Source organism: Agromyces sp. NPDC127015, assembly GCF_042725165.1.
Taxonomy (GTDB): domain Bacteria; phylum Actinomycetota; class Actinomycetes; order Actinomycetales; family Microbacteriaceae; genus Agromyces; species Agromyces chromiiresistens.
The window spans coordinates 1-111,887 of record NZ_JBHXDI010000004.1 but is presented as its reverse complement, the minus strand read 5'-3'; the positions used below and the strand labels follow the sequence as shown (position 1 = coordinate 111,887).

The following is a 111,887-nucleotide window of genomic DNA, read 5'->3' as shown; positions in this document are numbered from 1 at the left end:
TCGACAGCGTCGTGCGCGCGGCCCTGACCGAGATCTGCTGGCCGATGAGCGCCCGGAAGACGAGTTCGTGCGCGTCGAGGCACCCCGGCATGCGGAGGCCGGGGTGCGCGGCGACCGATGCAGCGAGGGCCGGGTCGGCGCCGAGCGCGGCATCGATCGCGACGGCGTCGGCGTCGAGGTCGAAGAGGCGGCGCACGCGGGCCACGAGCGGGGGCAGGTCGGTGAGCGACGCGAGCCGCGCCTCCACCTCGATCGCGGGCGACCGCTCGTCGCCGCTCGATTCGAGCGAGACGACGGCCGGGCCGCCCGGAAGGCGCAGCGATCGCGTGAAACGGCCGCCGTCGGCGACCTCGACCCCGTCGACGGCCCGCGCGGCGAGCCAGGCGAAGACGCCGGCTGCGTCGAACGGGGCTCGCGCGGGCAAGCGCAGTCGCACGAGCCCGTCGCCGCTCGGTACGCGACGTTCGGCCGATCGCGCGGTCAGGCGCAGCTGTCGCGGGGTGCGCTCGTAGACCGCCTTGACCGTGTCGTTGAACTGCCGCACGCTGCCGAAGCCTGCCGCGAACGCCACGTCGGCGGTCGGGAGGTCGGTCGAGGTCAGGAGGACCCGCGCGGTCTGGGCGCGGTGCGCTCGAGCGAGCGCCAGCGGCCCGACGCCGAGCTCGGCGGTGACGACGCGGGTGAGGTGCCGCGGCGTGTAGCCGAGGTGCGCGGCGAGGCCGGGCACGCCCTCGCGTTCGACGACGCCGTCGGCGATGAGGCGCATCGCACGGGCTGCGAGGTCGTCGCGGAGGTCCCATTCGGGGGAGCCGGGCACGGCATCGGGAAGGCACCGCTTGCACGCCCGCAGCCCGGCGTCGTGCGCGGCCGCGGCGGTCAGGTAGAAGCTGACGTTGCCGGGCTTCGGCGCGACGGCGGGGCAGCTCGGCCGGCAGTAGATGCCCGTCGAGTGCACGCCGGTGACGAACTGGCCGTCGAACCGTGCGTCGCGCGCCTGCATGGCTCGGTAGCGCTCGGCGAAGACCGGGTCGTCGAGCGGGTCCTCGATGCGCGTGGCGGAGATGGTCATGCACTCAGCCTCGCACGGCTCGCCGACAACAACTCGCGGAAATCGGACGTCGCCGCGGCGTGGCTAGGGTTGAGGCATGCCGCACGTCCTCGCCCAGCTCAACGACGCCCTCGGCGCCGCCGTCACCGTCGACCCGGCCGCGCTCGAGGCGACCCGCGAAGACCGCTCGGGATGGCGCAGCGACAGCCCGCCGCTCGCCGTCGTGCACGCGGGGTCGGTCGACGACGTGCAGGCGGTCATGCGCATCGCGCACGCGACCGCGACCCCCGTCGTCGTGCGCGGCGCCGGCACCGGCCTCGCCGGCGGCGCCATCGCGAGCCCGGGCGCGATCGTGCTCGACCTCTCTCGGATGGACCGCATCATCGAGATCTCCGAGGCCGACGAGCTCGCGGTCGTCGAGCCGGGCGTCATCAACGGCGACCTCAACGATGCGCTCGCGCCGCTCGGGCTCTGGTTCGCGCCCGACCCGGCGAGCCGCGCCATCTCATCGATCGGCGGCAACATCGCGACGAACGCCGGAGGCCTGCTCTGCGCGAAGTACGGCGTCACCCGCGAGGCGGTGCTGGGCCTCGCGGTGGTGCTCGCCGACGGCCGCCTGGTGCGCCTCGGCCACCGCACGGTCAAGGGCGTCACGGGGTACGACCTCACCGCCCTCTTCACGGGGTCCGAGGGCACCCTCGGGGTCATCGTCGAAGCGACCGTGCGGCTGCGGCCGATCACGGCGGGCACCCCGGTGACCGTCGCCGCCGCGTTCACCGACGTCGAGGCCGCGGCCGCCGCGTGCGCGACGGTCACCGCCGCCCGCATCCGACCCGCGGTGCTCGAGCTCATGGACGCGGGCGTCGTGGCCAGGGTCGCCGCGTACCTCGGTGACGACGCGCTCGCCGGCACGCCGCTCGAGACGACGGCACCGGGCGAGACGTTCCTCATCGCGCAGGCCGACGACGGCTCCGCGGCCGCCGAGGCCGCGCGCATCGCCGAGCTCTTCGCCGCGGCGGGCGGGCGGGTCACGCTCTCGCGCGACGCAGAGACGGGCGAGCGGCTGCTCGACATCCGGCGGGCGATGCACCCGGCGCTCGCGGCGAGCGGCCAGGTGCTCATCGAGGACGTCGCGGTGCCGCGCAGCGCGTTGCCGGCCATGTTCCGCGCCATCGAGGAGATCGGGGCACGACGCGGCGTCGAGATCCCGACGATCGCGCACGCCGGCGACGGCAACCTGCATCCGAACTTCGTGTTCACGGGAGACGAGGTGCCCGAGCACATCTGGGCGGCGGCCGACGAGATGTTCCGCGCGGCCGTGGCACTCGGCGGCACCCTGACGGGCGAGCACGGGGTGGGCGTGCTCAAGCGCCGATGGCTCGCCGAGGAGCTCGGCGACGACGTGTTCGAGCTCCAGCGGGCGGTCAAGGCCGCCTTCGATCCGACCGGCATCCTGAATCCCGGCGTCATGTTCGAGGCATCCGCGCCGGCCGGTTGACGCGCCGGGAACGGAGGAGGTCTCCACGCCGCCGAGGGACCGCCGCGGTTCGGTAGGCTGCCCCGGTGAGCCACGTCGCCCCCGGCCCAGCCCCGCAACCCGCCGCCCCCGCTTGGGCGGCGCCCGTCCGGGCGCGGAGCGGCGGCACCGTCTTCGCCGTGATCGGCATCGTGCTCGGCGGATTCGCCGCACTGCTCGTGATCGCCTACCTTGCGATCGCGCTCGGCGCCTCGACCCTCGTGATCGGCTCCCTGCTCGCCCTCGTGCCGCTGGCCGGCGTGCTGCTCGCCATCCGCTGGGTCGACCGCTGGGAGCCCGAGCCGCGCGGCGCGCTGTGGTTCGCGTTCCTCTGGGGCGCGGCGGTCTCGGTCGTCGTCGCGCTCGTCGTCGATCTCGGCGTGCAGCTCGCGGTGGCGTTCGTCTCGCCCGGCGGCGGGGCCGACGAGGCCGTCGGGGCCGTCGTGCAGGCGCCCGTCGTCGAGGAGGTCGCGAAGGGCTTGGGCGTGCTGCTCGTCTACGCCTTCGCGAGGTGGCAGTTCGACGGGCCGGTCGACGGGCTCGTCTACGCCGCGACGGTCGCGGCGGGCTTCGCCTTCACCGAGAACATCATCTACTTCGGGTCCGCCCTCATCGAGGGCGGTGCAGAATCGCTCGGCGCGACCTTCGTCGTGCGCGGCATCTTCTCGCCGTTCGCGCACGTGCTGTTCACCGCCTGCACGGGGCTCGCGATCGGCATCGCCGCGCGACGCGGTGCAGGCGGCGGCGTGATCGGCTGGTTCCTGCTCGGACTGCTCGCCGCGATCGCGCTGCACGCGCTCTGGAACGGCTCGCTCGCCTTCGGAGACGACGCGGTCGGCCTCTACCTCACCGTGCAGGTGCCGATCTTCGCCGGTGCCGTCCTGCTGGCCGTGCTGCTGCGTCGCGAGGAGGTGCGCACGACGCGCCGCCGGCTCGGCGAGTACGCGGCCGCGGGCTGGTTCAGCCCGGCGGAGGTCGACCTGCTCGCGACGCCGGCCGGCCGACGACAGGCACTGGCGTGGGCTCGTGCACAGCGCCCGCCGCGGACGGCGGGAATGCGACGGCTCATCACCGACGCCACGCACCTCGCCTTCGCCCGGCAACGGATCGCGTCGGGTGTGGGCGGGGCGAAGTCGGTCGCCGACGAGCAGGCGCTGCTCGCCGCGATCGTGTCCGAGCGTGCGGCGCTCATGCGCTGAGTACCGCAACGGCGGCGAGGCGAGCCACCGGATATGATGTCGGCATCCGCAACGACGCGATCGGAGACGGCGTGCCCGTGCCGCAGCGACCCCCTCGGGGCTTCGATGCCGATGCCCTGCGCGACCGACTCCTGCGTGCCCAGGACGACGCCCTCGCCTCGGGCGCGGTGCCCCCGACGCTCCGGCCGGTGGTTCGCGCCTCGTGGGAGCGAGCGCTCCGCGGGGCGATCGACCCGGCGCACGCGCTGCCGAGCATGGAGCTCGATGAGGACGGGTTCCGGGCCTACCGGGAGACGCACGCGCTCGCACCGGTGATGCCCGTGATCCGGCGGCTGCTCGTCGACGATGCGGGTGAGGCCGGCCTGGTCGTCGCCGTCGGCGATGAACACGGACGCCTGCTGTGGGTCGAGGGCGATCCCGCGCTTCGGCATCGGGCCGAGGACATGCTGTTCGTCGCGGGCGCCGACTGGTCGGAGTCGACGGTGGGCACGAACGCGCCCGGCACGGCGCTCCAGGTCGACCGCGGCGTCCAGATCCGCGGCGCCGAGCACTTCAACCGCATCGTCCATCCATGGAGCTGCACCGCAGCTCCGGTGCACGACCCGCAGACGGGCGCCGTGCTGGGCGTCATCGACATCACGGGCACCGATCACGCGGTGGCTCCGCACACGCTCCCACTCGTCATGGCGACGGTGGCCGCGGTCGAGGCCGAGCTCAAGCTCGCGCACCTCGAGTCCGCCGTGCGCAGCACGCTCCGGCGGACGCGGATCCGGCCGGTCGAGCCCGCGGCGACCGCGCTCGACGTGCTCGGCCTGCGCCGCCCCCGTCTCGGCGGTCGCGAGCTCGGCCTCCGCCACGCCGAGATCCTCACGCTGCTCTCCTGGCATCCGCGCGGCCTTCCTGCCGAGCGCCTCGCCGCACTCGTCTACGGTGACGAGTCGAGCACGGTGACCCTGCGCGCCGAACTCGTGCGGCTGCGGCGAACGCTCGACGCCGCGGGTGAGCCTCCGGTCGCGTCTCGCCCCTACCGCCTCGTCCGGCCGCTCGCCCTCGACGCGCACGAAGTGCTCGCGCGCCTGCGCCGCGGCGCCCGCCGCCGGGCGCTCGACGCGTACCAGGGGCCCTTGCTGCCCGACTCCGCCGCGCCCGGCATCGTCGAGATCCGCGCCGAGGTGGCGAGCCGACTTCGCGAATCACTCCTCGCGGATGCCGCCCCCGAGCTCCTCCTCGACTACGCCGAGCGCGACGAGGGGCGCGACGACGTCGAGCTCTGGCGCGCCGTGCTCCGGCTGCTGCCCCCGCGGTCGCCGCGCCGTGCGTCGGTCGTCGCCCACCTCGAGCGACTCGACGCGGCGCTCGGCTGACCGGCCGTCTCCCGTCGACCGCGTGGTCCGCGCATCCCGTCGACCGGGCGCAACGCAGGTGCAACGTCCGGGCAACCGGGACGCAACCCCGCCCGGCCTACGGTGACGTCGTCCCAGCACGGGGCATCCGACAACGACGTCAAGGAGACACGATGACCGTGTACGCCGCGCCCGGCACCCCCGGCGCGCTCATCGAGTTCAAGCCGCGCTACGAGCACTTCATCGGCGGCGAGTGGGTGAAGCCCGAAGGCGGCGCCTACTTCGAGAACATCTCGCCCGTGAACGGAAAGGCCTTCACCGAAGTCGCCCGCGGCACCGCCGCCGACATCGACGCCGCGCTCGACGCGGCGCACAAGGCCGCACCCGCGTGGGGCCGCACGAGTGCCGCGCACCGCGCCGGCATCCTCAACGCGATCGCCGACCGCATCGACCGCAACCGCGAACTCCTCGCCGTCGCCGAGACGTGGGACAACGGCAAGTCGATCCGCGAGCCGCTGAACGCCGACCTCCCACTCGCGAGCGACCACTTCCGCTACTTCGCGAGCCTCATCCGTGCGCAGGAGGGCAGCTTCACGCAGCTCGACGAGGACACGGTGGCGTACCACTTCCAGGAGCCGCTCGGCGTGGTCGGGCAGATCATCCCCTGGAACTTTCCGCTGCTCATGGCGGTGTGGAAGCTCGCGCCGGCCCTCGCCGCGGGGAACGCCGTCGTTCTGAAGCCCGCCGAGCAGACGCCCACCTCCATCCTCGTGCTCATCGAGCTCATCGCCGACCTGCTTCCGGCGGGCGTGCTCAACGTCGTGAACGGTTTCGGCGTCGAGGCGGGCAAGCCGCTCGCCTCGTCGAGCCGCATCCGCAAGATCGCCTTCACGGGCGAGACGACGACCGGACGGCTCATCCTGCAGTACGCGTCGAACAACATCATCCCCTCGACGGTCGAACTCGGCGGGAAGAGCCCGAACATCGTGTTCGAGTCGGTGGCCGATCGGCGCGACTCGTTCTACGACAAGGCCCTCGAGGGCTTCAGCCTGTTCGCCTTCAACCAGGGCGAGGTCTGCACCTGCCCGAGCCGCTCGCTCATCCAGAGATCGATCTACGACACGTTCCTGGACGACGCGATCGAACGGACGAAGCAGGCGAAGCAGGGCAACCCGCTCGACACCGAGACCCAGGTCGGCGCGCAGGCGTCGAACGATCAGCTCGAGAAGATCCTGAGCTACATCGACATCGGCAAGCAGGAGGGTGCGAAGCTGCTGCTCGGCGGTGAGCGCGCCGACCTCGGCGGCGACCTCAGCGAGGGCTACTACGTGCAGCCGACCATCTTCGAGGGCCAGAATCGGATGCGCCTGTTCCAGGAGGAGATCTTCGGCCCCGTCGTCGCAGTCACGAGCTTCACCGACTACGACGACGCCATCTCGATCGCGAACGACACCCTCTACGGACTCGGCGCCGGCGTCTGGAGCCGCAACGGCAATGAGGCGTACCGCGCCGGCCGCGACATCCAGGCCGGGCGGGTGTGGGTGAACAACTACCACGCGTACCCGGCGGGCGCCGCGTTCGGCGGGTACAAGTCGTCGGGCATCGGCCGCGAGAACAACAAGCTCGCGCTCGACCACTACCAGCAGACGAAGAACCTGCTCGTGAGCTACAACGAGAACCCGCTCGGGTTCTTCTGAATCGGGGCCGCGTTGTCGCTCGAACGATTCGCGGACGGCGTCGTCGGCCGGGTGGTGATCGCGGGGGAGTCGTCGTCGCGGGTGGAGCTCTCACCCGCGGCGGCGACGCTGCTCGACCGCCTCTGGTCGATGCACGGTCCCCTCATGTTCCACCAGTCCGGCGGGTGCTGCGACGGCAGTTCGCCGATGTGCTACCCGGCGGGCGAGTTCGTCACGAGTGAGGCCGACGTGCTGCTCGGCGAGCTCGAGCTCGGTCGGGATGCCTCGGGGTCGGCGCGCGTCGCCGGCTTCTGGATGTCGGCCGAGCAGTTCGCCTACTGGCGGCACACCCACCTCACCGTCGATGTCGTCCCGGGTCGCGGCAGCGGGTTCTCGATCGAGGCGCCCGAGGGCGTTCGCTTCCTCATCAGGTCTCGGCTGATGCAGGACTGAGGTCACCGCAGGGCGGCGGAACCGCCTGCCCCTGTCGTGCTCCCGGTGTGCCGGAACGCAACAGAAATCCGCCGCCCTGTGGTGTGGCACTGCCGACATCTCTACGGGGCGACGGATCTCTTAGGGTTCCAGCGTGCATGGTGTTCGCCAGTAGCGCAAGACCCCGGTGGACATCCGTCCGCGATGGACACGGGCACGTGGAATCCGTTTTGATTGAGGGCATGACCGATACGAACAGCAAGCCCGAGATCGACGCTCCCGAGGGCCCGGCACCTGTCGAACTCGTCATCGAAGACCTCGTCGTCGGCGACGGCGCCGAGGCCCAGCCCGGCTCGACGGTCGACGTGCACTACCTCGGCGTCGAGTTCGACTCCGGTGAGGAGTTCGACTCCTCGTGGGGTCGCGGACAGTCGATCAACTTCCCCCTCTCGGCCCTCATCACGGGCTGGAAAGAGGGCATCCCCGGCATGAAGGTCGGCGGTCGCCGCCAGCTCATCGTGCCCCCGCACAAGGCGTACGGCCCCGCCGGCGGCGGTCACCCGCTGTCGGGCAAGACCCTCATCTTCGTCATCGACCTGCTCGGCGTCAGCTGAGTCGGTCCGTGCTGTGAAGGCCGGTGGGCGAGCGCCCGCCGGCCTTCGTCGTCGTTCGGCTACGATTCGAGCGTGCTGCCCGCCTTCGCCCCCTACCTCGTCGTCTCGATCGGGCACCTCGTGCTCCAGTACGTCGGCCCCGCCTGGAGCGTGACCGCGACGAAAGCGCTGCTCATGCCGCTGCTCGCGCTCGCCGTCGTGATCGTCTCCCGTCGTTCGGGCGCGCCAGTGCCGGCCCTGCTGCTCGCCGGCATCGGGCTGTCGTGGGGCGGCGACGTGCTGCTGACGTTCCCGGGCGACCCCTGGTTCGTGGCGGGCCTCGCCTCGTTCCTGGCGGCGCACGTCGCCTACATCGTGCTCTTCCTGCGGATGCCTCGGGCCCGGCGTCGCCCGCCGGCCTGGGCGCTCGTCTATCCGCTGTGGGTCGTCGCGATGCTCGCCCTCCTGCTGCCCGGTGCCGGCGCGCTCGCCGTGCCGGTCGTCGCGTACGCGCTCGTCATCGGCGCGATGGCGGTGAGCGCTTCGCTGCACGGCGGCTGGATCGCCCTCGGCGGTGCCCTGTTCGTGGTCTCCGACTCGGTGCTCGCGATGGGGCGCTTCCTGCCCGGATACGAGTTCGCGGCGCACGACCTCGCCGTGATGTCGACCTACCTCGCGGCGCAGGGCCTCATCGCGTTCGGGGTGCTGCTGGCGGTTCGCGGTGCGGCGGCGCCGTCTCGCGCACCCGGTCGACCAGTTCTCGCCACGGACCGGTGACCTGGCGCTCGGCGAGCAGCGCCTCGTGCGGGGCGCACTCGATGCGGTAGACGTAGCGGTCGGGCTCGGGGGGAGCGGGGGGCACCTCGCGCCACGGCAGCTCGCCGATGAGCACGACCCAGGCGTCGGGGTCGGGCTGCTCGTCGACCTCGACGCGCCACGTGGTGCGGAGGCCGGCCAGACCCCCGGTGCGCTGCACGATGACCTCCATCGTGCTGGATGCTACTCCTCGATCAGGCGCCGCGCTCGGCCCCGTCGGTCGCCGGCAGCACGCCGACGGTCTGCCAGCCCGTGCGCACCGCGCGGGCCTCTCGCGAGTCGGCGCCGAAGCGCCGCTCGGCCTGGCGAACCGTCTCGGCCGCGAACTCGGCGAACGTCGCCGTCGGGCTCAGCCGCCCGGAGGTGAGCGTGTCGTACCAGATGCGGCCGACGTGCTCCCATGCGAAGCCGCCGAGTTCGCGCGCGGCGAGCGCGAACGCCCGGTTCGGGATGCCCGAGTTCAGGTGCACGCCGCCGTTGTCGTCGGTCGTCTCGACGTAGTCGCGCATGTGCGCGGGCTGCGGGTCGCGGCCGAGCACGTCGTCGTCGTAGGCGGTGCCGGGTTCGAGCATCGACCGGAGCGCCCTGCCCTGCACCTCGTCGGTGAAGATGCCCTCGCCGATGAGCCAGGTCGCTGCCTCGGCGTCCTGACCCAGCGCGTACTGCTCGACGAGCGCGCCGAACGCGTCGGAGGTGTGCTCGTTGAGTGCGCCCGGCTGACCCTGGTAGCGCAGGCCCGCCGTGTGCTCGGTGACGCCGTGCGCGAGCTCGTGGCCGATGACGCTCAGCGAATCGGTGAAGCCGCGGAACACCTCGCCGTCGCCGTCGCCGAACACCATGCGCTCGCCGTCCCAGAACGCGTTGTCGTAGCGCTCGCCGAAGTGCACGGTCGCCTCGAGCGGCATTCCGGCGCCGTCGATCGAGTCGCGCCCGAAGACGCGGTCGAACAGCCGGTGCGTGTCGCCGAGCCCGTTGTAGGCGTCGTCGACCGACTCGTCGCCCGTCGCGCGTTCGCCCTCGCGCCGCACGAGCCGGCCCGGCAGCCGCTCGGCGTGCTCCGCATCGGAGATGCGGCGGTCGGGCTGCGACGGCGCGTCGGGCAGCGCGGCGGGCAGTCGCGGCTCGGCGCGGTCGGGCGGCAGCAGCGGCGGCGTCCCGCGCAGTTCGCGTCGCGGCGCGTCGTGCAGCAGCGAGCGCCGGGCCGCCTCGGCGGCGAGCGGGAACCGGTGGGTGGCGTCGGCGATGCGGTCGAGCAGGTACGGAGGGACGATCGTCTGCTGCATGACTCGATCGTCGCACCGGCCGGCGACATCGGCGCCGCGCCGCGCCATAGGCTGGTGGCGTGACCAGCGCCCCGCTCCTCGGCCTCCTGCTCGACGTCGACGGTCCCATCGCGAGCCCGGTGACCCGGTCGATCGCGATCCCGTCGATCGCGCGCGATCTCGCGGCCCTCGCGAACGACGGCAACGCCGTGGTGTTCAACACCGGCCGGTCGGACGCCTTCATCGCCGAACGGGTCGTGCCGCCCCTCGTCGACGCGGGACTCGAACCCGGCGCGCCCGTGTGGGCGATCTGCGAGAAGGGGGCGGTCTGGGCGGCGATCGATCGTGGCGGGCTCGGCGAAGTCTTCGTCGACCTCGACCTCGCCATGCCCGAGGAGTTCACCGCCTACATGCGCGACGTCGTCCGGTCGCAATTCGACGAGGTCGCCTTCTTCGACGAGACCAAGCGCGCGATGGTGTCGGTCGAGCAGCACGTGCACGTGTCATCCGGCGACTACCTCGTGGCCCAGCCGCGCTTCGACGCGCACGCGCATGCGGCGCTCGCGGCCCGGGGCTTCGGCACGGTGCAGGGCGACGAGGAACGACCGAATGCCTCGGGCCGCGTGCACTGGCGGGTCGACCCGAGCATCATCGCCACCGACGTCGAGTCGGTGCGGCTCGGCAAGGATCTCGGCGCGGCACGCGCGATCGAGCTGCTCGCCGAACGCGGCGTCCGTCCGCGGCACTGGCGCACGATGGGCGACTCGCGGGGCGACTACCGCATGGCCGACTGGCTGCACGAGCGGGGCGAGTCGGTCAGGCACGTCGACGTGCGCCCCGCCGATGGCGTGCCCGCGACCGGGTACCCGGTGCTCACCGCCGGCGATCTCATCCACGACGAGGCCGGGGCGCTGTTCCTCGGCCGCTGGGCCGAGGCGTCGCGTCGCGGCGACCTCGGCGACGACGAATAGGGCGCACGCCGTTGCCGAAGATCGACCTTGCCGACACCGCCGACGCGGCGGCGTTGCGCGCGCACCCGATCGCGCTCGTGCCCGCGGTCCTGGTGTGCGGCGCCGCCGTGCTGCTGTTCGGGTTCATGGCGCCGATCGCGGGCTACGCGATGATCGCGGTCGGGCTCCTCGCCGCGTGGCTCTGCGACCGTTCGGGGCGCACCGAGCGGCTGCTCGCCGACCTCGCGCTCATCGCGATCGGGCTCGTGATCATCTCGACCATGTCGCTGAAGGCCGACCTCAGCGATGCGGGCATGGTCCGATTCGCGCTCGTGCTGGGCCTCGCGGTCGCGGTGCCGTTCCTCGTCTCGCGCTTCGTCTACCGCGAACGGGTGATCCGCTTCCCCTGGCGCACGGGCCGCCGGTGGACGCGCACGCAGTGGGCCTACCTCGCGGGCGTCACGCTCGCCGGCTGGCTCGTGCTGCCGGCCTACTTCATCGGGTCAGGGGTCTACGAGAACTGGCCAGCGGTCGACGGTGCGAACGAGATCGGTCGGCTCGCGGTCGGGGTGACCGCGGTCGGCACGTGGGACGAGCTGTTCTTCATCTGCACGGTCTTCGCGCTGCTCCTGCGGCACTTCCCGGCCTGGCAGGCGAACCTCCTGCAGGCGACGGTCTTCGTCTCGTTCCTGTGGGAGCTCGGCTACCAGAGCTGGGGGCCGCTGCTCACGATCCCGTTCGCACTCGTGCAGGGCTACACGTTCAAGCTGACGAAGTCGCTGACCTACGTGCTGGTGGTGCACCTGCTGTTCGACCTCGTCGTGTTCCTCGTGCTCGTCTACGCGCACACGGGTGCTCCGGCGATCTTCCCGTTCGTGCCCTGACCGCCGTCGCGACGCGCCGTGAGCGCTACTTCAGCTGCCCGCGCACCTCACCGCCGGGATACGTCGGCGTGTGCACGTTGACGTAGTACGCGCGCGGGTTCTCGGCGATGGCGTCGAGCACGGCCGCGTCGGCGTCGGCGCAGTCCTCGACGGTGAAGGCCGTGGCGTTCGGCACCGAGAGCGGCACGACGACGCCGCCGGCGACGCCGCGCGGGGCGAGGTGGATGTGCGCGGCCACGGCGCCGGCGGTGAGCCCCTCGACCTCGAGGGTGTAGCAGAACTCGCCGTCGGCGATCTCGAAGGCGATGAAGCCGTGCCCGCCGCCGGTGGCGCCGGTCGTCTCCTGCTCGTTGTTCAGCGGAATGGCCGGTGTGCCCGGTGGCCTGGCCTGCGCGGCGGCCGCCGTGGTGAGCGTGAGTGCGGCGGCGGCCGCGAGGGCGAGGACGGCGGTGCGGGTCCGATGCTGCGCAATCATGATGAATGCTCGCTTCCTTCGGGTCACGACGCACGCTACGCTGCGCGGCGGTTCGCCTCAACCCCGCCGCGGTTCGCCTGCCGCGCGCGACGCGTCAGTTCCGCTCGACGACGGCTCCGTGGCCGGCGAGCCAGTCGAGCAGCACCTCGGCGTGGTTGACCTGCGTGTCGCGTGCGCCGTAGAGCAGCGTCACGCGATCATGCTCGCGCCCAAGCTCGAGCAGTGCGTCGGCTGCGGCGTTCTCGTCGAGTTCGGCGCGGTAGCGCGACGCGAAGTGCTCGAAGTCGCCCAGCCGGTCGGCGGCGTGGTGCCACTCGGTGCGCAGCTCGGGGGAGGGGGCGACCGCCTTGTCCCACAGGTCGAGCTCGGCGCGCTCCTTGCTCACGCCTCGCGGCCACAGCCGGTCGACGAGCACCCGGTAGCCGTCGCCCGCTTCGGCGGGCTCGTACACGCGCTTGATCACGAAGGCCATGCGCCCAGTCTCGCCGCGCGCGCTCGCCGAAGCAACGGATGCCTCGTGCCGCGGGTCGCGGCACGAGGCATCCGTCTCGTCGGATGGGCGATCAGATCGCCGACCAGCCGCCGTCCGAGGCGAGCACGACGCCCGACACGTTCGCCGAGTCGTCCGACAGCAGCCAGGTGATCGCGGCGGCGAGCTGCTCGGGCTCGGCCGGCACGAGCGCGAGCGCGCCGAGCACCGGGCCCAGCACGCGGCCCGCGTGCTCCGACTTGAAGGGCGCCTCGATGTTCGTCTTCACGCCGCCGGGCGCGACCGCGTTCACGCGGATGCCCGATCCCGAGTACATGACCGAGGTGTTCTTCGTGAAGCCCACGACGGCGTGCTTCGAGGTCGTGTACGCGGCACCGGCCGAGGCGCCGCGCAGGCCCGCCTCGCTCGTGACGTTGACGATCGAGCCCGTGCCCTGCTCGACCATCTTGGGCAGCACCGCGCGGGTGAGCCGCATGACGGCGGTGACGTTGACGTTCATGACCCGCTCCCAGGTGGCGTCGTCGACCTCGGCGGCCGGCAGGAAGGCGTCCATGATGCCGGCGACGTTCGCGAGCACGTCGACCCGGTCGCCGGCGGCGGCGACGAGCGCCTGCACGTTCTCCTCGACGGTGATGTCGCCCGCGACGGCGACGATGTCGAGCGAGGGGTGCTCGGCGACGAGTGCGTCGAGGCGCTCCTTCGAGACGTCGGCCGCGATCACGCGCGCGCCCTCGGAGGCGAGTCGCACGGTGGTCGCGAGGCCGATGCCGGACCCGGCGCCGGTCACGATCGCGACCTTGCCGTCGAAGCGTCCGGGGGTGATGGCGGTGTTCATTGCTGCTCCTCAGCGGTGAGTGCGGCGTCGTGGGATGCGCGGCGTCGCGGTGGGTTCGCCGGTCGGGTGCGCGACCGGTCCACCAGTTATAACACTGAGTGTCATAAAATGTTCCCGATGCGACCCCGGGCACGCGAGAATGGCGGTGTGACGATGGATGCCTCCCCGAACGCCCGCCCGACCGGCGACGGGTCCTCGCGTGCGGCCCGCGGGCGCCCGATCGAGGTCGACGCCGATGCGCTCGCGGCGATCGCGCTCGCCCTCTTCGCGGAGCGCGGGTTCGACGAGGTCACGATGGCCGACGTCGCCGACGCCGCCGGGGTGAGCCGCCGTACGCTCTTCCGGTACTTCCCGTCGAAGCCCGACCTCGTCTGGGGCGGCTTCGACGAGGCCCTGGCGCGGTTCGAGTCGGCGATCGCGCCGGCGGCCGACCGTTCCCCGGCCGCCGGCGGCGGCGCGTCGGAGGCGGGCGGACGTGCGTCCATCGCCGCCCTCCATCGCGCCTACGTCGCCATGGCCGAGTTCCCGCCCGAGCTCATCGAGGTGACGCGGCAGCGCCTGCGCATCATCGATGCGTACCCCGCGGTGCTCGCCCACGGGCTGGCGAAGTTCGGCGCCGTGCACGAACTCCTCGAGCCGTACCTGGGCGACCCGGCGTCGCTTCGGGCGCACCTGCTCGCCGACCTCTACGTCACGACGGGCTTCAGTGCGATGCGCTGGTGGGCGCGCAGCGGCGACGGCACTCCGGCCGAGGCGGTCGACGCGGCGCTCACCCTGCTCGAGCGGCCGTTCGACTGAACTTCGGACGCGCTCCGCGTCGTGCTGGGTGGTCGGCCCCGAGGCATCCGCTCTGCTAGAGTATTGAGGTTGCCGTGAAACCGGCCGCGCATCAAGAGAGCCCAGGCATCCCGCCCCGGGCAGCGCGCAACGAGAAGAAAGGGGATCCCATCTATGGCACTCGAAGCAGACGTCAAGAAGGCGATCATCGAAGAGTACGCGACGCACCCCGGTGACACTGGATCCCCCGAGGTCCAGATCGCGCTGCTCACCAAGCGCATCAAGGACCTCACCGAGCACCTGAAGGAGCACAAGCACGACCACCACTCGCGTCGTGGCCTGCTGCTCCTCGTCGGTCAGCGCCGTCGTCTCCTCGGCTACCTCGCCGATGTCGACATCGCGCGCTACCGCTCGCTCATCGAGCGTCTCGGGCTGCGCCGCTAAGCACGGCAGTCCGCGCGGCTCTCGACGACACCGCGAACTTCTTGCGAAGGCCCCCGCCGAATCGGCGGGGGCCTTCGTCATGTCGGGATGCCTCGTGGTGATGCCGCAGATCCGACGGCCGGCTCGGCTCGCCGTTCAGGCGCTGCGCGCCCGGTGCGCCCTCGCCGCCATCCGGTTGCCGCAGCGCGTGCTGCAGTAGCGCCGCGAGGCGTTCTTCGAGAGGTCGGCGAAGATGCCGGTGCAGTCGTCGGCGGCGCACTCGCGGAGCCGGGCGGTCTCGTCGGCGCGCACGACGTCGACGAGCGCCATCGCCGCCTCGACGAGCATGCGCTCGGCGAGCGGCGCGTCGGGCGAGGTGGCGTGGATGTGCCAGTCGGAGCCGTCGTGGCGCACGAGGCGGGGGAGGGCGCGCGCCTCCTCGAGGATCGCGTTCACCTCGTCGACGACCTCGTCGCGCGGCCGGCCCCAGAGTGCGCGCAGCCGCTCGCGAGCCTCGCGCACCTCGTCGAGTTCGCGGGTGTCGCCGTCGTGCCGGCCCGAGTACTGCCACGCCGCGATGAGGGCGGTGAGCCGGGCCGTCGTCGCGAGCTCGTCGTCGCCCGACTCCGACGCGCCGGGCACGGTGTCGGCGAGGGCCGCCATGAACTCGAGCGCTGCGACGGTGTCATCGGTGAAAATCATTTGACTCCTGACCTTGGTGAGGGGTACTGTCACGAGCATAACGGTCTTCACTCATGACGCGGCAGTCTTTGCGGCGACACGCAGGGTGGCGGCGACGATCGGGCTGGGAGGCGACATGACGTCACGACGACGCGGGGTGCTCGGCATCGCGCTCGGACTCGCGGCAGGGCTCTCGTTCGGCATCGGCGGCGTGTTCGTGAAACCGTTGCTCGAAGCCGGCTGGTCGCCCGGCGCGGCGGTGCTCGCGCGCATCTCCATCGCCGCGCTCCTGCTCGCCGTCCCGGGCCTCATCGCGCTCCGCGGCGACTTGCGGCCGCTGTGGCGCGCCAAGTGGACCGTGCTCCTCTACGGGCTCGTGGCCGTCGCCGGCGTGCAGTTCTTCTTCTACGCCTCGCTCGAGCGCATCCCGGTGTCGATGACGCTGCTCATCGAGTACCTCGCCCCGATCGCGCTCGTCCTGTTCGCATGGCTGCGCACGCGGCGTACGCCGCAGCGGGTCGTGCTGGCCGGCTCGGTGCTCGCGCTCGCGGGCCTCGTGCTCGTGATCGGCCCAGGGGGCGGCGGCCTCGACCCGCTCGGGCTCGCCTTCGCCGCGCTCGCGATGATCGGCGTCTGCGTCTACTACGCGATCGGCGAGACGGCGGCCGACCAGCTGCCGCCCGTCGCGCTCATCGCCGCCGGCTTCGTCGTCGGCGCCGTCGCCCTCGCGGTCGCCGGCCTGACCGGACTGCTCCCGATGCAGGCGACGACCGCCGATGTCGCGTTCCTCGGCGCGCAGGCACCGTGGTTCGTCCCGCTCATCGCGGTCGGTCTCGTCTCGACGGCGTTCGCCTACACCGCCGGCATCGCCTCGATCGGCATGCTGGGCTCGCGGCTCGCCTCCTTCCTCGGGCTCTCCGAGGTCGTGTTCGCCGCGATCGCCGGCTGGATCCTGCTCGGCGAGGCCCTCGGTCCGCTGCAGATCCTCGGTGGGGTGCTCATCCTCGGCGGCATCGTGTGCGTCAAGCTCGAGCGGCCGGAGGCACGGGGAGTCCCGGCGGTCGAGCTCGGGGCCGAGCCGGTGCCGGTGACGGCCTCCCTGCCGGTCGTCGAAGGCCGGCGCGCAGCGCCGCCCGCTGCCGACGGGCGCGCGAGCGACCCCGCCCCGCACCCGCATCGAGCGGCCTAGGCTGGCGTCATGCGATTCGGCATCGTCATCCTGCCCCAGTTCGACTGGCCCGACGCCGCCCGGTACTGGCGCGCGGCCGAGTCCTACGGATTCGACCACGCCTGGACCTACGACCACCTCGCGTGGCGCAGTCTCGCGGGCCAACGATGGCATGCCACCGTTCCCACCCTCACCGCCGCGGCGATGGTCACCGAGCGCATCGGCCTCGGCACGTTCGTCTCGCATCCGAACTACCGCCACCCGGTCACCCTCGCGAAGGACATCGCGACCATCGACCAGATCGCGGGCGGCCGCGTGCTGCTCGGCATCGGCTCGGGCGGCACCGGATTCGACGCCCATGTGCTCGGACAGCCCCAGCTCACGCCCCGCGAGCGCGCCGACCGGTTCGAGGAGTTCGTGCACGGCCTCGACCGCCTGCTCCGGTTCGAGGAGCCCGGCAGCGAGGGCATCTCGTTCGCGGGGGAGTGGTTCACGGCCGACGGCGCCCGCATGGTCGGGGAACCGGCCCAGCGACCGCGCATGCCGCTGCACCTCGCCGCGAACGGCCCGCGCGGGCTCGCGCTCGCAGCCGCCGTCGCCGACGGCTGGATCACCACGGGCGGCGACGACGACGGCACGGATGCCTGGTGGCAGGGCGTCGCCCGCCTCGTCGAGCGGCTCGATGCGGCGTGCGACGCGGCCGGGCGGGCGGGCGCGTCGATCGCGCGCACGCTCTCGCTCGACTCGGAGGCGCGGCTGAGCCTCGCGAGCGTCGGTGCCTTCGAAGAGGCGGTCGGGCGCGCCCGCGAACTCGGCTTCACCGACGTCGTCGCGCACTGGCCGCGGCCCGACGGCATCTACGCGGGTGACGAGCGGGTGCTCGACGAGGTCGCGGGCCGGCTCGACGCACTCCGCTGAACCCGGCTCCGAGGCATCCCGCGATAGCCTGTAGGGCGTGTCTGCGCCCCGCCGGAAGCCCCTGCTCGCCTGGGAGCCGCTGCCGTACCTCGTCGTCGTCGTGCTGCTCATCGCCACGAGCGCCATCCGCCCCGAGTCGCCGCCATGGCTGTTCTGGCCCTTCACGATCGCCCTCGTGGCCGCGATCGGCTGGGTCGTCGCCGGGCTCGTGCGTCGCCGCTCGACCAACCCCGACCAGTGGGGCGACCTCGCGACCCTCGACGGGCTCGAACTCGTCGACGCACCGCACCTCGAACGCGAGGTGCGCGCGGTCGCACCGGTGGCCGATGTCCGCAGGCACCAGCCCGCGATCGAGCTCGCGCGACTGCACGGCGGGCCCGACCAGCCGGCGGTCCTCGTGCCGCGGGCGAATCGATGGCTGTCGCGGCGGTACCGCATCGGCGTCCAGCTCGTCGGCGGCGACCGGCCCCGCCACGCCGGATTCCTCAGCGAGGCGATCGACGAGCACTGGCGCGATCGGCTCGACGCGCTCGCCCGTCGCGGCGGCTACGTGCGGGTGCCGGCCCGCATCACCGGCGCCGCACGCCCGTTCGGCGTCGAGCTCGACCTGTCAGGGCTCGAACACGCGGTGCCCGCGACGACGAGCACGCCGGAGGCGGGCTGAGCCGCCGATCGGACGTCAGACGCCGTCGGTACCCGTCGCCCGGCCGTCCTCCTCGGAGTCGAGCTGGGCGCGCACCTGGTCCATGTCGAGCGCGCGCACCTGCGAGACGAGCTCGTCGAGCATCGGGCGGGGCAGCGCGCCCGCCTGGGCGAACACGCCGATGCCGTCCTTGAAGGCCATGATCGTGGGGATCGACGTGATGTTCATCGCCGCGGCGAGCTGCTGCTGGTCTTCGGTGTCGACCTTCGCGAACACGAGGTCGGGATTCGCCTCGGCGGCCGCCTCGTAGTTGGGCGCGAACTGACGGCACGGGCCGCACCACGCCGCCCAGAAGTCGACGAAGACGGTGCCGCCTTCGAGGATGGTCTTCTCGAAGGTGTCCAAGGTGAGCGCCACGGTAGCCATCGTTCCAGCCTAGGCGACGAGTCTGAGCGGGCGCCGAGCCACTATCGTGATGGTCGTGGCGGCGATCGACGAGGCGAGGGTGCTCGACGAGGCGCTGCCCGACATCGACTGGCACGTGCTCCCGCCCGGCACCGAGCGCACCGACTTCGCCGGACCGAGCGGCCGGCTCGCCCGCATCGCGCTGGGTCCGCCTGACGGCCGCCGCGTCGTGCTCGTGCCGGGGGCGACGGGGTCGAAGGAGGACTTCGTCCTCATGATGCCGCTGCTCGCAGCGGCGGGCTACCGGGTCGAGTCCTACGACCTGGCCGGCCAGTACCAGTCGTTCGAGGCCGGCCCGTGGAACGTCGACCCGCCGCGCGCCCGCTACGATCAGCGCCTCTTCCTCGACGACCTGATCGCGGTCCTCGACGACGGGGCGGGCTCGGCGCACGTGCTCGGGTACAGCTTCGCGGGCACGCTCGCGGGCCTCGCCCTGCTCGAGCGACCCGACCGGTTCGCGAGCCTGACGCTCCTGAGCTCGCCGCCCGAACCCGGACAGGCGTTCCGCGGCGTGAAGCGGATCGGCGCGCTGAGCGGGTTCACGACGCCGCGGCAGGGCGCCGCGCTCATGCTCTGGGGCATCCGCAACAACCTCAACAGGGTGCCGCCCGGCCGGCTCGCCTTCGTGCGCGAGCGGTTCGCGCTCACTCGCCGTGACAGCGTCGACGACATCATCGGCCTCATGATGGCGACCCCCGACGTGCGTGCCGAACTCGCCGCGACGCCCGTGCCGAAGCTCGTCGCGGTCGGCGAGCACGACCTGTGGCCGCGCGAGCTGCACGAGCGGTCGGCCCGTGAGCTCGGCGCCCGGTTCGCCGCCTACCCGACGGGCCACAGCCCCTGCGAGACCGCGCCGCACCAGCTCGTGCGCGACATGCTCGCACTGTTCGACGCGAGCGGGCCGGTCGGCGGCCGGTGAACGGGATGCCTCGTGCGGGGCGCGTCGAGGCATCCTCGCGCCGCCCGTGGTCAGGCCGGCAGGGCCTCGTCGCCGTCGGTGTCGCGGTCGACGGCCGTCTCGCGCAGCCCGGGGGCCTCCCAGACCCAGGCGGGAGCCCGGCGTCGCTCGGCACGGCGCGTGAGCGGCGGCCACTCGCGGGACTCGACCGACATCGTGTGGAACGCCATGCGGACCCGGCGCCAGAGCCCCGCCGCGCTGTCGAACGGGCGCGCGGACACCTCGACCGCGAGCCCGCGGTCGCGCACGACCGTCATGCCGGGCTGCATCCACCACGCGAGATCGAGGTCGTCGTGCACGTCGGCGCGGTCGCGGTGCACGAGGTGCCGGAGGCGCCGCCACGCGTCGGCTCGCATGGCGTAGTTGGAACCGAAGATGGGCGGGTGGCCGAGGAGCGCGCCGATCACGGTGAAGTAGCCGCCGATGTAGATGTTGCGCGCGATCCAGCGCACGAGCGCGGTGCGTCCGTAGAACGTGCCGCCGTTCGTGACGACGGTCGGCCGGTCGCGCGCCGACATGCGCCGCTCGATCTCCGCGAGCCAGTCGGGTGCGGGCACCGAGTCGGCGTCGAGGCGGGCCAGGATCTCGCCGCGGGCGGCGTCGAATCCGGTCGCCGTCGCCGGCCAGATGCCGCGGTGCGGCTCGACGAGCACCCGTGCGCCGGCAGCGCGCGCGACGGCCGCCGTGTCGTCGGTCGAGCCGTTGTCGACGACGATCACCTCATCGGCGGCGCGGGTCTGGGCCGAGATCGCCCTCAGGCACGCGGCGAGGAACTCCGCATCGTCGAGACTCGGAATGACGACCGAAATCGTGCTCATCAGGCCGAGTGTATCGCCGCGCGAACGATCGGGCCGATCGGGAATACCGTGGCTATGACACCCGTTGGACCCGATGTATGCAAACGCATAGAATTGACGCATCACCAGATGAGCCCAGGAGCAGCATCATGCAGTTCGGTATCTTCACCGTCAGCGACATCACCCAGGACCCGACGACCGGTCGCACGCCGACCGAGGCCGAGCGCATCCAGGCCACGGTGACGATCGCCAAGCACGCCGAAGAGGTCGGCCTCGACGTCTTCGCGCTCGGCGAGCACCACAACCCGCCGTTCTGGTCGTCGTCGCCGACGACGACCCTCGCGTACATCGCCGGGCAGACCTCGACGCTTCAGCTGTCGACCGCGACGACGCTCATCACGACGAACGACCCGGTGAAGATCGCCGAGGACTACGCGATGCTCCAGCACGTCTCGGGCGGCCGCGCCGATCTCATGCTCGGCCGCGGCAACACCGGCCCCGTCTACCCGTGGTTCGGCAAGGACATCCGCCAGGGCCTGCCGCTCGCGGTCGAGAACTACGAGCTGCTGCACCGCCTGTGGCGCGAGGACGTCGTCGACTGGTCGGGCAAGTTCCGCACCCCGCTGCAGGGCTTCACCTCGACGCCGCGCCCGCTCGACGGGGTGCCCCCGTTCGTCTGGCACGGTTCGATCCGCACCCCCGAGGTCGCCGAGCAGGCCGCGTTCTACGGCGACGGCTTCTTCGCCAACCACATCTTCTGGCCCGCGTCGCACACCCAGCGCATGATCGCGCTGTACCGCCAGCGCTACGAGCACCACGGTCACGGCACTGCCGCGCAGGCGATCGTCGGTCTCGGCGGGCAGGTGTTCATGCGCAAGAACTCGCAGGACGCGGTGCGCGACTTCCGTCCGTACTTCGACAACGCGCCGGTCTACGGGCACGGGCCGAGCCTCGAGGAGTTCACCCAGCAGACGCCCCTCACCGTCGGCAGCCCGCAGGAGGTCATCGACAAGACGCTCGGCTTCCGCGACTACGTCGGCGACTACCAGCGCCAGCTCTACCTGCTTGACCACGCCGGGCTGCCGCTGAAGACCGTGCTCGAGCAGCTCGACCTGCTCGGCGGCGAGGTCGTTCCGGTGCTGCGCGAGGAGTTCGCGAAGAACCGCCCGGCCGAAGTGCCGGATGCCCCGACGCACGCGTCGCTCGTGCGCGCGAAGTACGGCGACGAGGCGCCTCGCCAGGCGACGCCGAACGCCAACCGCGGTGACAACCTCACCGTCGGCTCGCCCTACCAGGACACCGATGTCGACGCGACGGCCGCGCGGCAGTCCGGGTCGGCCTTCGGGCCCGCCGCGACCCGTCAGGGGGTGGCGCGATGACCGCCAAGAAGATCGTCGTGGTCTCGGCCGGCCTGTCGACGCCGAGCTCGACCCGTCAGCTCGCCGACCGGCTCGCCGCCGACGCCGTGGCGGCGCTCGGCGAGCGCGGCGTCGAGGCCGAGGTGCGCACGTTCGAGTTGCGCGAGCTGGCCCACGACATCACGAACCACCTGCTGCTCGGGTTCGCACCGCCGAAGCTCGAGGAGGCGCTCGACGCGGTCGCGTCGGCCGACGGCCTCATCGCCGTCACGCCGATCTTCACCACGAGCTACGCCGGGCTCTTCAAGTCGTTCATCGACGTGATCGACCCGCAGGCGCTCACCGACCTGCCCGTGCTGATCGGTGCGACCGGCGGCACGCCGCGGCACTCGCTCGCGATCGACTACGCGATCCGCCCCCTGTTCACCTACCTGCACGCGGTGCCGGTGACGACCGGCGTCTTCGCGGCGACGAGCGATTGGGGCGGCTCCGACGGCGACGGCGTGCGTTCCCTGCCCGACCGCATCTTCCGCGGGGCGGAGGAGTTCGCAGATCTCGTCGAGCGCACCGACCGCTCGCAGCTCGTGAACGATCCCTTCCAGCTCGACCGGCCGTTCGGTCACCTCATCGGCGGACTGGCGGGGGAGTAGCGGTCTCCTCCTGAACCCCGACCGGCTCCGCGTGCTCGCGAGGCCGGTCGGGCGCCGTGGCCGGGCGCGGCCGACGCGATCCGTGGTCGCGGCGTTCGACCCGGCGCTCGCCGTCGGCGCCGTGCGGACGATCCACGAGCGAGCCCGGCGTCAGGTCGTAGACGCCGTCGTGCGGCTTCGCCGCCGGCCCGGTCTCGATGCCGCGGAACCAGGGCGCCCACCAGAGCACCGTCCCGGCGACCCACGCGGAGACGAGGAACGCGATGGCGGTCTGGAGCGCCTCGAGGCCGGCCGCCGCCTCGACCTCGGGGCGGAGCGCACCGTCGACCAACGCGTTCGTGCCCGTGTCGACGTCGAGTGCGTCGAACTGCGAGATCGATTCGAAGATCCATCCGGTCAGCGCCACGGCGAGCGCGGTGAGCACGCCGGCGACGAGCACGACCGCGATGAGCTGTCGCCACCGCATCGCCTGCGCGAACAGGGTGGCGGCGAGCGCCGCCGCGACGACGGCGGCCGCCGTCGCCCCCGGGAGCATGCCGGACCACGGTGCATCGAGGCTCGTCGCCATGCTGCTGAGGACCACGGCGAGCTGGGCGGTCACGGCCACGGCGGCCGCACTGAGCACCACGGCGACGACCCAGCGCCAGGGCCGTGAGGGGCGAGCCGAGGGAACCGTGCGGAGGCGCCTGCCTGCGATCTCGGCCACCGCGACTGCGGCAAGGAGCGTCACCCAGAACGGGACGCCCCACAGCGGGTAGTAGAGGCAGGCGAGCACGAAGAGGCCGATGAAGCCGAAGGCGAGCACGACGAGCGCTGCCCGCACCGGCCGAGACCGCCGTTCGGCATGGTGGATCACCGCGAACTGACGCGAGTCCGCGTTCGTCACATCGGCGACGATGCGGGCGTGCGCCCGGTGCGCCCGGGCGCTCGAGACGAGCCGCAGCACGACGAACGCGACGAGCGCCGCCGTGACGACGGCGATGAACGCGCCGCTGTCGCCGATGGTCGCGGAGGGCTCGAGCGTGCTGTCGAGCTGCGGCCAGGTGAGCAGCACGCCGCAGGCGATGATCACCGATGCGAGGACGAGTCGCGGTGGAGACAGCAGCGTCGGGACGAGGACGAGCAGTGGTCGAAGCAGCCAGTGCATCAACCGCGTCGGCGAACCGCCACCGCTTCCGCGCACCATCGCGGCCGAGACCGTCCGAACCGTTCGCGAGGCCAGAGCGAGCCGATAGCCCGAGCCGAGCGCCTCGATGTCCTGGGCGCCGCGCACGAACTGCCCGCGGATGCCGTCGGGCTCGCCCGACGACACCGCATCGGCGTAGGGGCGCGCGCCGGCATCGCGATCGAGTTGCCGGAGGAGAGCGTCCTGTACGCGCTCGACGGCGTCGTCGACGTCGAGCGCGCCGCGCGGCGGGTCGGCGGCCGGCCGGTCGGGGCCCTGGTCGGTCGCATCCGTGCCGTCGGGCGCCGGCGCGGCCTCCATGCTGTCGAGCAGCCGGACGAGCCCGGCCGCGGCGTCGAGGCGGCCCCACCACCAGTCGTTGCGACGCCACGCACGGCTCATGAACCCCGCGAAGGCGGCGATCCGGAGGCCCGCCAGCTTCGAGGTCGAGCGGAGTGCGCCGTCGTCGAGCAGTCGCGCGACGGTCTCGCGATCGAGCTGCGAGGGGTCCTTCGCGAGAACCGCACGGTACCCCTCCAGGATCTGTGCGTCGAGCAGCGTGCGGAAGTGACCGACCCTGGCGGGCTGCGTGTCCGAGCCGATCGTGTGGAAGCGGATCGTGGAATCGGGCAGCGGAATGCCGCTGCCGCCGAAGATGAGCGGGAGTTCGCGCGCGAGCACGATGCGCTCGCCGGGCGCGGGGAAGCGGTGCCACGGCGAGTCCGACCACCGGGTGGACCGATCGCTCGCGAGTTCCACCCCGGCATGCTGCAGCCAGCCGACGATGCGGTCGAGCTCCGCCCACAGTGCGTCGCGGCCGCGCGGGGATGCCGCATTGCCGGCGAGCCACGCGACGGCGAGGTCGCGGGCACGTTCGGGAGTGAGCGAATGCTCCTGGCGCGACATCCCGTCGACCTCGTCGACGACCCCGGAGACCGCTGCGTCGCGGTAGTCGCGCGCGCGCCGGAGGGTGGCGTAGAGCGCCTCCCGAACGGCCTGGCGAGTGCGGTCGGCGGTGCCCGGACGGTCGCCGAGCACGGCGTCGAGCTCGGCGAGCCCGATCGAGCGGAACGCGTGGTCCTCGATGGCCCTCACCCACGCGAGGCACGCGAACGCGGCGTCGACGAGCGCCTGCGCGCCCTTCGAGATCGCGTCGGGCGGCACGCCGTCGATGCCGTCGGCGACGAACTCGCCGATGACGGAGCGGAGCACCGGGGCGAACCGGCCGATGTCGAGGCGGTCGAGCGCGCGGTGCGGCAGACGTTCGAGGAGGTCGGTGCCCAGTGCCCACTCGCCGGGGCGGGTCAGCACGTCGCGGAGGAGCTCGAGATCGGTCGCCGAGCGCATGCTCGCGTACGCGAGCTCGTCCGGTGTCGCTGCGCCGTCGGAGCCGGTCGCGGGGCGGGTGTCGAGTCGAACGGCCAGCAGTGCGCCACGACCCTTCGCGACGATCTGCGAGGTGCGTGCAGCATCGACGCCGTCGATCTCGTCTTCGCCGTTCTCACCGCTCGCGCGCTTCCGCACCGCCGCGAGGATGGGTGAGAGGAACCTGGAGAGCGGATCCTGCCGCTCGGTGCGGGGATCGGGCGGGAGCTCGGGAACGGGTCCCTCGTACCGATTGGCCCGGATGAGCCAGTGCGACGTCTCCTTCGGCGATGGGTCGAGGTAGACGAGCACCCGGTTCACGTGCTCGTTCGCCGGGATGTTGCGCACCGCCCGCAGCGCCCGGTCGATCGGGATGTTGTCGAGCACGCCGCCGTCGACGACGCGGAAGGGATGGTGCGCGCCGTCGACGCGATGCGCACTGAACACGTTGCGCATGTCGGGCGGGTTCGTCACGACGTCGGGTGCGGCCAGGGCGTCGTCGCTCGAGTAGATGAGCGCGGGCTCGAAGGCGCCGGGGAACGACGAGGTCGTGCGCGCCGCGTACGCGATCCGTCGTACGTCGCGGTCGAATCGGACGTTGCGGGGATCGTTGAGCCGGTCGACCCTCGGGACGGCCCGGTCGGGTACCGGGTCCCCGTCGGTGCCGACGAAGCGGAAGTGCGCGTGACCTTCGGCCGCACTGCGTTCGCTCGTGTCACGGCCGTCGATCAGCGTCGCCGACAGGTCGACGACGACGTGCGGTGCGATGAGCGCTCGCCGGCCGGATGTCGGGATCTCGCCGTCGGCGGGGCGGCCGATGTCGGTGAGCTCCTTCGTGAGCTCGCTCCAGAAGTACTCGTCGCCGCGGAACACGGAGTCGAACGCCGCCGGCTTGCCGGGTTGCAGCAGGCTCCACGCCGACCCGGCGCGGAGCCAGACCGGCAGGAGGCCGTTGACGTCGACCCCGGCGCGCTGGGCGACCGCGTACATGACGGCGTTGAGGCCCCCGGCGCTCGCGCCCGCGAGCACGTCGAACTCGACGCGGTCGTATCCGCGCGAGTACAGGAGCCGGGCGTAGAGATCGGCCCGCTCGACGAGGCTTCGATCGGGAGCCGTGTCCGAGGGGTCGATGAGCAGCGCCTGCGCCGCCGGGTCGGACTCCGTTCGGTAGATGCGGATGTGCCGGAGGATGTCGAGCTCGGCGACGGCCCCGCCGATCCAGACGGCGAGGCTGACACCGCCCTTCATCGCGAGTGCGACGCGCAGGCCGCGCGAATGGAACGGCCGGGCGCCCTCGGGCAGGTACACGCGCGGGTTCGGGTCGGGCACCGAGGCCGGCCCGTGCCGGCCGGGTGCGGCGTCGGTGCCGGCCGGGTACGGGAAGTCGCCGTACTCGAGGTCGCCGTCGCGCCCGCGGGGCCGGGCAGGATCGAGCACGAGCTTCACGTAGTCGTGCGGCACCGTCGCATCGGACATCGCGGACTCCTTCGTCCCAGCCGCGGCCCGTCGACGGGCGGGCCGCGCACAGCGTAGGACGGCGTTCGCGGCGAGGCATCAGGGAAGGCACTGAAGACGCTGGTCGCGCCGTGATTCCTTTGGAATCCCACGAAGCAAGGTGAGAGATTCTCGATATCACTCGTGCGACCGTCCCCGCGGCGGTAGCCTTGCAATCGGGACGCGGCCGGAGGGCCGCGAACGCCACGCGCATTCCGATCGGGGCGGGTCACGAGGTCTCGCGGGTCGACGACGGCCGGGTCACCGGTTTCGAAACCCGATCGGAAGGATCCACCATGTTGATTCGCAAGGCCATGGCCGCACTCGCCGCCGCTGCGGCGCTCGTGCTCGTCGGCGCGGGCCCCGCCATGGCGGGCGGCAGCCCCCACTTCATCAAGAGCGCCACGAGCGCGTCGGCCGACGGGACCAGCCTCGTCGTCCAGTTCAAGGAGGCCGGCCTGTCGTCGGGCTCCATCGAGACCGTCCAGGCGACGGCGCATCTCGACGCCACGTACCAGTGCATCAACGGCGGGGGCAACAACCCGAGCGATCCGAAGAAGACGACCATCTCGCAGGACGTCTCGGAGAGCGGGGTCTTCACCGCCGGCAAGAACGGCAACCTCGTCGGATCGCTGACGCTGTCGCCGCCCGCGGCGGCCGACGTGCTCGACTGCCCGAACGGCCAGACGTCGACGTTGACCGCGGTGACCTGGTCGAATGTCAGGGTCGACGACCTGACGAGCGGTGCCTCGATCATGTTGAAGGGCACGTTCAGCTCGGGCTCACCGGTCTGATCGGCACGCACGGACCCGGCGGGGGCGCGGCTGCGCCCCCGCCGGCTCGTGTGCCGGCCCGCGGCGTCGACGCTCAGTCGTCGAGCACGAAGGTGACCTCGAGCGTCACCGACCAGGCCGTGATGCGGCCATCGGCCGCCTCGACCTTCTGCTCCTTGACCCACGCGCCGCTGACGTTGCGAAGCGTCTCGGCGGCGCGGGCGACGCCCGCGGCGACCGCGTCGTCGAAGCTCACCTCGGAGCGGACGGTGATGGTGGTGACTCGTGCGACGGAAGACATGGGTTCCTCCTCGATTCCATCGGCGTACCGCCCATCATCCGCCTCACGGCGCGCGACCGCGAGGGGTTGACCGGTGCGGGCCCGCGTCAGCCGCTCTTGCGGCGGAACTCGCGCTTGTGCGAGGCGGGGCCGTGCGCGTCGTGCGCCTGGCCGCCGCCGTCGAGGTGCGCCTCGCCCTCGCGCTGCTTCGATGCCTTGTTCTTGCGCTCGAGCGCCTCGCGGAACTTGCGCTTGGTCTCGTCGGTAGGGCCCGCGGGCTTCGCGTCGTCGGATGCCATGGGTTCGAGTCTGGCATGGATGTCGCGGCGGATGCCCCACGAGCGGAGGAGCGGCGAGCACGATCCGGAGCGTCGACCACGCGACATCCGCAGTTCACGGCCTCAAAATGCTCGCTCTGCTAGCATGGCAGGCGGTCACCCGTGCGATTCGTCGCGGGTGCCGTCTGGAGCAGGCCGGCAGGAAGCTGGTCCCCTGTGGTGGATCACCGAGCACGCATCGGTGGACTTCTACTGGTGGCCAGCGTGAACGCAAGCTCTTGCGATTCGTAATGCCTGTTCCTGCTCCTTCGTACGAGTCGCGCCCACACGGGGTGCGACGTTAAACAAAGGAGAGGCCTCTTGGAAGGTCCTGAAATCACGTTCGCCGAGACCGTCATCGACAACGGCAAGTTCGGCACGCGTACCATCCGCTTCGAGACCGGCCGCCTCGCCCAGCAGGCGCAGGGCTCGGCCGTCGCGTACATCGACGAAGAGACCATGCTGCTCTCGGCGACGAGCGTCTCGAAGCAGCCGAAGGAGCACTTCGACTTCTTCCCGCTGACGATCGACGTCGAAGAGCGCATGTACGCCGCGGGCCGCATCCCCGGCTCGTTCTTCCGTCGCGAGGGCCGCCCCTCGACCGAGGCGATCCTCACCTGCCGTCTGATCGACCGCCCCCTGCGCCCCTCGTTCGTCGAGGGCCTCCGCAACGAGGTCCAGGTCGTCGTCACGGTGCTCGCGATCGAGCCCGACGAGCTCTACGACGTGCTCGCCATCAACGCCGCCTCGCTCTCGACCCAGCTCTCGGGCCTGCCCTTCTCGGGCCCCGTCGCCGGTGTGCGCGTCGCGCTCATCGACGGCCAGTGGGTCGCGTTCCCGAAGCACTCGCAGCTCGAGGAGGCCGTGTTCAGCATGGTCGTCGCCGGCCGCGTCGTGACCGAGGCCGACGGCTCGCAGGACGTCGCGATCATGATGATCGAGGCCGAGGCGACCGACAACGCGTGGGACCTCATCCAGGGCGGCGCCGTCAAGCCGAACGAAGAGGTCATCGCGCAGGGCATCGAGTCGTCGAAGCCCTTCATCAAGCAGCTCGTCGAGGCGCAGCTCCAGGTCGCGAAGACGGCCGCCAAGCCGGTCGCCGACTACCCGACGTTCCCGCCCTACCAGCCCGAGGTCAAGGAGGCCGTCGCGGCCTTCGCCGGCGCCGAGCTCAAGGACGTCTACCAGATCGCCGGCAAGGTCGAGCGCCAGGACGCCGACGACGCCCTCAAGGCGCGCACCAAGGAGCACATCGCGGCCAAGGTCGAGGCGGGCGAGCTGCCCGAGTCGGCCATCGCCGAGGTGTCGGCCGCATACAAGTCGGTCACGAAGAAGGTCATGCGCACGCGCGTCCTCGAAGAGGGCGTCCGCATCGACGGTCGCGGCCTCGCCGACATCCGGCCGCTCGACGCGGAGGTGCAGGTCGTGCCCCGCGTGCACGGCTCGGCGATCTTCCAGCGCGGCGAGACCCAGATCCTGGGCGTCACCACGCTGAACATGCTCAAGATGGAGCAGCAGATCGACTCGCTCTCGCCGGTGACGAAGAAGCGCTACATGCACAACTACAACTTCCCGCCGTACTCGACGGGTGAGACGGGTCGTGTGGGTTCGCCGAAGCGTCGTGAGATCGGCCACGGCGCCCTCGCCGAGCGCGCCCTCGTGCCGGTGCTGCCGTCGCGCGACGAGTTCCCCTACGCGATCCGCCAGGTGTCGGAGGCGCTCGGCTCGAACGGCTCCACCTCGATGGGCTCGGTCTGCGCGTCGACGCTCTCGCTGCTCAACGCGGGCGTGCCGCTGAAGGCCCCCGTCGCGGGCATCGCGATGGGCCTCATCTCCGACACCGTCGACGGTGAGACCCGCTACGCGGCGCTCACCGACATCCTCGGTGCCGAAGACGCCCTCGGCGACATGGACTTCAAGGTCGCCGGCACGAGCGAGTTCGTCACCGCGATCCAGCTCGACACGAAGCTCGACGGCATCCCCGCGTCGGTGCTCGCCGGCGCGCTGACCCAGGCGAAGGACGCCCGCACGACGATCCTCGCCGTGCTCAACGCCGCGATCGACGCGCCCGACGAGATGGCGCCCACCGCGCCGCGCGTCATCAGCGTGCAGATCCCCGTCGACAAGATCGGCGAGCTGATCGGCCCGAAGGGCAAGACGATCAACGCCATCCAGGACGAGACCGGCGCCGAGATCTCCATCGAGGAGGACGGCACCGTCTACATCGGCGCGACCGACGGCCCCTCGGCCGAGGCCGCCCGCGCCCAGGTCAACGCGATCGCCAACCCGACCAACCCCGAGGTCGGCGAGCAGTTCCTCGGCACGGTCGTGAAGATCGCCGCGTTCGGTGCGTTCGTCTCGCTGCTGCCCGGCAAGGACGGCCTCCTCCACATCTCTGAGGTGCGCAAGCTCGCCGGCGGCAAGCGCGTCGAGAACGTCGAAGACGTTCTGGGCGTCGGCCAGAAGATCCTCGTCGAGATCACGAAGATCGACGACCGCGGCAAGCTCTCGCTCGCCCCGGTGCTGCAGGAGGACGCGGACTCCGAGGGTCGCGGCGCGACCGGCGAGCACGCCGAGGCTCCCGCCGAGGGCGCCGACGCGTAATCGCACCCAGCACGCACGCGGATGCCCCGCCCGATCCATTCGGGCGGGGCATCCGTCGTTCACGGCCGGGGGAGGCCGGCCGCCGCCGCTTCGGTGATCCGCACCGATTCGGAACGATGCGGATGCCTCGCTCCGAAGTCGTGGCGATCGCCGAACGCCCGGCGCGGCGCGTGAGCCGGCTCAGAGCAGGCGGGTCGTGGCGCGGCCCGTGAGCGCGTCGCGCTCGGCCAGCGCCCTGCGGGCGGCGGTCCGCGCCTCGAGCCGGTCGAGCTGGCGTTCGCGGTCGTTGCGCCGGCTCGCGAGCCGGAGACCCCAGCTCGCGAGGCCGAGCCCGCCGCGCACGGCGAGTGCGGCGAGGGCGCCGGCGCCGGGAGAGAGGGGAGAGAGGGTTGCGTTCGTCATCATCGCTCCTTCGGAGTCGTGGTGTCGTCGGTGACCTGCCCGCGCACGAGCGGGAAGGCGTTGAGGTGGATCTGCACCGGGCGCGAGCCCGGCGACGGGGTGAGCTTGTAGAGGTCGCCGTACTTCATGAAGACGACGTCGAGCTCGGCGACGAGTGCGCCGAGCTGCTCGGCGGTGAGCCGGAGGTTGATCGTGTCGCTCGTGGCGATGTCGAGCCATTCGGCGTCGAAGATCTGGTCGCCCTCGGTGACGAAGTCGCGGAAGTTCTGCTCGCGTGTGCGCATCCACTCGTCTTCGACGAGCTTGGCGGCGAGTCGTTCGGCGCTGCCCGGCGGCAGCGAGCGGGCGTCGGGCACGGCGACCGAACCGGGCACCCGCTCCCACCAGCGTTCGCGACCCTTGCCGCGAGCGGTGTTCTCGCGCACGAGGCCGGACCGCTCGAGCTGGCGCAGGTGGTAGCTCATCGACCCGCTCGATTCGCCGAGTCGTTCGCCGAGCCCGCTCGCGGTGAGCGGGCCGTAGGCCGACAGCTCGTCGTAGATGCGCACTCGCAACGGGTGGGCGAGCGACTTCAGCGCCGAGGTCGACAGCACATGGTCGATGCCGGGGTGGCGGGTGCTGCTCGGCTGGTCCTCGAAGTTCTCCGGTGTCGTCGTCATGTTGCAAAGATAGCGCTGCAAAGAAAGCTTTGCAAGAGTTTGTTTGCAATCAATCGTTTGCAACTCTGTCCCGGTCGGTGCCGAGCCGGGCGATCGTCGCCTCGGCGAGGCGTCCGGCGCTGCCTGGAGCGAGATCCAGGTACAGCATCGGCTCGATGAGCTCGAGCTCGAGCACGCCGAGACGGCCGCCGAACCGGACGACGTCGAACCTCGCGTACAGGAGGTCGAACGGCAGCACTGCGAGCATCGCCTCGACCGCGGCGAGGTCGTCGGGGTCGGGAACGACGCGCTCGATCGACCCGCCGTAGATGCCATGGGCGCGGAAGTCGCCGGCGGCCGGGCGCTTGCGCAGCACGTGGCTGTGCGTCCCGCCCAGGAACGCGAACGACAGTTCGCCCTCCGCGACGATCGACGCGGCGAACGGCTGCACCATGACCTCGGCGTCGTGCGGGAGCGCCTCGAGCATCGCGGCCAGGTCGCTCGCCGTCGTGCGGACGACGCCCGACCCGCCGACTCCGATCGCCGGCTTCACGACGAGCTCGTCCCAGCCGGCGTCGTCGACCGCGGCGAGCACCCGTGCCGCATCGAGCCGCCGCCCGCGCACGACCGGCACGATCGGCACGCCCATGCGCTCGAGGTCGTCGAGGTAGCGCTTGTCGGCGTTCCAGCGCACCGCGTCGACGGGGTTGAGGAGGAGGCACCCCGAGTGCGCGATCCCGTCGGTCGCCTCGAGGAACGCGTCGAGGTGGTCGACGTAGTCCCAGGTGCTCCGCAGCACCGCGGCGTCGTAGCGACTCCAGTCGACGGTCGGGTCGCTCCAGGCGACGGCCTCGGCGTCGACGCCGCGTTCGCGGAGCGCCTCGAGCAGCCGGTGGTCGTCGGCGAAGAGCGACTCCACGTCGGGGATGCGCCACGTGACGAAGCTCGGGAGCCGCTCGCATCTCACGACCGCCACGTGCATCGGTCAGCTCCCCGAGGTGAGCAGCGGTCCGAGTCGATAGGGGATGAGCTCGCCCATCGCGAGCGAGGTCTCGGTGCGTTCGACGCCGTCGACCGCGAGGATCTCGCCGTCGATGCGGAACAGGTCGTGCGCATCTCGGCAGACGACGCGCACGAGCAGGTCGATCGACCCCGAGAGCCCGTGCGCCTGGATGACCTCGGGGATCTCGGCGATGCGGTCGACCACGTCGCCGAGCAGCTTCTGCCGGACGTGGACGGCGATGAACGCCTCGAGCGGGTAGCCGAGCGGCGTGGGGTCCATGCTGCGCTCGAACGAGAGGAACGCCCCGGATGCCTCGAGCCGCGCCATCCTCGCCTGCACGGTGTTGCGCGACAGGCCGAGCCGATCGGCGAGGGCGACCACCGTGGCGCGCGGGTCGGGTGCGAGCGCCGAGAGCAGGGCGCGGTCGACGGCGTCGTAACCGGTCATATCGCCAGACGATAGCACGCATCGCTCGGCTTCGACTTGGCAACATGCTCAAGCGATCGGTGCATGCTTGAGCGGTGTGACCGATCGACGTATGCTCGCCGTATCCGGCAGAGCGGCCGGTGCGGGCTGCCCACGAAGCGGGTCCGCCGAAAGCGAGGATCGACGATGACCCCATCCGACCGAGACGCCACGGGGCTGTTGACGCGCCCCGATCCGTTCGTCCAGCTGATCACCCCGACGGGCGAGCGCGTGCGCGACGACGTCCACGACCCGTGGGTCCGCGACATCGACCTCGATGTGCTCGCGCGGCTGTACCGCGACATGGTCGTCGTGCGCCGGCTCGACACCGAGGCCACGGCCCTGCAACGCCAGGGCGAACTGGGCCTGTGGCCCCCGCTGGCCGGCCAGGAGGCCGCCCAGATCGGGTCGGCGCGCGCCCTCCGCGGCGACGACTTCGTCTTCTCGAGCTACCGCGAGCACGCCGTCGCCTGGGTGCGCGATGTGCAGCCGGCCGAGCTCCTGAGCGTGTGGCGCGGCACCGCCGCGAGCGGGTGGAACCCCTACGAGCACAACATGGCCGTGCCGCAGATCATCATCGGCGCGCAGGCGCTGCACGCCACCGGCTACGCGATGGGAGCCCGCTGGGAGGGCACCGACACCGCGGCCATCGCCTACTTCGGCGACGGCGCGACCAGCGAGGGCGACGTCAACGAGGCGCTCGTGTTCGCCGCGAGCTTCGACGCCCCCGTCGTGTTCTTCTGCCAGAACAACCAGTGGGCGATCTCCGAGCCGGTCGGACTGCAGTCCAAGCAGCCCCTCGCGCGTCGCGCCGACGGTTTCGGCATGCCGGGCATCCGCGTCGACGGCAACGACGTGCTCGCCGTCCTGGCGGCGACGCGCATCGCACTCGATCGCGCCCGCCGCGGCGAAGGGCCGACCTTCATCGAGGCCGTCACCTACCGGATCGGCCCGCACACCACCGCCGACGACCCGACCCGCTACCGCACCGAGCCCGAGCTCGCCGAATGGCGCGAGCGCGACCCGATCGCGCGCGTGCTGGCGTTCCTCGAGGCCTCGGGTGTCGACGCCGAGGGCCTGCAGCGCGACGCGCAGGCCGAGGCCGACCGCGTCGCCGCCGACCTGCGCGCGGCGATCACGACGCTCGCCGACCCCGAACCCATGTCGGTGTTCGACCACGTCTACGCCGAGCCGAACAGCCACCTCGACCGCCAGCGCGACCACTACGCCCGCTACCTCGCGATGTTCGACGACGCGAGCCACGAGGCATCCGGCTCTGAAGGAGGCGCTCGATGACCCAGCTGACCCTTGCGAAGGCCCTCAACGCGGGGCTGCGCCACGCGCTCGCCGACGACGAGAAGGTCGTGCTCATGGGCGAGGACATCGGCACGCTCGGCGGCGTGTTCCGCGTCACCGACGGGCTGAAGGCGGAGTTCGGCGCGCACCGCGTCGTCGACTCGCCGCTGTCGGAGGCGGGCCTCATCGGAACGGCGGTCGGGCTCGCGTACCGTGGATTCCGCCCCGTCGTCGAGATCCAGTTCGACGGCTTCATCTATCCCGGCTTCGACCAGATCGTCGCCCAGGTCGCCAAGCTGCACTACCGTTCGCGCGGCACGGTGAAGATGCCGATCACGATCCGCGTGCCCTTCGGCGGCGGCATCGGTGCGGCCGAGCACCATTCGGAGTCGCCCGAGGCGTACTTCGCGCACACGGCGGGCCTGCGCGTCGTCGCGTGCTCGAACCCCGCCGACGCGCACCTCATGATCCGCCAGGCGATCGCGAGCGACGACCCCGTGCTCTTCTTCGAGCCGAAGCGCCGCTACCACGTGAAGGGCGAGGTCGACCTCGACGCGAGCCTCGCCGACGCACCGCCCATGGGCGTCGCGTCGACGCTCACCCGCGGCGACGACGTCACGCTCGTCACCTATGGCGCGCTCGTGCAGACCGCCCGTGACGCGGCGACGGCGGCGGCGGAAGACGGCGTCTCGATCGAGGTCATCGACCTGCGCTCGCTCGCGCCGATCGACTACGCACCCGTCGAGGCGTCGGTGCGTCGGACGGGACGCCTCGTGATCGCGCACGAGGCGGGACAGCAGGGCGGCATGGGCGCCGAGATCGCGGCGTCGATCACCGAGCGGTGCTTCGAGTTCCTCGAGGCGGCGCCCGTGCGCGTCACCGGCCACGACATCCCGTACCCGCCGGCCAAGCTCGAACGGCACCACCTGCCCGACCTCGACCGCATCCTCGACGGGGTCGACCGGGTGCTCGGCCGTCCGAACTCGCTGAGCGGAGTGGAGGCATGACGACGATGATCCGCGACTTCCCGTTGCCCGACCTCGGCGAGGGCCTCACCGAGAGCGAGATCGTCGCCTGGCGGGTCGCCGTCGGCGACCGGGTCGAGCTCAACCAGATCGTCGCCGACGTCGAGACCGCGAAGGCCGTCGTCGAACTGCCGACGCCGTACGCGGGGGTCATCACCGCGCTGCATGCCGCCGAGGGCGAGACGGTCAACGTGGGCGAGCCGCTCTTCTCGTGCGACACCGGTGAACCGCTCGACGACGGCGAACCGGTCGGGGCGGCGGATGCCTCCGAGTCGGGCGCCTCGACCTCCGATGCCCCCGAGCCCACGCTCGTCGGCTACGGTGCGCGCGACGAGGGCGGCCCGAAGCGGCGTGCGCGCCGCGCGCCCGGCGGTGCCGCTTCCGCGGCGGCCACGGCACGCACCGGCACGCCCTCCGCGACGTCGGCGGAGGGGACGACCGGGCCGGCCGCCGCCGAAGCGCCCGCGCAGGCGGGGGAGCGGCCCGAGCGACCCCGCTCGACGCCGCCGGTGCGCAAGCTCGCCCGTGACCTGGGCGTCGACCTCGAACAGATCGTGGGCACCGGCCCGCGCGGGCTCATCACGCGCGACGACGTCGAGCGCGCGGCGTCCTCGCCCGGGGTCGCGGCTCCCGCGGCCGGTGCCGTCGGCGCAGTGCCCGCCGCGGCGGCCCGCGGCCGTGCCGACCGCCCGGCGGAGACGCGCATCCCGATCCGCGGCGTGCGCAAGCACACCGCGGCGGCGATGGTGCGCAGCGCCTTCACCGCGCCGCACGTGACCGAGTTCCTCACCGTCGACGTCACCGAGACGATGGAGCTCGTGCGCAGCCTGCGCGAAGACCGCGCGCTCGCGTCGCACCGGGTCACCCCGCTCGCCGTCGTCGCGAAGGCGCTCTGCATCGCCGCTCGCCGCACGCCCGACGTCAACGCCCGGTGGGACGACGACGCGCAGGAGATCGTGCAGTTCGGCGGCGTCAACCTCGGCATCGCCGCCGCGACCGATCGGGGACTCGTCGTGCCGAACATCCCGGCCGCAGACGAGCTGACGCTGCTCGAGCTCGCCGACGCGATCACCGCGCTCGCCGAGACCGCCCGCGCAGGGCGCACGAGCCCCGCAGACCTCGCAGGCGGGACGATCTCGATCACCAACATCGGCGTGTTCGGCATCGACGCGGGCACGCCGATCCTCAACCCGGGTGAGGCGGCGATCCTCGCGATGGGGGCCGTGCGACGCCAGCCGTGGGAGCACCGCGGTGAGATCGCGCTGCGCGAGGTCATGACGCTCAGCCTCTCGTTCGACCACCGACTCGTCGACGGTGCGCAGGGCTCGCGGTTCCTCGCCGACATCGGCGCGATCCTGCGCGAGCCGGGTCGCGCGCTGACCATGATGTGACGGCCGGTACCGAACTCGGGAGATCGGCGGCGGCTCGCCGTTCCGTCGTGCGATCCGCGGCGGGCACCCCGGGTTCGGTACCGGGTGGGACCGCACCCCTACCGGCGGGTCGTCGCCCGGAGGATGATGGCAGCATGAACGACCCGCGGCGCATCCTCACCCCGGCCGAGACCGCCGACGACCTGGCGGGAACGGCGTTCGTGCACACCGGCGACCGGATCGACGGCGCCTACCGCACCGATGACTTCGCGAGCGCGGTCGAGCTGCTCGACGAGGTCGCTGCGGTCGCCGACGCCCTGAACCACCATCCCGACGTGCGGCTCGGCTGGGGGCGCATCGAGTTCGAGCTGAGCTCGCACGACGTGGGCGGCGTCACCTCGCGCGACGTCGAGCTCGCCCGCCGGATCGACGCGCTCGCCGACGGGCAGGGTGCGCGGCCCGGCAACTGACGGGCAGGGCGCGCGGCCCGGCAGTCGTCGCGAACCGCGCGGCACGCGATCGGCCGGGGCTCGGGGTTCGCCGCAGTCGGGCCGGACCGGTGGGCGGCACGCCCGCGAGGCATCCGCCCGCGCCGATCAGCCGAGCTGGTAGACGCGTTCCTCGATCTCGGTGCCGCGTGCGTTCGCGAACCCCGTCTCGGTGCCGACCTGCTCGAATCCGAGCCGCTCGAGCACCGCGATCGAGCGGACGTTGTCGGCTGCGACGCGAGCGCGCACGGGGCGCTCGCCGAGCGTGTCGAGGAAGAGGCGCATCGCACGGGTCGCGATGCCGCGGCCCCAGTACGCACGGTCGATCCAATAGGTGATCTCGGGCGTGCCCTCGTCGAACCAGCGGGCGACGCTGCCCACGATGTCGCCGTCGACGCGGACGGTGCGGGCGTCGATGCCCGGATCGTCGAAGAGTCGTCGCCAATGGGCGTCGAACATCGCCCGATCGCCCGGGTCGGGCGGCGTGAACGCGGCCATCTCGACCGCGACGGGGTCTTGCTCGATCAGGAACAGTGCATCGAGATCGCCGACGCGGGTCGCGCGCAGCGTCACGACATGAGGCTCGCCCATGCCATCTCCTCCAGGATGCCGCGGACGATGCCCTCGGCAGGTCGGCGCCCGGGGATGCGGGCGCTGTGCGGAGTGGAGTTCAGGAGTCCGAAGGCGGCGTGTGCCCGGACCCTGAGCTCCGCCTCGGCCCGATCGGGCCGGAGTCTGGAGAGCACGTCGACCCAGTTCTCGACGTACCGGCGCTGGAGGAGGCGGACCTCGTGACGGGCGCCGCGGTCGAGCTGCTCGAGCTCGCGGTCCTGCACGAGGATGACGTCGGCCTCGCCCAGCGCGAAGTCGACGTGGTGGGCGATGAGCGCGCGCAGCGCGTCGTCGGGGCCGGATGCCTCGCCGAGGACCCGCTCGGCCCCGTCGAGGAGGGCCCGGCTCGCGCCCTCGAGGATGGCGGCGAGCACCGCGGCCTTGCCGGGGAAGTGCCGGTACACCGCGGGGCCGGAGACGCCAACGGCGGTGCCGAGGTCTTCGATCGTGACGCCCGCATAGCCGCGCTCGGCGAAGAGCGTCGCCGCGGCGGCGAGGATGGCGGCGCGACGGTCGGCCTTCTGGCGGCCGCGCTCGGTGAGCGCTGCCGGTGCCTCGGGCACGGGGGCGGGGCTGCTTGCCATCTCGGTTAACGCTCGCTAACATCGGGAATCGAGTTAGTGCACACTAACCGAAATCACGTGCCGTCCACAAGGGGGCGCGCCGCCGCCGGCGAAGGGGCCGACGGCGGATCGACCGAGACGGGGCGAAATGGTCACGCTGCAGACGCACATCGACGCCGATGGCGAGGCGGGGCGTGCGAACGCCGCCGCCCATGCCGAACTCGTGGAGGAGCTGCGCGAGCGGCTCGCCGCCGCGGCGCTCGGCGGGCCCGAGGCATCCCGGGAGCGCCATGTCGCCCGTGGCAAGCTGCTGCCCCGCGACCGGGTCGACCGCCTGCTCGACGAGGGCAGCCCGTTCCTCGAGGTCGCGCCCCTCGCCGCCGACGGCCTGTACGGCGGCGACTCGCCGGGTGCCGGCATCATCACGGGCATCGGGCTCGTGCACGGCCGTCCCGTGATGGTCGTCTGCAACGACGCGACCGTCAAGGGCGGCACCTACTACCCGATGACGGTGAAGAAGCACCTGCGCGCGCAGGAGATCGCGAAGGAGCATCGCCTCCCGTGCGTGTACCTCGTCGACTCTGGCGGCGCGTTCCTGCCCCTGCAGGACGAGGTGTTCCCCGACCGCGAGCACTTCGGCCGCATCTTCTACAACCAGGCGCAGCTCTCGTCGATGCGGGTCCCGCAGCTCGCCGCCGTGCTCGGCTCGTGCACGGCGGGCGGCGCCTACGTTCCGGCGATGAGCGACGAGACCGTGATCGTGCGGAACCAGGGCACCATCTTCCTCGGCGGCCCGCCCCTCGTGAAGGCAGCGATCGGCGAGGTCGTGACGCCGGAGGAGCTCGGCGGCGGCGACCTGCACTCGCGGGTGTCCGGTGTCACCGACCACCTCGCAGAAGACGACGAGCACGCGCTCGAGCTCGTGCGCGACATGGTCGCGACGCTGCCCGAGCAGCCGGCGCGGGCGTGGGCGGTGCGCGAGCCCCGTCCTCCGGCCGTCGACCCGGCGGGCCTCACCGCAGCCGTGCCGATCGACGTGCAGCAGCCCTACGACGTGCACGAGGTGATCGCGCGGCTCGTCGACGGCAGCGAGTTCAGCGAGTTCAAGCCCGAGTACGGCGACACCCTGGTCACCGGCTTCGCCCGCATCGACGGCCACCCGGTCGGCATCGTCGCGAACAACGGCGTGCTGTTCAGCGAATCGGCGATGAAGGGCGCGCACTTCATCGAGTTGTGCGACCAGCGCGGAATCCCGCTGCTGTTCCTGCAGAACATCTCGGGGTTCATGGTCGGCCGCGACGCGGAGGCGGGCGGCATCGCCAAGCACGGCGCGAAGATGGTGACCGCGGTCGCCACGACCCGGGTGCCGAAGCTCACGGTCGTGATCGGCGGCTCGTTCGGCGCCGGCAACTACTCGATGTGCGGGCGGGCGTACTCGCCCCGGTTCCTCTGGATGTGGCCGAATGCGCGCATCTCGGTGATGGGCGGCGAGCAGGCGGCCTCCGTGCTCGCGACGGTCAAGCGCGACCAGCTCGCGATCAAGGGCGAGACCTGGGCGGATGACGCGGAGGAGGCGTTCCGCGCCCCGATCCGCGCGCAGTACGAAGACCAGGGCAGCCCGTACCATTCGACGGCCCGGCTCTGGGACGACGGCATCATCGCGCCCGAGGACACGCGCACGGTGCTCGCCCTCGCGCTCGAGCTCGCGAGCCGCACTCCGCTGCCCGAGCCGGCGTTCGGGCTCTTCCGCATGTAGTGACGGCGACGGCTCGGGCGCTCGGGCGCCCCGCCGTTCGCAGCGTCAGCGAGCGGATGCCTCGGCCGCGCGCTCGATCGCGTCGACGATCGCCGGTACGCCGCCGTGCCAGGGCGTGCCGTGGCCCGGAAGCACCCAGCTCGCCGCGACGCCGTCGAGCCGATGCAGGGAGGCGAGCGCCTCGGCGGGGTCGTCGGTGAAGGGGGCGGGCTGCGGACCTTCGGCGCCCGTGAGCACGTGCCTGGTCGTCAGCGCGTCGCCGACGAACACGGCGTCGACCGCGGGAACGTGGATCGCGACGCTGCCGGCGGAGTGCCCCGGCATGCCGATGATGCGCGGCGAGCCCGGCAGGTCGAGCACGTCGCCGTCGCGCATCGGCACGACCTCGGTGAGGTGCGTCGTGCGCAGGCCGCCCGTGCGCGCCGCGTACCAGAGGAACCTCGCGGTCGCGCCGAGCTTCACGTGCCCCCACCCGGGCTTCGACGACTCCTCGCCCCGCGCGCGGGCCGCGTCGGCCTCGTGGACGTGGACGGGCACGCCGTGGTCGCGGCGCAGGCGTTCGGCGAAGCCGATGTGGTCGGTGTCGCCGTGGGTGAGCACGACGCCCCGGACGTCGTCGACCGTGCGGCCCATCGCCGCCAGCTCGTCGATCAGCTCCGGCCACTGCCCGGAGAGGCCTGCGTCGATGACCGTCACGCCCTCGGGTGCGTCGACGAGGTAGACGGCGACGATGTCGTTGCCGATGCGGTGGAGCGACGGGGCGAGCTGCATTTCGGGATCCTCTGCGTTCTCGGTGTGGACGATGATGGCTATGCTACATAGCCATCATGGCTATGCGCAATAGCCTAAGCTCGATTCCGACATCGCATGAGGGGAGCACGAGATGCCCGCACCCGATCGCACCTCGCTCGAGGAGATCATCGCCGCCGGCCGCACCGTCGTCGAGTCCGCCGGCCTCGACGGCCTGACGATGCAGGCCGTCGCCGATCGCGTCGGCGTGCGAGCGCCGTCGCTCTACAAGCGGGTGCGCAACCGCGGCGCGCTCGTGGCGCTCGTGGCCGAGGCGACCGTGCGCGACCTGGCCGCCCGCCTCGACTCGGCGGCGCCGTCCGACGGCGACGCGCGTCGCGGGCTCGTCGGGCTCGCCCGCGAGCTCCGTGCGTTCGCGCACGAGTGCCCCGTCGCGTTCGGCCTGGTGTTCGCACCCGGCGGCGGGGGAGTGTCGCAGGGGGTCCTCGCGGCGGCGAGCGCCCCGGTGCTGCGCGTCGCCACGGCGCTCGTCGGCGAGTCCGATGCGCTTCCCGCCGCGCGCACGATCACCGCCTGGGCGAACGGCTTCGTCACGATGGAACTCGCGGGGGCGTTCCGGCTCGGCGGTGACGTCGACCGCGCGTTCGAATACGGCGTCGAGCGACTCGCCGAGGCGCTTGCCAATTCAGTTAACGAGCACTAACATCAGTTCCAGTTAGTGCGCGCTAACTGGAGAGCGCGCTGCGATGGTGCAGAGAGGCGCGAATGGTCACGCTCGAGGGCTTGCCCGGCGATGCCGGCTCCCGACTCCCCGCCGAGGTCGATCCCCGCCCGCGCCCGTTCGAGCGCGTGCTCGTCGCGAACCGCGGCGAGATCGCGGTGCGCGTCATCCGCACCCTTCGTCGGCTCGGCATCCGCTCGATCGCCGTCTACTCCGACGCCGATGCCGACGCGCCGCACGTGCGGCTCGCCGACGACGCCGTCCGCATCGGCCCCGCAGCGGCCGCCGAGAGCTATCTCGATGCCGACCGCCTCGTCGCTGCGGCGCTCGCGACGGGCGCCCAGGCCGTGCACCCCGGGTACGGCTTCCTGTCCGAAGACGCGGACTTCGCCGCCGCCTGCGCCGCGGCCGGCATCGCCTTCGTCGGCCCCGGCGCGCGCGCCCTCGAGATCATGGGCGACAAGATCCGCGCGAAGCAGCATGTCGCGGCGTCGGGCGTGCCGACGGTGCCCGGCGTCGCCGATCCAGCGCTCGACGACGCGGCACTCCTCGAAGCCGGTGCGGCGGTGGGGTTCCCGCTCCTCGTGAAGCCGTCCGCCGGCGGCGGCGGCAAGGGCATGCAGATCGCGCGAGACGCCGAGCAGCTGGCCGCGGCGCTGCCGGCCGCGCGCCGCATCGCCCGGGCCGCGTTCGGCGACGACACGCTCCTCCTCGAGCGGCTCATCGAGCGCCCCCGGCACATCGAGGTGCAGGTGCTCGCCGACGCCCATGGCCGCGTCATCCACCTCGGCGAGCGCGAGTGCTCGCTGCAGCGCCGCCACCAGAAGGTCATCGAAGAGGCGCCGTCGCCGTTGCTCGACGCGGCCACCCGCGCCCGCATCGGCGAGGCGGCCTGCGACGCCGCCCGCAGCGTCGACTACCGCGGCGCCGGCACGGTCGAGTTCCTCGTCTCCGACTCTGCACCCGACGAGTTCTTCTTCATCGAGATGAACACCCGGCTCCAGGTGGAGCACCCCGTCACCGAACTCGTCACCGGCATGGACCTCGTCGAGCAGCAGCTGCGCATCGCCGCGGGCCAGCCGCTCGCTGTACGGCAGGACGACGTGCGGCTCACCGGGCACGCGATCGAGGCGCGCGTCTACGCAGAGAGCCCCGAGCGCGGCTTCCTCCCGTCGACGGGTGAACTGCTCATCTGGCGCGAGCCGGCGGGCGACGGGGTGCGGGTCGACGGCGGCATCCGCTCGGGCCAGACGATCACCGCCGACTACGACCCGATGCTCGCGAAGGTCATCGCACGCGGGGCCGACCGGGCCGAGGCCCTCACGCGGCTCGACGCGGCGCTCGCCGGCACGGTGGTGCTGGGCATCGACACGAACCTCGCGTTCCTCCGCCGCCTCCTCGCCGAACCGGCGGTGCGGCGCGGCGACCTCGACACCGGCCTCATCGACCGCATGCCGGAGCCCGAGTCCGACGGCGTTCCCCCCGAGGTGCTCGCCGCCGCGCAGGCGGCACGCGCCTCGGCGGCCGTCGATGCCGCCCGCGAGGCCGGCGGTCGTGCCTGGCAGCTCGCCCGCGACTGGCGACCCGGTCGACCGGGCACCCCCTCCGGCGCCGCAGCGCACTCGGCGGCTGCGGACGCCGTCGCGACCGCCGGCGACGGCGCGACCTGGGTGCACACTCCGCACGGTACCTGGCGGGTGCCGGCTCCCGACCGTCGCGCCGACCTCGACGCCCGGCTCGCGATGATCGAGCGCGGCGGCCTCGTCGACCCCGAACTCCGTGCGCCGATGCCCGGCACCGTGACCGCCGTGCTCGTCGCCGACGGCGACCGGGTCGAGCCCGGAGACGCCGTCGTCGCGATCGAGGCGATGAAGATGGAGCACCGCGTGACCGCGACCGTCGCCGGCATCGTGCGGCTGTCGGTCGCGATGGGGCAGCAGGTCTCGCGAGACCAGCCGGTCGCCCGAGTCGACGCATCGCCCGAGGCATCCACCCGCATCGACGGCACCGCCGACCGCGACCCGGTCGCGGCCGCCCCGAGCACCCCACCGGCATCGTCGGGCGCACTCCACGAGGGTGCGCACCCGAGCACCCCACCAGGAATGAGGATCACGACGTGAGCACCGAGCTGAGCAGCGAAGAGCAGCAGCTGTACGACATGGTCTGCGAGTTCGCCGACACCGTCGTCGCACCGCAGGCGTACGAGGCGGACCGCACGCACACCCTGTCGATGGACGTCGTCGCGCAGATGGGCGAGCTCGGGCTGTTCGGGCTGCCGTTCCCCGAGGAGGTCGGCGGCCAGGGCGGCGACTACGTGGCGCTGTGCCTCGCGATCGAGGCCCTCGCCCGCGTCGACCAGTCGATCGCGATCACGCTCGAGGCCGCGGTCGGCCTCGGCGCGATGCCGGTCTTCCGTCACGGCACCGAGGAGCAGAAGGCCGAGTTCCTGCCCGACCTCGTCGCGGGTCGCGCGCTCGCCGGCTTCGGCCTGACCGAGTCCGAGGCCGGTTCCGACGCCGGCGCCACCCGCACGACGGCGGTGCTCGACGGCGACGAGTGGGTCGTGAACGGCTCGAAGCAGTTCATCACCAACTCGGGCACGCCGATCACGAGGTTCGTCACGGTCACGGCCGTCACCGGCGAGCGCACCCGGGCCGACGGATCGGTCGCGAAGGAGCTCTCGACGATCATCCTGCCGAACGGCACACCCGGCTTCACGGTCGCCCCCGGCTACGACAAGTCGGGCTGGCGCGCGTCCGACACGCACCCGCTGACGTTCGACGACGTGCGCGTGCCCGCGGCGAACCTGCTCGGCGAGCGCGGGCGCGGCTTCGCCAACTTCCTGCAGACGCTCGACGAGGGCCGCATCGCGATCGCGGCGCTCGCGACGGGTGCCGCGCAGGGCTGCCTCGACGAGGCGCTCGCCTACGCGAAGACCCGCAACGTGTTCGGCGTGCCGATCGCGTCGCACCAGTTCATCGCCTTCACGATCGCCCAGATGCAGGCCCGCGTCTACACGTCGCGCCTCGCCTGGCACGACGCGGCCCGACGCGCCGACGCGGGCCTCCCGTTCAAGAAGGAGGCGGCGATGGCGAAGCTCGTCTCGAGCGACGCCGCGATGCTGAATGCTCGCGACGCCACCCAGATCTTCGGCGGCATGGGCTTCATGAACGAGAGCCTCGTGGCCCGGCACTACCGCGACTCGAAGATCCTCGAGATCGGCGAGGGCACCAACGAGGTGCAGCTCATGGTGATCGCACGCGAGCTGGGCCTCGCCGGGTAGCGTTCGAGTCGAGAGGGATGCCTCGGGCCGACCGAGGCGGGAGGGAGCGGGCGATGCCCGGCGAATCGACCGACCTGCCCGAGGTGCGCCGCGAGGTGCTGCAGCGGGGGCTCTGGTTCGACGAGTTCGAACCCGGCACCCGCTACCTGCACCGGCCGGGTCGCACCGTCACGGAGGCCGACAACGTGCTGTTCACGACGCTGACGATGAACACCCAGTCGCTGCACCTCGACGCCGCGTGGGCCGAGGGCCAGCCGTTCGGCGAGCGGCTCGTGAACTCGATGTTCACGCTCGCGACGATCGTGGGCGCCTCGGTGGCCCAGCTGACCCAGGGCACGATCGTCGCGAACCTCGGGTTCGCCGAGGTCGCGTTCCCCGCACCGCTCTACCACGGCGACACCCTGTACAGCGAGACGCTGGTCGTCGCGGTGCGCGAGTCCGCCTCACGGCCCGGTCAGGGCATCGTCACCCTGCATCACGTCGGGCGCAACCAGCACGGGGTCGAAGTCGCCCGGGCGACGCGGTCGGTCCTCATGTGGACGCGCGAGGCGGGGGAGCGGCAGGCATCCGAGTCCGCGAGCGGTTCCGCTGCCGCCGGAGCGCGCGGCGCCGAGCGCACCGACGAGGAGGAATGATGACCGACCGACCCGCCTTCCGCTTCGGGCCGGCGATCCTGTTCTGCCCGGCGGATCGCCCCGAGCGATACGCGAAGGCGCTCGACCGCGCCGACGCCGTCATCGTCGACCTCGAAGACGCCGTGGCGCCGGGTGCGAAGCCCGAGGCCCGCGCAGCCCTCGTCGACACGCCGCTCGACCCCGAGCGGGTGATCGTGCGCGTGAACCCCGCCGGCACCGGGGACTTCGCCGCCGACCTCGCCGCGATCGCCGCGACCGACTACCGCACGGTGATGCTCGCCAAGTGCGAGGGCACGGCCGACCTGGTCGACCTCGCCGAGCTCGAGGTCGTCGCGCTCTGCGAGACGGCGCGCGGCGTCATGTCCGCGGCCGAGATCGCGGCGATCCCCAACGTGTCGGCGCTCATGTGGGGTGCTGAAGACCTCGTCGCGTCGCTCGGCGGCTCGTCGAGTCGCGGGCCCGACGGCGGCTATCGAGAGGTCGCGCGGCACGCCAGATCTCAGGTGCTGCTCGCCGCCGGGGCGCACGGCGCCGCCGCGATCGACGCCGTCCACCTCGACATCGCCGATGTCGAGGGTCTCCGCCTCGAGGCGGAGGATGCGGCGGCCGTCGGCTTCGCGGCGACCGCGTGCATCCACCCCTCGCAGTCCGCCGTCGTCCGGTCGGCGTACCGGCCAGAGCCCGAGCGCGTGGCGTGGGCGCGCGCGGTGCTCGAGGCGGCCGAGGGCGAGCGCGGGGTGTTCGCGTTCCGGGGGACGATGGTCGACGCACCATTGCTCGCCCAGGCCGAAGCGGTGCTGCGGCGCGCCCGCCGCTGAACCGCGCACTCGGTTCATGAGACTGCCTCAGGATCCCCTTGAACGGGGGACATCCGCGGCCCCGCTGCAAACGATTCGATAACGGTTCACCCGTTCTCCGCCGAATCGGCGCAGAAACAGCCATCGATCTGCATATCCTCAGAGCCAATCCTGGGGAGGAGGAGACGAGTGGCACGACACGTCTACCGCGGCAGCGCGGCGAGCGCTGCGGGGGCGGCGATCGCCGAGATCGACATCGACGCGATCGAGCGCGCCGAGTCGAGCGAGCCCGAAGCGGCCCGCCCGTGCGTCGAGACCGTCGCGTCCAACCCGCTCTCCGGGCCGATCACCGTGCCGGCGCGTGTGCCCATCGGAGGCACCGGCATCGAGGCCCAGCCGTTCGCGCTCGGGGCGTCGACCTTCGGCTGGACGCTCGGCGCCGACGACGCATTCGCGGTGCTCGACCGCTTCGCCGGCGTCGGCGGCTCGCTCCTCGACACGGCCGACAGCTACGCCGCGGGGCGCAGCGAGTCGATCATCGGCATGTGGCTCGAGTCGCGCAGCGCGCGCGCCCGGATGTCGGTGATGACGAAGATCGGCCAGCACCCCGATCACCCGGGCCTCGCGCCGAAGCAGATCAAGGCCGCCGTCGAGGCCTCCCTCTCGCGGCTCGGCGTCGAGCGCCTCGACCTCGTGCACTTCCACGGCGAAGACCCCGAGGTCCCGCTCGAAGAGAGCCTCGGAGCCGTCGACGCGCTCATCGCCGCCGGCAAGGTGGGGGCGATCGGCGCAAGCGACTTCGGTCCCGACCGGCTCATCGAGGCGCGCGTGCTCGCCGCGAACGGGCTGCCCCGCTTCCAGACGTTCACGACCCGGTACAACCTCATGGAGCGTCGTTCCTACGAGGGTGCTCCCGAGCTCGTCGCCCACGCGCAGGGCCTCGCCGTGCTGCCCTACTTCGCCCTCGCGAACGGATTCCTCGGCGGCCAGGTCCGCCGTCGTGCCGACGTGCGGCACGACGCCCGCGGAGCGCGCCAGGCCAAGCACCTGGGGCGTCGCGGTCACCGGGTGCTCGCCGCCGTCGATGCGGTCGCCTTCGCCCACGGCGTCCAGCCCGCGACGATCGCACTGGCCTGGCTGCTCGCGAAGCCGACGGTCGCAGCGCCCGTCGCGAGCGCAACGCGACCCGAGCAGGTCGAGGCGCTCCTCGCCGCCGCCGGCATCGAGCTCACGCGCTCCGAGCTCGTCGAGCTCGACCGCGCCTCGGCCTGAGTCGCGCGGCCGTCGAGCCGACCTGCTTTCCATGCCCGGGTGGCATAGGCTGTTCGGGATGAACGGCGCCGTCGACCTCCCACTCGGCCAGGCCGAGCTCTCGTTCGAGGCGACGGGCGGCTCGCGCGTGCGGCGTTCGGTGCTCCCCTCGGGCGTCCGGGTGCTCAGCGAGCAGGTTTCGGGCAGTCGCAGCGCGACCGTCGGCTTCTGGGTCGCGGTCGGCTCGCGCGACGAGCAGGGGGCGGATGCCTCGCGGCCGGCGAGCCTCGGGTCGACCCACTTCCTCGAGCACCTGCTGTTCAAGGGCACCGCGAAGCGCACCGCGCTCGACATCGCGATCTCGTTCGACTCGGTCGGCGGCGAGCACAACGCGCTCACCGCGAAGGAGTACACCTGCTACTACGCGAAGGTGCAGGATCGCGACCTGCCGATGGCGGTCGAGGTGCTCGCCGACATGTTCACCTCGTCGCTGCTCGACGCGGGCGAGTTCGAGACCGAGCGCGGCGTCATCCTCGAGGAGCTGTCGATGGCGGGCGACGACCCCGCCGACGTGGCCAACGAGCGATTCTTCAGCACCGTGCTCGGCGAGCACCCGCTGGGCCGTCCCATCGGCGGTGATCCCGCGACGATCCGGGCCGCCACCCGCTCGGCCGTGCACGAGCACTACCGGGCGAACTACCGCCCGCAAGACCTGGTCGTCACCGTCGCGGGCGCGGTCGACCACGACGCGCTCGTCCTCCATCTCACGCGCGCCCTCGGGGTCGCGGGCTGGCGGCTCGACGAGGCGGCCGACCCGGTGCCGCGCCGCTCGACCGCCCCGGCGACCCTCGACACGGGGCATCCGCTGACGGTCGTCGAACGACCGACGGAGCAGGTCAACCTGCTCGTCGGCGTTCCCGGGCTCGTCGCCACCGATGAGCGCCGCTCGACGATGAGCATGCTCAACGCGATCTTCGGCTCGGGCATGTCGTCGAGGCTCTTCCAGCAGGTGCGCGAGCGCCGCGGGCTCGCCTACGCCGTCTACTCGTTCGCGCCGGCCTACTCCGACGCCGGCCTCTTCGGCATGTACGCGGGCTGCGCCCCGTCGAAGGCCGGCACCGTCGCCGAGCTCATGCGCGACGAGCTCGAGCGGCTCGCCCGCGACGGCGTGACCGCCGAAGAGCTGCGACGCGCGGCCGGCCAGCTCGCCGGCGCCTCGGCGCTCGCGCTCGAAGACTCCGACACCCGCATGAGCCGTCTCGGCCGGGCCGAGCTGACGCTCGGCGAGTTCGCAGACCTCGACGAGGCGCTCCGGCGCATCGCACGCGTCACCGTCGACGACGTGCGGGCGCTCGCCGCCGACCTCGTCTCCCGCCCGTTCTCGGTGGTCGCCGTGGGTGCGATCGACGAGACGGCGTTCACCGGCGCGATCGACCAGCTCGCGCCGAGCACCGACGTCGCCTGACGCGACCCGACGAGCAGTACAGGAACGAACCCTTGGCACATCACCTCTATCTCGTGCGGCACGGCGAGCAGCTCGACGCCGAGCACGGCCTGCCCGACGGCCCGCTGTCACCCCGTGGTCGCCGTCAGGCGGAGCTCCTCGCCGAGCGGCTCGGCGGCATCCCGTTCGACCACGCGTGGCACTCGCCGCTGCAGCGGGCGACCGAGACCGCCGAGATCATCGCGGCGAAGATGCCGGCGTTGAACCCCGAGCCGTCTCCGCTCCTGTTCGACTGCATCCCCTCGGGGCCCGCCCCCGAGACGCCGAAGTTCTACGACCCGTTCTTCGGCTCCGTGACCGAGGACGAGATCGAAGCCGGCAACGCGCAGATGGCCGATGCGGTCGCCGAATTCCTGCGCTCGCACCGCGACGACCGGCACGAGCTGCTCATCACGCACAACTTCGTGATCGGCTGGTTCGTCCGCGAGGTGCTCGGCGCTCCCGACTGGCGCTGGGTCTCGATCAACCAGGCCAACGCCGGGCTCACCGTGCTGACGCAGAAGCCCGGGCGACCGTGGAGCCTCGTGGTGCACAACGACCTCGCGCACCTGCCGCCCGAGCTCCGCACCGGCCTGCCGGAGCCGTTCTCCATCTGAGCCGCACGCTCCCACCCGGGCTCGCCCCCACGCAGGCTCGCTCGCACCGTGCACCCGTGGAGGAACATTCCAGCCGCGCACGGCGCGTCGCGCCCGTGCCCTCGGCGTGTCGACGGGTGCTCCCTACAGATCGGCGCCGACCGGCTTGCCGTACCAGTTCGTCGCGTTCGGGTTCGCGTTGTACGGCTCGATGTCGACGTATCCGGCCGAGCGGTAGAGACCGCCGGCCGCCTCGAGCGAGGCGTTCGTGTCGAGCACGAGCTCCTGCGCGCCGAACTCGATCGCCCGGCGCTCGAGCTCCGCGAGGAGCCGCTTGCCCTCGCCACGACCCCGGCCGGCCGGGGCGAGCCAGAGGTGCTTGACCTCGAACCTGATCTCATAGGTCTCGGGGCGACGCTGGATGCGCCGGACCCCGCCGCAGCCGACGAGCTCGCCGCCCCGCTCGTCGTCGACCACGACGAGGAACACGCCGGCGGGCGGCGTGAACTGCGAGGCATCCGGCCAGGTCGGGCGGTACTCGCCCTGCTCGGCGGGAAAGCCCGCCGCGCGCTCGGCGAAGTACGCCTCGAGCAAGTCGTGGGCGTCGGGATCGGTCACGGCGGCCTCGCGGTATCGGAGCATGCGTCGAGCATATTCGGGACGCGGCTGCGTGGAGCACGGGCCTCGGTAGACTCGACGGGTGACGATCAAGGTCGCCGTGGCCGGAGCCACGGGCAAGATGGGGCAGCTGGCGATCCGACTCATCGAGGCGGCCGACGACCTCGAACTCCACGCTGCGCTCGGCTCGGGATCGAGCCTCGACGAGATGCTCGGCGCCGACGTCGCGCTCGACGTCACCCATCCGGCGGCGAGTCCCGCCATCGTCGAGTTCGCCGCAGGCGCAGGCATCCCCATCGTCGTCGGCACCTCGGGCTGGTCGCGCGATCGCATCGCCGAGATCACGAAGTTCGTCCGCGGACACGACGACGCCGGTGCCGTGCTGTTCGTGCCGAACTTCTCGATCGGCAGCGTGCTCGCGACCGCGTTCGCCGCGCTCGCTGCCCCGTACTTCGATTCGATCGAGATCATCGAGGCGCACCACGCGGGCAAGGTCGACTCGCCCTCGGGCACCGCCGTGCGCACCGCAGAACTCATCGGCGAGGCGCGCGGCGCCGCCGGCCCGGTCTCGGCGCCGCATGCCGATCAGCGCGCTCGCGGCCAGCTCGTCTCCGGCGTGCCCGTGCACAGCCTGCGCATGGCGGGCACGCTCGCCGAGCAGCGCGTCGTCATGGGCGGCGACGGCGAGACCCTGACCTTCACCCACTCGACGCTCTCGCCGAGTTCGTACGAGGCGGGCATCCTGCTCGCGCTGCGGCGCGCGACCGAGGCATCCGGGGTGAGCGTCGGCCTCGACGCCCTGCTCGACCTCGGCCTCGCAGGCGGCGCGCCTGCCGGCGCCCGATGACCGCGGCCGGCGGCCGCCGGGCGCTCACCGCGAAGTCGGGCGCGCTGATCATGGCGGCGTTGCTCGCGCTCTACCTCGCGCTCGTCGGGTGGCGCGCCGTGCAGTTCATGGGCACGGGCGAGCCGGTCGCGATCGTCATCGGCATCGCGCTCCTCGTGCTGCCGATCATCGCCGCGTGGGCGCTCTGGCGCGAGCTCGCGTTCGGCATCCGCTCGCAGGAACTCATCCGGCGACTCCACGACGAGGGCGGTACCGACCTCGGCCTGCCGCTGCGCCCGAGCGGGCGCGCCGACCGCGACGCCGCCGACGCCGAGTTCGGCCGGTTCAAGGCCGAGGTCGAGGCCGACGAGGCGTCGTGGCGGGCCTGGCTGCGGCTCGGCCTCGCGTACGACGCGGCCGGCGACCGCCGTCGTGCGCGGCAGGCGGTGCGCACCGCTATCGAGCTCGACCGCCGGCAGCGCTGATCATCGCGTCGATCGCCGACTCGACGGTCGTGTGCGCGAATCGGTAGCCGTCGTCGATGAGCCGTTGCGGCCGGACCTTCTGGCTCGCGAGCAGCAGTTCGTCGGCCGCGCTGCCGAGCGCGAGCTCGAGCACCTTCTCGGGTACGCCGAACGCGTGCGGGCGCCGCATCCGCTCGGCCATGGCGCGCATCACCCGGTCCGCCGTCGCCGGGGTCGGCCCGACGAAGTTGACCGGCCCCGACAGCTTCGAGTCGAGCAGGTGCACGAGCGCGCCGACCTCGTCGTCGAGGGCGATCCACGGCCAGTGCTGGCCACCCGTGCCGAGTCGGCTCGACAGGCCGAACTTCGTGAGCGTCGCGACCCGCTGGAACGCCCCGCCGCCCGAGCCGACGACGAGGCCGGTGCGGACGAGCACGGTGCGGGTCTCTTCGGGAGCGAGCGACGCCGCGGCCTCCCACCGGCCGACGACCTGGGCGAGGAACCCGCTTCCGGCGCTGGAGTACTCGGTGAGCAGCTCGCCGGGGCGGTCGCCGTAGTACCCGACCGCCGACGCGCTGAGGAAGACCGACGGCGGCGTGCGGGCCTTGCGCATCGCGTCGGCGAGCGTGCGAGTCGCGCCGATCCGCGACTCGAGGATCTCGTCGCGGTAGCGCTTCGTCCACGGCAGTCGCGCGAGCGAGGCGCCGGCGAGGTTCACGACCGCGTCGACGCGATCCATCACGGTGAAGTCGATGATGCCCGCGGCGGGCGACCAGGACACCTCGTCGGCCTCGTGCGCGCGACGGCGCACGAGACGGACGACCTCGTGGCCGCGTTCGCGGAGCCGGGCCGAGAACGTGGTGCCGATGAAGCCCGTGGCACCGGCGATCAGGACCCGCATCGATCAGGCGAGTTCGGCTTCGATCGTGATCGGGATGCCGGCGAGCGCCTGCGAGATCGGGCATCCCGCCTTCGCGTCGTTCGCGAACGCCTCGAACTCGGCCTCGCTGAGGCCGGGCACGCGTGCGCTCACGAGCAGGTGGCTGCCGAGCACGCCCTTGCCGGGTTCGAAGGTCACGGCAGCGGTCGTCTGGATGCTCTCCGCGGGGTTTCCGGCCTCGGCGAGGGCGAGCGAGAGGGCCATCGAGAAGCACGACGAGTGCGCCGCGGCGAGGAGCTCTTCGGGGTTCGTCGTGTTGGCGACGCCCTCGGCGCGCGCCTTCCAGTTGACGGGGAAGTTCGCGAGCCCCGAGGAGTCGAGGGCGACGTCGCCCGACCCTTCGAACAGGGTGCCCTTCCAGACGGTGGTCGCTTCACTGGTGAGTGCCATCGGGATCCTCCACTTCGAGCCGGGCTCCCAGCCTAGCGGGGGAGCAGGGGCCGTCGGCAGGCGGGTTCGACGGCTGTAGATGCCGCAGGCTCACGCCGTCCGGATCACCCGGGCCCGCACGAGCCAGAGGTACAGCCAGCAGCCGAGGCAGAAGCCGAAGACCGAGTTGAGGAAGGCGGCGAAGAACGCGATCGCCGCCGCGATCGGCACGGCGAGCGGAGCGCCGAGCAGGGCGAGCACGATGCCCGCGAGCGTCACGGCGAAGCCGACGCCCTGTGCGAAGGTCGGCGGTCGCGGGTCTTCGAGCTCGGCGGGCGGCGCGAGCCCGGGTCGCACGAGCTTCCGGAAGATCAGGCCGTAGGGGTGCCGTCGGATGCCGGCGAACGCGCCCCACGCGAAGAGGGCGGCGACCGCGACGAGCAGCCAGAAGGCGGCGGCCGAGGCGCCGCCGACGGCGAGCACGACCGTGGCGAGCAGCAGCACCGCCGTGATGCCCGCGCCGAAGCGGGGACCGCGAGGGTCGATGCCGGCCGGTTCGCGTCCGTCAGCGGATGTCGACATGCTGCCTCCCGAGCACTTCGTCGAGTCGAGCGCGCACCACGTCGGCGCGCGGCGCCCCGCCGATGCGCGTCCGTACGATGCCGTCGGCATCGACGATGAGCGTCGTCGGGGTCTGGGTCACGTCGAACCGGCGGGCCAGATCGGCGCGATGCGTGAGGTCGACCTCGACGTGGCGGGCCCCGGGCGTCTCATCGGCGATGCCGCCGAGCAGGCGCGCCGCGGCCGGGCATCGGCTGCAGAACTCGGTGGAGAACTGCACGAGCGTCGCCCGCTCGCCGAACCGGCCGGCTTCGACGCCGAGCGAAGCCGGGCGCACGCGCTCGCCCGATCCGCCGACCGCGCGCCCCTGCCGTGCGCGCCAGACGAGCCCCACCGCGGTCGCGGCGGCGACGAGTGCGGCGCCGATGGCGAGCGCGGCGACGAGGTCCATGAACCGACGGTACGGCGGCTCCGCCGCGCCACGACGACTGTGACGACGAATGACGCCCGCCACGAGGCATCCGCGGGTTAGCCTTGACCTGATGTCCGAGCGAATCGCCACCCCGTACGAAGACCTCCTGCGCGACGTGCTCGAGCACGGCGAGCCGAAGACCGACCGCACCGGAACGGGCACGCGCAGCGTGTTCGGCCGCCAGCTGCGGTTCGACCTCTCGAAGGGGTTCCCGCTCGTCACGACGAAGCGCGTGCACTTCAAGTCGATCGCGTACGAGCTGCTGTGGTTCCTGCAGGGCTCGTCGAACGTCGGCTGGCTGCAGGAGCACGGCGTCACCATCTGGGACGAGTGGGCCGATGCGCAGGGCGAGCTCGGCCCCGTCTACGGCGTGCAGTGGCGCTCGTGGCCGACCCCGTCGGGCGAGGTCATCGACCAGATCGCCGACGTCGTCGCGCAGATCCGCGAGAACCCGGATTCGCGCCGGCTCATCGTCTCGGCGTGGAACCCGGCCGACATCCCCGACATGGCGCTCGCGCCGTGCCACGCCCTCTTCCAGTTCTACGTCGCCGACGGCCGGCTCTCGTGCCAGCTCTACCAGCGCAGTGCCGACCTCTTCCTCGGTGTGCCGTTCAACATCGCCTCGTACGCGCTGCTGACCCACATGGTGGCCGCGCAGACCGGCCTCGAGGTCGGCGACTTCGTCTGGACCGGTGGCGACTGCCACATCTACGACAACCACGTCGAGCAGGTGCGCGAGCAGCTCGCCAGGGACCCGTACCCGTACCCGACGCTCCGCCTCGCTCGGGTGCCCGCCTCGATCTTCGACTACGAGTACGACGACTTCGTGGTCGAGGGCTACCAGCACCACCCGGCGATCCGCGCGGCCGTCGCCGTATGAGCGAGGATGCCCCGGCACCGAACCGCTCGGGAGCGTCGGTGCCTGGCTCGGCGTCAGGCCCGGCATCGCGCGTCCCGCGCATCGGACTCGTCTGGGCCCAGGCGGGCGGCGGCGTGATCGGGCGCGACGGCGGCATGCCGTGGCACGTGCCCGAGGATCTCGCGCACTTCAAGGCCGTGACGCTCGGCATGCCGGTGATCATGGGGCGCAAGACCTGGGACTCGCTCTCGCCCCGGTACCGTCCGCTGCCGGGGCGCCGCAACATCGTCGTGACGCGGCAGGCCGACTGGGCCGACGATGGAGCCGAGCGCGCCAGATCACTCGACGAGGCGCTGGCGCTCGTCGCCGGCGACGAGCGGGTCTGGGTGATCGGCGGCGGGCAGCTGTTCGCCGAGGCGATCGACCGGGCCGACCTCCTCGAGGTGACCGAGCTCGAGCACACCGGGGGATTCGCCGCCGAGCCGGGCGACGTGCACGCCCCCGCCGTGCCCGAGGGCTTCGAGCTCGTCGCCGTCGACCCGCCGGCCGGCGAGCACGCCTCCCGGAGCGGCATCCGCTACCGCTTCCTCACCTACCGCCGCGCCTGACGCCGCCGCCCGCTCCGTATCGCCACCAGCCGGGCGCGGTGCGCGCCGAAGTGTCGGAGGATTCCGGCTACGAGGCGAAGTCGAGGCGGCCCGTGTGGGTTTCCTCCGACATTTCGGTTGTGCTGGCCGACCAGGCGCAGACGAGATGTCGGAGAATTCGATTCCGGTCGTCCGTCTGCCGGCTCGACGCGGAGATTCCCCGACATTCCGATCGAGTCCACTCGTCCTCCACACCCGCAAGACTTCCCCAACGATCCAGCGGCTCGGCTTCGCAGAGTGATCGGGCTTCGACCGGAGGACAGCATCGCTGCATGCCCATCGACACGTATGAGGTCGAGCGCTGGTGCGACCGGCTCGGCGGCGTCGCGCGCACCGCCGATCTTCTGGCGGTCGGTGTCGATTCGAAGTCCATCGGCCGGGCGCGGCGCGAAGGCGCCATCGAACGGGTTCGATCCGGTGTGTACGCCTCGACGACCGCTGCCGCCGAGGTGGTGACGGCCGCGCGGCACGGAGGGATGCTCGGCTGCATCTCGCGTCTGCGACGCGCCGGCGTGTGGCTGCTCGACGACGACGATCGGGTGCATGTCTCGATGCCCGAGCACGGGCGTCGTCACCTGCATGACGGCTGCGCGTGCGTGCTGCACTGGACGGGCAGCGGGTCGGCGCTCGGGGAGGGCACCATCGTCGACGCGCTCGCACAGGTGCTCGGGTGCCGGGGCGGCGAGACCTTCTTCGCTGCGCTCGAGTCCGCGATGCGGAAGGGGCTGATCGACCGAGCGGGCGTGGGCCGCCTTCGCGCGAGGGTACCCGCGAAGCACCGTCGGCTCGTCGACTTCGCTCGCTGGGACGCCGACAGCGGCCTGGAGTCGCTGTTGCGGCTGCGTCTTCGGCGCCATCGCATCGAACTGCGCTCGCAGGTACTGATCGACGGGGTCGGCCGGGTCGACTTCGTGCTCGGCGATCGGCTCATCCTCGAAGCAGATGGCAAAAGCAACCATGTGGACGGATTCGCCGACGCGCTGCAGGGAAGGGCCGCCCCCGCGACGGCCACCGCATCGAAGCGACACAAGGACCTCGTGCGAGACGCCGCGGCGGCCGAACGCGGGTACGTCACCCTGAGGTTCGATTACGCGCAGATCATCCATGACTGGCCCCGCGTCGAGGCGGCTGTCCTCGCCTGCGTCGCGCGCGGGCTGCACCGCACGTGGAGTCCCGCTCGTCGGTCCGGCAGCCGATGACCCTCGTGACGAGGCTCGACGTGACCCATCGAGTCGGGGCGGCGACGCGGCATCCCGTCGAACCGATACGCTGGTGGGCGTGACCTCAGAGAACCCCTTCGGACAAGTGCTCGTCGCGCTCGTCACGCCGATGACGGCGGACGGCGAGGTCGATTGGCCCGGGGTCGAGAAGCACATCGACGATGTCATCTCGGCAGGCGCCGACGGCATCGTCGTCACGGGAACCACCGGCGAGACGTCGACCCTGACCGACCCCGAGAAGATCCGGCTCGTCGAGGTCGGCAAAGACGTGGCCGCCGGCCGCGCCAAGATCATCACCGGCGGCGGCTCGAACGAGACCGCGCACGCCATCGAGCTGTACCAGCACAGCGAGAAGGCCGGCGCCGACGGCATCATGATCGTCACGCCGTACTACAACAAGCCCACCCAGGCGGGCATCCTCACGCACTTCCGCATGGTCGCCGACGCGACCGACCTGCCGGTCATCCTCTACGACATCCCGGGTCGCACCGGAGTGCCGATCAAGTACGAGACCATCCTGCGGCTCGCGAAGCACCCCAACATCCTCGCCGTGAAAGACGCCAAGGGCGACTTCTCCGAGGTCAGCCGGGTGCTCAACCAGACCGACCTCATGTACTTCTCGGGCGACGACGCGAACGTGCTCCCGCACCTGTCGATCGGCGCGACCGGCCTCATCGGCGTCACCGCGAACATCGCGCCGGCTCCGTACCGCACGATCGTCGACGCGGTGAACCGCGGCGACCTCAAGGCCGCGACCGAGGCGCACCAGCGGCTCGAGCCGCTCGTGCGGGCGACCATGACCCACGTCCCCGGCACCGTCGCGGCGAAGTACATCCTGCACGGCCTCGGCCGCATCTCGAGCCCGCGGGTGCGCCTGCCGCTCGTGGGCCCCGAGGAGTGGGAGGCTGCGCTCATCGAGGACGAGATCGACCTCGTGCGCGGCGTCGAGGGCGTCGACTTCCACAACTTCCGGCCCGACCGCAACGCCGCCGCCGGCGGCGCACTGCCGAAGGTCGCGGGCACGACCCGCTGACCGGGCGAGCCCACCACGAGACATCCGCGATGCCCGAGCGCATCGCACCGAACTGAACACCGCGAACGTAAGGAGGGCACTGTGCCCGACACCGTCATCGATCCCGCTCCGCTCGAGGCAGGGACGCTCCGCATCATCCCGATCGGCGGCCTCGGAGAGGTCGGCCGCAACATGACGAGCTACGAGATCGACGGCAAGATCCTCATCGTCGACTGCGGCGTGCTCTTCCCCGAGGAGCACCAGCCCGGCGTCGACCTGATCCTGCCCGACTTCGGATTCCTCCGCGACCGGCTCGACGACATCGTCGGCGTCGTGCTCACGCACGGCCACGAAGACCACATCGGCGCGGTGCCCTACCTCCTGAAGCTCCGGGGCGACATCCCCCTGATCGGCTCGAAGCTCACGCTCGCGCTCGTCGAGGCGAAGCTCAAGGAGCACCGCATCGCGCCGTACACCCTCACGGTGAAAGAGGGGCAGCACGAGGAGATCGGCCCGTTCGACCTCGAGTTCATCGCGGTCAACCACTCGATCCCCGATGCGCTCGCCGTCGCGATCATCACCGATGCGGGCACCGTGCTCGCCACGGGCGACTTCAAGATGGACCAGCTGCCGCTCGACGGCCGGCTCACCGACCTGCGCGAGTTCGCGCGGCTCGGCGAGGAGGGCGTCGACCTCTTCATGGTCGATTCCACGAACGCGGATGTCCCGGGCTTCACCCCGCTCGAGCGCGAGATCGGCCCCGTGCTCGACCAGGTGATCTCGCGCGCGCCGAAGAAGGTCGTCGTCGCGAGCTTCTCGAGCCACGTGCACCGGGTGCAGCAGGTGCTCGACGCGGCGCACGCGAACGGCCGCCGGGTGGCGCTCCTCGGCCGCAGCATGGTGCGCAACATGACGATCGCGGCCGACCTCGGCTACCTCGACGTGCCCGAGGGCGTGCTCGTCGACTACAAGAAGGCCGGCGACATCCCCGACGACAAGATCGTCTACATGTCGACGGGCTCGCAGGGCGAGCCGATGGCCGTGCTCAGCCGGATGGCGAACCGCGACCACCAGATCGAGATCGGCGAGGGCGACACGGTCATCCTCGCCTCGAGCCTCATCCCGGGCAACGAGAACGCGGTCTACCGCGTCATCGACGGCCTGACGAAGCTCGGTGCGAACGTCGTGCACAAGGCCAACGCGAAGGTGCACGTCTCGGGCCACGCGGCCGCGGGCGAGCTGCTCTACTGCTACAACATCCTGAAGCCGGCGAACGTGCTGCCGATCCACGGCGAGTACCGCCACCTGCAGGCGAATGCGAAGCTCGCCCGTGACACCGGCATCCCCGCGGCGAACACCTTCATCGGCGAGAACGGAACGGTCTACGACATGACCGACGGCGTCGTGCGCGAGGCCGGCCAGCTCGACCTCGGCTTCGTCTACGTCGACGGGTCGACGGTCGGCGAGATCACCGACGCCGACCTGAAGGACCGCCGCATCCTGGGCGAGGAGGGCTTCATCTCGGTGATCGTCGTCGTCGATGCCACGACCGGTCGCGTCATCTCGGGCCCCGAGATCCACGCCCGTGGATTCGCCGAGGACGACGCCGTGTTCGAGGACGTCAAGCCGAAGATCGTCGCAGCGCTCGCCGATGCGGCGCAGAACGGGGTGCGCGATTCCCACGCCCTGCAGCAGCTCGTGCGCCGCACGCTCGGCACCTGGGTGAACCGGCGACTGCGCCGGCGCCCGATGCTCGTGCCGCTCGTCATCGAGGCGTAGCCCCGCTCGCCGCGGTATGCGAGGGCGATCGACGCGGTCCGTTCCCGACGTCCGCGCGCGGCGCCTCGGCGACGGCCGGTCGATCCCCAGCCGCATGCAGCCGCTCGTAACACCGCCGTGACACGGTTGCCGTACCCTCCCGTCATGACGACCTACTCGCTCCGCCCCGCGGCTCCGGCCGACGGCGCGTTCCTCGCCGACATGGTCGTCGAGGCGGCGAACTGGCGTCAGGGAGCGGCGCGCCCTCGGCACGACGTCCTCGCCGACCCGGTCTCCCGCGGCTACGTCGCGGGCTGGCAGCGGCCGGCCGATCGGGGCGTCGTCGCCCTCGACGGCGATGGCGATCCGGTCGGCGCGGCCTGGTACCGCCTGTTCCCGGCCGATCGTCGTGCGCACGGGTTCGTTGCGAGCGGGGTCCCCGAGTTGATCATCGGGGTCCGGCCGCTGTGGCGCGCGCAGGGCGTCGGCCGCGCGCTGTTGCAGGAGCTCGCGCATGCCGCGCGGTCGTCCGGCCATGCGCGGCTGGCGTTGTCGGTCGAACACGGCAACTTCGCTGCGGCGCTCTACCGCTCCGAGGGATTCGCGGTCGTCGAGACGAGCGGACGACGCGACACCATGGTGCGCACGCTGCTCGCCTGAGCGGCGCGGCCACGAGCACGGATCGCAGACACTCGCCCCGCGCTCCCGGGGGAGGTCGGCCGTCGGCCGTAACCTTGACCCCATGGCTACGGGCACCAAGTCGAACGGGCGCGCCTCGGGCACCTCGTCCCGCGGCGGCAGCTCGCGCACCGCATCTGCGAAGACCGCGCCGACGAAGAAGCTGCCGGCGCAGACGCGCGGCGCGGCCGCGAAGAAGCCGGCCCAGACGTCGGCGGGGCCGAACATCTTCGTGAAGGCGTGGATGGGGCTGGCGCACCTCGCGGGCGGCGCCGCACGCGCGCTCGGGCCCGAGACGCTGCAGAAAGACGAGCGTCGCGACGGACTGCCCTTCTTCATCGTCGTGCTCGCCATCGCCGGCGCGGTCGTCGAGTGGTTCTTCATCAACGAGCCCGTCGCGCAGACCCTCGACTCGTGGACGTTCGGCGGCCTGTTCGGCAGGGTGGCGTTCGCGCTCCCCGTCATCATGCTGCTGTTCGCCGTGTGGCTCTTCCGGCATCCGAGTTCGGTGCACGACAACACGCGTATCGGCATCGGGCTCCTCCTCCTCCTGCTGAGCGTGTCGGCGTTGTGCCACATCTTCGGCGGCCAGCCCGAGCCGAGCGACGGCATGGCGGTGCTCGCGCGTGCCGGCGGCATCCTCGGCTGGATGCTCGCCACCCCGCTCATCCTGCTGATCACCGAGGTGGGCGCGGCGATCGTCGTGATCCTCCTCGTCGTGCTCTCCGTCCTGATCATCACGAAGACGCCGCCGAACCGGATCCCGGCGCGGTTCCGCGAGCTCTACGACTGGCTGTTCGGCGCCCCCGACGAGGTGCCCGCCGATGAAGCGGATGCCTCGGCGAAGCCGTCGCGTCGCCGCAAGGAGAAGAGCGTCCCGACCGAGCTCGACGGCATCGACGACGATGCCGACGACGCCGCGCCCGGGCTCGTGCCCTGGTGGCGGCGAAATGCGCAGGGCCGCGAAGAAGATCCGGAGTTCGAGGCGTCGGGCATCGACGGCATCACCGAGGTGTTCGGTGCGGGCTCCGCCGCCGGCAGCTTCGACAGCCCCATCGAGGGGGCCGGCGGGGCCGACGCGTACGGCACCGAGCTGCTCGGCGACCTCGAGCGCGCCGAATCCGCGGTCGCGAACTTCGCCGGCGACGGTTCGAACGCCGGCATCGGGCTCCGCGGCGACGACGCCGGTGCGACCCAGGCGATCCCGCTCTACGACGCGGCGGCCGACTTCGCGGCCGATGCGAACGGCGCCGGTGCCGAGGCATCCCTCGTTCCCGCCGACGCCGACGCGGCGGAGCAGCCCGACCGTCCGTACTTCCTGCCCTCCGCCGCGACCCTCGCTGCCGGGCCGCCGGCGAAGTCGCGTTCGCAGGCGAACGACGACGTCGTGCGCCAGATCACGGGTGTCCTCGACCAGTTCTCGGTGGACGCGAAGGTCACGGGCTTCTCGCGCGGTCCGACCGTGACGCAGTACGAGATCGAGCTCGGGCCGGGAGTCAAGGTCGAGCGGGTCACGGCGCTGTCGAAGAACCTCGCCTACGCGGTCGCGTCGAACGAGGTGCGCATCCTGTCACCGATCCCGGGCAAGAGCGCGATCGGCGTCGAGATCCCGAACGCCGACCGCGAGACGGTGACCCTCGGCGACGTGCTGCGCTCGCACGCCGCGGTCGGCGCGAAGCACCCGATGACGATCGGCGTCGGCAAGGACGTCGGCGGCGGCTACGTCGTCGCGAACCTCGCCAAGATGCCGCACCTCCTCGTCGCGGGCTCGACCGGCTCGGGCAAGTCGAGCTTCGTCAACTCGATGATCACGAGCCTGCTCATGCGCGCGAAGCCGAGCGAGGTGCGCATGGTGCTCATCGACCCGAAGCGCGTCGAGCTCGCCCCGTACGCGGGCGTGCCGCACCTCATCACCCCGATCATCACGAACCCGAAGAAGGCCGCCGAGGCGCTGCAGTGGGTCGTGAAGGAGATGGATATGCGGTACGACGACCTCGCGTCGTTCGGCTTCCGCCACATCGACGACTTCAACAAGGCCGTCGTGAACGACGAGATCATCCTGCCGGCGGGAAGCGAGCGCAAGCTCAAGCCGTACCCGTACCTGCTCGTCGTCGTCGACGAGCTCGCCGACCTCATGATGGTCGCCCCGCGCGACGTCGAGGACTCGATCGTGCGCATCACGCAGCTCGCGCGTGCGTCGGGCATCCACCTCGTGCTCGCGACGCAGCGGCCGTCGGTCGACGTCGTCACGGGCCTCATCAAGGCGAACGTGCCGTCGCGACTTGCGTTCGCGGTGACGAGCGTCACCGACTCGCGCGTCATCCTCGACCAGCCGGGCGCCGACAAGCTCATCGGGCAGGGCGACGCGCTCTTCCTGCCGATGGGGGCGTCGAAGCCGTTGCGCGTGCAGGGTGCCTGGGTCACCGAGGCCGAGATCGAGAAGGTCGTGACCCACGTCACGCGCCAGGCGCGTCCCGAGTACCGTCAGGATGTCGCGGCCGCCGTCGAGCGGAAGGAGATCGACTCCGACATCGGCGACGACCTCGAGCTGCTGCTCGCCGCGGCGGAGCTCGTGGTGTCGACGCAGTTCGGCTCGACGTCGATGCTGCAGCGCAAGCTGCGCGTGGGATTCGCGAAGGCCGGTCGCCTCATGGACCTGCTCGAGTCGCGCGAGATCGTCGGTCCCTCGGAGGGCTCGAAGGCCCGCGACGTGCTCGTGACGGCTGAGCAGCTGCCGGGCGTGCTCGCGAAGCTGCGTGGTGAGCCGAGTGCGCCTGCGGCACCGCCGCAGGCGACGGCGCCGCCCGCCGCGGCAGCGCCCGCGCCCGTCGCGCACGAGGTCGACGACCGCTACGACGACCCGGTCGGCCGCATCCCCGAGGGGCTCGAGGAGGTCGAGGCCGAGGGTGACGAAGACGCCTGGGGCCTCACCGGCCGCGACTGAGCGCCCGGTATCCTTGGCCGTATGACCTCCTCCGCCGAAGGGCGCGCCCGATCGGCGAACTGGAACCTGCCGAACGCGATCACGATCGTGCGGATCCTGGCCGCACCGGTCTTCTTCTGGCTGCTGCTCGCCGATGACGGAGCCGACGGCCCCCTGCGGTGGTGGGCGGCAGCGCTGTTCATCGTCGCCATCGCGACCGACGGCATCGACGGACACATCGCCCGCAGTCGCGGGCTCGTCACGGACCTGGGCAAGATCCTCGACCCGATCGCCGACAAGCTGCTCACGAGCGGTGCGCTCGTCTGCCTGTCGATCCTGGGCGAGCTGTGGTGGTGGGTGACGATCCTCATCGTGGTGCGGGAGGTCGGCATCACCGTCTGGCGGCTGGTCGAGCTCCGACGCGGCAACGTGGTACCCGCCTCGTCGGGCGGCAAGCTCAAGACGGTCGTGCAATCGGTCGCGATCTCGCTCGCGCTCGTGCCGCTCTGGACGATCGTCGGCGACTGGATCCTCTGGGTGAACTGGGTCGCGATGGGCCTCGCCCTCGTGCTCACGGTCTGGTCCGGACTGCTCTACGTACGCGATGCGGTCCGACTCGCGCGGGGCCGGGCGGCGTGAGCGGGCCGGGCGCGCTCCAGGCCGAAGCGGCCGCGCGCCTCATCGCCGAGCTCACCCGCCGACGCCTGCGCATCGCCGTCGCCGAGTCGCTCACGGGCGGGCTCGTCGTCGCCGAGCTCACGAGCGTCCCCGGCGCCTCGCTCGTCGTCACGGGCGGCATCGTCGCCTACGACACCGCCGTGAAGCATACGCTGCTCGGCGTCGACGCCGGGCTGCTGCGTCGCGAGGGCGCCGTGCACCCCGAGGTCGCCCGGCAGATGGCGATCGGCGTGCGCACCGCGCTGGCGGTCGACGGACACCCCGCCGACATCGGGGTCTCGACCACGGGCGTCGCCGGGCCCGACCCGCAGGACGGCAGGCCCGTCGGCACGGTGCACGTCGGCCTCGCGATCGGCGACCGGGTCGACGCGATCGACCTGTCCTTCACGGGCGACCGCGCGTCGATCCGTCGGCAGAGCGTGCACGCCGCGATCGGTGCGCTGCTCGCGGGCCTGCCGGCGGCCTGATCCTGGGCGGCTCGCGGCGGGACGCATCCCGGTCGAGGGGTCCGAGGCGCTCGGATCCGTCGCCGCGCCGCCCGCTCGCAGGCGCGATCCGAGGGAGCGGAATACTCTTCGTGAACACCCTGTTACACGTGGCAGGTTCACACGAAAGCCCCAGTGTGCGACGCTAGATTCGAAGACATGAGCATCAGGTAGACTGACGCTCCCGTTTCCGGCTCCGGCGGAGTCGAGGCAGTGTAGAAGGAGGTTCCCCGATGGTTCTGGTTCGACAGGAGATCGGCGATGTGTTGAGGGACTTCCGCCTGCAGAAGGGGCGCACGCTCCGGCAGGTCGCGTCCAAGGCGAGTGTCGCGCTGGGGTACCTCAGCGAGGTCGAACGGGGGCAGAAAGAGGCGTCCTCCGAGATCCTCGCCTCAGTGGCCGAAGCGCTCGACACGCCCATCTCGGTGATCATGCACGAGGTCGGCGACCGCATCGCGGTGCTCGAGGGCCTCTCGGTGGTGCCCGACAGCCTGCCCGACGAGCTCGTCGCCGAGTTCGACGCCGACATGATGGTCCGCTGACCCGATCGTTCTTACCCGTACTCCGGCCGGTCTTCTGACCGGCCGGAGCCGTTTCCGGAGGTGCCATGAAGCTCAGCGAGTTCCAGTTCGCCGTGGATGCCGAGTTCGGCCCGGGGTACGGCGGGGTCGTCGTGAACGACCTGGTGCTCGCTCAGCTCGGTGGGCGCACGGCTCGCGAGGCGCTCGACGCCGGCGTGCGGCCGCGCGACGTCTGGATCGCCCTCTGCGAGGCGACGGACGTCCCGGAGCAGCGACGGCACGGCGCCGGCCGACCCGTCCCGGGTCGGCCGGAGGGCGCCGCGCGCTGACGCCGCCGGCGCATACCGAAGAGCTGTTCGACACGCCGCGCCCGGGTTCGAACATCCGTTCGGTTCTGCGGTACTGTCCTCAACAGCAGGAGGAACGAGGCATCCCTCCACATCCCCACCCGTGAGGGCGTCGGATGTCGGTGGCCGGTCATACGGTCGATGCGTCGGAACACACCGCAACCGCCTTGTCGCGAGACGTCGCGGGTCAGCACCGGTACACCGGGGCCCGAAGCGTGGAAACGACAGCCTAGAGGCAGCAGCACACGAGCATCGAAGGAGCCCACACCATGGCATCACCCGCAGACCGCGAGAAGTCTCTCGAAGCCGCCCTCGCGCAGATCGACCGCCAGTTCGGCAAGGGGTCGGTCATGCGCCTCGGCAGCGAAGAGCGAGCCCCCGTCGAGGTCATCCCCACCGGTTCGATCGCCCTCGACGTCGCCCTCGGCGTCGGCGGGCTCCCGCGCGGCCGCATCGTCGAGATCTACGGTCCCGAGTCCTCGGGCAAGACGACGCTCACGCTCCACGCGATCGCCAACGCCCAGCGCGCCGGCGGCATCGCGGCGTTCGTCGACGCCGAGCACGCGCTCGACCCCGAGTACGCCAAGAAGCTCGGCGTCGACATCGACGCACTGCTCGTGTCGCAGCCCGACACGGGCGAGCAGGCGCTCGAGATCGCCGACATGCTCGTGCGCTCGGGCTCGATCGACCTCATCGTGATCGACTCCGTGGCCGCACTCGTGCCGCGAGCCGAGATCGAGGGCGAGATGGGCGACTCGCACGTCGGCCTCCAGGCCCGTCTCATGTCGCAGGCGCTCCGCAAGCTCACGGGCGGCCTGAACCAGACGAACACCACGATGATCTTCATCAACCAGCTCCGCGAGAAGATCGGCGTGTTCTTCGGCAGCCCCGAGACGACGGCGGGCGGCAAGGCGCTCAAGTTCTACGCCTCGGTCCGCATGGACATCCGCCGCATCGAGACCCTGAAGGACGGCTCCGACGCGGTCGGCAACCGCACGCGCGTGAAGGTCGTCAAGAACAAGATGGCCCCGCCGTTCAAGCAGGCCGAGTTCGACATCCTCTACGGGGTCGGCATCTCGCGCGAGGGCAGCCTCATCGACTACGGCGTCGACCAGGGCATCGTCAAGAAGTCGGGTGCCTGGTACACCTACGACGGCGATCAGCTCGGCCAGGGCAAGGAGAATGCGCGCAACTTCCTGTTGCAGAACCCCGACATCGCCGCCGACATCGAGCAGAAGATCCTCGTGAAGCTCGGCATCGGCGCAGCGGGTACCGCTGCACCGGCCAACGTCGAGTCGCTCGACGCGAAGCGCAAGGGCGCCTGAGCGCCCGAGCCGTGACATGGGAGATCGAGTGACCGGGGAGGGCAGCAGCATGCGCGACGCGTCGGCTGAGCACCTTGCCCCGGTCACCTATCTGCCGTGGGTGGCCGACGAGGGCTCGTCCGGCTCGACGGTCGATGAGCCCGGTCGCGGCCGGCCGGCGCGTGGGGCGGGGGTCGAGCGCGACACCCGCGCACGCCGACATCCACGGTCGAACGACGACGCGGCGCCCTCGCCCGACGAGACGGGCCTCGAGCGCGACGAACGCATCGACCGTCTCGTCGTCTCACGCCTGCGGCGATCGGCGCTGTCGATCGCCGAGGTGAGATCGGTGCTCGTCGAGCACGGGCTCGACGAGCCCGAGGTCGAGTCCTGGATCGAGCGGTACGAGCGCTACGGCTACCTCGATGACGCCCGGCTCGCCGAGCAGGTCGTGCACAACCACGGCGTGCGGCGGGGTCGTGGTGCCGGCGCCATCCTGCACGAGCTCGGCCGACGGGGCATCGATCCGACCGTCGCCCGAGCGGCGGTCGACGATCTCGATCCCGAGGCCGAGCGCGAGAACGCGACGGCCGTCGCGGTGCGACGGGCTCGCCAGCTGACGGGGCTCGACCGGGCGACCGCCGAACGACGGCTGTCGGCCTTCCTCCAGCGGCGCGGCTACTCGGGCGAGGTCGTTCGCGAGGCGGTGACGACGGCGCTCGCAGCCGACGACTCGTAGAATGGTGCGATCATGAGCACCATTCACGAGGTCGCCGACGCCCGGGCGACGGAGCCCGCACCGCGCACCTACGAGGTCCGCACCTTCGGGTGCCAGATGAACGTCCACGATTCCGAACGACTCTCGGGCTCGCTCGAGGCCGCCGGCTACGTCCCTGCGAACGGCGCCGAACCCGACGTCGTCGTGATCAACACGTGCGCCGTCCGCGAGAACGCCGACAACAAGCTCTACGGCAACCTCGGGCACCTGGCCGGCGTCAAGCGCCGCCACTCCGGCATGCAGATCGCCGTCGGCGGCTGCCTCGCCCAGAAGGACAAGAACGTCATCCTCGAGAAGGCGCCGTGGGTCGACGTGGTGTTCGGCACCCACAACATGGGGTCGCTGCCGAGCCTGCTCGAGCGTGCCCGGCACAACGACGAGGCGCAACTCGAGATCCTCGACGCACTCGAGGTCTTCCCGTCGACGCTGCCGACGAAGCGCGACTCGACCTACAGCGGCTGGGTCTCGATCTCCGTCGGCTGCAACAACACGTGCACGTTCTGCATCGTCCCCGCGCTGCGGGGCAAGGAGAAGGACCGCCGGCCCGGCGACATCCTCGCCGAGATCCAGGCCCTCGTCGAAGACGGTGCCGTCGAGGTGACCCTGCTCGGACAGAACGTCAACTCGTACGGCGTCGAGTTCGGCGACCGCCAGGCGTTCGGCAAGCTCCTCCGCGCCGCAGGCGAGATCGACGGGCTCGAGCGCATCCGGTTCACGAGCCCGCACCCAGCTGCGTTCACCGACGACGTCATCGATGCCATGGCCGAGACCCCGAGCGTGATGCCGCAGCTGCACATGCCGTTGCAGTCTGGTTCCGATCGCATCCTCAAGGCGATGCGACGCTCGTACCGGTCCGAGAAGTTCCTCGGCATCCTCGACCGCGTGCGTGCCAAGATTCCGAACGCCGCGATCTCGACCGACATCATCGTCGGCTTCCCCGGTGAGACCGAGGAGGACTTCCAGGAGACGATGCGCGTCGTCGAGGCCGCCCGATTCGCCTCTGCGTTCACCTTCCAGTACTCGATCCGTCCCGGCACTCCGGCCGCCACGATGGAGCACCAGGTGCCGAAGGAGGTCGTGCAGGAGCGCTACGACCGCCTCATCGCCCTGCAGGAGCGCATCTCCTGGGAGGAGAACCTGAAGCTCGTCGGCACGACGGTCAATCTCCTCGTCGCCACCGGCGAAGGCAAGAAGGACGCCGAGACCCACCGCCTGAGCGGTCGCGCCGAAGACAGCCGTCTCGTGCACTTCGAGGTGCCCGAGGGCTCCGAACTGCCGCGCCCGGGCGACGTCGTCACGGTCGAGATCACGCAGGCCGCCCCGTTCCACCTCCTCGCCGACTCGGTCGACGGCGCCCCGTTGCGGATCCGGCGCACTCGCGCGGGCGACGCGTGGGATCGCGACCAGGCCGAGAGCTGCGGCGTGCCCGCGGACACCGGCTCGACGAGTCCCGGCCGGGTCTCGCTCGGGCTCCCGACGCTGCGCATCGCGAACGAGCCGCTCGTGTCGCCCGGCGTCGGCACGTTCCCGATCTACGACCCGACCGACGGCCAGCGCTGACGTGACGCTCATCGCCGTCGTCGGCGCGACCGGCACCGGCAAGTCGGCCTTCGCGCTCGACCTCGCGGAGGCGTTCGATCGCGCCGGGTGCACCGCCGAGGTCGTGAACGCCGATGCGATGCAGCTGTATCGCGGCATGGACATCGGCACCGCCAAGCTCGCGCTCGGGGAGCGCAGGGGGGTGCCGCATCACCTGCTCGACGTGCTCGAGGTCACCGACGAGGCATCCGTGGCGGCGTACCAGGCCGAGGCGAGGGCGCGCATCGACGAGATCACCGGCCGCGGATCGGTCGCGCTGCTGGTCGGCGGATCGGGTCTGTACGTCTCGTCGGTCATCCACGACTTCCAGTTCCCCGGCACCGATCCCGACGTGCGTGCGCGCCTCGAGGCCGAGCTCGCCGAGCAGGGTCCCGGCATGCTGCACGCGCGGCTCCGCGAGATCGATGCCGAGACCGCAGCGAAGGTCGACCCGCTGAACGGGCGCCGCGTCGTCCGTGCCCTCGAGGTGATCGAGGTCACCGGCTCGCCGGCGGCGGCGAGGATTCCCGACGATCCGGTGCCGTGGCGACCGCATCGCATCGTGCACCTGCGCAGCGACCGCGCGCGGCTCGTCGCGCGGCTCGACGCCCGCGTCGACGACATGTGGGCGTCCGGCCTCCTCGACGAGGTGCGCGGACTCGTCCCGCTCGGCCTCGAGCGCGGGGTCACCGCGCGCAAGGCGATCGGCTACGCGCAGGCGCTCGCCGAGCTCCAGGGCCGGATGCCTCGTACGGACGCGGTCGCCGAGACGCAACAGCTCACCCGCACGTACGCGAGGCGGCAGGTCGGCTGGTTCAAGCGATACCGGGACGCGGTGCAGATCGACGCCGATGATGCCGTCGCGAGAAGCGCCGAGCTCGCCCGGCAGGCCGCCCTAGACTGAGTCGCATGCCGTTCGATCTGCGATTCACCAAGGGCCAGGGCACGGGCAACGACTTCGTGCTCTTCAGCGACCCAGAGGGTGAGAACGAACTCGAGCCCACGCAGATCGCGGCCGTCTGCGACCGGCGTTTCGGCGTCGGCGCCGACGGGCTCATCCGCGCCGTGCGCTCGCAGAACCTCGCCGACGGTGCAGCGGCGCTCGCAGCCGATCCGCGCGCGGTCTGGTTCATGGACTACTGGAACGCCGACGGCACCGTGTCCGAGATGTGCGGCAACGGCATCCGCGTCTTCGTGCGGTACCTGCTCGACCAGGGGCTCGCCGAGCTGCATCCCGGCGACGAGATCGCGATCGGCACCCGGGCCGGCGTGCGCACGGTGACCCGCACGGCGTCGGGCTTCCAGGTCGACCTCGGCACCTGGCGTCTCGCGGGCGGCGAACCGCTCGTGCGCGCGAAGCAGCTGCCCGTCGCGCGGCCCGGTCTCGGCATCGACGTGGGCAATCCGCACGTCGTCGTCGCCCTCGCCGACGACGACGAGCTCGAGGGGCTCGACCTCGCCTACGCGCCCATGCTCGAACCGGTGCCCGCTGCGGGCGCCAACGTCGAGTTCGTCGTGCCCGCCGAGCCGCTCGTCGAAGACGGCGTCGGCCGCATCCGCATGCGCGTGCACGAGCGTGGATCGGGCGAGACGCTCTCGTGCGGCACCGGTGCCGTGGCCTCCGCACTCGCGGTGCGGTACTGGGCCGGCGCCGGTGCGCCGAACGACTGGCGCGTGCAGGTGCCGGGCGGGGTGCTCGGCGTCCGCATGTTCGAGGCGTCCGACGGCGAGCACGTCGCGCTCGCGGGCCCCGCCGAGCTCGTCTTCGACGGCGTGCTCACGCTCGCATGACCCGCGGCGCCACCGGTCGGGCCGCCGCGTCCTCCTTCCCCTGGCTCCTGCTCGTCGGCATCTCGCTCGTCGCGCTCAACCTGCGCGGCCCGCTCGTCGCGATCGCGCCCGTCATCGAGGAGATCGAGGCCTCGCTCGGCCTCTCGCCGACCGCGGCCGGCCTGCTGACGAGCCTGCCCGTGCTGTGCTTCGCCCTGGGCACGCCGATCGCCGCGTGGACGATCCGGCTGACCGGTGCCGAGCGGGCCGTCGCGATCTCGCTCATCGGCACCCTCATCGGCACGATCGTGCGATCGGGCGGCACGACCTGGGCGGCGTTCGCGGGCACCGTCATCATCGGCCTCGCGATCGCGATCGGCAACGTCGTCGTGCCGGTCGTCATCCGGCGCGACGTCCCGCCCGAGCGCGCGCAGCTCGTCACGGGCGTGTACTCGGCCATGATGAACGTCGGCTCGATGCTCACGATCGCGGTGACGGCGCCGCTCGCCGAGCTGATCGGCTGGCAGTGGGCGACCGCGATCTGGGGCGTGCTCATCGTGGTGGCTCTCGCGGTGTGGGGCGTGCACCTGCGGCGCGTCACTGCCGAGAGCCGCGAGGCGCGCGAGGCCGCCGCGCTCGCGGTCACCGGTTCACTGGCCGCCGTCACCGGACCGACCGGCGTCGTCGCCCCCGGCGAGTACTCGGCGTGGCGCAACCCCATGACCTGGCTGCTCGCGGCGGCATTCGCCGCGCAGTCGTTCTCGTACTACGGACTGAGCGCCTGGCTGCCGAGCCTCTACGCCGACGTGTACGACCTCGATACGATCGCCGCCGGCAACGTCGCGTCGCTCTTCCAGCTCGCGGCCGTCGCGGGGGCGCTCGGTGTGCCGTTCCTCGGCCGACTGCGGCCGGCCTGGGTGCAGCCGGCCATCGTCGGCGTGCTGTGGACGACGCTGCCGCTGGGCCTGCTCCTCGCCCCGGAGGCGTACCTCGTGTGGACCGTCACCGGCGGTATCGCCCAGGGCGGCGGATTCGTCGTCATCATCGCGACCGTCGTGCGCATCACCCGTACCGACCGCGAGACCACGCAGATGTCGGCCCTCGTGCAGGCCGGCGGCTACCTCGTCGCGGCGACGGCGCCACCCGTGCTCGGCGCATTGCACGAATCGAGCGGCGCATGGGCCCTGCCGCTCGTCGCGGTGCTCGTCGCGACGCTCGCGTTCCTCGTGCTCACGACCTCGGCCTCCGTGCGCTCCGCCCGCCTCATCGACCGCAGGGCGCGATAGCGGGTTCGACGGACGGGCACCCGGGTCAGCGGCGCACGTCGAGCACGCGGAAGCCCTTGGAGTTCGCCGCGCGTTCGACGTCGAGGCCGAGCTCGGCGCCGATCCAGCGCTGCAGGGACTCGGCGCCGAGGTGCTTGGCGACCACGAGCCACGCGGCGGCCTCGGCGGAGTCGTCCAGCCGGGTCAGCCATCGCGAGAGCATCTCGTGCAGCTCCTGCTTGCCGACCCTGATCGGCGGGTTCGACCAGATCGTCGCGAAGCGCACGTCGTCGGGAACATCGTCGGGCCTGACGGCGTTGACGTTGTGGAGGCCGAGCCGGGCGGCGTTGCGCCGCGTGAGGTCGAGGGCGCGCTCGTTGACGTCGACCGCCCACACCGTGGCCTCGGGCGACCGCATCGCGAGGGTGAGCGCGATGGGCCCCCATCCGGTGCCGAGGTCGAGCAGGTCGCCCGCCGCCGGGGGAGCGGGCACGGCGTCGAGCAGTACGCGGGTGCCCTGGTCGAGGTGCTCGGGGCTGAACACGCCGCCGGCGGTCATGAGCTCGACCTCGCGACCGGCGAGCGCCACGCGGATGGTACGGGTGCGGGCTTCGCTCGAGGGCGCGGCGGAGAAGTAGTGGTCGGAACCCATGTAGGGGAACCTATCGCAGCGATCGGAAGTAGGGTTAACACGATGAACGAAGCCGAACAGAACACCGCCGACGACGCGGTCGAGCGAGTGCTGCGGGGCGCGGAGACGAAGGCCGGGGTCACCCGGTTCGGTTCCGGTGCGGCCGAGGCCATGATGGTGCACGGCTCCGACGCCGCCTCGGGAGCCGACACCGACGGCGAGCAGTACGACCGTGAAGAGCGTGCGGCGTTGCGTCGCGTCGCCGGCCTCTCCACCGAACTCGAAGACGTCACCGAGGTCGAGTACCGGCAGCTCCGGCTCGAGAACGTCGTGCTCATCGGCGTCTACTCGCAGGGCTCCCTCGACGACGCCGAGAACTCGCTCCGCGAGCTCTCAGCCCTCGCCGAGACTGCGGGCGCCCGGGTGCTCGACGGCGTGCTGCAGCGGCGACCGCACCCCGACCCCTCGACGTACCTCGGCCGCGGCAAGGTCGAAGAGCTGAGGCACATCGTCGCCTCGCTCGGCGCCGACACGGTCGTCGCTGACACCGAGCTCGCGCCGAGCCAGCGGCGTGCACTCGAGGACGCCGTCAAGGTGAAGGTCATCGACCGCACCGCCGTCATCCTCGACATCTTCAGCCAGCACGCGAAGAGCCGGGAGGGCAAGGCGCAGGTCGAGCTCGCACAACTCGAATACCTCCTCCCGAGGCTTCGCGGCTGGGGCGAATCGATGTCCCGCCAGGCCGGTGGCCAGGTGGGTTCGGGCGGCGCGGGCATGGGCTCGAGAGGTCCCGGTGAGACGAAGATCGAACTCGACCGCCGTCGCATCCACTCGCGCATGGCCAAGCTCCGGCGCCAGATCGCGGGCATGAAGCCAGCGCGCGAGGCGAAGCGGGCGAACCGCCGTCGCAACGCGGTGCCGTCGGTCGCGATCGCCGGCTACACCAACGCCGGCAAGTCGAGCCTGCTCAACCGCATCACGGGTGCCGGCGTGCTCGTCGAGAACGCGTTGTTCGCGACCCTCGATGCGACGGTGCGTCGCAACACGACGGCCGACGGCCGCGTCTACACGATCGCCGACACGGTCGGCTTCGTGCGCAACCTTCCGCACCAGCTCGTCGAGGCGTTCCGCTCGACGCTCGAAGAGGTCGGCGACGCAGATCTCATCGTGCACGTCGTCGATGCGGCCCACCCAGATCCCGCCGGGCAGATCGCGACCGTGCGCGACGTCATCGGCGAGGTCGGCGCCCGCGACATCCCCGAGCTCGTGGTCTTCAACAAGGCCGACCTCGTCTCGGCCGAGGATCGCCTCGTGCTCCGCGGGCTCGAGCCCGACGCCGTGTTCGCCTCGGCCCGTACGGGCGAGGGCATCGCCGACGTGCTGGCCGCCATCGGCGAGATGCTGCCCGACCCCGCGGTCGAGGTCGAACTGCTCGTGCCGTACGACCGCGGCGACATCGTGTCGGCCCTGCACGAGCAGGCGCGCGTCCTCGAGCTCGACTACGTCGAAGACGGCACGCGCGTTCGTGCGCTCGTCTCGCCAGAGCTCGCCGGCCAGTACGCGGAGTTCGTCGCACCCGTCGCCGCCGCGTAGCGCACCGGCCGAACCACCGGATGCCCCGGCAGGCGCCGAGGCATCCGGGTCGTTGCCGCACTCCGAGCGTGTCGACGTCATTCCCGGTCACATTGGCCGGCGGCGCCGTGCCATCGCGTAACGTCGCTCCTGATCGTCGACGACGGGCCGGATGCCCGTCGCCAGGAGCGACCGCCGAGCCCGGCACCCGCCCGCGTGACCCATCCGCCGTGAGGCGGTGGCCGCGGCCTGCCGTGCCACCACCGCCATGCGGCACCCATCGAGGAGTCCGACATGGCTGCGACCGGAGCCGCCGGCACCCGGGAGACGGGTGACTGTACCGACCGCCCGCCGATCTCGTTCGAGCTGTTCCCGCCGCGCTCCGACGCCGCGGCGATCGCGCTCGGGCGCACGATCGACCGGCTGGCCGAGGTCGACCCGGCCTTCATCTCGGTGACGTTCGGGGCGGGCGGGTCGCAGCGCGGCCGCTCCCTCACCGTGCTGCGGTACATCCTCGAGCACACCTCCGTCGAGCCGATGGCGCACCTGACCTGCGTCGGCTCGTCGCACGCCGAGGCGAACCGCCTCGTGCGCGAGTTCCTCGACGCGGGCATCACGAGCTTCCTCGCGCTGCGCGGCGACCCACCGGAGGGCGACGACCCCGACGCCGGTCTCGGCGACCTCGGCACCGCGGCGGAGCTCGTCCAGCTCATCCACCGGGTGCAGGAGGAGCGCGAGCCGTTCGGAGAGTCGGGCGTCCCCGGCGCGCCCGGCGCCCGCCGCATCGGAGCCCGACCCCGCCCCGAGCGGGTCGCGGTCGCGGCGTTCCCGACGGGCCACCCGCGTTCGCGCGGGCTCGCGCAGGACGTCGACACCCTGCTCGCGAAGGAGGTCGCCGGGGCGACCCTCGCGATCACGCAGCTGTTCTGGCACGCCGACGACTACCTCGGCTTCGTCGAACGGGCGCGCACGGCCGGGGTGACGATCCCCATCCTGCCGGGGCTCATGCCGGTCACGAATCCGGCCCGACTCGCGCGCTTGACCGAGCTCACCGGCGTCGAGCCGCCGGCGGACCTCGCGATCGACCTGGAGATCGAGCCCGACGGCGAGGCCCGCGCCAGGATCGGCGAGGAGTACGCGGCGAACCTCGCTGGCGAGGTGCTGCGGGGCGGCGCCCCGGGCCTGCACCTCTACACCTACAACCGGCACGAGACGGTGCTCTCGGTGCTCGACCGGCTCGGACTCGGCGTCCGCGCCGGGCGGAGGACCTGACCGGCGGCTCCCGCCGCATCGACGATCACTTCACCACCACCGGCCCGGGGCCCGATGCCCCGCGGTCGATGTCGACGACCCGCGACCGGCGCGGTGCTTCGGCCTACCCGGAAATCGAAAGGAACGAGTCATGACCGTACCCACCACCCGCTTCCCGTCCGGAACCGTGCTCGGCTATCCGCGCATCGGTCGGCGCCGGGAGCTCAAGCGCGCGGTCGAGGCGTTCTGGGCCGGCACGATCGACGAGGCCGAGCTCGAGGCGCGAACCCGCGCGCTGCGCTCGCAGACGCGTGAGCGGCTCGCCGAGCTCGGACTCGAACGCACGGGCTCGGCGATCCCCGAGACGTTCTCGTACTACGACCAGGTGCTCGACGCGGCCGTCGCGTTCGGCGCCGTTCCGGCGCGATTCGCCGACCTGCTCGACGAGCAGGGCGGGCTCGACCTCACCGCCTACTTCACGATCGCCCGCGGGGAGGGCGAGCGTGCTCCGCTCGAGATGACGAAGTGGTTCGACTCGAACTACCACTACCTCGTGCCCGAGATCGGCCCCGAGACGGAGTTCTCGCTGCACGCCGAGCGTCTCGTCGCCCAGTTCGCCGAGGCGAGGGCGGAGGGCTTCGTGACGCGGCCGGTCGTGGTCGGCCCGGTCACCTTCCTGTCGCTCGCGAAGGCCGCCGACGGCGCGCCCGACGGGTTCCGCCCGATCGACCGGCTCACCGACCTCCTGCCCGTCTATGCGGCGCTGCTCGCGGAACTCTCGGCGGCCGGCGCGGAGTGGGTGCAGCTCGACGAGCCGGCGCTCGTCTCCGAGGCGATCGACGTGCCGAGCGAGCTGGTGCTCGATGCCGCGGCGACGGCCTACGCGTTGCTCGGTGCGCTCGACCGGCGCCCGGCGATCTTCGTCGCGGCGCCCTACGGGTCGCTCGACGACGCGCTCCCGGTGCTCGCGGAGACGCCCGTCGAGGCGATCGGGCTCGACCTCGTACGGGGCGCGGTGCCGACGGCCCTCGATGCGAGGACCGAGGCCGCGCTGCGCACGAAGACGCTCGTCGCGGGCGTCATCGACGGGCACAACGTCTGGCGTGGCGACCCCGGCACCGCGCTCGAGCGGGCTGAGGGGCTGCGCGACCGGGCGGGCGCCGTCTCAGTCTCGACGTCCACCTCGCTGCTGCACGTGCCGCACGACGTCGACGACGAGTCCCGACTCGACCCGCGGCTCGCGAGCTGGCTCGCCTTCGCCGATCAGAAGGTCGGCCAGGTCGCAACGCTCGCCCTCGGCCTCACGAACGGGCGCGACACCGTCGCCGAGCGGCTCGCCGAGGCATCCGCGGCACTGGCCGACCGTGCCGCCGCACCCGGGGTGCGGGTGCCCGCGGTCCGCGACCGCCTCGCCGCCCTCACGGAGGCGGACTTCCACCGTGGCGACGAGGCCGAACGGCTCGCGGCGCAGGCGGCCCTCGGACTGCCCGAACTGCCGACCACGACGATCGGCTCGTTCCCGCAGACGAGCGACCTGCGCATCGCCCGCGCCCGTCTCGGCCGGGGCGAGCTCGACGCCGACGCGTACGCCGGCGTGATGCGCGCCGAGATCGAGCGGGTGGTGCGCCTGCAGGAGGAGCTCGGCCTCGACGTGCTCGTGCACGGCGAGCCGGAGCGCAACGACATGGTGCAGTACTTCGCCGAGCTGCTCGACGGCTTCGCCGTCACCGAGCACGGCTGGGTGCAGTCGTACGGGTCGCGCTGCACGCGGCCCTCGATCCTCTGGGGGGATGTCTCGCGTCCGGCGCCCATGACGGTCGAATGGTCGGCCTACGCGCAGTCGCTCAGCGACAAGCCGGTCAAGGGCATGCTGACGGGACCGGTGACGATCCTCGCGTGGTCGTTCGTGCGCGACGACCAGCCCCTCGGCGACACTGCCCGGCAGGTCGCGCTGGCCCTGCGCGACGAGATCGCCGACCTCGAGGGGGCGGGCATCCGCATCATCCAGGTCGACGAGCCCGCACTCCGGGAACTGCTGCCGCTCAAGCGCGCCGACCAGCCCGCGTACCTCGACTGGTCGGTCGGCTCGTTCACGCTGGCGACGGCCGGCGCTGCGCCCGGCACGCAGGTGCACACCCACCTGTGCTACTCGGAGTTCGGGGTGGTGATCGACGCGATCAAGGGACTCGACGCCGACGTCACCTCGATCGAGGCCGCGCGCAGCCGGATGGAGGTCGTCGACGACCTCTCGGCGAGCGGCTTCGACCACGGCATCGGGCCCGGGGTGTACGACATCCACTCGCCCCGCGTGCCGTCGACGGCCGAGCTGCAGGAACTGCTCGAGCGCGCGGCGGCGGCGATCCCCGCCGGGCGGCTCTGGGTGAATCCCGACTGCGGTCTCAAGACGCGCGGCTACGACGAGACGGTGGCGTCGCTCGCGAACCTCGTCGAGGCGACCCGTGCGGTGCGGGCCGGACTCGCACGCGGGCTCGCGGCGCCGGTCGCCGGATGAGGCGGCGGGCGGATGCCGCATGGAGCGGCATCCGCCCGATGCTCGGCGCCTTCGCATCGTTCGCCGGGGCGATGCACAGGCGGGCGGCGTACCGTCATCGCATGCGACTCGCGGTTCACGAGACGGGCGCGGGCGCCCGCACGGCCATCCTCATCCACGGCATCATGTCGGACTCGCGCGCATGGCACCGCGTCACGCACGAACTCGAGGCGCAGGGCTTCCGGGTGCTCGCGGTGGACCTCGCCGGACACGGGCGCAGCCCGCGGGCGCGTCGGTACTCGCCCGCCGCATGGGCCGACGACGTGGTCGAGACGGTCGAGCCCATGCTCGACGGGCCCCCCGACGTCGTGCTCGGGCACTCGCTCGGCGGCCTCGTCGCGAGCCTCGTCGCCGACCGGCTCGCGCCGCGGGCGGCGATCTACGTCGATCCCGCGTTCGCCTTTCCGACGGGTCTGCGCGGCCTGGCGTACAAGGCCTTCTTCGCGATCGCCCCGAGGCCGCGGCGCGGCGCGCTCGTGCGGATGAACCCGAAGTGGAGCGCGGTCGACGTCGACATCGAACTGGCGACCCTCCGCGACTGGGACAAGCGGACCGTGCTGGGCTTCGCCGACACCAGGCCGCTGGTGCCGCCGGCCCGACTCGTCGCCCCGACGCTCGTGCTGCTCGCCGAGAAGAGCCTGCTCATCACCGAGCGCGTCGCGGCCGACCTGCGCCGACGGGGCATGACCGTCGCGACGGTGCCGGGCACGGGTCACACGGTCTTCCGCGACGATCATGCTGGGTTCATGGACGCGGTGATCGGCTGGCTCCGTTCGGTGGCGCAGCCTGCGGGCGCGATCGCCGCAGGCGCGACGAGCGCATAGCGTCCTCCGGACGCACGTCACCCGACGTCCCCGGCCTCGCCGATCGCGCGCCGCCGGCGCGGCCGCGGGCTCAGACCGCGCGCCGCCGGCGCGGCCGCGGGCTCAGACCGCGCGCAGCACGGCGACGACCTTGCCGAGGACCTCGGCCTGGTCGCCGAGGATCGGCTCGAACGCGGTGTTGCGCGGCAGCAGCCAGGTGTGGCCGTCGCGCTGGCGGAACACCTTGACGGTCGCCTCGCCGTCGAGCATGGCGGCCACGATCTCGCCGTTCTCGGCGGTGCGCTGCGAGCGCACGACCACCCAGTCGCCGTCGCAGATGGCCGCGTCGATCATCGAGTCGCCGACGACCTTGAGGATGAAGAGCTCGCCCTTGCCGACGAGCTGGCGGGGGAGCGGGAACACCTCGTCGATCTGCTGCTCGGCCGTGATCGGCACGCCGGCCGCGATGCGGCCGACGAGGGGGACCATCGCCGCGTCGCCGACCGGCGCGGGATCGCCCGCCGACGCAGGGCGCTCGTCGAGGCCCGGCAGCTCGATGAGCACCTCGAGCGCGCGGGGGCGGTTCGGATCGCGCCGCAGGTAGCCTGCGAGTTCGAGCTGGTTGAGCTGGTGCGTGACGCTCGACAGCGATGCGAGGCCGACGGCGTCACCGATCTCGCGCATGCTCGGCGGGTAGCCGCGTGTCGCCACCGAACGCTGCACGACCTCGAGGATCGCGATCTGCTTCGCGCTCAGGCTCTTGCGGCGGCGTGCCCTGCCGGTCTCGCGCACGTCGTTGTCGCTCTTCACGGTTCCGCCCCTCGTTGCGACCGCCTTCGCGATCGGATGTCGGTGGTGTCTGATCGACTGTTCCCAGACATTCGAAACTGTATCCACATGCGGCGGGAGCGGCAAACATTCGTTCGAGTGTGTCGCGAGATCGCTCCCCGAGAAACCCGCACTCCGATGCTTGCAGTCGAAGATGTTCGAAGATATATTCGGAACAGAGATTCGCATCCGGCCCTCCCGGCCGAGGGCCGGATGCGATCCCACGCAGGAGGGTGACATGAGCGCAGCGATCGTGACGAACGAGTACCGTTCCGGTGTTCCGGTGCCCCGCGCAGGCCGTGTCGACGGCGGTGCGGAGGCTGCACCGCGCACCCGCCTCCGGCTGACCCGTCGCGGGCGCGCTGTCTTCACGACCCTCGCCGCACTGCCGATCGTCCTCTGGGCGCTCGCAGCCGTGCTGAACGCCGGCGGTGCGGCCGCCGACCTGGCCGGGGGCGATTCGCTGCAGTACGTCACGGTGGGTGCCGGGGGCTCGCTCTGGGAGATCGCCGAGGCGATCGACCCGTCGGCCGACCCGCGCGACACGATCGCCGAGATCGTCCGGCTCAACGGGCTCGACGGTGCGACGATCGAGCCGGGCCAGCGCCTCGCGGTCCCCGCTTCGGAGTAGGCGGTCATACGAGGTCGCACGCCGGGGGCGTCACGGGTCGCGTGGCTAGGCTGGTTCGGTGACGAGTCTCGACGACCTCCCCATCCGCGACGACCTCCGTGGTCGCGACCCGTACGGTGCGCCGCAGAAGGCGGTGCCCGTCGCCCTCAACGTCAACGAGAACACGCATGCCATCCCCGAGGACGTGGCGCACGACATCGTCGCCCGAGTCGCCGCCGCGATCCTCCGGTTGAACCGATACCCCGATCGCGAGTTCACCGAGCTGCGAGAGGCGCTCGCCGGCTACCTCGGCCACGGGCTCGCACCCGAGCAGATCTGGGCCGCCAACGGCTCGAACGAGGTGCTGCAGCAGGTGCTGCAGGCGTTCGGCGGGCCCGGCCGCTCGGTGCTCGGATTCGCGCCGACGTACTCCATGTACGCGCTGCTCGCCTCGGGCACGGGCACCCGCTGGATCGCCGCCGACCGCGACGACGACTTCGAGCTCAGTGCCGAGACGGCGGTCGCCGCCGTTCGCGAGCACGACCCCGACCTCGTCTTCCTCTGCGCACCGAACAATCCCACGGGCACGCCGCTGTCGCTCGACACGGTGCGTGCCGTCGCCGACGCGGCACGGGGCATCGTCGTCGTCGACGAGGCGTACTTCGAGTTCGCCGACCCCGGTGCCCCGAGTGCGCTCACGCTGCTCGAGGGGCGGCCGCGGCTCGTGGTCTCCCGCACGATGAGCAAGGCGTTCGCGTTCGCGGGCGCTCGCGTCGGCTACCTCGCCGCCGACCCCGCCACGATCGATGCCCTGCGGCTCGTGCGCCTGCCGTACCACCTCTCCGCGCTCACCCAGGCCGCCGCGCTCGGCGCGCTCGCCCATGCCGACGAGATGCTGGCGATGGTCGACGACATCCGCCGCCAGCGCGAGCGCATCACGACCGAGCTCGCGCGACTCGGCTTCGCCCCGCACCGCAGCGGATCGAACTTCGTGCTGTTCGGCGGGGTCGACGACCCGCACGCCGTGTTCGAGGGGCTGCTCGCGCGAGGCATCCTCATCAGGGAGCTCGGCATCCCCGGGCACCTGCGGGTGACTGCGGGCACCGAGGCCGAGACCACCGCCTTCCTCGAGGCGGTCGCCGTGTTCGCGCCGGCGGCCGTCGCGACGAGCAGCGCGGCCGGTGGCACCACCGAGAATAGGATCGAGTCATGACCGCCCAGCCCCGATCGCGCACCGCGCGCGTGCAGCGCGAGACGAGCGAATCGAGCATCGACCTGTCGATCGACCTCGACGGCTCGGGCTCGAGCGACATCGAGACCGGCGTGCCGTTCTACGACCACCTGCTCACCGCGTTCGCGAAGCACTCGCTCACCGACCTCACCGTGCGCGCGTCGGGAGACCTTCACATCGACGTGCATCACACCGTCGAAGACACCGGCATCGTGCTGGGGCAGGCGATCCGCGAGGCGCTCGGCGACAAGCGCGGCATCTCGCGCTACGGCGACGCGCTCGTGCCGCTCGACGAGGCGCTCGCGCAGGCGGTCGTCGACATCTCGGGGCGGCCGTTCCTCGTGCACACCGGTGAGCCGGAGGGCTTCGAGTTCCACCTCATCGGCGGTCACTTCACGGGCTCGATGGTGCGGCATGTCTTCGAGGCGATCGCCTTCAACGCCGGGCTCACCGTGCACGTCACGGTGCTCGGCGGGCGCGACCCGCACCACATCGCCGAGGCCGAGTTCAAGGCCTTCGCGCGCGCATTCCGGCAGGCGAAGGCGCTCGACCCGCTCGTCAGCGGCATCCCGTCGACCAAGGGTGCGCTGTGAGCCGCAACCGGCGCGTCGTGGTGCTCGACTACGGGTCGGGCAACGTGCACTCGGCCGCGAAGGCGCTCGAACGCGCTGGCGCGGAGGTCGAGGTCACGGCCTCACGTGCAGCGGCGATGGAGGCCGACGGCCTCGTCGTGCCCGGCGTGGGCGCGTTCAAGGCCGTCATGGACCAGCTCCGCGCGGTGCGCGGCGACGAGATCATCGACCGGCGCCTCGCCGGTGGCCGGCACGTGCTCGGCATCTGCGTCGGCATGCAGGTGCTCTTCGAGCACGGCGTCGAACGCGGCGTCGACACCGAGGGGCTCGGAGAGTGGCCCGGGGCCGTCACCGAGCTTCCGGCCGAGGTGCTGCCGCACATGGGCTGGAACACCGTCGTGCCCGACGCGGGCTCGGTGCTGTTCGACGGCATCGAAGACGAGCGCTTCTACTTCGTGCATTCGTTCGCGGCGCAGTCGTGGCACCTCGACGTGATGCCGCCGTTCCCGCAGCCGAAGCTGACCTGGGCCGAGCACGGCGGGCGCTTCCTCGCCGCGGTCGAGAACGGTCCGCTGTCGGCGACGCAGTTCCACCCAGAGAAGTCGTCGGACGCGGGCATCCGGCTGCTCTCGAACTGGCTCGGCGCACTCGCCTGAGTCATCCGACCGTCATGCGACACGTCGCGCGCGGCGCGGGCGACTATGATCCTGTGACTGTGCCGGCCGTCACTGCGCCGGGTGAAACACGGCCGACGGCGTATCGCGATCGAGGACAGTAGTGATGAGTGAGTTCAACAAGACCCCCGGCCTCGTGCTGCTGCCGGCCGTCGACGTCGCGGGCGGCAAGGCCGTCCGCCTGACGAAGGGCGAGGCCGGCACCGAGACGAGCTACGGCGACCCGGTCGACGCGGCCGTGGACTGGGCCGACCAGGGCGCCGAGTGGATCCACCTCGTCGACCTCGACGCGGCGTTCGGCCGCGGGTCGAACGGCGGCATCCTGAAGAAGGTCATCCGCCAGGTGCGCGGCGTGAACGTCGAGCTGTCGGGCGGGATCCGCGACGACGAGTCGCTCGAGCACGCTCTCGAGATCGGCGCCAAGCGCATCAACCTCGGCACCGCAGCCCTCGAGAACCCGGAGTGGGCCGCCTCGGTCATCGCCCAGTACGGCGAGGCCATCGCCGTCGGCCTCGACGTGCGCGGGACGACGCTCGCCGCCCGCGGCTGGACGAAGGACGGCGGCGACCTGTGGCAGGTCATGGACCGGCTCGAAGAGGCGGGTGCCGCGCGCTACGTCGTGACCGACGTCACGAAGGACGGCACGCTGCAGGGCCCGAACGTCGAGCTCCTGCGCCAGGTGATGGACCGCACGCATCGCCCCGTCGTCGCCTCCGGCGGCATCTCGAGCCTCGACGACCTCGCCACGCTGCGCGAGCTCGTGCCGCTCGGCCTCGAGGGCGCGATCGTCGGCAAGGCCCTGTACGCCGGCGCCTTCACGCTCGCCGAGGCCCTCGACGTCGCGAGCAACTGAGCCGGCGCGCATGACCGCTGATCTCGGCAACGCTGCGGACGACGAGGATGCCTCGGGCACGACGCCCGGCGGCACCGCGAGGCCGCTTCCCGCGCATCTCGCGGATTCTGCGGGGGTACCGTGGGCGGGCCGGGCGTTCGACGAGAACCCGCACGCGGGCGACGACGGCTCGACCCCGGCCGCCCTCGGTGCCGCGCTGCGTGCATTCCACGACGGAGACGGCTCACAGGCCGGTGTCGTCGCCGCGTTCGGCGCCTCGAGGCTGCTGATCCCGCTGCTCGCCGAGCTCGGCGACGGGGGAGCGGAGACCGGCGCGCACGGCCACGCCGTCGACAAGAGCCAGGAACTCTCGATCGTGACGGTCGACGGGCCCGACGGGCGTCGCGTGCTGCCGGTGTTCTCGTCGGTGGATACGATGCGCGCCTGGAACCCGGTCGCCCGTCCTGTGCCCGCCGACGGCGTCCGGGTGGCGCTCGCCGCGGCCGACGACGGCACCGAGCTCGTCGTGCTCGACCCGGCATCGCCGGGCGAGTTCGTGCTGCGCCGACCCGCCGTGTGGGCGGTCGCCCAGCAGAAGCCGTGGACGCCGCCCTTCGACGACGAGGCCGTGCGCCGGGCGTTCGAGCGCTCGATCGGCAGCGAGCTCGCCGTGCTCGGCGTCGACCTCGCCGCGGGCGACCCGCTCGCGCGGCTCGCCGGGCCCGAGCTCGTCGTGACGCTGCGGCTCGTCGACGGACTCACCCGTGAGGAGCTCGATGCCACGACCGCTCGGCTCGCGCGGCGTTGGGCGGAGGACGACGCGATCGCGACAGGGGTCGACTCGCTCGCCGTGCGACTCGTCGGCGGTCGTCGCGACGCCTGAGCGTGCGGAAGCAGGCAGTGCCGCCTCAGCCGTGCGCGAGATCCCGCCCGAACTGGGCATTGACCGCGTGAGCATCGCGGAGCATCATCTGGAACGCGCACGTGTGCGCGGGAGTCAGGTGGAACATGGCCGAGCGACCGTCGGCCGCCGGAGCGCGGCGACCCGAATACGACCGACCGCTGGAGATCGCGTCCGACCGGGCGAGACGCTGGCTCGACGGCGTCGCCGAACGTCCGATCCCGCCCGAGATCGATGCCGATGCGGCGAAGGAACTGCTGGGTCGGGCGCTGCCGAGCCGCGGTGAACCGGCAGCACAGGTGGTCGAGCGGTTGGCCGACGGCGTCGAACCGGGACTGCTCGGCATCGGCTCGCCGCGCTTCTTCGGCTGGGTGATGGGCGGGGTGCAACCGGTCGCCCTCGCCGCCGACTGGCTCGTCTCGGCGTGGGACCAGAACACCGGGCTGCGGTTCGCGACGCCCGGCGTCGCCGCGGTCGAGGAGCTCGCAGGGGAGTGGATCGTCGATCTGCTCGGCCTGCCCGCCGGGTCGGCGGTCGGCTTCACCACCGGGGCCACGATGGCGCATTTCGTCGGGCTCGCGACCGGTCGCGACGAACTCCTGCGGAGGGCCGGCTGGGATGCGGCGCAGGACGGCGTCTTCGGAGCGCCGCGCGTGCGCTTCGTCGTGGGCGCCGAACGGCACGGTACGGTCGACCTCGCCGGGCGCTACCTCGGCCTCGGGGCACCGGTCGTCGCCGCCGCGGACGACGAGGGGCGCATCGACGTCGGCGCGCTCGGAGCGGTGCTCGCCGCCGATCCCGATCCGGCGATCGTCGTCCTCCAGGCGGGCAACATCCATTCCGGATCGTTCGACGACTTCGCCCGGGCGATCGGGGTCGCGCACGAGGCCGGCGCCTGGGTGCACGTCGACGGCGCCTTCGGGCTGTGGGCGGGAGCCAGCCCGCGCCTGCGGCACCTCGTCGCGGGGTACGAGGCGGCCGACTCGTGGTCGACCGATGCGCACAAGACGCTCAGCGTGCCGTACGACTGCGGCATCGCGATCGTGCGCGACGAGCACGCGATGCAGCGGGCGCTGAGCATGCATGCGAGCTACCTGCAGGCGAGCGACGCCGTCGCCGACCCGCACGAGCGGGTGCCGGAGCTTTCGCGGCGTGCTCGCGGCGTTCCGACGTGGGCGGTGCTGCGCGCCCTCGGGCGCGAGGGCGTCTCCGAGCTCGTCGAACGGCTCGTCGACTCCGCGAAGCGGATCGCCGTCGGCGTCGCTCGCCTGCCAGGCGTGGAGGTGCTGAACGACGTCGTCTTCACCCAGGTGTGCCTCGCGCTCGCCGACGATGCGGCGACGGAGGCGCTCTCGTCCCGGCTCTGGGAGGAGGGTGAGGTGCTCGCGATGACGTCGCGGTGGCGCGATCGCGCGGTCGTGCGGTTCTCGGTGAGCAACTGGGCGACCGACGCCACCGAGGCCGATCGCACGGTCGCCGCCGTCGCCCGCGCCCTCGCCGCAGACCCGCGCTGAGAACGGTTGTCGGCGGCATCGGATTGAATGGAGCCATGACCGATGCGCTTGCGGCCTTCTCGGAGGCGACGCGCACGTGGTTCGCCGAGGCGTTCCGCGCGCCCACCGCGGTGCAGCAGGGCGCCTGGCGGGCGATCGGGAGCGGCGCCCACGCGCTCGTCGTCGCTCCCACCGGATCGGGCAAGACCCTGTCGGCGTTCCTCTCGGCGATCGACCGGCTCACGACCGAGCCCGCCGCCGAGCCCGGTACCCGGGTGCTCTACCTGTCGCCGCTCAAGGCGCTCGGCGTCGACGTCGAGCGCAACCTCCGCGCGCCGCTCACCGGCATCGCCCGCGTCGCCGAGCGCCTCGGCGCCACGCCGCCGAGCGTGAGCGTCGGGGTGCGCTCGGGCGACACGCCCGCGAACGAGCGTCGGGCGCTGCTGCGCACGCCGCCCGACATCCTCATCACGACGCCCGAGTCGCTCTTCCTCATGCTGACCTCGCAGGCGCGTGAGACGTTGCGCTCGATCGAGACCGTCATCGTCGACGAGATCCACGCGGTCGCCGGCACGAAGCGCGGTGCGCACCTCGCACTGTCGCTCGAGCGCCTCGACGCACTGCTCGAGCGTCCGGCCCAGCGCATCGGGCTCTCGGCGACCGTGCGGCCCGTCGAAGAGGTGGCCCGGTTCCTCTGCGCGAGCGCACCGGTCGAGGTCGTCGCGCCGCCGGCCGACAAGCGATTCGACCTGCGCGTGGTCGTGCCCGTCGAAGACATGGCGCAACTGCCCGCGAACGACGATGCGACGGGCTCGATCTGGCCGCACGTCGAACAGGCGATCCTCGATCGCGTGCTCGAGCACCGCTCCTCGATCGTCTTCGCGAACTCGAGGCGGTTGGCCGAGCGGCTCACCGCCCGCCTGAACGAACTGCACCTCGACGAGCTCGAACGCGCCGAGCTCGTCACCGCGGCGGCCGCGGCCGGGCCCCCGGCGGCACTCATGGCGCAGTCGGGCCAGACCGTCGGTGCGCCGGCCGTCATCGCCCGCGCCCATCATGGCTCGGTCAGCAAAGAGCAGCGCGCCGACATCGAAGACGACCTGAAGTCGGGGCGGCTGCGCTGCGTCGTGGCGACCTCGAGCCTCGAGCTCGGCATCGACATGGGCGCGGTCGACCTCGTCGTGCAGGTCGAGGCGCCGCCCTCCGTCGCGAGCGGGCTCCAGCGGCTGGGGCGCGCGGGGCACCAGGTCGGCGAGGTGTCGCGCGGCGCCATGTTCCCCAAGCACCGAGCCGACCTCGTGCACACGGCGGTCGCGGCCGAACGCATGCTCGGTGGGCTCATCGAGACCATGCGGGTGCCGGCGAACCCGCTCGACATCCTCGCCCAGCAGACGATCGCGGCCGCAGCCGTCGACGAACTCGACGTCGAGGGCTGGTTCGCGACCGTGCGCCGCGCGGCCCCGTTCGCGACGCTGCCGCGCTCGGCCTACGAGGCGACGCTCGACCTCCTCGCGGGCCGATATCCGTCGGACCGCTTCGGCGAGCTCCGGCCGCGCGTCGTCTGGGACCGCGAGGCCGGCGTCGTGACCGGGCGCCCCGGGGCGCAGCGGCTCGCCGTCACGAGCGGCGGCACCATCCCCGACCGGGGCATGTTCGGCGTCTTCCTCGTCGGCGGCGACGAGACCACCGGCCGCCGCGTCGGCGAGCTCGACGAGGAGATGGTCTACGAGTCGCGCGTCGGCGACGTCTTCGCGCTGGGCGCGACGAGCTGGCGCATCCAGGAGATCACATTCGACCGCGTCAACGTCGTGCCGGCCTTCGGCCAGCCGGGCCGCGTCCCCTTCTGGAAGGGCGACGGGCTCGGGCGGCCCGTCGAGCTCGGCCGCGCGCTCGGAGCGTTCATGCGCGAGGTGTCGACGGCGACCGAGCCCGAGGCTCGCTCGCGCATCGCGGCCTCCGGGCTCGACGAGAACGCCACCACGAACCTCATCGCCTTCCTCGCCGACCAGGCGCGCGCCACGGGGGCGGTGCCGAGCGATCGCACCCTCGTGGTCGAGCGCACCCGCGACGAGCTGGGCGATTGGCGCGTCATCCTGCACTCGCCGTTCGGCATGCCCGTGCACGCGCCGTGGGCGCTCGCCGTCGCGGCGCGGGTGCGCGAGCGGCACGGGGTCGACGGCGCCGCGGTCGCGGTCGACGACGGCATCATCGTGCGCATCCCCGACACGGGCGACGAGCCTCCCGGCGCCGACCTCTTCCGTTTCGAGGCGGCCGAGCTCGAGCAGCTCGTCACCGACGAGGTCGGCGGTTCGGCGCTGTTCGCGAGTCGATTCCGCGAGTGCGCGGCGCGCGCCCTGCTGCTGCCTCACTACCAGCCCGGGCGCCGGTCACCGCTCTGGCAGCAGCGGCAGAAGGCGGCGCAGCTGCTCGAGGTCGCGAGCGCGTTCCCGACCTTCCCGATCATCCTCGAGACGGTGCGCGAAGTGCTGCAAGACGTCTACGACGTGCCGGGCCTCGTCGAGATCGCCGCCGACCTCGCCGCGCGCCGGGTGCGCCTCGTCGAGACCACGACCGAGTCGCCGAGCCCGTTCGCGAGCACGCTGCTGTTCGGCTACGTCGGCGCGTTCATGTACGAGGGCGACTCGCCGCTCGCCGAGCGCCGCGCCGCGGCCCTCGCGATCGACCAGTCGCTGCTCGGCGAGCTGCTCGGCCGGGTCGAGCTGCGCGAGCTCCTCGACCCCGGCGTCATCGAGCAGACCGAGCGCGAGCTCCAACGCCTCGATCCCGAGCGCCGTGCTCGGGGCACGGAGGGCGTCGCCGACCTGTTGATGGCGCTCGGCCCGCTCACCGACGACGAGATCGCCGTGCGAGTCGATGAGTCGACCGACCCGGCGTCGGCCGTGGCCGAGCTCGTCGCGGCGCGGCGAGCCGTGCGCGTCGGGTTCGCCGGTCGCGAGCACCTCGCCGCCGTCGAAGACGTGGGCCGCCTCCGCGACGCCCTCGGCGTTCCGGTGCCACCGGGCGTGGCCGTCGCGTTCGGCGAGCACGTGGCCGACCCGATGGGCGACCTCATCAGCCGGTACGCCCGCACCCACGGACCGTTCGCCGTCGACGAGGTCGCCGACCGGTTCGGAATCGGGGTGGCGGTGGCACGGGCCGCGCTACGCCGACTGGCCGACGAACGGAGGGTCGTCGAGGGCGAGTTCCGCCCCCACGGCACGTCGACCGAGTGGTGCGACGCCGAGGTGCTGCGGCGGCTCCGCCGGCGCTCGCTCGCGGCCCTCCGGCACGAGATCGAGCCGGTGCCCCAGCGCGCCCTCGCGCGGTTCGTGCCGGCATGGCAGCAGGTCGGCGGCGGGTTGAGGGGCATCGACGGGGTCGCGAGCACGATCGAACAGCTCGAGGGGGTGCGCCTGCCCGCCTCGGCCTGGGAGTCGCTCGTCCTGCCGTCGCGTGTCGCCGACTACAGCCCCGCCATGCTCGACGAGCTCATGGCGAGCGGGGAGGTGCTGTGGGCCGGCGCCGGAGAACTCGCCGGCGACGACGGCTGGATCACCCTGCACTCGGCCGAGACGGCACCGCTCACGCTGGCCCCGCCGATCGACACCGACCTCACGCCGCTCCAGCGCGAGGTGCTGGTCGCACTCGGGTCGGGCGGCGCGTTCTTCTTCCGTCAGCTCGCCGACGCCGTCGGCGCCTTCGGCACCGTGCCGTCCGAGTTCGGCGAGGCCCCCGTCGACGACGGCGCCCTCGTCGAGGCGCTCTGGGGCCTCGTCTGGGCGGGTCTCGTCACGAACGACACCTTCTCGCCCGTGCGGGCGCTCACGAGCGGCGGGCGCAGCGCGCACAAGGCATCGCGACCGGTACCCAGGGCGCGGATGCTGCGGGGCCGGTCCCTCCCGCGGGCGACGATGCCGAGTCGCACCGGCCCGCCGTCGGTCGCCGGTCGATGGTCGATCCTGCCGGTGGCCGATTCCGACCCCACCCGCCGCGCCCACGCGCTCGGTGAGATGCTGCTCGACCGCTACGGCGTCGTCACGCGCGGCGCCGCCGTCGCAGAGGGCGTGGTCGGCGGCTTCGCGCTCGTCTACAAGACCCTCAGCGGCTTCGAGGAATCCGGTCGCGCCCGCCGTGGGTACTTCGTCGAGCGCCTCGGCGCCGCCCAGTTCGCAGCGCCGGGGGCCGTCGACCGACTGCGGAGCCATTCCGACCTCGACACGCGCGACGCCGACGCGCCCAGGGTGCTCGCACTCGCCGCGACCGACCCGGCGAACGCCTACGGCGCTGCGCTGCCGTGGCCCGACCCCCCGGGCGAGAGCTCGCATCGGGCTGCGCGAAAGGCCGGTGCGATCGTCGTGGTCGCCGACGGCGAGCTGGTCGCCTATGTCGAGCGCGGCGGCAAGACCGTGCTCGTCTACACCGAGGACGACGAGCTCCTCGCGCTCGCCGCGGGGTCGGTCGCGAGCCTCGTCACGGCGGGGCGGGTGCGGCGGATCGCGGTGGAGTCGGTGAACGGCGCGTTCGTGCTCGGCACCCCGTTCGGGGCGGCTCTGCGGGCGGCGGGGTTCGGGGAGACGCCGAGGGGACTGCGACTCGATGCCCGAAGGTGACTCCGTCTTCCAGGTCGCCGCGATGCTGCGTCCGGTGCTCGCGGGGCACGAGTTCGCCCGAACCGACTTCCGGGTGCCCCGCTACGCCACGGTCGACCTGGCGGGCGAGCGCGTCGAGGAGGTCGTGAGCCGCGGCAAGCACTTGCTCATCCGCACGCCCGGGCACACCATCCGCACCCACCTCAAGATGGAGGGCGAGTGGCGCGTGTTCGCGTCGGGGGAGCGGTGGACGAAGCCGGCCCACCGGGCGCGTGTCGTGCTCGCCACGACCGAGGCGGAGGTCGTCGGATTCGACCTCGGCGAGGTCGAGGTCGTCCCGCGTGCGGAAGACGCCGCGATGCTCGCCCACCTCGGCCCCGACCTGCTCGACCCCGGCTGGCGGCCTCAGCACACGGCTGAGGCCGTCCGTCGCCTCGGCGAGCACCCCGAGGTGCCGGTCGCGGTCGCCCTGCTCGACCAGCGCAACCTGGCCGGGCTCGGCAACGTGTACGTCAACGAGCTGTGCTTCCTGCGGGGTGTCCGCCCCCACCGCCCGGTCGGCGAGGTGACCGACCCCGCAGGAGTCGTCGATCTCGGCCGCCGCCTCATCGTCGCGAATCGCGACCGGCGTGCGCGGGTGACCACCGGCGTCGACCGGCGCGGGCAGCGGCTCTGGGTCTACGGCCGTGGCGGCGAGCCCTGCCGGCGCTGCCGCACGACGATCGAGCGGGGCGAACTCGGTCGAGCACGAGCGGATTCGGTCACCGACCCGCAGGAGCGCGTCGTCTTCTGGTGCCCGAGCTGCCAGCGCTGACCGCGCGCGAGCTTCGGGCGCCGTCAGCTGACCGGGCCGGTCCACTTCTCGCCGGGACCCTGCCCGATCGCGTCGGGGATGGGCGACGCCTCGCGGAAGGCGAGCTGCAGCGAGCGCAGTCCGTCGCGGAGCGACCGCGCGTGCATGTCGCTGATCTCGGGGGCGCCCGCCGTGATGAGCCCGGCGAGGGCGTTGATGAGCTTGCGCGCCTCGTCGAGGTCGAGCTGCGAGTCGGGGTCGTCGGCGAGGCCGACCTTGACGGCCGCCGCGCTCATGAGATGGACCGCCGTGGTCGTGATGATCTCGACGGCCGGCACCTCGGCGATGTCGCGCGTCGCTCCCTCGACCTCGCCGGCGACCGTCTCGTCGTACGCGACGCGTTCGGCCGCGTGATCGTCGGCGACGATCCGCTCGGACTCGGGGGTGGACTCGTCGAAACCCGCGTCGGCGGGCGAATTCCAGGTCACAGACATCCTCTGCTAGACTACTTCGGGCTCCGGGGCTTCTCCCCGGTACGAAAGTGGAGATCCTCCCACCCGCGCATACCGCTTCATCAAGGTTACCGGGTCGATTGCACTCCGCTTCCACGCCGCCGATCGCGAGATCGACGTGTGGAAGTAGACAGGGTGCCGTATGAGCCGCGGTGAGAATCCGCGCGAATACGTGAATCTCCTCCTTCGGCGCATGAAACAGCTTGAGTAGAGGAGTACACGCATCAGCGATCCGCGTACCAACGACCGTATCCGTGTTCCCGAGGTCCGCCTCGTGGGTCCTGGCGGAGAGCAGGTCGGCGTCGTGAAGATCGAGGTGGCCCTGCGGCTCGCGCAGGAGGCCGACCTCGACCTCGTCGAGGTCGCACCGAACTCGCGTCCGCCGGTCGTCAAGATCATGGACTACGGCAAGTACAAGTACGAGGCTGCGCAGAAGGCGAAAGAGGCCCGGCGCAACCAGGCGAACACCATCCTCAAAGAGGTCCGGTTCCGCCTCAAGATCGACAAGCACGACTACGAGACCAAGATGAAGCGCGCCGTCGGCTTCCTGAAGGCCGGCGACAAGGTCAAGGCGATGATCCTCTTCCGCGGCCGCGAGCAGTCGCGTCCCGAGATGGGTGTCCGCCTCCTCCAGCGCTTCGCGGAAGACGTGGCGGAGTTCGGCACGGTCGAGCACAACCCCACGATCGACGGCCGCAACATGGTCATGGTCATCGCGCCCCTGAAGAACAAGTCCGAGGCCAAGGCCGAGGCGAATGCACAGCGTGCTGCGGCGAAGGCCCGGCCGGCGGCGGAAGCCCCGGCCGAGTCCGACTCGCAGACGGCCGAGCCGACCGAGGCGTAGGCCGAACACCCCGTCCGTCACCCGCGTGACGGCAGAACCAAGGAGAAACACGAGATGCCGAAGCAGAAGACCCACTCCGGGTCCAAGAAGCGCTTCAAGATCACCGGCACCGGCAAGATCAAGAAGCAGCAGGCCGGTATGCGCCACAACCTCGAGGGCAAGTCCTCGGTGCGCACGCGCCGTCTGAACCAGGACAAGGTCGCCTCGGCGCCCGACACCAAGGTCATCAAGAAGCTTCTCGGCCGCTGAGCCGCGAGACCCGCTAAGGAAGAAACAGAGTCATGGCAAGAGTGAAGCGCGCTGTCAATGCGCACAAGAAGCGTCGGGTCATCCTCGAGCGCGCCGAGGGCTACCGCGGTCAGCGGTCGCGCCTCTACCGCAAGGCGAAGGAGCAGGTCACCCACTCCCTCGTCTACTCGTACAACGACCGTCGCAAGAAGAAGGGCGACTTCCGTCGCCTGTGGATCCAGCGGATCAACGCGGCCTCGCGTCAGAACGGCCTCACCTACAACCGCCTCATCCAGGGCCTCGGCCTGGCCGGCGTCGAGGTCGACCGTCGCATCCTCGCCGAGCTCGCGGTGAACGAGCCCGCCACGTTCGCGGCGCTCGTCGAGACCGCGAAGAAGGCGCTGCCTGCCGACACCTCGGCCCCGAAGACCGCCGCGTAAGCGCGACCTTCCGTCTCGAACGGCCCGGCACCCCAGGTGCCGGGCCGTTCGTCGTCCGAGGGATGCCGCAGCCGGGGCATCCCCTTGAATAGACTGGGACCATGCTCGAGAACCCCCGCTCGCCACGCGTCCGCGCTGTCGCGAAGCTCGCCAAGAAGGCGGCGAGAGCCGAGAGCGGGTTGTTCCTGCTCGAGGGACCGCAGGCCGTCGCCGAGGCGCTCGAGTTCCGTCCCGAGCTCCTCGTCGAGCTCTTCGCCACGCCGACCGCGCTCGATCGGTACCCCGAGATCGCCGAGGCGGCCGTCCGCGCCGGGCTCACCGCCCAGTACGTCACCGAAGAGGTGCTCGCGTCGATGGCCGACACGGTCACCCCGCAGGGATTCGCCGCCGTGTGCCGGCAGTTCCCGACCGCGGTGAAAGACGTGTTCGCGGCGTCCCCGAAGCTCATCGCGATCCTCGAAGAGGTGCGCGACCCCGGCAACGCCGGCACGATCGTGCGCGCGGCCGACGCCGCCGGCGCCGACGCGGTCATCATGACGGGCCGTGCCGTCGACCTCTACAACCCGAAGGTCGTGCGCTCGTCGACCGGATCGATCTTCCACCTCCCGGTCGCGATCGGCGCCGACCTCGACGACGTGCTCGAACGCGCGCGCGCGGCCGGGCTCACAGTCCTCGCCGCCGACGTCAAGGGCGAAGACCTGCTCGCAGCACGCAACGACGGCGTCCTCGCGAAGCCGACCGCCTGGCTCTTCGGCAACGAGGCGCGGGGTCTGCCCGACGAGCAGCTCGCGCTCGCCGACCGGATCGTCACCGTGCCGATCTACGGGCACGCGGAGTCGATGAACCTCGCCACGGCGGCCTCGGTGTGCCTCTACGAGAGCGCTTTCGCGCAGCGCAGCTGATCATCGAGCCGGCCCCGTCTGGTCACGAATCGGTAAACGCGCCGCGAATGCTCTAGTGGCGAGGGCCGAAGTCTCCCTAGTTTTGGGGGTATGCAACCGAGTGATCAGTCCCCGCCGACGTCGAACATCTCGGCGCGGCGCGGTGAGCCGCTCGTGGTCGTCGACCACGTCGAGAAGCACTACGGCCAGTTCCACGCCCTGAAGGACGTGTCGCTCACGGTGCACAGGGGCGAAGTCGTCGTCGTGATCGGCCCGTCGGGGTCGGGCAAGTCGACGCTCTGCCGCACGATCAACCGCCTCGAGACGTTCACGACCGGGTCGATCCGCATCGACGGCGACGAACTGCCGCAGGAGGGCAAGGAGCTCGCGGCGCTGCGCGCCGACGTCGGCATGGTGTTCCAGTCGTTCAACCTCTTCGCACACCTGACCGTGCTCGACAACGTCACCCTCGGGCCGATCAAGGTGAAGCACCAGTCGAAGGCCGATGCCGAGCGGGCGGCGAAGGTGCTGCTCGATCGCGTCGGTGTCGGCGAGCAGGCCGACAAGCTGCCGGCGCAGCTCTCGGGCGGGCAGCAGCAGCGCGTGGCGATCGCCCGCGCCCTGGCGATGAATCCGAAGCTCATGCTCTTCGACGAGCCGACGAGCGCCCTCGACCCCGAGATGATCAACGAGGTGCTCGACGTCATGGTCGGCCTCGCGCAAGACGGCATGACCATGGTCGTCGTCACGCACGAGATGGGGTTCGCGCGCAAGGCGGCCGACCGCGTCGTGTTCATGGCCGACGGGCAGATCGTCGAGGAGTCGACGCCCGAGGAGTTCTTCACGAATGCGCAGAGCGCCCGTGCGAAGGACTTCCTCTCCAAGCTCATCACCCACTAGACGTCCGCGCTCGGCGCGGCGACCGTACCGGATTCGACACCAGGAGGACAAAGATGCGCAGGACAACACGAATCGCCGGTGCGCTGGCGGGCATCGCCGTCGCGGCGCTCGCACTCAGTGCGTGCAACAGTGGCAGCCCGGGCGACTCCGGCACCGACGGTGCGACGGACGATGCCGGCGGCGACACCGCACTGTGGGAGGTGGCCACCGATGTGCAGCTCGAGGGCAGCCCCACGTTCGATGCCATGACCGAACGCGGCAAGGTCGTCATCGGCGTGAAGAACGACCAGCCGGGCCTCGGCTACGAAGACGCCGCGTCCGGTGAGCGCAGCGGATTCGACATCGGCATCGCCCAGTGGATCGCGGCCTCGCTCGGCTTCGACGAAGACCAGATCGAGTACCAGACCATCCCGTCGGCGAACCGCGAGCAGGCGCTCGTGAACGGCGACATCGACTACTACGTCGGCACGTACTCGATCACCGACAAGCGCAAGGAGCAGATCGACTTCGCCGGCCCGTACTTCATCACCGGCCAGGGCCTGCTCGTCGCCGCCGACAACGAGGACATCAACGGCCCCGACGACCTCGAGGGCAAGATCGTCTGCTCGGTGACGGGTTCGACGCCGCTGCAGCGCATCCGCGACGAGTACAACCCCGGCGACACGGTCGAGTACGACACGTACTCGCAGTGCGTCGAGCAGCTGAAGGCCGGCGCGGTCGACGCGATCACGACCGACGAGGCGATCCTCGCCGGCTACGTCGCGCAGGACCCCGACGCGCTGAAGATCGCGGGCGAGCCGTTCAGCGAGGAGCGCTACGGCGTCGGCCTCCAGAAGGGCGACGCGGCACTGCAGGAGCACATCAACGCGCTGTTCACCGACGGCAACGACGTCTGGCAGGCGCTGTTCGACGAGAACCTCGCGCCGGCCGGCATCTCGGGCGAGCAGCCCGAGGTCGACCCGACGAGTTGATCACCCGGGGCGGGGGCGCCGAGCGCCCCCGCCCCGTTCCCGGCACCGCAACCGAAGCGTCCGATCCGCACTGAAGGGAGCACGATGGGCATCATCACCGACAATCTCGACCTCTGGGGCGAGATGATCGTCGGCACGCTCCTGCTGTTCTTCGCGGGGGGAACCCTCGCGCTCATCCTGGGCACCATCGTCGGTGCGATGCGCGTGTCGCCGATCCCGATCGCACGCGGAGTCGGTGCCTTCTACGTGAACACCGTGCGCAACACCCCGCTGACGCTCGTCTTCTTCGCCTTCGCCTTCGCCCTGCCGCCGCTGCTGGGGCTGCGGCTCACCGGTGCGGTTTCGATCACCCTCGCGATCTGTGCGCTCGGCATCTACACCGCCACCTACGTGGCCGAGACGATCCGCTCCGGCATCAACACCGTTCCGGTCGGCCAGGCCGAGGCGGCACGTGCGATCGGGCTGACGTTCGGACAGGTCATGCGGTTCGTCGTGCTGCCGCAGGCGTTCCGCTCCGTGATCCCGCCGATGATGAGCGTCTTCATCGCGCTGCTCAAGAACACGACCGTCGCCGCCGGGTTCTCGATCGCCAACCTCGGGTCGGTCCGCGCCTACCTCAGCGAGCGCGGCGAGAATCAGTTCGTCGCGATCCTCTGGGTGATGGCGATCTTCGTCGCCCTCGTGCTGCTGCTGTCATGGGCGCAGCAGACATTCGAGCGCCGTTGGAAGGTGGCCCGATGACCAGCGTCCTCTACGATGTGCCCGGCCCCCGGGCGATCGCCCGCAACCGCATCCTCGGCGTCATCACCGTCGTCGTGGTGCTGGCGATCCTCGGCTTCATCCTGTGGCGGCTCTGGGCGACGGGGCAGTTCACGGCCGAGAAGTGGAGCGCATTCACCTACACGAACGTATGGGTCCAGATCGGCATCGCGACCCTGAATACGCTCGCCGCGTTCGGCGCGGCCGCGGTGGGCGCACTCATCGTCGGATTCGTCCTCGCGATCGGCCGGCTCTCCGACCACGCGTGGCTCCGACGCCCGGTGGGTGCGGTCGTCGAGGTGCTCCGCGCCGTTCCCGTGCTCGTCTTCATGTTCCTGCTCTACTACGGGCTGCCGGTCATCGGCGTGAAGATGGACCCGTACTGGGCGGTGGTCATCGCCCTCATCGCGTACAACGGCTCCGTGCTCGCCGAGGTCATCCGCGCCGGTGTGGAGTCGCTGCCGAAGGGCCAGTCAGAGGCCGGGTACGCGATCGGCCTGCGCAAGGCCGGCGTGATGCGACTCATCCTGCTGCCACAGGCCATCCGCGCGATGATGCCCGTGATCATCGCCCAGCTCGTCGTCACGCTGAAGGACACCGCACTCGGCTACATCATCACGTACGAGGAACTGCTCTTCTACGCGCGCTACATCGGCTCGCAGTCGACCTACGGCTCGCCGATCGTCCCGGCGACGATCATCGTCGGCACGATCTACATCCTGCTCTGCCTGATCCTCTCCTACATCGCCTACCGGGTCGAGCGCCGGCTCCGACGCACGCACCGCACCGTGATCACCGTCGACCTGCTCGACGAGAACATCACCACGACCCGGGCGGTCGCCGTGCAGGCCGGCCTGGACTCGATCGGCGGCAGCGAAGGGACAGGTGGCGGCCTCCGGGGCTGAAATGCGACGAGCCTCGACGCGGCGTCGGCCACGAGGTGGCGCGCCACGCACGGTACCGTCGCGCCGGTAGACTCGGTTCTCGTGCCAGAGCCCCTCGAAATCACCGAGTCCGCGGTCCAGTCCGCCGTCGACGCGGCCCTCGCGGCCATCGCGTCCGCCGGCGACTCCGCCGCGCTGAAGACCGTTCGCACCGAGCACACCGGCGACAAGTCGCCGCTCGCGCTGCTGAACGCCGAGCTCCGCAATGTGCCCAACGAGCAGAAGGCCGCACTCGGCAAGCTCGTGGGCGGCGCGCGCGGCCGGGTAGGCCAGGCGTTCGCCGCCCGCGAGGCCGAGATCGTCGAGGCCGAGGCGGCCGCGCGGCTCGTCGCCGAGGCCGTCGACGTCACGGCCCTGCCCTCGCGGTTCAACGCGGGCGCGAGGCATCCCCTCGCCCTGCTGCAGGACCGGGTGTGCGACGTCTTCACCGGCATGGGCTGGGAGATCGCGGAGGGCCCCGAGGTCGAGAGCGAGTGGTTCAACTTCGACGCGTTGAACTTCGACGCCGACCACCCCGCGCGCGCGATGCAGGACACGTTCTTCGTCGACCCGCCCGAAGCCCACCTCGTCATGCGCACCCACACGAGCCCCGTGCAGATCCGCTCGATGCTCGAGCGCGACCTGCCGCTCTACGTGCTCGCGCCGGGCCGCGTGTATCGCACCGACGAGTTCGATGCGACCCATCTGCCCGTGTTCATGCAGTTCGAGGGCGTGGCGGTCGACAAGGGCCTGACGATGGCGCACCTCAAGGGCACGCTCGATCACTTCGTGAAGTCGATCTTCGGCGAGGAGGCGAAGATCCGCCTCAGGCCGAGCTTCTTCCCGTTCACCGAGCCGAGCGCCGAGCTCGACTTCTGGCACCCGACGTTCAAGGGCGGCGCGCGCTGGATCGAGTGGGGCGGCTGCGGCATGATGCACCCCAACGTGCTGAGGGCGGCGGGCATCGACCCCGAGGTCTACACGGGCTTCGCGTTCGGCATGGGCATCGAGCGCGGACTGATGCTCCGCAACGACGTGCAGGACATGCGCGAAATGGTCGAGGGAGACGTCCGCTTCTCCCAGCAGTTCGGAATGGTGGTCTAAACGATGACCGGCGCAGCCCTCTCAAACGGTGATATCTCCCAGCAGTTCGGAATGGTGGTCTAAACGATGCGAGTACCTCTCAGCTGGCTCGCCGAATACGTCGAGCTCGTCCCGGGAACGACGCCCGAAGACGTGCATGCCGCCCTCGTGAAGGTCGGCCTCGAAGAAGAAGACGTGCACACGTTCGAGCTCGAGGGCCCGATCGTCGTGGGCGAGGTGCTCGAGTTCGTCGAGGAGCCGCAGTCCAACGGCAAGACGATCCGGTGGTGCCAGGTCGACGTCGGCGAGGCGAACGGCGGGGTGCGCGGCATCGTCTGCGGTGCCCGCAACTTCTTCCCCGGCGACCAGGTCGTGGTGACGCTGCCCGGCGCCGTGCTGCCCGGCCCGTTCCCGATCGCTGCCCGCAAGACGTACGGTCACGTTTCCGACGGCATGATCGCCTCGGCCCGTGAACTCGGCCTCGGCGACGACCACGACGGCATCCTGCGCCTGTCGACCCTCGGTATCGACGCGCCCGTCGGCTCCGACGCGATCGCGCTGCTCGGCCTCGACGACGCGGCGATCGAGATCAACGTCACGCCCGATCGCGGCTACGCGTTCTCGATCCGCGGCGTCGCCCGGGAGTACGCGCACGCGACGGGTGCGGTGTTCCGCGATCCGGTCGAGCTGACCCCGGCGACCGATGCCTCGGCCGACGGCTTCCCCGTCGTCATCGACGACCGAGCGCCGATCCGAGGCAAGGTCGCGTCGAGTGCCTTCGCGACGCGCATCGTGCGCGGTGTCGACGCCTCGCGCCCGACGCCCGCGTGGATGATCGCGCGGCTGAAGCTCGCCGGCATCCGGTCGCTGTCGGTGCTCGTCGACATCACGAACTACGTGATGCTCGAACTCGGCCAGCCGATCCACGGCTACGACCTCGACACGCTGCGCGGCGGCATCGTCGTGCGCCGTGCCGAGCCGGGCGAGCCGTTCACGACGCTCGACGGCAAGCAGCGCACCCTGCACGCCGAAGACATCGTCGTAACCGACGACCGGGGCCCGATCGGCCTCGCGGGGGTCATGGGCGGCGCCGAGACCGAGATGAGCGACACGACGCAGAACGTGCTCATCGAGGCCGCCCACTGGGACCCGGTGTCGATCGCCCGCACGGCGCGCCGGCACAAGCTTCCGAGCGAGGCCGCGAAGCGCTACGAGCGCGGCATCGACCCGACGATCGGCGCCGTCGCCGTCGCACGCGTCGCCCAGCTCATGGTCGACCTCGCGGGCGGCACGGCCGACGCGGGAGGTTCGCTCATCCAGACGACGACCGACCGGGAGGCGATCGACCTCCCCGACGGCTTCGTCTCGCGTGTCATCGGCGTCGAGTACACGAACGACGAGGTGCACGACGCGCTCGCCGAGATCGGCGGCGTGCTCACGCGCGTCGAGGGCGGCTACTCGGTCGTTCCGCCGGCATGGCGGCCCGACCTCACGGGCCGCGAGGAGCTCGCCGAGGAGGTCGCCCGGCTCGTGGGCTATCACCGCATCCCGTCGGTGCTGCCCGTCGCGCCGCCCGGCCGGGGGCTCACCCGATCGCAGCGGCTCCGCCGCCAGACGGCCGATGCGCTCGCCGCGGCGGGTTCGGTCGAGGTGCTCTCGTTCCCGTTCGCGACCGACGACGAGAACCGCACCTTCGGCAGTGTCGACGGCGAGCCGGTCGCGTCGGTGCGCCTCGCGAACGCACTCGACCAGTCGACGCCGTTCCTGCGCCGATCGCTGCTTCCGGGGCTCATCGCCGCGGCCAAGCGCAACCGCTCGCGCGGGCTGCTCGACCTCGACCTCTTCGAGATCGGCCTCGTGTTCCTCCCCGAGCCCGGTCACGTCTACGGGACGGCCGAGCTGCCGGCCGGCGACGCCAAGCCCGGCGACGAGACGCTCGCCGCGCTCGACGCGGGCATCCCGCCGCAGCCGCGCCACCTCGGCGTGCTCCTCGTCGGCGACCGGGTCGCCAAGCAGCCGGGCGTCGCGGCCGAGCCGTACGGCGTGGCCGACGCCCTCGACGCGGCGCGGCGGGTCGCGCTCGCGACGGGGGCCGAGCTCGAGATCGTGCAGGGTTCGCACCACGCGCTCCACCCCGGCCGCACGGCGGAACTGCGGGTGGGCGGTCGCCCGGTCGGCTTCGCCGGCGAACTCCTGCCCGCGCTCGCCGAGGCCGACGACCTGCCGCGCGTCGTCGCGGTCGTCGAACTCGACCTCGACGCGATCATCGCGGCCGCCGACCCCGCGGTCGAGGCGTCCTCGATCGGCACCCTCCCCGCAGCGACGCAGGACCTGTCGCTCGTGGTGGGCGCCGAGGTGCCGGCGGCCGAGGTCGCCGCGGCCGTGCGCGAGGGGGCGGGCGAGCTGCTCGAGCACCTCGAGCTCGTCGACGACTACCGTGGCCAGGGCGTGACCGAGGGGTCGAAGAGCCTCACGTTCGCCCTGCGCTTCCGCGCGGCCGACCGCACCCTGACGGCGGCCGAGGCGAGCGCGGCGAAGCTCGCAGGGGCGTCGCTCGCGGGCGAGCGCACCGGAGCCGTGATCCGCGACTAGGCGGAGCGCGCCCGTGCATCCCTGACCACCGGGTCATCGAGAGTGCGGTCGTCGCCTGAAATGGGGCCGCGACTGCACTCTCGCTCGTCGTGCTCGCTCGTTGCGCACGCACACACGGCACACCCCGACCCGCGGGCGACGTCACCGCGCGACATCCGGCGACGCCCGGTTTGCAGGCGCCGTCGTCGCCTCGATAGGGTCGGAGCATGTCCATCACCCGGTTCGCCGCCGCACGCCACGCGCGTGTCGAGGTCGTGCGCAGCCGACGCCGTGGCGGGCGCCGAATCTCGGCGACCCCTGCGACGGCCTAGCGGGCTGTCGCGGGGCGTCGCCGGAACATCGCCCCGACCGCACAGACCCTAAGGTGGATTCCATGACGTACTCCGTCGCCGTCTCCGGCGCGTCCGGCTATGCCGGGGGAGAGATCCTTCGCCTCCTGGCCGATCATCCCGAGCTCCAGGTCCGCACCGTGACCGCCCACTCGAACGCCGGCCAGTCGCTCGCCGCGGTGCAGCCGCACCTGCGCACCTACACGCACCTGACGCTCAAGGAGACGACGGCCGAGACGCTCGCCGGCCATGACGTCGTCTTCCTCGCGCTGCCGCACGGCGCGTCGGGCGCGATCGCGGCAGAGCTCTCGCCCGACACGCTCGTGATCGACTGCGGCGCCGACCACCGGCTCGAGTCGGCGACCGACTGGGCCGAGTTCTACGGCGGCGAATTCCACCCCGCGTGGGAGTACGGCGTGCCCGAGCTGCCGCGTCTCACCGGCACGCAGCGCGACCGCCTCGCGAAGGCGAAGCGCATCGCCGCCCCGGGGTGCAACGCCTCGACGGTCGCCCTCTCGCTCGCTCCCGGCATCCGCGCCGGGGTCGTCGAAGACCGCGACCTCGTGTCGGTGCTCGCGGTCGGCCCGTCGGGGGCCGGCAAGAGCCTCAAGGCGCACCTGCTCGCAGCCGAGATCCTGGGCTCGGCGAACCCGTACTCGGTCGGCGGGGTCCACCGGCACATCCCCGAGGTGCAGCAGGCCCTCCGGTGGGCGGGGGCCGCCGAACCGACGCTCTCGTTCACCCCCGTCATCGTGCCCATGTCACGTGGGATCCTCGCGACCTCGACGGCCCGCATCATGCCCGGTACGGATGCCTCGGCGGTGCGCGCCGCCTGGGAGGACGCGTATGCGGGGGAGCGGTTCGTGCAGCTCCTCCCCGAAGGGCAGTTCCCCCGCACCGCCGACGTGCTCGGCGCGAACACCGCGCTCATGGGACTCGCGATCGACGAGCGCGCGGGCCGCGTCGTCGTCGTGACCGCGGTCGACAACCTCGTCAAGGGCACCGCGGGTGCCGCCATCCAGTCGGCGAACCTCGCGCTCGGCCTCACCGAGTCGACCGGCCTGCCCGTGAACGGAGTGGCCCCGTGACCGTCACCGCCCCCGCCGGATTCGAAGCCGCCGGCATCGCCGCCGGCATCAAGCGCACCGGCGCGCTCGACCTCGCCCTCGTCGTCAACCGCGGGCCTTCGCAGCAGGCGGCGGTCGTGTTCACGTCGAACCGCGCGCAGGCGAACCCGATCATCTGGTCGAAGGAGGCTGCGAAAGACGGCCTCGTGTCCGCCGTCGTGCTCAACTCGGGCGGCGCGAACTGCTTCACCGGGCCCGAGGGCTTCCAGGTCACGCACCGCACCGCCGAGGCGGCTGCTGCCGCGCTCGGCGTCTCGGCCGGAGACGTGCTCGTCTGCTCGACCGGGCTCATCGGCGAGCAGCTCGACGGCGAGATCCTCGAAGAGGGCGTGCTGAGCGCCGCCAACCGGCTCTCGGCAGATGCGGCAGCCGGCGACGACGCGGCACGGGCCATCATGACCACCGACACGACGCCGAAGACCGTCGTCGTCGACGGCGCGGGGTGGCGCATCGGCGGCATGGCGAAGGGTGCCGGCATGCTCGCCCCCGGGCTCGCCACGATGCTCGTCGTCATCACGACCGACGCCGACCTCGAGGCATCCGCGCTCGATCGTGCGCTGCGGCAGGCGACCCGGGTGAGCTTCGACCGGCTCGACTCCGACGGCTGCATGTCGACCAACGACCAGGTCACCCTGCTCGCGAGCGCTGCGTCCGGCGTGGCGCCCGACGAGACGGTGTTCACCGCGGCGCTCACCGAGGTCTGCCTCGACCTCGCCGCGCAGCTGCAGGCCGACGCCGAAGGCGCGAGCCACGACATCGCGATCGAGGTGCGCGGCGCGGTCAGCGAGGACGACGCGGTCGAGGTCGGCCGCGCGGTCGCCCGCAACAACCTCTTCAAGGCCGCGATCTTCGGCAACGACCCGAACTGGGGACGCGTGCTCGCCGCGATCGGCACGACGCGGGCGCCGTTCGATCCCTACCTCGTCGACGTGACGATGAACGGCGTGCGCGTGTGTCACGCCGGCCGGCCCGACCGGCCGCGCGACGAGGTCGACCTGACGCCCCGCGCCACGCACGTGCTCGTCGAGCTGCACGCGGGTGAGGCGTCCGCGACGATCCTGACCAACGATCTCACGCACGACTACGTGCACGAGAACAGCGCGTACGCGAGCTGATGATGGGCGATTTCGACGGAACGGATGCCTCCGGCGAGGCCGGAGAGGTCGCCGGCGCCGGTGAGAAGGCGCGGGTGCTCATCGAGTCGCTGCCGTGGCTCAAGCGCTTCCACGGCGAGACGATCGTCGTGAAGTTCGGCGGTAACGCGATGGTGAGCCCCGAGCTGCAGCGGGCGTTCGCCGAGGACATGGTGTACCTCCGCTACGCCGGCATCAAGCCGGTCGTCGTCCACGGCGGGGGTCCGCAGATCTCGTCGATGCTCGAGCGGCTCGGCATCGAGAGCGAGTTCCGCGGCGGCTACCGGGTGACGACGCCCGAGGCGATGGACGTCGTGCGCATGGTGCTCTCCGGCCAGGTCAACCGCGAGCTCGTCTCGCTCATCAACGAGCACAGACCACTCGCCGCGGGGCTCTCCGGCGAAGATGCGGGGCTCTTCACCGGCCGTCGCCGAGGGGCGGTGGTCGACGGCGTCGAGGTCGACCTCGGTCTCGTCGGCGACGTGGTCTCCGTCGATCCCGAGGCGGTCGTGGCGCAGCTGCACGCCGGGCGCATCCCGGTCGTCTCGTCGATCGCCCCTGACGGCGATGCGCCGGGGCAGTCGCTCAACGTGAACGCCGACTCGGCGGCCGCGGCGCTCGCCGTGGCGCTGCGGGCGGCGAAGCTCGTCATCCTGACCGACGTCGCCGGCCTCTACCGCGACTGGCCGAACCGCGACTCGCTCGTCTCCGTCATCGGCGTGCCCGAGCTCGAGGCCCTGCTGCCGTCGCTCGAGTCGGGCATGATCCCGAAGATGCGGGCCTGCCTCGAGGCCGTCGAGGGCGGCGTCGCGAAGGCCGCGATCATCGATGGCCGGGTGCCGCACTCGATCCTGCTCGAGGTCTTCACCCGGCAGGGCATCGGCACCGAGGTCGTCCCGGCAGGAGGCACGGCATGACCGACTGGCAGCAGCGATTCGACTCCCGCATCATGCGGTCGATCGGCATGCCGCTCGCGAAGCTCGAGCGTGGCGACGGCGCGTGGGTGTGGGATGACTCGGGCAAGCGGTACCTCGACTTCCTCGCGGGCATCGCCGTCAACGCCCTCGGCCACGCGCATCCCGTGTTCGTCGAGGCCGTGTCGGCCCAGGCGGCGAAGCTCGCGCACGTGTCGAACTACTTCACGACCGAACCGGCGCTCGAGCTCGCCGAACGCATCACGCGGCTCGCAGGCGCCGGCGACGAGGGCCGGGCGTGGTTCGGCAACTCGGGCGCCGAGGCGAACGAGGCGGCGTTCAAGCTCGCACGCCTGAACAACTCGGGCGGTGCCCGCACGCGCATGCTCGCGCTCGTCGACGGCTTCCACGGCCGCACGATGGGCTCGCTCGCGCTCACGGGCAAGCCGCACATGCGCGACCCGTTCGAGCCGCTGCCGGGTGGCGTCGAGCACATCCCGGCGACGATCGAGGCACTCGAAGCCGAGCTCGACGACGCGGTGTCGGCGCTCATCCTCGAGCCGATCCAGGGCGAGGCCGGCGTCGTCGAGCTGCCGCCCGGCTTCCTCGAGGCGGCGCGCGAGCTCACCCACCGCCACGGGGCGCTGCTCATCGTCGACGAGATCCAGACCGGCGCCGGGCGAACCGGGGCCTGGTTCGGGTTCCAGCACGCCGGCATCACACCCGACGCGATCACGGTCGCCAAGGGCATCGGCGGCGGCATCCCGATCGGCGGACTCGTCACATTCGGCCGCGCGTCGTCGCTGTACACGAAGGGCCAGCACGGCTCGACGTTCGGGGGCAACCCGCTCGCGACCGCCGTCGCGAACGCGGTGCTCGGCGAGATCGAGCGGGCCGACCTCGTCGGCAACGCCGCCCGGCGTGGTGCCCAGCTCCGCGAGCGCATCCTCGCGCTCGGCTCGTCGCTCGTCGCGGGGGTCCGCGGGCGAGGCCTGCTCGTGGGTGTCGGCCTCGACGAACCGGTCGCGGCGCGCGTCGTCGCGGCCGCGATGGACGAGGGGCTCATCGTCAACGCGGCGAACGACTCGACGATCCGCATCGCCCCGCCCCTCATCATCGGCGACGTCGAGCTCGACGAGTTCGACGCCCGCTTCGGCCGTGCCCTCGAGCGCGTCGCCGCCGCCTGACCTCTCCTCCCTCCGAACCGAACGGACCGCATGACCCGCCACTTCCTCCGCGACGACGACCTCACGCCCGCAGAGCAGGCCGAGGTGCTCGACCTCGCCGCACGTCTCAAGGCCGACCGTTACTCCGCGCGCCCGCTCGAGGGACCGCAGACGGTCGCCGTCATCTTCGACAAGACCTCGACCCGCACGAGGGTCTCGTTCTCCGTCGGCATCGCCGACCTCGGCGGCGTGCCCCTCGTGATCAGCTCGAGCGAGAGCCAGCTCGGCGGCAAGGAGTCGGTCGCCGACACCGCCCGCGTGCTCGAGCGGATGGTCGGGGCGATCGTCTGGCGCACGTTCGATCACGCAGGTCTCGAGGAGATGGCCGCCGGAACCGCGGTGCCCGTCGTCAACGCACTCAGCGACGACTTCCACCCCTGCCAGCTGCTCGCCGACCTGCAGACCATCCGCGAGCGGAAGGGCGCGCTCGCAGGGCTCACCCTCGCGTACTTCGGCGACGGGGCGAACAACATGTCCCACTCGTATCTGCTCGCTGGCGCGACCGCGGGCATGCACGTACGCATCGCGGCACCCGCGGCGTACGCCCCGCGGCCCGACATCGTCGACGACGCGATCCGCATCGCCGCGTCCACGGGCGGCTCGGTGCTCGTCACCGACGACGCGAGCGCGGCGGCGAACGGCGCCGACGTGGTCGTGACCGACACCTGGGTGTCGATGGGGCAGGAGGACGAGAAGGCCGAGCGGCTCGCGACGTTCGGCGACTACCGGGTGACCGAGGCGATCATGGCCGAGGCCGGCGACGACGCGATCTTCATGCACTGCCTGCCCGCCTACCGCGGCGTCGAGGTCGACGGGGCGGTCATCGACGGCCCGCAGTCCGTCGTATGGGACGAGGCGGAGAACCGCCTGCATGCCCAGAAGGCGCTGCTGACCTGGCTCCTCGACCGGAAGGACGCATGATGACCACCGAGCACGGTACGAACGAGGGATCGCTCTGGGGCGCCCGCTTCGCGACGGGCCCATCGCCCGAGCTCGCCCGGCTCTCGAAGTCGACGCACTTCGATTGGCAGCTCGCGGGATACGACCTCGCCGGCTCGCGTGCGCACGCGCGCGCGCTCGCCGCGGCCGGCTACCTCGACTCGGGCGAGCTCGCCGCGATGCTCGCGGGCCTCGACACGCTCGAGGCCAAGGTGATCTCGGGTGATCTCGTCGCGGCCGAGGGCGACGAAGACGTGCACGGCGCGCTCGAGGCGGCGCTCATCGACGTCGTCGGCCCCGAACTCGGTGGCAAGCTGCGCGCCGGTCGCAGTCGAAACGACCAGATCGCCACGCTCGTGCGCCTCTACCTGAAGGACCACGCGGCGACGATCGGGCAGCAGCTCGTGCACCTCATCGACGCCCTCGCGGCTCAGGCCGACGCCCACCGCGACGCGATCATGCCCGGCCGTACGCACCTCCAGCACGCGCAGCCGGTACTCCTCGCGCACCACCTGCTCGCCCACGCCTGGGCGCTCTCGCGCGACCTCGAGCGAATCGTCGACTGGATGAAGCGCGCAGACGTCTCGCCGTACGGCGGGGGAGCACTCGCCGGCTCGACGCTCGGCCTCGACGCGGCCGCCGTCGCCCGCGACCTCGGGCTCGCAGCGCCGGCCGAGAACTCGATCGACGGCACCGCGAGCCGCGACGTCGTGGCGGAGTTCGCGTTCGTCACCGCCATGATCGGCATCGACCTGTCGCGCATCTCCGAGGAGATCATCCTCTGGAACACGCGCGAGTTCGGCTTCGTCACGCTCGACGACGGGTTCTCGACGGGATCGTCGATCATGCCGCAGAAGAAGAACCCCGACATCGCCGAGCTCGCCCGCGGCAAGTCCGGTCGCCTCATCGGCAACCTGACGGGGCTGCTCGCCACGCTGAAGGCCCTCCCGCTGGCGTACAACCGCGATCTGCAGGAGGACAAGGAGCCCGTGTTCGACTCGGTCGAGACGCTCGAGGTGCTGCTGCCCGCGTTCACGGGCATGGTCGCGACCCTGACCTTCCACACCGACCGCATGGCGGAGCTCGCGCCCGCGGGGTTCTCCCTCGCGACCGATGTCGCGGAATGGCTCGTGAAGCGGCACGTGCCGTTCCGCGATGCCCATGAGATCACGGGCGCGCTCGTGCGCTACGCCGAGCAGCACGGTCTCGATCTCGACGCCGTCGACGACGCCGCGCTCGCGGCGATCTCGCCCCACCTCACGCCGGAGGTACGCGAGGTGCTCACGATCGAGGGCTCCGTCGCCAGTCGCGACGGCGTGGGCGGCACGTCGCCGGATCGTGTCGCCGATCAGTTCGCCCGCCTCGCGGAGCGGGTGCGTCATCTCGTGGCCGGACTGCCGGAGGCGTCGAACTGACGCAGCTGATCACGCCCGACCGGTCGTTCTTCGAGCAGGACCCGGTGCAGCTCGCGCCGCTCCTGCTCGGGGCGGTGCTCTCGTACCGGTCGTCCGACGGCGAGGTCGCGATCAGACTGTCGGAGGTCGAGGCCTACCGCGGCGTGGGGGAGGACCCCGGGTCGCACGCGTTCCGCGGACGTACGCCGCGCAACGCCGTGATGTTCGGCGAGCCGGCGCACCTCTACGCGTACTTCAGCTACGGCGTGCACGTCTGCCTCAACATCGTCGCGCGACCCGCCGGGACCTCCTCGGCGGTGCTCCTGCGCGGGGCGACCGTCGTCGCTGGCATCGACGTCGCGCGACGGCGTCGACCCGGTGTCAACGATCGCGACCTCGCTCGCGGCCCGGGACGGCTTGCGAAGGCGCTCGGCGTTCCGCTCGACGCGGACGGCAGCGACCTGCTCGCGGCGCCGTTCGGGCTGCGTCTGCCGGCGACCCCGCTGCACCACGTGAACGGTCCCCGCACCGGAGTGAACGGGGCGGGCGGCGGCAGTGCCTATCCCTGGCGGTTCTGGCTGCCGGGCGACGAGGGCGTCTCGCCGTACCGACGACACGCGGGCGCCGTCGATCCGACCGGCTGAGCCGTCGGTCGCGAGGGCCGGCGACGACGGGATGGCTCAGTTGATCGCGAGGTGCACGACGAGTGCGGCCGCACAGGCCCAGATGAGGCTGGCGAAGGTGCCGATGATGAACCGCTCGCGAGCCTCGGGGGCTTCGAGCTCGGTGAACCGGCCGACGCCCTTGACGGCCACGACGATCGCGAGCGCCTCCGGGAACCCGGCGATGATGGCGCCCGCCGAGGCGATGCGTTCGAGCACGCCGATCGTGAGGCCGCCGCGCAGCACCTCGCGCCGTCGTTCGGTCGTCTGCAGGCCCGGAGCGGCGCTCGGGTCGACACGGCGGTCGGTGACGATGATGCCGCCGTGCAACCCCGGCGAGACCGCGCCGCCCATCGCGAGCTCGAGGGCGGTGCCCGCCGCCGCGCTGCCGCCGAAGACCGCGATCGCGAGCCCGAGCAGGACGACGATCGGCGCGAGTCCGAACGGGGCGGTCGTGGTCGCGGTGGCTGCGGCGACGAGGGCGATGCCCAGGGTGCCGGTCGCGAACCAGATGTAGGCCCGCCTCGGCTTGAGCGAGGCGAGCACCGAGAGCACGGTGGCCGCGGCGAGCGAGATGAGCAGGGCCGACCAGGTGATGGCGTCGGCGAGGACGATGAGGTTCATGCGCGAGCTTCCGTCGAGGCATCCAGATGCTCAAGCAGCCTAGCGAGCGCAGGAGCCGCATCGAGCTCGGCGCGGATGTTCGCCGACTTCATGCGTGAGCTGATCGCGGGTGCGCTCACGCCGAGTTCGTCGGCGATGTCGGTCTGCCGCGCGCCGGCGACGATGCGGTCGTAGACCTCCCACCCCTGATCGGAACGGCGTTCGCGCAGCAGCAGGGCGAGGGTGAAGAGCGCCTCGACGTCAGCGGCGCTCGGCCCGCCGGTCACGTCGCCGCCGGCCTCGACGGCGATCCGCGGCGAGCTCTTCTTCGCTCGTTCGACGGCGTCGCGGGCGGCGAAGAACGCCTCGCCGCTCGCCTCCCTGATGTCCTCGGGCAGCGGTTCGCGCACCGGACCGCAACCGATCCCGACGCTCCAGCCGCCGTCGCGCGTGAGGTCGAAGACGACGTCGACGACCGTCCGCCCGTCGCGGGTGAGGAGCTGGATCTCGTCGCCGGCGTTGCGGGCGACCGGAAGCAGGAGCGCCGCGCCGTGCGCAGCTTGGATGCGGTCGCGGGCCGCTCCGGCGAGATCGGCTTTGGTCCGGCTGGCGACTTGGTCTGCGGTGACGACGATCATCTCGGCTCCTTCACCTTGAATCCTTCACTCGATACAAGATAAGCATACAGGGCTAATTCAGTGTCGCTTAGTGATGCAGCCTGATCCGGAGCGCTGATACTCTGACGGGGTGTCAGACCCCGTGATCCTCTCCACCCAGCAGAACGACGCCTCATTCGACGACGTCTGGGACGAGCTCGTCTGGCGCGGCCACGTGCACGTGTCGACCGACCAGGCCGCGCTGAAAGAGCTCCTCGCGGGCGAGCCGATCACGTATTACTGCGGGTTCGACCCGACGGCGCCGAGCCTGCACCTCGGCAACCTCGTCCAGCTCATCGTCATGCGCCGGCTCCAACTCGCCGGTCATCGGCCGCTCGGCCTGGTCGGCGGTTCGACCGGTCTCATCGGCGACCCGCGCCCGACCGCCGAGCGCACCCTCAACACGAAGGAGACCGTGGCCGAGTGGGTCGGTCGCCTGCAGGGGCAGGTCTCACGATTCCTCTCCGCCGAGGGTGAGAACCCGGTGCGTCTGGTGAACAATCTCGACTGGACCGCCGGGCTCAGCGCGATCGACTTCCTGCGCGACATCGGCAAGCACTACCGCGTCGGCACGATGCTCAAGAAGGACGCGGTCGCCTCGCGACTGAACTCCGATGCCGGCATCAGCTACACGGAGTTCAGCTACCAGTTGCTGCAGGGCTACGACTACCTCGAGCTGTTCCGGCAGTACGGCTGCCTGCTGCAGACCGGCGGAAGCGACCAGTGGGGCAACCTCACGAGCGGTACCGACCTCATCCACCGGGTCGAGGGCCGGAGCGTGCACGCGATCGGCACGCCGCTCGTGACGAACGCCGACGGCACCAAGTTCGGCAAGAGCGAGGGCAACGCGATCTGGCTCGACGCCGACATGTGCAGCCCGTACCGCTTCTACCAGTTCTGGCTCAACACCGACGACGCCGACGTGATCGCGCGACTCAAGGTCTTCACGTTCCTCAGCCGAGCGCGCATCGAGGAGCTCGCGGCCGCGGTCGAGAACGAGCCGTTCCGTCGCGAGGCCCAGCGCGTACTCGCCTCCGAGGTCACCACCCTGGTGCACGGGGCGGATGCCACGGCCGCGGTCATCGCCGCATCGCAGGCGCTGTTCGGACAGGGCGATCTCGCTTCGCTCGACGCCGCGACGCTCGAATCGGCGTTGCGCGAGCTGCCCAACACGACCACGTCGCCCGACGCGCCGATCGCCCAGGTGCTCGCCGACACCGGACTCGTCGCGAGCGCGAGCGAGGGGCGGCGCGCGATCGCGCAGGGTGGTGTCTCGCTCGACAACGTACGCGTCGACGACGAGAAGGCGACGCTCGCCGACTTCGTCCGTCCGGGGGCGATGGCGGTGCTTCGCCGGGGCAAGAAGACCATGGCCGGCGTCTTCGTCGTGTGACGAGTTCCGTTCGGCCGACGGCCCCGCATCGCAGCCCGCGATGCGGGGCCGTTCCGCATCCAGCCTGCGCCGGCTCGCAGGCCGGCTCCCGACCGCCGATGTCGTCATCGTCGTCGGGCGCGAGAACCGCGGATTTCCGGGCGACACGCCCGGGATGCATCGTCGAGTTGCGAGGGTGCCGCCATCTCCGTAAAGTATTCATTCGTTGCCCCACAGGAGCGGAGAGCGGAAAGGCCGAGAGCCCCCGCAGATCCTCCTCAAGCGGCACGATGATTCCGAGCCAGACAGTTTTCTACGCCTGGCTTGAAGCATCCGGGTGCGTCCTCATGGGATGACCGGGTGGGAACTACAACGAAGCTCCGGATGATCGGCCTGATCTTGGTCGTGAAGCGGGTGCGTCCGTTCCTTGAGAACTCAACAGCGTGCACTATGTTCAATGCCAATTTATTGAACCCCAGCCGGTCTTTGGATCGGTGGGATTCCTT

The 111,887-nt window shown here is 71.7% G+C and carries 111 protein-coding genes (1 of these 111 running past the window's edge); 82 read left to right on the top strand and 29 right to left on the bottom strand.

Annotated features, from left to right (window positions below; translation table 11 throughout):
• Positions 1-1,069, bottom strand: partial view of an AlkA N-terminal domain-containing protein gene (locus tag ACFWGP_RS12760; protein WP_231431373.1) — the 5' portion only. 461 nt of this gene lie to the left of the window's left edge; the window shows 1,069 of its 1,530 coding nt (coding positions 1-1,069); the start codon lies at positions 1,067-1,069; the stop codon falls past the left edge of the window.
• Between the two features lie 76 nt (positions 1,070-1,145).
• On the opposite strand from ACFWGP_RS12760, the gene ACFWGP_RS12755 reads away from it, so the two are divergent.
• The 7 genes from ACFWGP_RS12755 (at position 1,146) to ACFWGP_RS12725 (ending at position 8,584) form a co-directional block, all read left to right on the top strand.
• Positions 1,146-2,546, top strand: coding sequence for an FAD-binding oxidoreductase (locus ACFWGP_RS12755; RefSeq protein ID WP_376931084.1), 1,401 nt, complete (start codon positions 1,146-1,148; stop codon positions 2,544-2,546).
• Positions 2,547-2,611: 65 nt separating this feature from the next.
• Complete coding sequence (locus tag ACFWGP_RS12750) at positions 2,612-3,763, top strand: PrsW family intramembrane metalloprotease (protein ID WP_231431371.1); 1,152 nt, start codon at positions 2,612-2,614, stop codon at positions 3,761-3,763.
• Positions 3,764-3,840: 77 nt separating this feature from the next.
• Complete coding sequence (locus ACFWGP_RS12745; RefSeq protein WP_275506721.1) at positions 3,841-5,127, top strand: GAF domain-containing protein; 1,287 nt, start codon at positions 3,841-3,843, stop codon at positions 5,125-5,127.
• A 152-nt stretch (positions 5,128-5,279) separates the two neighbouring features.
• Positions 5,280-6,803: an aldehyde dehydrogenase family protein gene (locus tag ACFWGP_RS12740; RefSeq protein ID WP_376931083.1), complete on the top strand. Its 1,524-nt coding sequence runs from the start codon at positions 5,280-5,282 to the stop codon at positions 6,801-6,803.
• A gap of 12 nt (positions 6,804-6,815) precedes the next feature.
• Positions 6,816-7,235 carry a DUF779 domain-containing protein gene (locus ACFWGP_RS12735; protein ID WP_275506723.1) on the top strand — a complete coding sequence of 140 codons (420 nt, stop codon included), beginning with the start codon at positions 6,816-6,818 and terminating at the stop codon, positions 7,233-7,235.
• 221 nt (positions 7,236-7,456) lie between these two features.
• Entirely contained in the window at positions 7,457-7,828 is a 372-nt protein-coding gene (locus tag ACFWGP_RS12730) for an FKBP-type peptidyl-prolyl cis-trans isomerase (RefSeq protein ID WP_231431367.1), read from the top strand.
• A 72-nt stretch (positions 7,829-7,900) separates the two neighbouring features.
• Positions 7,901-8,584 carry a lysoplasmalogenase gene (locus ACFWGP_RS12725; protein ID WP_231431366.1) on the top strand — a complete coding sequence of 228 codons (684 nt, stop codon included), beginning with the start codon at positions 7,901-7,903 and terminating at the stop codon, positions 8,582-8,584.
• On the opposite strand, the gene ACFWGP_RS12720 is transcribed toward ACFWGP_RS12725, so the two are convergent.
• A complete protein-coding gene (locus ACFWGP_RS12720) occupies positions 8,496-8,795 on the bottom strand; it encodes a protealysin inhibitor emfourin (protein ID WP_231431365.1) in 300 nt (99 codons plus the stop codon). The genes ACFWGP_RS12725 and ACFWGP_RS12720 overlap by 89 nt on opposite strands.
• Before the next feature lie 22 nt (positions 8,796-8,817).
• The gene (locus ACFWGP_RS12715) at positions 8,818-9,906 is read right to left on the bottom strand and encodes a M4 family metallopeptidase (protein WP_376931082.1); all 1,089 of its coding nucleotides are present in this window, start codon (positions 9,904-9,906) and stop codon (positions 8,818-8,820) included.
• Between the two features lie 59 nt (positions 9,907-9,965).
• Between ACFWGP_RS12715 and ACFWGP_RS12710 the strand changes: the two genes are divergently transcribed.
• On the top strand, positions 9,966-10,856 hold the full coding sequence (locus tag ACFWGP_RS12710; protein ID WP_275506725.1) for a hypothetical protein: 891 nt from the start codon (positions 9,966-9,968) through the stop codon (positions 10,854-10,856).
• Positions 10,857-10,876: 20 nt separating this feature from the next.
• Positions 10,877-11,719: a type II CAAX prenyl endopeptidase Rce1 family protein gene (locus tag ACFWGP_RS12705; RefSeq protein WP_275506805.1), complete on the top strand. Its 843-nt coding sequence runs from the start codon at positions 10,877-10,879 to the stop codon at positions 11,717-11,719.
• 25 nt (positions 11,720-11,744) lie between these two features.
• Here ACFWGP_RS12705 and ACFWGP_RS12700 read toward each other — a convergent pair whose 3' ends face one another.
• The 3 genes from ACFWGP_RS12700 to ACFWGP_RS12690 all read right to left on the bottom strand — a co-directional run bounded on the left by ACFWGP_RS12700 (position 11,745) and on the right by ACFWGP_RS12690 (position 13,519).
• On the bottom strand, positions 11,745-12,194 hold the full coding sequence (locus ACFWGP_RS12700; RefSeq protein WP_376931081.1) for a CHRD domain-containing protein: 450 nt from the start codon (positions 12,192-12,194) through the stop codon (positions 11,745-11,747).
• A gap of 94 nt (positions 12,195-12,288) precedes the next feature.
• A complete protein-coding gene (locus ACFWGP_RS12695) occupies positions 12,289-12,666 on the bottom strand; it encodes a DUF488 domain-containing protein (protein WP_231431360.1) in 378 nt (125 codons plus the stop codon).
• Positions 12,667-12,757: 91 nt separating this feature from the next.
• Positions 12,758-13,519 (bottom strand): SDR family NAD(P)-dependent oxidoreductase, encoded by a 762-nt coding sequence (locus ACFWGP_RS12690; protein ID WP_275506727.1) that lies wholly within the window; start codon positions 13,517-13,519, stop codon positions 12,758-12,760.
• 153 nt (positions 13,520-13,672) lie between these two features.
• On the opposite strand from ACFWGP_RS12690, the gene ACFWGP_RS12685 reads away from it, so the two are divergent.
• Entirely contained in the window at positions 13,673-14,317 is a 645-nt protein-coding gene (locus ACFWGP_RS12685; protein WP_376931251.1) for a TetR family transcriptional regulator, read from the top strand.
• 153 nt (positions 14,318-14,470) lie between these two features.
• The gene (gene rpsO, locus ACFWGP_RS12680) at positions 14,471-14,740 is read left to right on the top strand and encodes a 30S ribosomal protein S15 (protein WP_231431357.1); all 270 of its coding nucleotides are present in this window, start codon (positions 14,471-14,473) and stop codon (positions 14,738-14,740) included.
• A 135-nt stretch (positions 14,741-14,875) separates the two neighbouring features.
• Here rpsO and ACFWGP_RS12675 read toward each other — a convergent pair whose 3' ends face one another.
• Entirely contained in the window at positions 14,876-15,421 is a 546-nt protein-coding gene (locus ACFWGP_RS12675) for a CGNR zinc finger domain-containing protein (RefSeq protein WP_231431356.1), read from the bottom strand.
• A gap of 115 nt (positions 15,422-15,536) precedes the next feature.
• On the opposite strand from ACFWGP_RS12675, the gene ACFWGP_RS12670 reads away from it, so the two are divergent.
• From ACFWGP_RS12670 to ACFWGP_RS12660, 3 genes are read left to right on the top strand one after another with little or no spacing between them, the layout of a single operon-like run.
• Positions 15,537-16,589, top strand: coding sequence for a DMT family transporter (locus tag ACFWGP_RS12670; protein ID WP_231431355.1), 1,053 nt, complete (start codon positions 15,537-15,539; stop codon positions 16,587-16,589).
• 9 nt (positions 16,590-16,598) lie between these two features.
• Complete coding sequence (locus ACFWGP_RS12665; RefSeq protein WP_231431354.1) at positions 16,599-17,486, top strand: LLM class flavin-dependent oxidoreductase; 888 nt, start codon at positions 16,599-16,601, stop codon at positions 17,484-17,486.
• Between the two features lie 37 nt (positions 17,487-17,523).
• Positions 17,524-18,150, top strand: a complete 627-nt coding sequence (locus tag ACFWGP_RS12660) for a hypothetical protein (protein ID WP_376931080.1) — start codon at positions 17,524-17,526, stop codon at positions 18,148-18,150.
• 15 nt (positions 18,151-18,165) lie between these two features.
• Here the strand turns inward: ACFWGP_RS12660 and trxA are convergent, their stop codons facing one another.
• The gene (gene trxA / locus ACFWGP_RS12655) at positions 18,166-18,555 is read right to left on the bottom strand and encodes a thioredoxin (RefSeq protein WP_231431352.1); all 390 of its coding nucleotides are present in this window, start codon (positions 18,553-18,555) and stop codon (positions 18,166-18,168) included.
• A 49-nt stretch (positions 18,556-18,604) separates the two neighbouring features.
• Here trxA and ACFWGP_RS12650 point away from each other — a divergent pair, with 49 nt between their 5' ends.
• Positions 18,605-19,513 carry an alpha/beta fold hydrolase gene (locus ACFWGP_RS12650; RefSeq protein WP_376931079.1) on the top strand — a complete coding sequence of 303 codons (909 nt, stop codon included), beginning with the start codon at positions 18,605-18,607 and terminating at the stop codon, positions 19,511-19,513.
• Between the two features lie 50 nt (positions 19,514-19,563).
• Here the strand turns inward: ACFWGP_RS12650 and ACFWGP_RS12645 are convergent, their stop codons facing one another.
• Complete coding sequence (locus tag ACFWGP_RS12645) at positions 19,564-20,370, bottom strand: glycosyltransferase family A protein (protein WP_231431350.1); 807 nt, start codon at positions 20,368-20,370, stop codon at positions 19,564-19,566.
• Between the two features lie 128 nt (positions 20,371-20,498).
• Here ACFWGP_RS12645 and ACFWGP_RS12640 point away from each other — a divergent pair, with 128 nt between their 5' ends.
• Complete coding sequence (locus ACFWGP_RS12640; RefSeq protein WP_376931078.1) at positions 20,499-21,728, top strand: LLM class flavin-dependent oxidoreductase; 1,230 nt, start codon at positions 20,499-20,501, stop codon at positions 21,726-21,728.
• Complete coding sequence (locus ACFWGP_RS12635; RefSeq protein WP_231431348.1) at positions 21,725-22,357, top strand: FMN reductase; 633 nt, start codon at positions 21,725-21,727, stop codon at positions 22,355-22,357. The genes ACFWGP_RS12640 and ACFWGP_RS12635 overlap by 4 nt, the downstream gene beginning before the upstream one ends.
• Here ACFWGP_RS12635 and ACFWGP_RS12630 read toward each other — a convergent pair.
• On the bottom strand, positions 22,332-26,363 hold the full coding sequence (locus ACFWGP_RS12630) for a DUF3376 domain-containing protein (protein ID WP_376931077.1): 4,032 nt from the start codon (positions 26,361-26,363) through the stop codon (positions 22,332-22,334). The genes ACFWGP_RS12635 and ACFWGP_RS12630 overlap by 26 nt on opposite strands.
• 314 nt (positions 26,364-26,677) lie before the next feature.
• Between ACFWGP_RS12630 and ACFWGP_RS12625 the strand changes: the two genes are divergently transcribed.
• On the top strand, positions 26,678-27,175 hold the full coding sequence (locus ACFWGP_RS12625) for a hypothetical protein (RefSeq protein ID WP_231431346.1): 498 nt from the start codon (positions 26,678-26,680) through the stop codon (positions 27,173-27,175).
• A 73-nt stretch (positions 27,176-27,248) separates the two neighbouring features.
• Here the strand turns inward: ACFWGP_RS12625 and ACFWGP_RS12620 are convergent, their stop codons facing one another.
• Entirely contained in the window at positions 27,249-27,455 is a 207-nt protein-coding gene (locus ACFWGP_RS12620) for a dodecin family protein (RefSeq protein ID WP_231431345.1), read from the bottom strand.
• Positions 27,456-27,541: 86 nt separating this feature from the next.
• Positions 27,542-27,733, bottom strand: coding sequence for a DUF5302 domain-containing protein (locus ACFWGP_RS12615; RefSeq protein ID WP_231431344.1), 192 nt, complete (start codon positions 27,731-27,733; stop codon positions 27,542-27,544).
• A 339-nt stretch (positions 27,734-28,072) separates the two neighbouring features.
• Here ACFWGP_RS12615 and ACFWGP_RS12610 point away from each other — a divergent pair, with 339 nt between their 5' ends.
• Positions 28,073-30,355, top strand: coding sequence for a polyribonucleotide nucleotidyltransferase (locus ACFWGP_RS12610; protein ID WP_231431343.1), 2,283 nt, complete (start codon positions 28,073-28,075; stop codon positions 30,353-30,355).
• 180 nt (positions 30,356-30,535) lie between these two features.
• On the opposite strand, the gene ACFWGP_RS12605 is transcribed toward ACFWGP_RS12610, so the two are convergent.
• From ACFWGP_RS12605 to ACFWGP_RS12590, 4 genes are read right to left on the bottom strand one after another with little or no spacing between them, the layout of a single operon-like run.
• Positions 30,536-30,757: a hypothetical protein gene (locus ACFWGP_RS12605; RefSeq protein WP_231431342.1), complete on the bottom strand. Its 222-nt coding sequence runs from the start codon at positions 30,755-30,757 to the stop codon at positions 30,536-30,538.
• Complete coding sequence (locus tag ACFWGP_RS12600; RefSeq protein ID WP_231431341.1) at positions 30,757-31,416, bottom strand: transcriptional regulator; 660 nt, start codon at positions 31,414-31,416, stop codon at positions 30,757-30,759. The genes ACFWGP_RS12605 and ACFWGP_RS12600 overlap by 1 nt, the downstream gene beginning before the upstream one ends.
• Before the next feature lie 49 nt (positions 31,417-31,465).
• Positions 31,466-32,371 (bottom strand): RimK family alpha-L-glutamate ligase, encoded by a 906-nt coding sequence (locus ACFWGP_RS12595; protein ID WP_376931076.1) that lies wholly within the window; start codon positions 32,369-32,371, stop codon positions 31,466-31,468.
• Between the two features lie 9 nt (positions 32,372-32,380).
• On the bottom strand, positions 32,381-32,845 hold the full coding sequence (locus ACFWGP_RS12590) for an Lrp/AsnC family transcriptional regulator (protein WP_231431339.1): 465 nt from the start codon (positions 32,843-32,845) through the stop codon (positions 32,381-32,383).
• A gap of 165 nt (positions 32,846-33,010) precedes the next feature.
• Here ACFWGP_RS12590 and pdhA point away from each other — a divergent pair, with 165 nt between their 5' ends.
• The 4 genes from pdhA to ACFWGP_RS12570 all read left to right on the top strand — a co-directional run bounded on the left by pdhA (position 33,011) and on the right by ACFWGP_RS12570 (position 37,024).
• The gene (pdhA, locus tag ACFWGP_RS12585) at positions 33,011-34,159 is read left to right on the top strand and encodes a pyruvate dehydrogenase (acetyl-transferring) E1 component subunit alpha (RefSeq protein WP_231431338.1); all 1,149 of its coding nucleotides are present in this window, start codon (positions 33,011-33,013) and stop codon (positions 34,157-34,159) included.
• Positions 34,156-35,166: an alpha-ketoacid dehydrogenase subunit beta gene (locus tag ACFWGP_RS12580; RefSeq protein ID WP_231431337.1), complete on the top strand. Its 1,011-nt coding sequence runs from the start codon at positions 34,156-34,158 to the stop codon at positions 35,164-35,166. Before pdhA ends, ACFWGP_RS12580 begins: the two co-directional genes overlap by 4 nt.
• Before the next feature lie 5 nt (positions 35,167-35,171).
• Entirely contained in the window at positions 35,172-36,575 is a 1,404-nt protein-coding gene (locus tag ACFWGP_RS12575) for a dihydrolipoamide acetyltransferase family protein (protein WP_376931250.1), read from the top strand.
• A gap of 134 nt (positions 36,576-36,709) precedes the next feature.
• Positions 36,710-37,024: a 4a-hydroxytetrahydrobiopterin dehydratase gene (locus ACFWGP_RS12570; RefSeq protein WP_231431336.1), complete on the top strand. Its 315-nt coding sequence runs from the start codon at positions 36,710-36,712 to the stop codon at positions 37,022-37,024.
• Positions 37,025-37,150: 126 nt separating this feature from the next.
• Here the strand turns inward: ACFWGP_RS12570 and ACFWGP_RS12565 are convergent, their stop codons facing one another.
• On the bottom strand, positions 37,151-37,633 hold the full coding sequence (locus ACFWGP_RS12565) for a GNAT family N-acetyltransferase (RefSeq protein WP_376931075.1): 483 nt from the start codon (positions 37,631-37,633) through the stop codon (positions 37,151-37,153).
• Positions 37,612-38,238 (bottom strand): TetR/AcrR family transcriptional regulator, encoded by a 627-nt coding sequence (locus ACFWGP_RS12560; protein WP_231431334.1) that lies wholly within the window; start codon positions 38,236-38,238, stop codon positions 37,612-37,614. The genes ACFWGP_RS12565 and ACFWGP_RS12560 overlap by 22 nt, the downstream gene beginning before the upstream one ends.
• A 127-nt stretch (positions 38,239-38,365) precedes the next feature.
• On the opposite strand from ACFWGP_RS12560, the gene ACFWGP_RS12555 reads away from it, so the two are divergent.
• On the top strand, positions 38,366-39,973 hold the full coding sequence (locus tag ACFWGP_RS12555) for a carboxyl transferase domain-containing protein (RefSeq protein ID WP_231431333.1): 1,608 nt from the start codon (positions 38,366-38,368) through the stop codon (positions 39,971-39,973).
• A 45-nt stretch (positions 39,974-40,018) separates the two neighbouring features.
• Here the strand turns inward: ACFWGP_RS12555 and ACFWGP_RS12550 are convergent, their stop codons facing one another.
• Entirely contained in the window at positions 40,019-40,744 is a 726-nt protein-coding gene (locus ACFWGP_RS12550) for an MBL fold metallo-hydrolase (protein WP_275506735.1), read from the bottom strand.
• 112 nt (positions 40,745-40,856) lie between these two features.
• Here ACFWGP_RS12550 and ACFWGP_RS12545 point away from each other — a divergent pair, with 112 nt between their 5' ends.
• The 8 genes from ACFWGP_RS12545 to ACFWGP_RS12510 all read left to right on the top strand — a co-directional run bounded on the left by ACFWGP_RS12545 (position 40,857) and on the right by ACFWGP_RS12510 (position 49,510).
• Positions 40,857-41,426 carry a TetR/AcrR family transcriptional regulator gene (locus tag ACFWGP_RS12545; protein ID WP_376931074.1) on the top strand — a complete coding sequence of 190 codons (570 nt, stop codon included), beginning with the start codon at positions 40,857-40,859 and terminating at the stop codon, positions 41,424-41,426.
• Between the two features lie 62 nt (positions 41,427-41,488).
• Positions 41,489-43,564 (top strand): biotin carboxylase N-terminal domain-containing protein, encoded by a 2,076-nt coding sequence (locus ACFWGP_RS12540; RefSeq protein ID WP_376931073.1) that lies wholly within the window; start codon positions 41,489-41,491, stop codon positions 43,562-43,564.
• Positions 43,561-44,727, top strand: a complete 1,167-nt coding sequence (locus ACFWGP_RS12535; RefSeq protein WP_275506737.1) for an acyl-CoA dehydrogenase family protein — start codon at positions 43,561-43,563, stop codon at positions 44,725-44,727. Before ACFWGP_RS12540 ends, ACFWGP_RS12535 begins: the two co-directional genes overlap by 4 nt.
• 53 nt (positions 44,728-44,780) lie before the next feature.
• Positions 44,781-45,362, top strand: a complete 582-nt coding sequence (locus ACFWGP_RS12530; protein WP_231431329.1) for a MaoC family dehydratase — start codon at positions 44,781-44,783, stop codon at positions 45,360-45,362.
• Complete coding sequence (locus ACFWGP_RS12525) at positions 45,362-46,180, top strand: HpcH/HpaI aldolase/citrate lyase family protein (protein WP_376931072.1); 819 nt, start codon at positions 45,362-45,364, stop codon at positions 46,178-46,180. The genes ACFWGP_RS12530 and ACFWGP_RS12525 overlap by 1 nt, the downstream gene beginning before the upstream one ends.
• 168 nt (positions 46,181-46,348) lie before the next feature.
• Positions 46,349-47,431 carry an aldo/keto reductase gene (locus ACFWGP_RS12520; protein ID WP_376931071.1) on the top strand — a complete coding sequence of 361 codons (1,083 nt, stop codon included), beginning with the start codon at positions 46,349-46,351 and terminating at the stop codon, positions 47,429-47,431.
• A gap of 58 nt (positions 47,432-47,489) precedes the next feature.
• Complete coding sequence (locus ACFWGP_RS12515; RefSeq protein ID WP_376931070.1) at positions 47,490-48,875, top strand: M16 family metallopeptidase; 1,386 nt, start codon at positions 47,490-47,492, stop codon at positions 48,873-48,875.
• Positions 48,876-48,907: 32 nt separating this feature from the next.
• Positions 48,908-49,510 carry a histidine phosphatase family protein gene (locus ACFWGP_RS12510; protein WP_231431325.1) on the top strand — a complete coding sequence of 201 codons (603 nt, stop codon included), beginning with the start codon at positions 48,908-48,910 and terminating at the stop codon, positions 49,508-49,510.
• Between the two features lie 123 nt (positions 49,511-49,633).
• Here ACFWGP_RS12510 and ACFWGP_RS12505 read toward each other — a convergent pair whose 3' ends face one another.
• Complete coding sequence (locus tag ACFWGP_RS12505; RefSeq protein WP_275506741.1) at positions 49,634-50,131, bottom strand: GNAT family N-acetyltransferase; 498 nt, start codon at positions 50,129-50,131, stop codon at positions 49,634-49,636.
• A 58-nt stretch (positions 50,132-50,189) separates the two neighbouring features.
• Between ACFWGP_RS12505 and dapB the strand changes: the two genes are divergently transcribed.
• Entirely contained in the window at positions 50,190-50,954 is a 765-nt protein-coding gene (dapB, locus tag ACFWGP_RS12500) for a 4-hydroxy-tetrahydrodipicolinate reductase (protein WP_231431323.1), read from the top strand.
• Positions 50,951-51,418 (top strand): tetratricopeptide repeat protein, encoded by a 468-nt coding sequence (locus ACFWGP_RS12495; RefSeq protein WP_231431322.1) that lies wholly within the window; start codon positions 50,951-50,953, stop codon positions 51,416-51,418. The genes dapB and ACFWGP_RS12495 overlap by 4 nt, the downstream gene beginning before the upstream one ends.
• On the opposite strand, the gene ACFWGP_RS12490 is transcribed toward ACFWGP_RS12495, so the two are convergent.
• From ACFWGP_RS12490 to ACFWGP_RS12475, 4 genes are all read right to left on the bottom strand, one after another.
• Positions 51,390-52,298 (bottom strand): TIGR01777 family oxidoreductase, encoded by a 909-nt coding sequence (locus tag ACFWGP_RS12490; protein WP_231431321.1) that lies wholly within the window; start codon positions 52,296-52,298, stop codon positions 51,390-51,392. The two genes, ACFWGP_RS12495 and ACFWGP_RS12490, sit on opposite strands and share 29 nt — an antisense overlap.
• Before the next feature lie 3 nt (positions 52,299-52,301).
• Positions 52,302-52,727, bottom strand: a complete 426-nt coding sequence (locus ACFWGP_RS12485) for an OsmC family peroxiredoxin (RefSeq protein ID WP_231431320.1) — start codon at positions 52,725-52,727, stop codon at positions 52,302-52,304.
• A 90-nt stretch (positions 52,728-52,817) separates the two neighbouring features.
• Positions 52,818-53,288: a DUF4395 domain-containing protein gene (locus tag ACFWGP_RS12480; RefSeq protein WP_231431319.1), complete on the bottom strand. Its 471-nt coding sequence runs from the start codon at positions 53,286-53,288 to the stop codon at positions 52,818-52,820.
• On the bottom strand, positions 53,272-53,718 hold the full coding sequence (locus tag ACFWGP_RS12475; protein ID WP_275506742.1) for a thioredoxin family protein: 447 nt from the start codon (positions 53,716-53,718) through the stop codon (positions 53,272-53,274). The genes ACFWGP_RS12480 and ACFWGP_RS12475 overlap by 17 nt, the downstream gene beginning before the upstream one ends.
• 91 nt (positions 53,719-53,809) lie before the next feature.
• Between ACFWGP_RS12475 and ACFWGP_RS12470 the strand changes: the two genes are divergently transcribed.
• The 17 genes from ACFWGP_RS12470 (at position 53,810) to ACFWGP_RS12390 (ending at position 71,583) form a co-directional block, all read left to right on the top strand.
• On the top strand, positions 53,810-54,619 hold the full coding sequence (locus ACFWGP_RS12470; protein ID WP_275506743.1) for a thymidylate synthase: 810 nt from the start codon (positions 53,810-53,812) through the stop codon (positions 54,617-54,619).
• 38 nt (positions 54,620-54,657) lie between these two features.
• Positions 54,658-55,206, top strand: coding sequence for a dihydrofolate reductase (locus ACFWGP_RS12465; RefSeq protein WP_308191655.1), 549 nt, complete (start codon positions 54,658-54,660; stop codon positions 55,204-55,206).
• A gap of 311 nt (positions 55,207-55,517) precedes the next feature.
• Positions 55,518-56,444 carry a type IV toxin-antitoxin system AbiEi family antitoxin domain-containing protein gene (locus ACFWGP_RS12460; RefSeq protein ID WP_231431316.1) on the top strand — a complete coding sequence of 309 codons (927 nt, stop codon included), beginning with the start codon at positions 55,518-55,520 and terminating at the stop codon, positions 56,442-56,444.
• Between the two features lie 79 nt (positions 56,445-56,523).
• A complete protein-coding gene (gene dapA / locus ACFWGP_RS12455) occupies positions 56,524-57,498 on the top strand; it encodes a 4-hydroxy-tetrahydrodipicolinate synthase (RefSeq protein ID WP_275506746.1) in 975 nt (324 codons plus the stop codon).
• Between the two features lie 81 nt (positions 57,499-57,579).
• On the top strand, positions 57,580-59,256 hold the full coding sequence (locus ACFWGP_RS12450) for a ribonuclease J (protein WP_275506747.1): 1,677 nt from the start codon (positions 57,580-57,582) through the stop codon (positions 59,254-59,256).
• A 144-nt stretch (positions 59,257-59,400) separates the two neighbouring features.
• On the top strand, positions 59,401-59,895 hold the full coding sequence (locus tag ACFWGP_RS12445; RefSeq protein WP_231431314.1) for a GNAT family N-acetyltransferase: 495 nt from the start codon (positions 59,401-59,403) through the stop codon (positions 59,893-59,895).
• An 82-nt stretch (positions 59,896-59,977) separates the two neighbouring features.
• Positions 59,978-62,857, top strand: coding sequence for a DNA translocase FtsK 4TM domain-containing protein (locus ACFWGP_RS12440; RefSeq protein ID WP_376931069.1), 2,880 nt, complete (start codon positions 59,978-59,980; stop codon positions 62,855-62,857).
• 21 nt (positions 62,858-62,878) lie between these two features.
• On the top strand, positions 62,879-63,475 hold the full coding sequence (pgsA, locus tag ACFWGP_RS12435; RefSeq protein WP_231431312.1) for a CDP-diacylglycerol--glycerol-3-phosphate 3-phosphatidyltransferase: 597 nt from the start codon (positions 62,879-62,881) through the stop codon (positions 63,473-63,475).
• The gene (locus ACFWGP_RS12430) at positions 63,472-63,981 is read left to right on the top strand and encodes a CinA family protein (protein ID WP_376931068.1); all 510 of its coding nucleotides are present in this window, start codon (positions 63,472-63,474) and stop codon (positions 63,979-63,981) included. Before pgsA ends, ACFWGP_RS12430 begins: the two co-directional genes overlap by 4 nt.
• Positions 63,982-64,232: 251 nt before the next feature.
• The gene (locus ACFWGP_RS12425; RefSeq protein WP_130351053.1) at positions 64,233-64,541 is read left to right on the top strand and encodes a helix-turn-helix domain-containing protein; all 309 of its coding nucleotides are present in this window, start codon (positions 64,233-64,235) and stop codon (positions 64,539-64,541) included.
• Positions 64,542-64,606: 65 nt separating this feature from the next.
• Positions 64,607-64,849 (top strand): DUF3046 domain-containing protein, encoded by a 243-nt coding sequence (locus ACFWGP_RS12420; RefSeq protein WP_231431310.1) that lies wholly within the window; start codon positions 64,607-64,609, stop codon positions 64,847-64,849.
• A gap of 287 nt (positions 64,850-65,136) precedes the next feature.
• Positions 65,137-66,192: a recombinase RecA gene (gene recA / locus ACFWGP_RS12415; protein ID WP_376931067.1), complete on the top strand. Its 1,056-nt coding sequence runs from the start codon at positions 65,137-65,139 to the stop codon at positions 66,190-66,192.
• 49 nt (positions 66,193-66,241) lie between these two features.
• Entirely contained in the window at positions 66,242-66,910 is a 669-nt protein-coding gene (locus tag ACFWGP_RS12410) for a regulatory protein RecX (protein WP_376931066.1), read from the top strand.
• 12 nt (positions 66,911-66,922) lie between these two features.
• Complete coding sequence (gene miaB / locus ACFWGP_RS12405) at positions 66,923-68,509, top strand: tRNA (N6-isopentenyl adenosine(37)-C2)-methylthiotransferase MiaB (protein WP_376931065.1); 1,587 nt, start codon at positions 66,923-66,925, stop codon at positions 68,507-68,509.
• Position 68,510: 1 nt separating this feature from the next.
• Positions 68,511-69,431 carry a tRNA (adenosine(37)-N6)-dimethylallyltransferase MiaA gene (gene miaA / locus ACFWGP_RS12400; protein WP_376931064.1) on the top strand — a complete coding sequence of 307 codons (921 nt, stop codon included), beginning with the start codon at positions 68,511-68,513 and terminating at the stop codon, positions 69,429-69,431.
• Positions 69,432-69,436: 5 nt separating this feature from the next.
• Positions 69,437-70,318: a diaminopimelate epimerase gene (gene dapF / locus ACFWGP_RS12395; RefSeq protein WP_231431305.1), complete on the top strand. Its 882-nt coding sequence runs from the start codon at positions 69,437-69,439 to the stop codon at positions 70,316-70,318.
• Positions 70,315-71,583 (top strand): CynX/NimT family MFS transporter, encoded by a 1,269-nt coding sequence (locus ACFWGP_RS12390; RefSeq protein ID WP_376931063.1) that lies wholly within the window; start codon positions 70,315-70,317, stop codon positions 71,581-71,583. Before dapF ends, ACFWGP_RS12390 begins: the two co-directional genes overlap by 4 nt.
• Before the next feature lie 25 nt (positions 71,584-71,608).
• On the opposite strand, the gene ACFWGP_RS12385 is transcribed toward ACFWGP_RS12390, so the two are convergent.
• Positions 71,609-72,214, bottom strand: coding sequence for a class I SAM-dependent methyltransferase (locus ACFWGP_RS12385; RefSeq protein WP_231431303.1), 606 nt, complete (start codon positions 72,212-72,214; stop codon positions 71,609-71,611).
• A 42-nt stretch (positions 72,215-72,256) separates the two neighbouring features.
• Here ACFWGP_RS12385 and hflX point away from each other — a divergent pair, with 42 nt between their 5' ends.
• The 4 genes from hflX (at position 72,257) to ACFWGP_RS12365 (ending at position 78,391) form a co-directional block, all read left to right on the top strand.
• Positions 72,257-73,786, top strand: coding sequence for a GTPase HflX (gene hflX, locus ACFWGP_RS12380; protein WP_231431302.1), 1,530 nt, complete (start codon positions 72,257-72,259; stop codon positions 73,784-73,786).
• Between the two features lie 273 nt (positions 73,787-74,059).
• On the top strand, positions 74,060-75,037 hold the full coding sequence (locus tag ACFWGP_RS12375; protein WP_231431301.1) for a methylenetetrahydrofolate reductase: 978 nt from the start codon (positions 74,060-74,062) through the stop codon (positions 75,035-75,037).
• Positions 75,038-75,167: 130 nt separating this feature from the next.
• Positions 75,168-77,528 (top strand): 5-methyltetrahydropteroyltriglutamate--homocysteine S-methyltransferase, encoded by a 2,361-nt coding sequence (metE, locus tag ACFWGP_RS12370; RefSeq protein WP_376931062.1) that lies wholly within the window; start codon positions 75,168-75,170, stop codon positions 77,526-77,528.
• Between the two features lie 101 nt (positions 77,529-77,629).
• Complete coding sequence (locus ACFWGP_RS12365) at positions 77,630-78,391, top strand: alpha/beta fold hydrolase (RefSeq protein WP_231431299.1); 762 nt, start codon at positions 77,630-77,632, stop codon at positions 78,389-78,391.
• 102 nt (positions 78,392-78,493) lie between these two features.
• Here the strand turns inward: ACFWGP_RS12365 and lexA are convergent, their stop codons facing one another.
• Positions 78,494-79,180, bottom strand: a complete 687-nt coding sequence (lexA, locus tag ACFWGP_RS12360) for a transcriptional repressor LexA (protein ID WP_374201129.1) — start codon at positions 79,178-79,180, stop codon at positions 78,494-78,496.
• Between the two features lie 256 nt (positions 79,181-79,436).
• Between lexA and ACFWGP_RS12355 the strand changes: the two genes are divergently transcribed.
• From ACFWGP_RS12355 to ACFWGP_RS12315, 9 genes are all read left to right on the top strand, one after another.
• Positions 79,437-79,829: a LysM peptidoglycan-binding domain-containing protein gene (locus ACFWGP_RS12355; protein WP_231431298.1), complete on the top strand. Its 393-nt coding sequence runs from the start codon at positions 79,437-79,439 to the stop codon at positions 79,827-79,829.
• A 58-nt stretch (positions 79,830-79,887) separates the two neighbouring features.
• A complete protein-coding gene (locus ACFWGP_RS12350; RefSeq protein WP_376931061.1) occupies positions 79,888-81,021 on the top strand; it encodes a histidinol-phosphate transaminase in 1,134 nt (377 codons plus the stop codon).
• Positions 81,018-81,632, top strand: a complete 615-nt coding sequence (gene hisB, locus ACFWGP_RS12345) for an imidazoleglycerol-phosphate dehydratase HisB (RefSeq protein ID WP_231431296.1) — start codon at positions 81,018-81,020, stop codon at positions 81,630-81,632. Before ACFWGP_RS12350 ends, hisB begins: the two co-directional genes overlap by 4 nt.
• Positions 81,629-82,267, top strand: a complete 639-nt coding sequence (gene hisH, locus ACFWGP_RS12340; RefSeq protein WP_231431295.1) for an imidazole glycerol phosphate synthase subunit HisH — start codon at positions 81,629-81,631, stop codon at positions 82,265-82,267. Before hisB ends, hisH begins: the two co-directional genes overlap by 4 nt.
• Positions 82,268-82,391: 124 nt before the next feature.
• Complete coding sequence (gene priA / locus ACFWGP_RS12335) at positions 82,392-83,138, top strand: bifunctional 1-(5-phosphoribosyl)-5-((5-phosphoribosylamino)methylideneamino)imidazole-4-carboxamide isomerase/phosphoribosylanthranilate isomerase PriA (protein WP_231431294.1); 747 nt, start codon at positions 82,392-82,394, stop codon at positions 83,136-83,138.
• A 10-nt stretch (positions 83,139-83,148) separates the two neighbouring features.
• A complete protein-coding gene (locus ACFWGP_RS12330; protein WP_231431293.1) occupies positions 83,149-84,000 on the top strand; it encodes an SseB family protein in 852 nt (283 codons plus the stop codon).
• Between the two features lie 125 nt (positions 84,001-84,125).
• On the top strand, positions 84,126-85,532 hold the full coding sequence (locus tag ACFWGP_RS12325; protein ID WP_231431292.1) for a pyridoxal-dependent decarboxylase: 1,407 nt from the start codon (positions 84,126-84,128) through the stop codon (positions 85,530-85,532).
• 35 nt (positions 85,533-85,567) lie between these two features.
• Positions 85,568-90,121, top strand: coding sequence for an ATP-dependent helicase (locus ACFWGP_RS12320; RefSeq protein WP_376931060.1), 4,554 nt, complete (start codon positions 85,568-85,570; stop codon positions 90,119-90,121).
• Positions 90,108-90,914: a DNA-formamidopyrimidine glycosylase family protein gene (locus ACFWGP_RS12315; protein ID WP_376931059.1), complete on the top strand. Its 807-nt coding sequence runs from the start codon at positions 90,108-90,110 to the stop codon at positions 90,912-90,914. The genes ACFWGP_RS12320 and ACFWGP_RS12315 overlap by 14 nt, the downstream gene beginning before the upstream one ends.
• Positions 90,915-90,937: 23 nt before the next feature.
• On the opposite strand, the gene ACFWGP_RS12310 is transcribed toward ACFWGP_RS12315, so the two are convergent.
• Positions 90,938-91,321: a DUF1844 domain-containing protein gene (locus ACFWGP_RS12310; RefSeq protein ID WP_374201166.1), complete on the bottom strand. Its 384-nt coding sequence runs from the start codon at positions 91,319-91,321 to the stop codon at positions 90,938-90,940.
• Positions 91,322-91,628: 307 nt separating this feature from the next.
• On the opposite strand from ACFWGP_RS12310, the gene infC reads away from it, so the two are divergent.
• From infC to ACFWGP_RS12225, 17 genes are all read left to right on the top strand, one after another.
• On the top strand, positions 91,629-92,249 hold the full coding sequence (gene infC / locus ACFWGP_RS12305; protein WP_231432349.1) for a translation initiation factor IF-3: 621 nt from the start codon (positions 91,629-91,631) through the stop codon (positions 92,247-92,249).
• Between the two features lie 54 nt (positions 92,250-92,303).
• On the top strand, positions 92,304-92,498 hold the full coding sequence (gene rpmI / locus ACFWGP_RS12300; RefSeq protein ID WP_231431288.1) for a 50S ribosomal protein L35: 195 nt from the start codon (positions 92,304-92,306) through the stop codon (positions 92,496-92,498).
• A 32-nt stretch (positions 92,499-92,530) separates the two neighbouring features.
• Positions 92,531-92,917: a 50S ribosomal protein L20 gene (gene rplT / locus ACFWGP_RS12295; RefSeq protein ID WP_231431287.1), complete on the top strand. Its 387-nt coding sequence runs from the start codon at positions 92,531-92,533 to the stop codon at positions 92,915-92,917.
• 101 nt (positions 92,918-93,018) lie between these two features.
• The gene (locus ACFWGP_RS12290) at positions 93,019-93,819 is read left to right on the top strand and encodes an RNA methyltransferase (RefSeq protein ID WP_231431286.1); all 801 of its coding nucleotides are present in this window, start codon (positions 93,019-93,021) and stop codon (positions 93,817-93,819) included.
• Positions 93,820-93,909: 90 nt separating this feature from the next.
• Entirely contained in the window at positions 93,910-94,698 is a 789-nt protein-coding gene (locus tag ACFWGP_RS12285; RefSeq protein WP_376931058.1) for an amino acid ABC transporter ATP-binding protein, read from the top strand.
• 53 nt (positions 94,699-94,751) lie between these two features.
• Positions 94,752-95,669 carry a glutamate ABC transporter substrate-binding protein gene (locus tag ACFWGP_RS12280; RefSeq protein WP_231431284.1) on the top strand — a complete coding sequence of 306 codons (918 nt, stop codon included), beginning with the start codon at positions 94,752-94,754 and terminating at the stop codon, positions 95,667-95,669.
• 84 nt (positions 95,670-95,753) lie between these two features.
• Positions 95,754-96,410 carry an amino acid ABC transporter permease gene (locus ACFWGP_RS12275; RefSeq protein WP_231431283.1) on the top strand — a complete coding sequence of 219 codons (657 nt, stop codon included), beginning with the start codon at positions 95,754-95,756 and terminating at the stop codon, positions 96,408-96,410.
• Entirely contained in the window at positions 96,407-97,333 is a 927-nt protein-coding gene (locus tag ACFWGP_RS12270) for an amino acid ABC transporter permease (RefSeq protein ID WP_231431282.1), read from the top strand. Before ACFWGP_RS12275 ends, ACFWGP_RS12270 begins: the two co-directional genes overlap by 4 nt.
• An 81-nt stretch (positions 97,334-97,414) precedes the next feature.
• Positions 97,415-98,455 carry a phenylalanine--tRNA ligase subunit alpha gene (gene pheS, locus ACFWGP_RS12265; RefSeq protein WP_231431281.1) on the top strand — a complete coding sequence of 347 codons (1,041 nt, stop codon included), beginning with the start codon at positions 97,415-97,417 and terminating at the stop codon, positions 98,453-98,455.
• Between the two features lie 66 nt (positions 98,456-98,521).
• Complete coding sequence (pheT, locus tag ACFWGP_RS12260) at positions 98,522-101,026, top strand: phenylalanine--tRNA ligase subunit beta (protein WP_376931057.1); 2,505 nt, start codon at positions 98,522-98,524, stop codon at positions 101,024-101,026.
• A gap of 373 nt (positions 101,027-101,399) precedes the next feature.
• Positions 101,400-102,443 carry an N-acetyl-gamma-glutamyl-phosphate reductase gene (argC, locus tag ACFWGP_RS12255; protein WP_231431279.1) on the top strand — a complete coding sequence of 348 codons (1,044 nt, stop codon included), beginning with the start codon at positions 101,400-101,402 and terminating at the stop codon, positions 102,441-102,443.
• A complete protein-coding gene (gene argJ / locus ACFWGP_RS12250) occupies positions 102,440-103,597 on the top strand; it encodes a bifunctional glutamate N-acetyltransferase/amino-acid acetyltransferase ArgJ (RefSeq protein ID WP_376931056.1) in 1,158 nt (385 codons plus the stop codon). The genes argC and argJ overlap by 4 nt, the downstream gene beginning before the upstream one ends.
• 2 nt (positions 103,598-103,599) lie before the next feature.
• Entirely contained in the window at positions 103,600-104,532 is a 933-nt protein-coding gene (gene argB / locus ACFWGP_RS12245) for an acetylglutamate kinase (RefSeq protein ID WP_376931249.1), read from the top strand.
• Positions 104,529-105,716 (top strand): acetylornithine transaminase, encoded by a 1,188-nt coding sequence (locus ACFWGP_RS12240; protein ID WP_376931055.1) that lies wholly within the window; start codon positions 104,529-104,531, stop codon positions 105,714-105,716. The genes argB and ACFWGP_RS12240 overlap by 4 nt, the downstream gene beginning before the upstream one ends.
• A gap of 30 nt (positions 105,717-105,746) precedes the next feature.
• Positions 105,747-106,676, top strand: a complete 930-nt coding sequence (argF, locus tag ACFWGP_RS12235; RefSeq protein WP_231431276.1) for an ornithine carbamoyltransferase — start codon at positions 105,747-105,749, stop codon at positions 106,674-106,676.
• Positions 106,676-108,109 (top strand): argininosuccinate lyase, encoded by a 1,434-nt coding sequence (gene argH, locus ACFWGP_RS12230; protein ID WP_231431275.1) that lies wholly within the window; start codon positions 106,676-106,678, stop codon positions 108,107-108,109. Before argF ends, argH begins: the two co-directional genes overlap by 1 nt.
• Entirely contained in the window at positions 108,106-108,732 is a 627-nt protein-coding gene (locus tag ACFWGP_RS12225; RefSeq protein ID WP_376931248.1) for a DNA-3-methyladenine glycosylase, read from the top strand. Before argH ends, ACFWGP_RS12225 begins: the two co-directional genes overlap by 4 nt.
• A 36-nt stretch (positions 108,733-108,768) precedes the next feature.
• Here ACFWGP_RS12225 and ACFWGP_RS12220 read toward each other — a convergent pair whose 3' ends face one another.
• Positions 108,769-109,374, bottom strand: coding sequence for a hypothetical protein (locus tag ACFWGP_RS12220; protein WP_376931054.1), 606 nt, complete (start codon positions 109,372-109,374; stop codon positions 108,769-108,771).
• The gene (locus ACFWGP_RS12215; RefSeq protein ID WP_231431272.1) at positions 109,371-109,991 is read right to left on the bottom strand and encodes a DNA-binding protein; all 621 of its coding nucleotides are present in this window, start codon (positions 109,989-109,991) and stop codon (positions 109,371-109,373) included. Before ACFWGP_RS12215 ends, ACFWGP_RS12220 begins: the two co-directional genes overlap by 4 nt.
• A gap of 109 nt (positions 109,992-110,100) precedes the next feature.
• Between ACFWGP_RS12215 and tyrS the strand changes: the two genes are divergently transcribed.
• Entirely contained in the window at positions 110,101-111,402 is a 1,302-nt protein-coding gene (tyrS, locus tag ACFWGP_RS12210; RefSeq protein ID WP_231431271.1) for a tyrosine--tRNA ligase, read from the top strand.
• Positions 111,403-111,887: the final 485 nt, after the last annotated feature.

Coding starts and splice junctions, on each gene's coding strand:
- ACFWGP_RS12565 (WP_376931075.1), bottom strand. CDS start 37,633: ATGGGCGAGCCTCATGTCGTGACGCTGCGCGCGACCCGCGTCGGCGAT.
- ACFWGP_RS12495 (WP_231431322.1), top strand. CDS start 50,951: ATGACCGCGGCCGGCGGCCGCCGGGCGCTCACCGCGAAGTCGGGCGCG.
- trxA (WP_231431352.1), bottom strand. CDS start 18,555: ATGGCTACCGTGGCGCTCACCTTGGACACCTTCGAGAAGACCATCCTC.
- ACFWGP_RS12715 (WP_376931082.1), bottom strand. CDS start 9,906: ATGCAGCAGACGATCGTCCCTCCGTACCTGCTCGACCGCATCGCCGAC.
- ACFWGP_RS12555 (WP_231431333.1), top strand. CDS start 38,366: ATGGTCACGCTGCAGACGCACATCGACGCCGATGGCGAGGCGGGGCGT.
- argC (WP_231431279.1), top strand. CDS start 101,400: ATGACGTACTCCGTCGCCGTCTCCGGCGCGTCCGGCTATGCCGGGGGA.
- ACFWGP_RS12275 (WP_231431283.1), top strand. CDS start 95,754: ATGGGCATCATCACCGACAATCTCGACCTCTGGGGCGAGATGATCGTC.
- ACFWGP_RS12375 (WP_231431301.1), top strand. CDS start 74,060: ATGGCTGCGACCGGAGCCGCCGGCACCCGGGAGACGGGTGACTGTACC.
- ACFWGP_RS12220 (WP_376931054.1), bottom strand. CDS start 109,374: ATGAACCTCATCGTCCTCGCCGACGCCATCACCTGGTCGGCCCTGCTC.
- ACFWGP_RS12625 (WP_231431346.1), top strand. CDS start 26,678: ATGTTGATTCGCAAGGCCATGGCCGCACTCGCCGCCGCTGCGGCGCTC.
- ACFWGP_RS12755 (WP_376931084.1), top strand. CDS start 1,146: ATGCCGCACGTCCTCGCCCAGCTCAACGACGCCCTCGGCGCCGCCGTC.
- argB (WP_376931249.1), top strand. CDS start 103,600: ATGGGCGATTTCGACGGAACGGATGCCTCCGGCGAGGCCGGAGAGGTC.
- ACFWGP_RS12575 (WP_376931250.1), top strand. CDS start 35,172: ATGATCCGCGACTTCCCGTTGCCCGACCTCGGCGAGGGCCTCACCGAG.
- ACFWGP_RS12290 (WP_231431286.1), top strand. CDS start 93,019: ATGCTCGAGAACCCCCGCTCGCCACGCGTCCGCGCTGTCGCGAAGCTC.
- ACFWGP_RS12560 (WP_231431334.1), bottom strand. CDS start 38,238: ATGGCAAGCAGCCCCGCCCCCGTGCCCGAGGCACCGGCAGCGCTCACC.
- ACFWGP_RS12540 (WP_376931073.1), top strand. CDS start 41,489: ATGGTCACGCTCGAGGGCTTGCCCGGCGATGCCGGCTCCCGACTCCCC.
- ACFWGP_RS12695 (WP_231431360.1), bottom strand. CDS start 12,666: ATGGCCTTCGTGATCAAGCGCGTGTACGAGCCCGCCGAAGCGGGCGAC.
- ACFWGP_RS12550 (WP_275506735.1), bottom strand. CDS start 40,744: ATGCAGCTCGCCCCGTCGCTCCACCGCATCGGCAACGACATCGTCGCC.
- ACFWGP_RS12420 (WP_231431310.1), top strand. CDS start 64,607: ATGAAGCTCAGCGAGTTCCAGTTCGCCGTGGATGCCGAGTTCGGCCCG.
- ACFWGP_RS12215 (WP_231431272.1), bottom strand. CDS start 109,991: ATGATCGTCGTCACCGCAGACCAAGTCGCCAGCCGGACCAAAGCCGAT.
- ACFWGP_RS12320 (WP_376931060.1), top strand. CDS start 85,568: ATGACCGATGCGCTTGCGGCCTTCTCGGAGGCGACGCGCACGTGGTTC.
- ACFWGP_RS12460 (WP_231431316.1), top strand. CDS start 55,518: ATGCCCATCGACACGTATGAGGTCGAGCGCTGGTGCGACCGGCTCGGC.
- rplT (WP_231431287.1), top strand. CDS start 92,531: ATGGCAAGAGTGAAGCGCGCTGTCAATGCGCACAAGAAGCGTCGGGTC.
- ACFWGP_RS12480 (WP_231431319.1), bottom strand. CDS start 53,288: ATGTCGACATCCGCTGACGGACGCGAACCGGCCGGCATCGACCCTCGC.
- ACFWGP_RS12730 (WP_231431367.1), top strand. CDS start 7,457: ATGACCGATACGAACAGCAAGCCCGAGATCGACGCTCCCGAGGGCCCG.
- ACFWGP_RS12670 (WP_231431355.1), top strand. CDS start 15,537: ATGACGTCACGACGACGCGGGGTGCTCGGCATCGCGCTCGGACTCGCG.
- ACFWGP_RS12385 (WP_231431303.1), bottom strand. CDS start 72,214: ATGGGTTCCGACCACTACTTCTCCGCCGCGCCCTCGAGCGAAGCCCGC.
- ACFWGP_RS12665 (WP_231431354.1), top strand. CDS start 16,599: ATGCGATTCGGCATCGTCATCCTGCCCCAGTTCGACTGGCCCGACGCC.
- ACFWGP_RS12525 (WP_376931072.1), top strand. CDS start 45,362: ATGACCGACCGACCCGCCTTCCGCTTCGGGCCGGCGATCCTGTTCTGC.
- argH (WP_231431275.1), top strand. CDS start 106,676: ATGACCACCGAGCACGGTACGAACGAGGGATCGCTCTGGGGCGCCCGC.
- rpmI (WP_231431288.1), top strand. CDS start 92,304: ATGCCGAAGCAGAAGACCCACTCCGGGTCCAAGAAGCGCTTCAAGATC.
- ACFWGP_RS12620 (WP_231431345.1), bottom strand. CDS start 27,455: ATGTCTTCCGTCGCACGAGTCACCACCATCACCGTCCGCTCCGAGGTG.
- ACFWGP_RS12645 (WP_231431350.1), bottom strand. CDS start 20,370: ATGAGCACGATTTCGGTCGTCATTCCGAGTCTCGACGATGCGGAGTTC.
- ACFWGP_RS12580 (WP_231431337.1), top strand. CDS start 34,156: ATGACCCAGCTGACCCTTGCGAAGGCCCTCAACGCGGGGCTGCGCCAC.
- ACFWGP_RS12490 (WP_231431321.1), bottom strand. CDS start 52,298: ATGCGGGTCCTGATCGCCGGTGCCACGGGCTTCATCGGCACCACGTTC.
- ACFWGP_RS12330 (WP_231431293.1), top strand. CDS start 83,149: ATGACCGCTGATCTCGGCAACGCTGCGGACGACGAGGATGCCTCGGGC.
- argF (WP_231431276.1), top strand. CDS start 105,747: ATGACCCGCCACTTCCTCCGCGACGACGACCTCACGCCCGCAGAGCAG.
- ACFWGP_RS12630 (WP_376931077.1), bottom strand. CDS start 26,363: ATGTCCGATGCGACGGTGCCGCACGACTACGTGAAGCTCGTGCTCGAT.
- ACFWGP_RS12425 (WP_130351053.1), top strand. CDS start 64,233: ATGGTTCTGGTTCGACAGGAGATCGGCGATGTGTTGAGGGACTTCCGC.
- hisB (WP_231431296.1), top strand. CDS start 81,018: ATGACCGCCCAGCCCCGATCGCGCACCGCGCGCGTGCAGCGCGAGACG.
- ACFWGP_RS12720 (WP_231431365.1), bottom strand. CDS start 8,795: ATGGAGGTCATCGTGCAGCGCACCGGGGGTCTGGCCGGCCTCCGCACC.
- ACFWGP_RS12505 (WP_275506741.1), bottom strand. CDS start 50,131: ATGCTCCGATACCGCGAGGCCGCCGTGACCGATCCCGACGCCCACGAC.
- ACFWGP_RS12675 (WP_231431356.1), bottom strand. CDS start 15,421: ATGATTTTCACCGATGACACCGTCGCAGCGCTCGAGTTCATGGCGGCC.
- metE (WP_376931062.1), top strand. CDS start 75,168: ATGACCGTACCCACCACCCGCTTCCCGTCCGGAACCGTGCTCGGCTAT.
- ACFWGP_RS12530 (WP_231431329.1), top strand. CDS start 44,781: ATGCCCGGCGAATCGACCGACCTGCCCGAGGTGCGCCGCGAGGTGCTG.
- ACFWGP_RS12635 (WP_231431348.1), top strand. CDS start 21,725: ATGACCGCCAAGAAGATCGTCGTGGTCTCGGCCGGCCTGTCGACGCCG.
- hflX (WP_231431302.1), top strand. CDS start 72,257: ATGAACGAAGCCGAACAGAACACCGCCGACGACGCGGTCGAGCGAGTG.
- ACFWGP_RS12355 (WP_231431298.1), top strand. CDS start 79,437: ATGAGCGCAGCGATCGTGACGAACGAGTACCGTTCCGGTGTTCCGGTG.
- ACFWGP_RS12650 (WP_376931079.1), top strand. CDS start 18,605: ATGGTCGTGGCGGCGATCGACGAGGCGAGGGTGCTCGACGAGGCGCTG.
- ACFWGP_RS12440 (WP_376931069.1), top strand. CDS start 59,978: ATGGCTACGGGCACCAAGTCGAACGGGCGCGCCTCGGGCACCTCGTCC.
- ACFWGP_RS12590 (WP_231431339.1), bottom strand. CDS start 32,845: ATGACCGGTTACGACGCCGTCGACCGCGCCCTGCTCTCGGCGCTCGCA.
- ACFWGP_RS12700 (WP_376931081.1), bottom strand. CDS start 12,194: ATGATTGCGCAGCATCGGACCCGCACCGCCGTCCTCGCCCTCGCGGCC.
- ACFWGP_RS12545 (WP_376931074.1), top strand. CDS start 40,857: ATGCCCGCACCCGATCGCACCTCGCTCGAGGAGATCATCGCCGCCGGC.
- dapF (WP_231431305.1), top strand. CDS start 69,437: ATGCCGTTCGATCTGCGATTCACCAAGGGCCAGGGCACGGGCAACGAC.
- pgsA (WP_231431312.1), top strand. CDS start 62,879: ATGACCTCCTCCGCCGAAGGGCGCGCCCGATCGGCGAACTGGAACCTG.
- ACFWGP_RS12325 (WP_231431292.1), top strand. CDS start 84,126: ATGGCCGAGCGACCGTCGGCCGCCGGAGCGCGGCGACCCGAATACGAC.
- ACFWGP_RS12615 (WP_231431344.1), bottom strand. CDS start 27,733: ATGGCATCCGACGACGCGAAGCCCGCGGGCCCTACCGACGAGACCAAG.
- ACFWGP_RS12640 (WP_376931078.1), top strand. CDS start 20,499: ATGCAGTTCGGTATCTTCACCGTCAGCGACATCACCCAGGACCCGACG.
- priA (WP_231431294.1), top strand. CDS start 82,392: ATGAGTGAGTTCAACAAGACCCCCGGCCTCGTGCTGCTGCCGGCCGTC.
- ACFWGP_RS12690 (WP_275506727.1), bottom strand. CDS start 13,519: ATGAACACCGCCATCACCCCCGGACGCTTCGACGGCAAGGTCGCGATC.
- ACFWGP_RS12285 (WP_376931058.1), top strand. CDS start 93,910: ATGCAACCGAGTGATCAGTCCCCGCCGACGTCGAACATCTCGGCGCGG.
- ACFWGP_RS12685 (WP_376931251.1), top strand. CDS start 13,673: ATGGATGCCTCCCCGAACGCCCGCCCGACCGGCGACGGGTCCTCGCGT.
- ACFWGP_RS12445 (WP_231431314.1), top strand. CDS start 59,401: ATGACGACCTACTCGCTCCGCCCCGCGGCTCCGGCCGACGGCGCGTTC.
- ACFWGP_RS12515 (WP_376931070.1), top strand. CDS start 47,490: ATGAACGGCGCCGTCGACCTCCCACTCGGCCAGGCCGAGCTCTCGTTC.
- ACFWGP_RS12315 (WP_376931059.1), top strand. CDS start 90,108: ATGCCCGAAGGTGACTCCGTCTTCCAGGTCGCCGCGATGCTGCGTCCG.
- ACFWGP_RS12605 (WP_231431342.1), bottom strand. CDS start 30,757: ATGACGAACGCAACCCTCTCTCCCCTCTCTCCCGGCGCCGGCGCCCTC.
- ACFWGP_RS12570 (WP_231431336.1), top strand. CDS start 36,710: ATGAACGACCCGCGGCGCATCCTCACCCCGGCCGAGACCGCCGACGAC.
- ACFWGP_RS12240 (WP_376931055.1), top strand. CDS start 104,529: ATGACCGACTGGCAGCAGCGATTCGACTCCCGCATCATGCGGTCGATC.
- miaB (WP_376931065.1), top strand. CDS start 66,923: ATGAGCACCATTCACGAGGTCGCCGACGCCCGGGCGACGGAGCCCGCA.
- ACFWGP_RS12600 (WP_231431341.1), bottom strand. CDS start 31,416: ATGACGACGACACCGGAGAACTTCGAGGACCAGCCGAGCAGCACCCGC.
- ACFWGP_RS12470 (WP_275506743.1), top strand. CDS start 53,810: ATGTCCGAGCGAATCGCCACCCCGTACGAAGACCTCCTGCGCGACGTG.
- ACFWGP_RS12270 (WP_231431282.1), top strand. CDS start 96,407: ATGACCAGCGTCCTCTACGATGTGCCCGGCCCCCGGGCGATCGCCCGC.
- rpsO (WP_231431357.1), top strand. CDS start 14,471: ATGGCACTCGAAGCAGACGTCAAGAAGGCGATCATCGAAGAGTACGCG.
- ACFWGP_RS12365 (WP_231431299.1), top strand. CDS start 77,630: ATGCGACTCGCGGTTCACGAGACGGGCGCGGGCGCCCGCACGGCCATC.
- ACFWGP_RS12410 (WP_376931066.1), top strand. CDS start 66,242: ATGCGCGACGCGTCGGCTGAGCACCTTGCCCCGGTCACCTATCTGCCG.
- recA (WP_376931067.1), top strand. CDS start 65,137: ATGGCATCACCCGCAGACCGCGAGAAGTCTCTCGAAGCCGCCCTCGCG.
- ACFWGP_RS12740 (WP_376931083.1), top strand. CDS start 5,280: ATGACCGTGTACGCCGCGCCCGGCACCCCCGGCGCGCTCATCGAGTTC.
- ACFWGP_RS12475 (WP_275506742.1), bottom strand. CDS start 53,718: ATGGACCTCGTCGCCGCGCTCGCCATCGGCGCCGCACTCGTCGCCGCC.
- pdhA (WP_231431338.1), top strand. CDS start 33,011: ATGACCCCATCCGACCGAGACGCCACGGGGCTGTTGACGCGCCCCGAT.
- ACFWGP_RS12390 (WP_376931063.1), top strand. CDS start 70,315: ATGACCCGCGGCGCCACCGGTCGGGCCGCCGCGTCCTCCTTCCCCTGG.
- ACFWGP_RS12280 (WP_231431284.1), top strand. CDS start 94,752: ATGCGCAGGACAACACGAATCGCCGGTGCGCTGGCGGGCATCGCCGTC.
- ACFWGP_RS12485 (WP_231431320.1), bottom strand. CDS start 52,727: ATGGCACTCACCAGTGAAGCGACCACCGTCTGGAAGGGCACCCTGTTC.
- pheT (WP_376931057.1), top strand. CDS start 98,522: ATGCGAGTACCTCTCAGCTGGCTCGCCGAATACGTCGAGCTCGTCCCG.